A 100,851-nucleotide genomic window follows, 5' to 3' on the forward strand; every position below is an offset into this window, starting at 1 on the left:
GCGGGCAAGCTCAGTCCTGCGCCCCATCCGGGGCGCGCGTGACTGGCGTGCGGGGTTCCGGTGGTTGCGGCGAGGCCTCCACCACCGGCGAATCTCCCGCGCGCCTCCGGCGCAAAGAATTGTCAAATCCGAGCCGAACTTGCTTACTGCGTAACATCAGTCAGTAAAACTCCAATTCACTGAGCTAACGTTTATCAGCCCGCCGCCGCCACGGCCAGGCCGCCAAACCGCCGTTGGCGCTGGTGAAACACGGTGACGGCTTCCGCCAACTGCGACCGATCAAAATCCGGCCAGAGGCAGGGGGTGAAATAGAGTTCGGCATAGGCACATTCCCACAGCAAAAAATCGCTTAGGCGCTGTTCGCCGCTCGTGCGCACCAGCAAATCAACATCGCGCGCCGGTTCATCGGCATGCATCGCTTGCCCCAAGGCCAGCACCAAAGCGGCGCGCGAGGCGGGCGGTTTTCCTGTCTGAAAAAGCTGATTGACCGCCCGCAACAAAGTCTCGCGCGCGGAATAGTCCAACGCCACACGCACGTGCAAGGTGCGGCCCTGGCCCGTCGCCTTTTCGGCAGCCTCGATCAACGCCACCAGGTCAGGCCCCAAACGGTCCCGGCGTCCAATCACGCTGATACGCACGCCATTCCGCACACAATTCGCTGTCTCTTTGAGCAAATACAAGCGCAGTAATTTCATCAAGGCGCTGACTTCAGGAGCCGGGCGTTGCCAGTTGTCGGAGGAAAAGGCATAGAGCGTCAGCGTGTTGATCCCCAACTGCGGCGCGGCCTCGATCACACGCCGCACGGCATCGGCGCCGGCCTTATGTCCCGCCGTGCGCGGCAAGCCCCGCCGCTGCGCCCAGCGCCCGTTTTCATCCATAATCAAAGCGACGTGCAACCCGCGTGTTGGCTGCGATTGGACACTCGTGTTTTGCATAGAACCTCTTCAAATCTTTCCTTCACCTTGCCAGGCGCTGCGCCAAGCGAGTTGGCGCAACAACCAAACCAATAAAAACAGCGAGCCGTAAATGACAAAATCCAACGTGCTCACCTGCACCACATCCACCAAATGCCCCAGCGGCGAAGTGCGATTCCAGGCAAAAGCGGTCGGCGAAGGCACGGCCAAACGCACATACTCCTGCGAGAAGGGCCAAAAGAGTTTCACCCCAGTCGAATCCGTAAAGAAAAAATCCAGCAACGGATGGCTCGCCATCGCGGTGCTAAACAACAGAGCGGCGCGCGTGAGGCTGCCGCCCCCACGGGCGATCACCGCGAACCAAAAGCCGCAAAAGCAGGCAAATCCCAGCGAATGCGTGAAATCGTGATGCCAATAACGTCCGGCAAATGGCGCGAATGGCAACCAGTCCAAGAGACAATCCAAGTCCGGCGCAGCCGCCAGGAAGGCGCCCAAGAGGCAAGTGCGCCAGTCGGGCAACTTAGCTTGTTTGAGCGGAATGGCGGCGAGCACTGCCGCGCCCAGCAATCCGTGTCCAATCGGTGTTGGCATACTGCTTACTTCTCCTTACCGCGCTGCTGACCTTAAGGCTTCACAACTTTGCCAAGCGCGCATCCGCGCCCAATTCCATGACCGCCAGCCGCGATAGGCAAATTCGGGCTGCCGTTCGAGCAGGCGTTGCCGCAAGAGGCGCTGATCCTCCGGCTTCAAGTACGGCAAGCCCGCAACCAGCGCGGGAATCGAATCGGCGCTGAGTGACGCCGTGTACAGCACATCCAGGGGCAACCCTGATTGCGCGCGTTGCACATTCACGCGGGCAATCAACTCGTCCGGATTGATCACGTGCAGGATTGCGACCAACGCCAGCCGCGCCGCCACCGCGCCAAACGTAAAGCGTTCGCGTTGGCCACGCAAAACCGTCCAGGCAAACCAGCCAAACACCAGCGCCAGCCAGATCATAAACGCCATCGTGTAAACGCGCAGTTCCGTCAAGCCACAACACAGTTGATACAAACGCATCCGGTAAAGCGCCGAGGCCATCATCACGAAAAGCAGGCCAATCTGCGTTCCCGCCAACACCCGAAAGATGCGTTCCGCCTGCGGCTCGTCTTTGCGCAACAGCCAATGCGCCCCCAACAGCAATGGCAAAACCAGCGCGGCCACGGTCACCAATTCAAAAAAGCCGCGCCGTGCATAAATGGCATAAGCCGTACCAGCGCCGGGCTTGAAATGCGCCGCGCCGAAAAACAGATATTGAAACTGCACCAAAACGAAAACGAGAAATAAGGCATCCAGCAAACTCAGCGCCGTGCCGATTTCGACGATGCCCAGCTTCGGCGCGATCTTTGTCGCGGCTCCAGCCAGGTTGCCGGGTTTGGCTTCCGGCTGCAGCGCGCGCAAGTAACCGCTCACCAACCAGGCGATGCCCGTCATTGCCATTACATGTAAAAACAAGCTGGCGAAATCCAGGCGAAATAATTTCGCCACCAATTCTTCAAAGGCCGCGTCCGCCGCGACCAACAACACGCCAAACACAAACAACAACGGCAAGGCGATCAACACGCCGCGCCCAATAGCAAACGCGCGCCGCGACCAGCCCGCGCGCGGCAATTCGCGCCAGCCGATTTCATTGAATAACAGGATCAATGGCCCAGTCATGGCATTGCCAGCGCAATGCAGCGCCGCGCCAAGGTATTCCGAGATAGCCGCGCGCAGGAGCTTGCCCGTCTGCGCACGCAAGCCGATGAGCGTCAACAAGACCGCCAGCGCCAACACATCCAACGCGCGCAGCACCGCCGAATCCCGCCACAGGAAACCGAAGGCAAAAACGAACAGACTCCCGGTGAGCCAATTCGTCTCGCGGTTCCGTACAATTCCCGCCTGCCGCTGCCACAGCACGACCGCACCCACGGTCAGGCTCAGCCATAACAATAAGTTCGGCCCCCACGGAACGGCCCGCAGCAGCGCATCACCCGCAACTCCGGCGCCGCCAGCGACCGCCAGCATTCCCAAGCTCAGCCGTGTCTGCGTGCTCATCGCTTTGCGCTGCGGCGGGGCCGCCGGAAGCGCCGCCTCCGCCATTGGCAGGGCCATTGGTAGGGGCATTGGCAAGGCCTCGGGTAAAAGTGCGGATTGATAGGCGTTCGGCGTGGCTGTCGTTTCGGCTTGCAGGGCGGATTGATAGGGCGCTTGCCGCCATTCGTTTTCAGCGTGCGGGGCGGGTTCAGTTGTTTCGTTCACCGTTGCTCCTCCGATGCAAAAGTATTCCAGTTGACAGAGTATTACGAATTGCAAACTACTTCGCCAAACAAAGTACAGAGCCATAAAGAAAGCTGGCAAGCAGTCTGCCAGCTTTCCTGCACTCAGGCTTTTCGTCCGCGCACGACCCGAAAACGCGGCCCGGACTGTCCCATGATCATCACCGAGATGTGGCGTTGGCGCGGGCAATCCAGTTCGACAAAGAATATGCGCTGCCAGCGGCCCAGGTTCATCTGCCCCTCCAGCACATTGATCGTTTCGGAAGCGCGCAAGAATAGCGCGCGGCAATGCGAATGACCGTTCGGTTGTTCATCGGGCTGCATATTGACGGTGCGAATGTTGAAGTCGTTATGCCGGTATTGATGGTCGAGCGGGGCAAAGCGTTCCAGCAAATCCTGCATGTCCTCCAGCAATAACGGCTCGTGTTCGTTGATGATGATGGCGGTGGTGGTGTGTTGGGTTTGGATGTTGACCCAGCCATGCGTGATGCCGGATTCCGCTACGACCTCGGCAATTTGAGCTGTGATGTCTATGAATTGAACTCCGCCCTCGGTGTCCAGTTGAAGAGTTTCGTGATGAACGCGCATTACCGCATTAAGCGATTCTTCGACCTGCGCGGCTTGATACATACCTCTGCTCCTTTTCAAATGAATACGGTAAAAATGCGGCGGCAGCATAGCAAACGGCTTACAAAACGGCTAATCAGCCGGCCAGCCGCTGCTGACGCCTGTCTTGGTCGGGCCACCCTTCAACGCCCCCGGGCGGCTTGAATCAACGCTTCCATGTGATCCAAGTATCGTCCGAGCGCGGCACGCCCCGCCGCCGTCAACTGATATTCCGTTTTCGGCACGCGCCCCTCAAAGGATTTGGTGCAGGTAATGTATTCGGCGTCTTCGAGTTTGCGCGTATGCACGCTGATGTTGCCATCCGTCGTCTTGAGCAATTCCTTCAGTTCGCTAAAGGTCAGACTGGGATTGGCCGCCAGGGCGCTGACAATGCCCAAACGGACGCGTTCATGAATGAGATTGTCGAGCGCCGGGGCCTTCTCGGCCACGCGCAGCGCCTGCTGCGCCCGGGCCGCCGCGCGCGCCTTGCGCGGTTCGACCGGCGCGCCCCGCGATTCAATTTGATGAGCAGTTCGTCTAGCCACCGTACCTCCTTGCGATGATGATTCCGAAAATAATGTGCAGTCCGCCGAAACCCGCCGCCATAAACCAATTGCCATAGGCCGCCGGGGCCGTCAGCGCCACTATGCCCAACGCCATAAAACACAGGCCCATCACCGGGACGATGCGCACGGAAAAAGCGCCGCCCGTGACGACACCCGTGCCATACATCAGCAACCACAAACCCGGCAGCGCAAAGAACACATGCGCCCGGTAAAGCACGACCGAGAGCAGCGCCCCCGCCAACAACGGCGGCAACAAGCTCAAGGCGAATTTGCGGCCTGGCCCGGATAACACCGTGGACTCGGCGGCGCGCGCTTTATGCTGCATCGCCCAGCCGCCCACGGCCAGCGCCAGCAAGGCCTCGACCAGCCACGTCAGCAACCAGGCGCGCGTCGTGCGTTGCTGCACAGCCACTGCCGTCGCCGCCAGGGCCGTCATCCCGATAAACACGCCGCCCCAACCCGGAACGGCGGTAAACGAAGTCGCGCGCTCCATCGTTTCGCGGATAAACCGCAAATTATCCATCGCGCGCCCGTGCAAACTGGGCAACCCGGGCACGCTGGCAATGCTCGGCAAATTCGGCGGCTCTTCGTCTGATGTGCGGAGGGGTTGTAGTGAACTCATAAACAGGCCCGATCATAAGGCAGGGATCATATTTTGACAAGTACTTTTTCAGGTAAAGTAAAACCGGCGCGTCTAAATCGCGCTGTCAGCAGCTAGGCCAGCCGGCCGGCCTAGCTGCGGCGGCCACGCGTGCCGCCGATTTTCTGGCGGTAATCGTCGCCTTTGATTTCGATCACCTTGCACATTTCATACAAGCGCGAGCGCAAGCGCACGCCGACGCGATCAACCAAAGTCTCTTCCTGCAAAACCTGCCGATCTTGATAGTTTGAAGTGAAGAGGGTGATTTTTTTGTCGTTGTAGCGGGTATTGATGATTTGCGTCATCGTGTCGCGCACCCAGTCGGTCGGCTTTGAAGCGCCTAGTTCATCCAAAACGAGCACTTCAGCTTCGTAAATAGGCGAGAGCACTTTTAGTTCTGAGGTCTGCGAAACAGAGTTATAGCTGCCCTGAATTTCCTTCAACAAATCGCGGAAGTCGTAAAAGAGGCATTGAATCCCCTTGCGCACCAGCGACCGCAAAATAGCCACCGCCAAGTGTGTTTTTCCTACCCCACACGGCCCCAAGAGGAGCAAACCAAAATCTACGCCGGGGTACTCGTCCACGAATTGTTTCGCATCCCGCAAGGCCATCCGCTGTGACTCATTCACATCTTTTTCCTTCCAGGGATCGCCTTGCGGATAGTAATTTTCAAAGGAGCAATTCTCATAGCGCTTCGGAATGCGGGACCGTTCGAGCAGTTCGTTGACACGCTCTGAAATGCGGCAACGGCATTGACGCACGCCCTTCCCGGCCACCAATTCCCAGCCGGTTCCGCTGCAAAACTCGCAAATTTGTTGAGCAATTCTTCGTTGATTCGGCGACATAGTTCACCTACCCAAGGCAGTCTGCGCGCGCTCGGCACGCGGCTCAATCAGAGAATGTAAAGCACCATTTGTCGTTGGAGTGTCCCGCAAGAGGAAGTGGATTATAGGCAGCCGCCCCGCGTTGTCAAAACGCAACCGCAGTTCTTCAACACGCTTTTTTCTAAGCCCGGCTTTTGCCTTTTGATTTTTGCCAAGAGTAGAATCACAACCGCTTTTCTACAAGTTTCATCCGCCCTTTGCGGGCCATCGTTCAAAAGGAGAAATCTGATGCTTTGCAGCCGTCATTCATCTTGGCGCGGTCGCTTTTGCGGCTTGGCATGTGTCCTGGCAATGCTTGCGGCAAACTGTCTCGGGCAAGCGCAAACGGCGCGCCCGGCGGCTCCGGCCAAACCCAAAACCGGACAGGAGACCTGTGATGGTGCCCTGGATATTGTGCCCGGCAAATCTGCAACCTTTATGCGCAAGCGGCGCGTCCCGGGGAAAAAATCAACCAGCAAGACCGAACTCAAACCCGAAAACAGATCATCCCTCTAATCACGTTGTGTCGCTTACATGAAATCAAAGCAAACACGCGCTGTGCAGCAGGCGCGCTTCCAACCCGCCGAGTTGTTGTTTCTCTTTCTTCCGCTCATTGCCCTCACGCCGAATTTCTTTGTCATCCCTGAACTGGGTTTTACCGGATTGGCGACGCAGGAGTTTGTCTTTGGCTTGGCGGTCGTAGCCTTTGCGGCGGCGTGTTTGGCCAGGGCGTTGCAACTTCCCGCCGGAATCAAACTGGGGCGGCAACAATTGCTATTGCTCGCGCCGTTGGCAGCGTTCTGTTTATGGCAACTGCTCTCACTGCTCTGGACACCGGATTGGAGCGAAGGAGTGCGGCTGGCCGGCATTTGGTTTGGCCTGGCGCTGTTTTTTGTAACCGGGCGTTGGGCGCTCAGCGAAAGGTCCATCTGGCCGCTTTATAGCGCCATCCTTGTCGCAACCGCCTTGCTGCTGTGGTCGCTTTTCTATGAGTACTTTGTCTTTGGCTCAGGTGAAATGTGGGGCATCTTTTTCAATCACGGCATCACGGCAGAGTTGCTGGCCCTGCTGTTGCCGGTGTTTTTGATGACGTTTCTCTGCGAACGGCAGCATCGCTTTTTTGTCGTCGCGGGGTTGATCGCCGCCGGCTTGAGCGCCGTCGCCTTGATGCTGACGCTGCGGCGCGGGCCGTTGTTGGGGGTATCGCTGGCGGGACTGTGTATTACCGTCGCACTCGCCGGCAAAGTAATCCGTGCGGCGGACAACCGGCGCGTTTATGCTATCGCGGGCGCAGTGCTGTTGGTCGTTGTGCCGCTAGGTCTATACAAGCGCGAGGCCTTGCTGGCGCGTTGGCGCGGCGCCACGCAGCTACAGACGGCCAGGAATACGCAGAGCATTGATTTGGGCTTGACCGGCCGCACTGTGACTTGGCTGACCGCCTGGGAAATGGGTAAGCGCAATATCTTGCAAGGCGTGGGCGCGGGAGGTTACGAAGCCAGCTATGGGGCCTATAAAAAGTTCTTTGCTGAAAACCCCCGTTACGCGGCGATTGCGGCGGCGGCTGGCACCGAAGATTACGACGAGATTCATAGCCCGCGCGCGCACGGTGAGTATTTACAGATGTTCGCCGAGGTGGGACTCGCGGGCCTGTTACTCTTTGCCGTCTTCTGGCTGCAAGTTGCGCGGCAGTTATGGCGGCGGCGACACGCGCCCCGAGGGTATCTGGCGCTGGGGGCGCTCTTCAGCCTGTTCTCCTTTGCCGCCTGTTCAATCGTCACCGCTTTTTCTTTCCGCTCGACACCCGGCGTTTTGCTATTGAGTTGCGTCCTGGCTTTGGGGTTTGCAGTTCAACCTGAAGAAGCTGATGAAAATGATGCGGGCTGGTTGATGCCCAAGGTGTTGGTCAGCAGTTTGGCGGCGCTGGCCTTGGTTGCCGCGCTGGCAATCCTGGCGCGCAATTACAACGTCTATGCCAGCCAACAAATGCAAAGCGGGCTTGATTTCAAATTTGCGCTGAACAACGCGGCCGAGAATGAACGCTTGGTGCGGCGTTACCGGCAAGTGCTTGACCTTGATCCCGCCAATGCGGGCGCACATCTGGGTCTCAGCTTGGTGCTCTTTCAAATGAAACGTCCACAGGAATGTCTGCCGCATATTGAATATGCCCTGGCGCATGGCTACAGCCGGCCGTATGCCTACATCCTGTGGGCCTTTTGTTATGAGCAAAATGGCGACGTCAGCAAGGCCGGGCAAATTTTGCAGGAGTGTCTGGCCTCCTTTCCAAAATCCATTGTCGCCCGTGCCGCCTATGCCGAGATGTTGCGGAAACAAGGGCAATTTGAACAGGCCAAACAGCAACGCGAACGGCTGGAAAAAGTGGATGCGCAGCTTGCGCGGAGTTGGGACTTGGCGTTCAGGATGAAAGATGCCGCCGCCGCTGATGCAGCCAAGCAGGCAGGCTTGCTGGCGCCGGGTGAATTAGAACCAAAGCTGGTGCGCACGCTGGTACAAGCACGGGCTTATCACTATTTGAAATAGCAAAAAAGGCACGCCGGAACTCAGTCTTTCCCGGCGTGCCTCAAATTCCATCCGCAGACAAACGCATTAGATCGGTTTTCAATTGCGTGTACGGCAGGGTACGGCACCGGAACGGTACCGCGCGCGTAAGCAAGCGGCGCGTCAAGTACGGCGCACTGGCACAACCGTGCAGTCTCCGCTTGCTCACGCGCGCGGTACCGTCCAACCGCACGGCATTTCCCAAACACCGAGCTGCAACCCGATCTAAGCGCGCGAATTGAGCGCGCCCAAAACAGCCCGTTGAGCGCCCGCCCACTCAAAGCGCGGGACGGCGCCAGAGCGCAATAACGTGGCAAATTGCTGGGCCAGCATGGGCCAGTTGTACACCTGCTCAACCAGCGCACGGCCCGCTTCGCCATAGTGCGCAGCCAGTTTCGGGTCTGCCAGGAGCGCATCAATCGCATAGGCAAAGCCCGTCACATCGTCCGCAAACGTAATCCAGTCCTGACCGATGCGCATCACCTCTGTCGTGCAGGTGCTGATGATCGGCTTGCGCAACGCGGCATATTCAAAAAGCTTGAGCGGGCACGAGCCGTCCGAAACCGCATCGTGCGTGAAAGGCAACAGGCAGATGTCCATTCCGGCAACATAGTTCATGGCTTCCTGATACTGCACCGCGCCGGTCAACACGACATTCGTCAGGCCGCGTTGTTCGACCTGCTGTTTGATGACCTTCCAACGCCGCCCGCCACCCACGAGCAAAAAATTCACTTGCGGCATACGGCGCGCGAGGTTCATCACCAAATCGAAATCCACCCAGTATTCAAACGCGCCCACGAAGCCCACGGTTGGCCCCAACCCGCGCGCCCGCCAGGCGCGGCCATGCGCTTGATCAAGTTCATCCAGGTCGGCCCCGTTCGGCAGCATCAAGACTTCGCGATTCATACGTTCGGCCAGCACACTCGACGCGACGGTCACAGTTTCGGCCTGCTTGAGCATGCGCTCCTGCGCCGCGCGGGCAGCCACCACGGCGCCGGCACGGGCGAGGAAGTTATGTTCACCGGCGAGCATCGCGACCAAATCATCGGCCAAGTCGAAATGCGTGCGGCATTCGGTCTGCTTCAACAGATTTACCTGCGGCAAGTTATAGACAAGCAGCACATCAATTTTTTCACGTTCGATAAATTGCCGCACCTGGCCCATCGAAGTCAGCGAGAGCAAGCCTTTCTTTAACAATTTGGTGCGCGGAATCCACGTCTTCCAGAACGACCGCAAAGGCGCGGGCGCATATAGCTCGCTTAACGTCAACCCGACTGGCAACTCTTCAGTGTCCTTGCCAATATCCGTCGAACTGATGTCGTCAAGCGCCATGGGCGGCGCTTTCAGCACAAAGACTTGATGCCCCTGCCGACAAAGTTGATTGAGTAATTGGTGATAGCGACTGCGGTTTGCCGAGCGCCAGCGTGCCAGGTATGGGAAGAGGATTTTCATGATTTCTTGTGTGTTCGTCTGTGTTTCAAGAACTGCCGCCGCTGATCATAAGTGGGTAAATCAATCGCTATATCAACGACCGCTGCATTTTCTGTTTTTGTAGCCCGCGACGCAACCATCAACGTCCGGCTTTTAACCAGCCGCGCCGAATAGTTGCCAGGCCCAAACTACAAAGCCACATCGCCACATAGCGCGGCGCGGCTAACAAATCCTGTAAATAACGCGCGCGCTCTTCGATCAGCAGCGCGCCACCCAGGTAATAAAGCACATCCATCAACAAACCCAACAAGGCTATGCCGCTCAGCCAAAGACCAGCTTGGCCGAGCAACAGCCCTGCTAGTAGCAAAAAGGCGCGCAGGCCCATCAGGGCTGTTTTCGGGCGCAGGAACAAAAGCCAGAGCAGGAACCAAACCCCGGCTCCGCCCTTTAACAACGCACGCAACGCCACCGGCCAATAGTCGCGGATGACTTGCCACTGGCCTTGCAACCAGCGCGCGCGTTGCCGCGAGGCGCCTGCGGTTTGTTGCGGTTTCGGATCGAAAACAACTGCTTGAGGGACGAAAAGAACTTTGGACTGCCGGGCTGCCAGCAAGACGTCCAATTCCAAATCTTCAGCCAAAGTGTGTAAGCGGGGCGCGAGTTCGGCGAGTACAGTTGTGCGGAACACCATGCCAGTGCCGCGTAAGGGGACGTTCCAGCCGCAACGTAGACGCGCTTCATCATCAATGCGTTGCATCAGGACTTCAGACCAGCCCGCTAATCTGCCCGCGTTGTTGGTCGCCGCAGGCGCAACAAACGCTTGTGCGGCGACAGCGTCGCTTTGCATTGCGCCTCGCAGAGCCTGCAAGCTGCCCGCCGCCAAGCGGCTATCCGCATCCAGAATGACGACACAATCCTGTGCCGCCCATGCGCAAGAATGCGTTTGTAACCACCAAGCTAACACTGCTCCTTTGCCAATGGCTCCAGCCGTTCGAATAGCGACTTCGGCGCCTGCCTGCGCGGCTTCCGCCGCCGTCGCATCCGTGCACCGGTCAGCCAGCACCCACATGCGCGCGCCCGGCCATTCAGCCAGTTGCGTTTGTATGGCCGCCACGGTTGCGCCAATCGTGCCAGCTTCGTTATGGGCCGGAATCAGGATGCAACACTTCCCTGCCAACCGGGCGTCAGCCGCTTGCGAGTTGGCGGCAGTCTTTTTGCAGAGGCGCAGGCACAGCAAACTGAAGCGCAGCAGGCTGTCGAATATGCAACCTACACTCAGTAAGATTTGAAGTGGCATCAGTAAATGCATTGCCATCGCCTAGCGGCGGCGTTGATTCTGTATTGCGCAGGAGAGAGGGGTTAAGAACCAAACAGCCAGTCGTAATGTTTCAACTTTAGCGCCACATCTTCACGTCAACAGTTTTTGGTGAAGAATGCCGCCAAGGCAACACTCAACAGAGAATCTTTCACAGCAAATTTTCGAGGCTAAATTACTGCCACTGCAACTGTGTCCGACAATCGATTTGGCTAACATTATCGCAACTTATTTCGGGGCCTTGAATCTACGTGGCATAAATCTTCTGACTCAAGATGTGGTTGTTCAAGTAGGTTGCGATACAACGGGCGGGAGTTTAGTACACTGCCCTGAACCGGTCAACCGTTAGCTTTGCCACAATCAATCATTCGTAAAAAGCAGCGCAGTCGGCCAGGAATTGTTGGCATTTTTGGGAAAGGTGAAGGGTGGGAAAGATGAGCGAACAGATCATCATTGGCGTGCCGGGTGTTTGGAAAAGCCAAGCCGAAGTCTCGCAGGCGCTGGTGGCCCAAAATAACAATTATATTTTCGCCGGTTTCACGCTGATGGATACGGCCTCTCAGGATGTCTCGTTTGTCGAGATGCAAGATTATGACCCGCGCCTGGTGGATGTCTTTGAAACCCTCGGCGATGCTTCCATCACAGATCAGGAGTTGCAGAAGATTGCCCAGCATCACAGCACGCTCTGGGTGCTGAGCCCTGAAGTCTCCATTTCTCAGGCACGGCGCATGATGAATGTGGGCATGACCTTGCTGAAAGCGGGCGGGCTGGCCATCAAGGTCGAAACCTCTGGCGTCGCGCATAGCGCCACGCGCTGGAATGAATTTGCCAACGCCGATGCCTTACAGCCGATGTATTGCGCCTATGTCAATTTGATCGAAGGCGATGATTACTTTTACTCCTGTGGTATGCATAACTTCGGCTTGCCGGATGTTTCAGTGACCAACCAGATTGGTGCGGTTGAAGCGACCAATTTGCTCAACCACTTCAATACCTACCAACTCGAAGATTTGCCGCAACTCGATGACGGAGATTACTTCAGCCTGGATGAAACCGCGCGCCGCTATAGGCTGACGTTTGAAGCCTGTGAAGTGTATGAGCCGGAGCACCCTTTCTATAACCCGTTCGGTCGCTGGCATCTATTAAAGTTGTAAGAAGCGTTCTGATTTTCATCTGCGCAGGCTGCACCAAATGGAGAATTGACTCCCCGTTGAAGCCTGTGTTTGAATCGCGCCTCAAAAATCTGACCTCTACGCATCTCTTAGAAAATTTTCCCCATTTGAAACCAAGCAGTTCCGATTAGCCCCGGAATCAACCTGCCGCATCAACGCACCAACTCTCCCACGAATCGCGTTGCGTCACTCACTGCTTTCCAGATTTGTAGCGTGCCCTGGTCTGGCTAGGCACTGACTCTTTGCGTTCACTTCCTGCAAGCTCATTTGCAAACGCCACTCCGTTTGCAAAGCAAGCTTGGCAGCGGGTCGAAGCAACCAGTGTGTTTCCCCGTCTGCCTCGTGGCGCTGGCACGCTCGCATCCCCGCCAGCGTCCGCGAATCCCGCTGTTCCTTTTCCCCATACCCCGCCGCATCCCCGTCGTGGCATAGCCCCAAGTTCTTTTTGAGACCAAGCTCTTTTTGCAGTTCCGCCATTAACTTTTGAGGGACTGCCGACCCTACCAATTCGCCCTTCAACCGGCGAGCAGGAGTTCAATCATGAAGGCAACCATACAGCGCTCTCTGGCGCGTTCTCTCTTCTATCTCTGCGTCCTCGCCACCTGCGCGCTACCGATCCAGGCGACCAGCGTCATCCTGCCGAGTGATGAAGAAATGGTGACCGGCGCGCGCGCCATCGTGCGCGGACAGGTCACGAACATTGCCAGCGGTTATGACGAGGCCCATCACGGCATTTTTACTTACATCACGTTGCAGGTGAGTGAGGTCTACAAAGGCGCTCTCACGACCGGCACGCTCGTGCTTAAAGAACCGGGCGGCGTCAGCCGTGAGCAGGGCAGTCTGATTTACGGCGTACCCAGCTTCACCGTTGGCGAAGAAGTCCTGCTTTATTTGGACACCTGGCCCGATGGCAGTTTGCGCGTCTATCAATGGTTCCTGGGCAAATTCAAAATCACGCCAAACTTGAGCACGGGCAAACCCATGGTCACGCGCGAGGTGCCGACCAGCCGCGTCGAAATCGTCGGGCGTTCCGCGGCAGGAGCCATCACAGATCGCCTGGAACTGGAAACCTATATTGGGAGGTTGCGCAAACTCATCCCCGCCAAACTGATTGCCGGGCGACAACACGAAGCCAGGTTTTACGCCAACGTGCCGCTGCTGGCGCATCCGCAAGAAATGACTGCGACAGTCAGCAATCCGCCGATCCCGCTCTTTACCGTTATCAATCCGAGTCAACCTCCGCGCTGGTTCGAACCGGACAGCGGCCAGCAGGTCATTTTCAAAATCAATCCAACCGGCGCATTTAATGCCCAGGCCGTTAACGATGTTCTGGCCGCCATGAACGCCTGGTCTACGGTCAGCGGTTCAGCGATACGCATCGCCAATGGCGGCACGACCGGCGGTTGCGGTTTGACGTTGCGCGATGGTGAAAACACGATTTCATTCAACAACTGCGACAATTATTCAGCCTTCGCGCCGTCCCCCGGTTCCACTTGTTCAGGCATCCTGGCCGCCGCCGGGATTATCAATTACAGCCTGGTGCAAACGCGCGTCGTCAACGGTCTCACCTTTTACCGCGCGCTCGAAGGCAATCTGTCCTTCAACCCCTACGCGGCCTGCTATTTTTCCAACAGTTGCAATGTCGCCGAAGTGGCGACGCATGAACTGGGGCACGCATTGGGCCTGGGCCATTCGCTGGACACGACCGCCACGATGTATGCCTACGCGCATTTCGATGGCCGTTGCGCGGGCTTAAGAGCCGACGATATGGATGCCATACGCTTCATCTATCCTGGGACTGGCGTCACGCCATCGCCGACGCCAACCCCGGTGCCGACGCCCACGCCCACACCTATACCGGTGACGATCACGACCACGACGTTGACCAGCGGCCAGACCGGCGCGGCTTACACGCAAACGCTCACCGCCACGGGCGGCACGACGCCTTACAATTGGAGCGTGATTGCGGGCGTTTTACCGAATGGCTTGAGCCTCGGCGCCAACGGCGTCATCAGCGGCACGCCTGCACAGGCGAGCACCTTTAACTTTACGGTGCGGGTGAGCGCCGCGAACGGACTGTCGGCCCAACGCGCACTCAGCATTACGATCATTGCGCTGCCGCCACCGCCACCGCCGCCGCCAGTGGGAGGAGGCAAGCGCGCGGTGCGGGGCGATTTCGATGGCGATGGGAAAACCGATCTCGGTCTTTGGCGCGGCTCAAGCGGCCTCTGGTCAATTCTGAAAAGCGGCACGAACACGATGCAAACGGCGAATTGGGGAACATCATCTGCGCCTTATTACGACATGCCTGCGCCGGGCGATTACGACGGCGACGGCAAAGTGGATGGCGCTGTGTGGCGGCCAAACGAAGGCAACTGGTATGTCGTGTTGAGTTCAACGGGAGGCTATTTTATCCAGCGCCTTGGGCAAAGCGGCGACACACCAGTCCCCGGTGATTATGACGGCGACCGCGTCACTGACCTGGCTGTTTGGCGCGCATCCACAGGGCTTTGGACAATTCGCGAAAGCTCCACCGGACAAACTCGCACAGCCTATTTTGGCGCGGGGTACGCACCCTATTATGACGTGCCAGTGCCCGGCGATTTTGATGGTGACGGCCGCTATGATCTGGCCGTCTGGCGGCAAAGCAATGGATACTGGTTCATCAGCGAGAGCAGCACTGGCCAGGCGCGTTATTTCCAACTTGGCCAATCCGGCGACCAAGCCGTGCCCGGCGATTATGATGGCGACGGGCGCTGTGATGCCGCCACCTGGCGCGGCACCACCGGCCTCTGGAGCATTCGCCAAAGCACCACCGGGACAGTCCGCACCGTCACTTGGGGCAGCGCCAATAGCCCTTACCGGGACGTGCCAGAACCCGGCGATTACGACGGCGACGGTAAGCTCGACATCGCAATCTGGCGCCCACTCAACGGCACCTGGTATATCCTGCTCAGTTCGATCAATGCCTATCGCATTCAAACGCTCGGTCAGAATGGCGACACGCCCTTGCCGCTGAAACAGCCATAAGTCAGTGGTCAGTGGTCAGTGGTTAGTGGTCAGTAATCCGTTAATAGACGGTAGCAGCTTTTGAATCTGCAATCAGTGATCACTAACCACTGATCACTGATCACTGACCACTGACCACTGACCGCTGACCACCTTTTTCGCCCGCGCCTTTTGCCTTCAATCTGCTACTGCTATACTCGCGCACGCTGCGGCTGGAAAATTCGGCGCAGTGATGAAACATCACCCAATCAAACCGCGTATCATCAAAAGTTGTTGAACCCAGCGGCGGTGCGCTTCGCAAAAACAGCGCCGCCGTACCCGCGAGAAAAGGAAAACACAGCATGTGGACACGTCTCAAACGGCTCTTTCGTTCGATCTTTGGCGGCATCATCTCGGATGCGGAAAACCCTGAATTGATCTTGCAACAGCTCATGCGCGATATGCAGGACGAAGTGCCGAAGATGCGCAACAACGTCGCCCAAGTGATGGCGGGCGAAAAACGGCTGGCAGCCGAAGTGGAACGCTCACAAACCCAACTCGTCCAGCTAGACGCCAAGGTCAAAGCCGCGATTCGCACCGGCAATGATGACATTGCCACGACCTTGATCTCACAGATGCAAACAGCGCAGCGCGGTCTCGAAACGACCAAGATGCAACACGAGCAGGCCAAAAACGCTTCGGTCAAGGCGCGCGAGTTCCTGGATAATTACATGCTCCAATTTGAGCGCCGCAAGGCCGAGGCGATGCAACTGCTCGCGGCCAATCGCCAGGCGCAGATGCAGGAACAGGTCGCGCAAACTATGGCGAGCTTTCAGATGGGCGACAATTCGCAGACCTTTGACGACATGCGCGAGAAGATCGCCAATCGCGTGGCCGGCGCCGAAGCCCGCGCGGAATTGGCCTCCACCGGCCTTGATTCGCGTATGCAAAGCATTGATCGCGAGATCGCCAACGTCGAAGCGCAAGATATGCTGCTGGCTTACAAACAGCAGATGGGCTTGGCGCCCGCCACTCCGCAAGCCGCCCTGGGCGAAGGCGCGCCATCGGTCAATATGGAAAAAACACTCGGCGCGGCTGAAGGCGTGCCCCAACAACGCCAGAAATTAACGGAATAGTAACCGGCAGTCGGCAGCCGGCACTCAGTAGCTGGAAGACAGTTACCGCAATGCAATCAGCTACTGACTACTGACTACTGACTACTGACTACCGACTACCGACAAAGATGGAATTCAAATCTTCCTACATCAAGGAGGCCCTGAAAGAGCCGGTCAACATTGGCGGCTTGTTGTTGGCCGGGCTGGGCGCGGTTTATGCAATGACGATGGGCGTGGATCCGACCTGGGTCTTGGGCGGCGCGTTGGTGGCCGAAGGCGCGTATCTGGCGACCATTCCCGCTTCCAGTCTTTATCGCCGCCTGGTGGATCAACGTTCGCGCGGCATGTTGACGGAAGAACGCAAGAAAGAGCGGCTGGAATTGATCAAAACCTTCGATCCGCGCGAGCGCGAGGCTGTCGAATATCTAAGCTGGATGAAGACGCAGATCGGCAGCAACTTCAAAAAGTTTTCCGGCCTGCGCGAAGAGCCGCCGCAACTGCGCGAACTGGAAAACACCTGGGAGGCGTTCGTTGATCTGCTGGATGAATACCGCCGCCGCAAAAATCATCTGCGTTCGATCAATCGCCAAGCCGTCGAGAATCAAGTACGCCAGGCTGAACGCTCCTGCCAAATGGCTGATGACGCCACCAGGCAGTTGCACGAAAAGAATGTCGAGATTCTGCGCCGCCGCTTGCAAACCTTCGATGACATTGAACGCAGTGTGAAACGGGTCGAGGCGCAATTGCAGATGATCGAAAACTTCTTCGGGCTGGTAAACGATCAAGTGGTGACGATGCCCTCGCCCGAATACATCTTATCGCTTGATTTCGACACGCTGCTCTCTTCGATTGAAGTCACCAAAGACATTTTGTCGCAAACGGCCACCGGTATGAGCCAATTCGACAGCTTCAATCCGGTGCGTGCGGCGCTGGCTGCCGAACGTCAGTGAGAGCCGCTTGGATTAAGCCGCCGCACGGCGCCGCTTCACTGTCCCCGCTCTTTTTCCCCGCACTAACGCCACGGAGTATTTATGTCATATCGTCAAATGAATCCGTTTCATGTTCATGCCTGCTTTTGCCTCTTGGCGCTAGCGCTGTTGCTGCCAGGTTTTGCACAAGGGCAGGACAAACCCGCGCAAAACCAAATGCCTGATGCCACCGCGCCCATTTATGTCACGGCGCGCATCTTTCAACTCAGCGCCAAGAAAGGCGGCTCTCCCGAAGTCAGCGATCAGGTCTTTCGCATGAAAACGGCGGGCTTGCCTGATGAAGAGAAGTGGCTGGCGGCTTTTCGGAAAACTTATCCGGGCCTGAACCTGGCGCTGCTGCAAACCGCCAGCCTGCGCGTGTTCCGCACCGCTAAACCGGGCATCATCACGTTTGCCCAACAAGGCGGACGCACTCTGCAAATTCAAATTTTCGGCGCTTACAGCCCCGGCGATGGCGTCACCCCCGGCACTACGCTGATTTCCGAAATCGGCCTGCATATGGTGAATAGCAACACGCCGCTGACGCTTTCCATGCAACCGTTGGAGGTCGAGTCCGGCATGACTTATTACTTTGCCGCCCCGCGCCTCAAAATGAGCGACAAGGATTATGCCGACTTTATTCGCAAGGGCCTGCCAACCGCTGCTTTCGCCGACGAAGATCATTACATCGGCTGCGCCTTTTCGGTCGAGTTGGAACGCCCGGCCCAAACCATGCGCGTGTTCAACGAACAGCAATCCGCCGTGCTCGTGACCGCGGCGGAAAAGAAGGTGCAGCCGGAATTGACAGCCGCCCTAAAGCAGACCAGCTTCAGCGGGCGCATACAAGTGCGCGTCGAAATCGCGCCCGACGGCAAAGTGGTGCGCGCCTTGACGCACAATTCAACCTTGCCGGAAATGAATGGCGCCGCCGTCGCGGCAGCGCGGCAATGGGAATTTTCGCCGGCTTTGTTTGCCGAGAACAAAGACCAGATCAGTGGGCTGTTGACGTTTGACTTCACTGCACCTGAGACGAAACCAGCAGCACCCAAACAACAATCATCCAACTGACATTTGTAAGCGGGAGCGCGGGAGCAATGCGCTTGAAGCCCCAGCGCTCCCGCGACTCCGAGCTTGCTTATGCCCACCACCACCCACTCGCTCAACACCGCCGCACAACTCCCCACCTGGGCCGCCGAACTCGCGCGCAAGTACCGCGCGGGCGAGGCGAACCACTTCCTGCTGCACCACAACGTTTACGATCTCAGCCAAACGCGCCATGGCTATGTTTCGCTGCTCAGCTTTCTGCAACAGGAATTGCTGGGCAACAAACGCATCGTGCTATACAACCGCAGCGAGGGGATCACCTTCGACTCTGACGAAACGATGCGCGCCTTCGTCGCCCAGCAGCGCGTGGCCGATCCGCTGCTGGGCCTCCAGACCAGCGGGCAGAACGCCAGCCAACTGCCGCACGACGCGGGCCGCGCGTTGCCGCTGATCGAACGCTTTCTCTATTTCGGCGAACGCGTCGCCGTCGTGCTCAACTTCGCTGAAACGATTTTACCGGCGGGCGAAATCAGCAGTCTCTCCGGCGAAGACCGCACCGCACTCGTTTCATTGCAACGTTGGTTGACCAGCGCGCGCCTTTTCGACACCGACAACATCGTCATCTTGATTGCCGAAGCCTTCACCGACGTGCATCCGCGCATACGCGAAAACTCCCGGCTGGCGCTGGTCAAAATCCCCTACCCCGACGAAACGCAACGGCTGGCTTATTTGAGCGAATTCCTCAAGAACTATCCGATCAGCAAAGTCGAGATGAAGCAGGAGCAACTGGCCGCGCTGACCTCAGGCTTAAATCTGGTGCACACGCGTTCGCTGCTCTGCGCGGCGCGCGAATCGGATGACGGGCTGACCTACGAGGACGTGCGCCTGAAGAAGAAAGAAATCATTGAAGCCGAATGCGCGGGCCTGATCGAATTCGTCACGCCGCGCCACGGCCTCGACAGCGTCGGCGGGCTGGATGGCGCAAAAAATTACCTGCGCGACATCGCCCAAACCATCAAGAGCGGCAACACCGACGAAGCGCCGATGGGCATTCTGATGTGCGGCCCGGTCGGCACCGGCAAGACGTTTCTCGCCGAATGCTTCGCCAAGGACTGCGGCCTGAACGCGGTCGAGTTCAAAAACTTCCGCGACAAATGGGTCGGCTCGACCGAAGCCAATCTGGAAAAGATTCTGAACCTGTTGCAAACCCTCGCGCCCATCGTCGTGCTGATTGACGAAGCCGACGCCGCGCTCGGCAACCGCGAAGGCGACGGCGATTCGGGCACCAGCAGCCGCGTCTTTTCCAAGATCGCGGCGGCCATGAGCAACACCGAAAATCGCGGACGCATTCTATGGATTCTGATGACCTCGCGCCCCGATCGTCTGCCGATTGACCTCAAACGTCAGGGCCGTTGCGAAGAGCATATCGCGCTCTTCTATCCCGAAACGCCCGCTGACCGCCAAGCCATCGCCGAAGCTATGACGCGCAAGCTCAAACTCAATCACACGATCACCGACTGGATGCCGATCACACAAAACGAACTGCACCTTTCCGGCGCCGACATCGAATCCATCCTGATCCGCGCCCGCCGCCTCGCCCGCCTGGCCGGACGCAAAGAGATCGCGCAAGACGATCTCGCCAACGCGGCCTTTGAATTCACCCCGGCGCGCGATGAACAAGCCATTGAATATCAGGAACTGGCTGCCGCCCGCGAGGCGACGTCACGTTCGATGCTGCCAGAACGTTTCAAGCAGATGACGAGCGCGGAGATGGGTGTGCGGATTGACGCCCTGCGGTTAATGCGGCAATAACCTGCCAGAGCGCTATGCCAGAAACACCTGAACAGAAAGCTCGCCGAGAGATAGACACGCAACTGGCAGCCGCTGGCTGGCTCGTGCAAGAACGCGATGACCTCGACCTGACTGCCGGGCGCGGCATCGCGGTCTGTGAGTTTCCGATGAAGAGCGGTTTCGGCTTCGCCGATTACCTGCTTTATCTCGACCGCAAAGCCCTCGGCGCAATCGAAGCCAAAGCCGAAGGAACGCTGACCGGCGTCGAAGCGCAATCGGCCAAATACGCCGCTGGATTACCTGACAACCTACCGGCGCATCGTCGCCCACTACCCTTCCTGTTTGAATCAAACGGCGCGGTGATCCAGTTTACCAACGGGCTTGACCCGTTGCCGCGCAGCCGTCAAATCTTCAACTTCCCGCGTCCTGAAACGCTGGCGGAATGGATTGCGCAAATCGCGCAACTACGTGCTCGGCTCAAACAACTTCCCCCGCTGGAGGAAACCGGCCTTTGGAAAGCGCAGATTCAAGCGATTCGGAATTTGGAAGAGTCGCTGGCGGACGCCTATCCGCGCGCGTTGATTCAGATGGCGACCGGTTCGGGCAAGACCTTCACCGCCGCCAACATCTGTTACCGGCTGCTGAAATTTGCCAACGCCAAACGCATTCTGTTTCTGGTAGACCGTGGCAATCTGGGCAAACAGACCGAAGACGAGTTCGCCAACTTCGAGCCGCCCGATGACCCGCGCAAGTTCCCGCAGCTTTATACCGTCCAGCGGCTGAAAACGAACTCGATCAATCCGGCGGCCAAGGTTGTCATCACCACGATTCAGCGGCTTTACTCAATGCTGAAAGGCGAAGCCGAATTCGACGCGGGCAATGAGGAAGGCTCCGGCTTTGACACAGCGAAGGTTTGGCAGGGCAAGCCGCCCGACGTGATTTATAACGCGGGCATTCCGCCGGAGTTTTTCGACTTCGTCATTGTGGACGAATGCCACAGCTCCATTTACGAACTGTGGAGCCAGGTGCTGCTTTACTTCGACTCGTTCCTGATTGGATTGACCGCGACGCCTGCGGGCAAGACCATCGGCTTTTTCAAGCAGAATCTGGTGATGCAATACGGCCACGACGAGGCGGTCATTGACGGCGTGAATGTGGATTTCGATGTGTACCGCATCAGCACTCGCGTCACCGCACAAGGCGCGACCATCGAGGCGGGCGAGACCGGCGTGTATGTGGACAAGCGCCACAAGCTGACGCGCGCCGAGCGGCTGGAATTGCTCAATCAGGATTTGACTTACACCGCCAATCAACTCGACCGCGATGTCGTTTCTGAAAGCCAGCTTCGCACGGTCATTCAGCATTTCCGCGACGGCACTTTGCCCGCCTGCTTTCCTGACCGGCGCGACCCCGCCACAGGCCGCATCGAAGTGCCCAAGACGCTCATCTTTGCCAAAGACGATTCGCACGCCGATGACATCGTCCGCATCGCCCGCGAGGTCTTTGCCCAGGGCAATGAGTTTTGCGAGAAGATCACCTATCGCACCGGTTTCACACGCGTGACGAAACAAGTGCCGAACGAAGACGGCACCGAGTCGGAAGTCACCGAATGGGTCAAAACTTCCAGCCTGACGCCGGATGAGATTCTGGGCAACTTCCGCACCAGCTATTTCCCGCGCATCGCCGTCACAATGGATATGATCGCCACCGGCACCGACGTGAAGCCCATCGAATGCGTTTTCTTTATGCGCAACGTGAAGTCGGCGGGCTTCTTTGAGCAGATGAAAGGGCGCGGCGTGCGCGTCATCTCGGTGGACAAACTCCGCGAAGTGACCAGCAAGGCCAAGTCCAAAGAGCGTTTCATCATCGTGGATGCCGTCGGCGTGTGCGAACAGGACAAGTCCGAATCCTGCACGCTCAACCGCCAGCCGTCCGCTTCGTTGAAAGAGTTGCTGGAATACGTCGGGCAGGGCGGCCTCGATCCCGATGCGTTGACCACGCTGGCCGGACGGCTGGCGCGGTTGCAACGCGAGTTCAGCGCGCCACAACTGGCCGAGTTGCGCACATTGGCTGGCGGCAAAGCGTTGCCCGAACTCGCGCACGATCTGTTACACGCCGTTTCGCCTGACGCGCAGCTTGAAGCCGCGCAGCAAATGCCGGGCGTGACGGATGAGCCGAATCAAGCGCAGCTTCAGACCGCCGCCGAACAGTTGGCGCAAGCCGCCGTCACGCCCTTTCTGAAAGCCGCCTTCCGCCGCCGCCTGCTGGAAATCCGCACGCAGAACGAACAGACGCTGGATCGGCACACGCTCGACGAAGTGCTTTACGCCGGGTTTGACGCTTCAGCCGTCGAGAAGGCGCAGACCAAGGTGCAGGACTTCCGGGGCTGGATCACCGAGCACCGCGACGAACTGACGGCGCTGCAAATCTTGTGGAGCGGGACGCGCCCGCTCCGTCTGTCGCTCAAAGACCTGCGGCAGTTGAAAGAGGCGCTGGCGCGTCCGCCGCTCAACGCTACGCCGACACAGCTTTGGCGCGCGTTTCAAGCGGTCGAAAGCGACCGGGTGCGCGGCCTGGGCGGTTCGCAATTGGCCGATCTGGTCAGCCTGGTGCGTCACGCGCTGATTCCCACCTTGACGCTGGTGCCGTATGCCGACGAGTTGCGCGAGCGGTATCAGGCTTGGTTGATCGAACGCGAGGCCGCGACGGCGTTCACGCCCGAACAGCGCGAATGGCTCGACCGCATGGCCGAACACATCGCCAACAGTTTGAGCATCGAGCCGGAGGATTTCGAAGACGGCTGGTTCGGCCAGCACGGCAGTTTGGGCAAGGCGCATGCGTTGTTTGGCGACCAGCTCAAGCCGTTGTTGGCGGAGTTGAATGAAAGGCTGGTGGCATGAGCGACACGAATGGACACATCCTGCCCCCAGGATGGACATGCGCCAGAATCGGCGATCTGATTGGCAATGATGGCATTTTTTGTGACGGTGATTGGGTTGAGTCGAAAGACCAAGATCCGTTGGGTGATGTCCGGTTGATTCAACTTGCAGATGTCGGTGATGGGAATTACCGAGACAAATCAAACCGATATTTAACCTCAGCGAAAGCGGCTGAACTACGTTGCACCTATATTCAGCCCGGTGACTTGCTGATTGCGCGGATGCCTGATCCGCTTGGTCGTGTTTGTATTTTCCCTGGCGATTCGAAGCCAAGCGTGACCGTTGTTGACGTGTGCATTGTTCGTCTCGCCAGTTCAATCAACTCACGTTGGCTTATGCACCAGTTGAATACCCCGCAGATGCGACATTTCGTTGCCGCGCTTCAGAGCGGTTCGACTCGCAAGCGTATCTCGCGCGTGAATTTCGCCAAAATTCAGTTTCCACTGCCGCCATTGGCTGAACAAGAACGCATTGCATCAGTAGCAGACGAACTCTTTTCCGACCTTGATGCCGCCGTCGCCGCGTTGGAGCGGGTGCAACAGAAGCTGGCGCATTACCGGGCGGCGGTGCTGAAAGCGGCGGTGGAAGGCGCGTTGACTGCCGAATGGCGCGAGCAGCATCCAGCTACCGAACCTGCCTCGGCCCTGCTCACCCGCATCCTCGCCGAACGCCGCCGCCGCTGGGAGCAAGAGCAACTTCGCAAATTCGCCGCCGCTGGCAAAGAGCCGCCCAAAGACTGGAAGGCGAAATACAAAGAACCAGTCGCGCCGGATACGAGCAAACTGCCGCAGTTGCCGGAGGGCTGGTACTGGGTGACGATTGACCAACTCTGTTTCGAGATTCGCAACGGCTACTCACTAAAGCCCGATGCGGAAAGCGGAGTTCCAATTCTTCGCATTAACTCAGTCCGTCCGCTTGCTCTTCACCTAGAAGACATCCGCTTTTTGTCAGGGTGTGCTGAAGATTACGCGGAGTTCCTCGTGCAAACAGGTGATTTGTTGTTTACCCGTTACAACGGCACGAAGTCGCTCGTCGCTGTGTGTGCGGTAGTGCCGGAGATTAGCGATAGCATTGTTCATCCCGACAAACTAATTCGTGGAAGGGTCTGCGTTGAAGTTGCCAATCCTCATTTCATTTCAATCGCAGCGAACGTAGGTGCATCACGAAACTTTCTTGAAGGTCGTATCCGCACAACCGCTGGTCAAGCCGGGGTCTCAGGAGGCGACATTAAGGAAACTCCTGTTCCGTTGCCGCCTATTGAGGAGCAAGAAGCAATTGTCGAAATCGTCGAAGACCAACTCTCCGTCATCGAACACATCGCCGCCGACGTGGAAACCAAGCTAAAAAGCGCGCAGGCGTTGCGCCAATCCATTCTGCGCCACGCCTTCACGGGGCAGCTTGTGCCGCAAGACCCGCGCGACGAACCGGCTGCGGCATTGCTGAAACGCATTGCCGCCGAACGCGAAGAGCGCGCCCGCCAGGCACAGGCCGCCAAACAAACGGCGACCAAACCGAAGACGGAGCGAACGAAAGCTCCGCGCAAACGCGCCGCCCGGAATTCATAAGCGCATTAGCCCTGGGAGCGCAGTCCTTCCAGGCTGCGGGTCTAATGAGCAAGACCACTTGGAAAAGAAGGCGCGTGCCTGCCGAGACTCGCAGCCTGGAAGGACTGCGCTCCCAGGAATTACGCGCGCGCGCACTCGCTTATCCGGATCATTTATGGATCAATCACAAATTGGCAAACGGGCCTGGAGCTACGCTGGCGTCTTGCAAGACGCGGGCTTGAGCTGTTTCGAGTACGTCGAACAACTGACGCTGCTGCTCTTCCTGAAGATGGCTGACCAGCTTACCGAAGCGCCGCACCACAAATCCACTATCATCCCGTCAGAGTTGGGCTGGAAGGTGTTGCTGTCACTGGATGGGAGCAAACTCGAAGACAAATACCGCGAGATACTGGAAAAGCTGGCCTTCAAAGGCGGGATGCTCGGCGTGATTTTCAAAAGCGCCCGCTGCGAAATTCACAACCCGGCGCTGCTGAAACAACTGATCGTCAACCTGATTGACCGCGTGGACTGGCTGAGCCTGCCGGTGGACGTGAAGGGCACGATTTACGAAGAATTGCTGCAACGTTCGGCGGCGGAATCTTCGCGCGGCGCGGGCCAATACTTCACGCCGCGCGCCGTCATCCAAACGATTTGCGAAGTGATGCAACCGACGCCCGACGACCGCATCTGCGACCCGGCGGCGGGCACAGGTGGCTTTCTGTTTTCCGCCTACAACTACGTGCTGGAAAGATTTGGAAAGGAACTCAACCGTGACGAATTGCGCGCGCTAAAAGAAGAGATGGTCGAAGCGATGGAGCTTTCGCCCAAAGTGGGCCGCATGTGCGCGATGAATCTGTACCTGCACGGCATCGGCGGCGACCGGGTCGTCGTGCACGCCGGACACGACAGCCTGGCCGCACCGTGGAGCCGCGAATACACGATGATCCTGGCTAATCCGCCCTTCGGCAAAAAACAGAGCCTGCTGTTCGTCAACGAAGAGGGCGACACCGAAAAAGACGATCAAGTCATCTTCCGCGAAGACTTCTGGACTTCGACCAGCAACAAGCAACTCAACTTCGTGCAGCACATCTTCACGCTGCTAAAAATCAACGGGCGTGGCGCGGTGGTCGTGCCTGACAACATGCTGTTCGAGGGCGGCGCGGGCGAAAAGGTGCGGCGCAACCTGCTGCAAAAATGCCGCGTGCATACACTGCTGCGCCTGCCGACCGGCATCTGGTATTCGCCCGGCGTGAAGGCCAACGTGATCTTCTTTGATAAAAAGGAAGGCCGCCCGGAGCCGTGGACGGACAAGCTGTGGGTTCATGACTTGCGCACGAACATGCATTTCACGCTGAAGCAGTCGCCCATTCAGCGGAAGGATTTCGATGAGTTTGTGGACTGCTACAAACCAGGCAGGCAACACGAACGGCAAGCAACTTACGAGCAGGCGCAAAACCCGGATGGCCGCTGGCGTTGTTACGATTACGAAGAACTGCTCAAACGAGATAAACTCAGCCTTGATCTGTTTTGGATCAAAGACCGCAGCCTGACTGACACTGACGCGCTGCCCGCGCCCGGCATTTTGGCGACCGAGATAGCAGATGATCTGGAAACGGCCTTGGAACAGTTCACCAAGATTGCGGCGAAATTGCGGCGTCCCGGCTAAGTAAAAGCGCGTCTGTGAGCGTCGCGATTGAGTGAACTCATGCACCAGGTTCAAATGAGCGCAACACACCAATCTTTCCCAGGAGAACGAAGACCATGCGTTTTACAACAAAACTGTCCCGGTTGCGCATCCCGCGCCGAGCTTTCCTGAACGGGCTTTCCGCCTTTCCACTGCTGGGCCTTGCGGCAAGTCCCGTGGTAGTGCAGTCGCAACCTGTTGCGACTCAGGAACCCAACCGCCACTTCGCCGAAGTCATCGGTTACAAAATCGAAGAGCACATCCGCAACGCACAGTTCGCCATCCTCCCGCTCGGGAGCGTCGAATATCACGGCCCCAGCGGCCCGGCTTCGACTGACACGGTGCTGGCCAAAGGTCTTGCCGACCGGCTGGCGCCGAAATTCAAGGCGACAATTTTCCCGTGCATCGAGTTCACGCATAACCCGGCGCACACAGCGGCGTTTCGCGGCAGCGTGTCGGTGCGGCCTGAAGTGTTGACGATGTATTTCGAAGACGTGCTGCGCGGCATTTATCAAAACGGCTGCAAGAAAATCTTCGTGCTCAACGGGCACAGCGGCAACATCGCGCCGATGCGCGCGGCCATCTCACAGGTCGCGGGCGAGTTGAAAGGCTCCGACATTTTGCTGGCGAATTGGTGGGAGACGCTTTCGATTCCGCTGGTCGAAAGCTTGAACGTCTTTTCGCCGGGCAGCAATGGCGGGCGCGGGCACGGCGGGCCGTTGGAGATGTCATCCGCCGCTGTCTTTGCATCCAACAACGTCGAGGCTGGACGCGCGCCGGATTTGCCGCCGACGCCGCGGCCAGAGGACGGTACGCCGTATTACCACGAGAAGGCCGCGACCGAAGATTGGCCGGGCTATTCGGGCAAGCTCAGCGAAATCTCGCGGGCGCGCGGCGAAAAGCTGGTGGAGGCGGCCACCAAACGGCTGGAAGCGCTGATTGAACACTGGTTGAAAAATGAAAAGAAGGCTGGCAATTGGTAGCTACGGTTACGGTGCTGGCCGGGGTTTGTGGTAAAGTCCGGCCAACGTTTCACACACACATCAAACCCAACTATTCAGAAGGAGTGACAGGAATGGACACCAAACACGACTCTCGTTGGTTCGCGCGCGCCCTGTATCTGGCGCTGGCGTTGTTTATCGCTGCCGCCGCGCAGCAAACATTCGCGCAATCAGCCGCCATTAACGGCCAGATCGAGGGCACGGTGACCGATCAAACAGGCAGCGCCGTCCCCAACGCCAAAGTCGTCATCGTCAGCAAAGACACGGGCTATACGCGCGCGCTGCAAACCGACAGCAGCGGTTTTTATCGCTTCGGCACCTTGCCGCTGGGCAATTACAGCGTGACCGTCGAAGCCACCGGCTTTGCCAAAGTCGAGCGCAGCAACATCGCTATCAACGCGGGCAGCATCGCCACCGTCAACGTGGCGCTGGGTGTCGCCAGCCTCAGCAACACCGTTGAAATTTCATCCGCCGCGCCGGTCGTCGAACCGGGCCGCACCGACATCGGCTCGACCTTGTCGTCCAATGCCGTGCTCAATCTGCCGCTCGCTTCGCGCAACACTTACAACTTCATCCTGGTGCAACCGAATGTCAGCGGCCATCCGCAAAACACCTTCGGCGTGCCGCGCAAGATCAACGCGAACGGCTTTACCGACCGCCTGAATTACCAACTGGATGGCAGCAACAACACCCAGAGCGACCGCGCGGGCATCCGCCTGCTGCCCATCTCGAACACCTTCATCGGCGAGATTCAACAGGTCAACAACGGCTTCGCGCCCGAATTCGGCAACACGACCGGCACCGTTTTTAACGCCATCACCAAATCGGGCACCAACGGTTATCACGGCGAAGGCGCGTATATCTTCCGCCGTCAAGACCTCAACGCGCGCCCATCGCTGTTGCGCGCGGGCCAGACCAAACCAAAAGGCTTTCTCGATTCTGAATATGTCAACGTCGGCGGGCCGGTGAAAAAAGACCGGCTGTTTTTCTTCTCGGCATTCGAGCACGTGTCGCACGATGTTTCGTCTTTGGTGACGGCCACGGCAGCGAATATCGCGCAGCTTGGTTTGTCAGCCGATTTCGGCGATCCGGTGCCGACGGTCGAGCGCCCGTATTTTTATCTCGGCAAAGTTGATTACCAGATTAACGAGAAACACCGGCTCTCGGTGCGTTACAACTACTTCCGTAATAGCCAGCCTTACAACGGCGGCGGCGGCACAACGCTCAAATCCGCTACGACACTGTTCAGCGACCGCGCCCACGCGGTTGGTGTGCAATTGATTTCGACGTTGACGGATCGCTCGTTGAATGAATTCCGCTTCAGTCTGCCGTTCCGCGATCAACTCAACACAACGTTTGAAGGATCAGGCAAAGGGCCGACCCTCACGATTTCAGGCATTGCCACCTTTGGCGGCCCCGCCAACGCGGGCGCGCGCTTCGTCGAGAAGACACCCGAATTCGCCGACAACTTCACTTACAACGCGGGGACGCACAGTTGGAAGTTCGGCGGCTCGCTGCGCAATGTGCGCGACGACAATACGGCAGCGCCCTCGGCGACCTACACCTTCCCCAGCATTCCGGCTTATCAAGCGGCAGTCGCGGGCACGAACAAGAAAGGCTACACGACGTTTGCGCAAAACCTGGGCAATCTGACGTTGCATTACACTTCGCTGTTTACCACGCTGTATGCGCAGGATGCGTGGAAGGCGCGTCCGAATCTGACGCTCAGTTACGGTGTGCGCTACGACTTCTACAAAATTCCCGCAGCGGCGAAAGACGCGCCCTACGAACCGTCGCGCGAATTTCGCTTGGACAAAAACAATTTTGCGCCGCGCTTGGGGCTAGCCTGGTCGCTGGGCAAGGATCAGAAGACCGTGATTCGCGCGAATGGCGGCATCTTTTATGACCAGCCGCAAACCGACGTCTATCGGCGCGCGATTATCGGCAACGGCAATCCGGTCTTTTTCAACGTCAGCACCGCGCCGACGACGGCCTTTGCGCCAAGCTTCCCGGACGTCTTCACCAGCGTGCCGACGGGTTTCTCGTTGCCGATTCAAACGATCATCGGTGTGTCGAAGGACTTCCGCACGTTTTATTCCTCCAACCTCAATCTGCAAATCAGCCGTGAACTGACGCCCAACTTCGGCCTCAGCGCGATCTATCTGCACACCAAAGGCACGGGCATCCCCGTTTACCGCAACATCAATCTGGTGGCGACGGCGAACAAGCTGGCCGATGGCCGTCCGATCTTCGGCACGGGCCGCGTGGATACGCGCTTCAATAACATTTCGATTGCCGAAGCGGTGGGCAATTCCAACTACAATGGTTTGAATGTGACGCTCAACCGGCGGCTCTCGAAAGGCTACGAATGGTTTCTCAGCTACACCTGGTCGCACGCGCTGGACGACGCGCCCGAACAGAACGTGCTGGACAGCGGCGGGAATCTGCCGCAAGACACGACCAACCGGCGCGCTGATTACGGCAATTCATTTAGTGACCGCCGCCACGTGCTGACCTTCGCCGGTTCGTTGCAACCGGAGTTTTCGATCAGCAACAAGGCGCTGTCTTATCTCGCCAACCACCATCAACTCTCGTTCATCCTGATGGCGCGCAGCGGCGATCCTTTCAATATGGGCAGCAACCGCGTGCTGAACGGCGACACCAACGTGCCCGCCGCGCAGCAACGCCCGCTGTTCATCGGACGCAACACGCTGCGCGGGCCGAAGATTGCGCAACTCGACATGCGTTATGCGCGCAGCCTCTTTAAGTACGAGCAGTTCACCGTGGACTTCCTGGGCGAGTTCATCAATCTGCTCAATCACACCAACATCAACGGCCTGAACACGACGGCGACGGTGGATGCGACAGGCGCCATCACGGCGCAACCGTCATTCGCGCCGTCGGCGTTGGATTCGCGCCAGATTCAATTGGGATTCCGTGTGCGCTTCTAACTAAACAGCCGGGCAGACGTCTGGGTTGCCCGGCTGTTTTTCTAGCCTATCTTTTTCCTGCTCAGGAATGGTGAATGATGAATTGAGAATGGTGAATGTAATGGCCGAGAAGAAAGACAATCCGGTGCTCGACAAATCGTTCAAGTTCGCGTTGCGCATTGTCAAACTCTACAAATACCTGACGGATGAAAAACGCGAGTTCGTCTTGAGCAAGTTTCTGTTGACCGCCGGCACGTTGATTGGCGCGCGGGTTGAAACATCGCAAGCAGCGGTTGATCGCAACGCGTTTTCTTCCGAATTGAACATGGCTTTGCAGAAGGCCAAAGAGAGCGAGTATTGGCTCAAACTTCTACTGGCGGGTGAATTTCTCACGCAAGCCGAATATGACTCCATCTTTGCTGACGCTGATGAACTGGTCAGTTTGTTGACGAAGATTGTCAAAACTTCGCGGGGGCAGTCCTAAATCCGCCTTCATTCCCAATTCTTCATTCATCATTCTCAATTCTTTTGCAGCGAACCAGTTTTTTCAGTACCTATCCGATGAGTTCCAAACAACCCGCACCGCAGTTCCCCGCCCCGATTTACGCCGAAACCGTTCTCAATCATCTGTTCACCGACGGTCAGCAATTCTTTTTTGAACACCTGCTGCACATCCATTACGCGCACTGCCTGATGCTCGCCAAACAGCGCATCCTCACGCGCGCCGAAGCCGCCGCAATCCTGCGCGGGTTGGACGCACTCGATCACAAGAAGATTCGCGCGGCCAAATATGACGGCACGGTCGAAGATTTGTACTTTTATGTCGAGCGCGAGTTGATCGAGGGCATCGGCGAAGAACTGGCGGGCAAGCTGCACACCGCGCGCAGCCGCAACGACATTGACATCACGCTGTACCGGATGAAGCTGCGCGGCGATTTGCTCGAACTGATCGGAGCTTTGCTCGGCTTGCAAACCGAATTGATCAGCCTCGCGCGCCAACACACGCGCACCGTGATGCCCGCGCACACGCACACGCAACCCGCGCAACCGACGACGCTGGCGCATTATCTTTCCGCCGCCATCGAATTCATCGGGCGCGATCTGACGCGGCTGCAAGCGGCCTTTGTCACGGTCAATCGCAATCCGCTGGGCGCGTGCGCCATCACGACGACGGGCTTTCCGATCAACCGCGACTTGACGGCGGAACTGCTGGGCTTTGAAGGGCTGGCTGAAAATTCTTATGGCGCGGTCGCGGCGGTGGATTATCTATTGGAAGCCGTCGCCGCGTTGGCCGTCAACGCGCTGAACCTGGGCAAGTTTACGCAGGATTTGTTGCTGTGGGCGACGCAGGAGTTTTCCTTCCTGACGCTGAATGACGCCTACGTGCAAACCAGTTCGATCATGCCGCAGAAACGTAATCCGGTGGCGTTGGAGCATGTGCGCATCCTGCTCAGCCGCGCGGCCAGTCAGGCCCAAGCCGTGATGACCTGCACGCACAACACGCCGTTTGGCGACATCAATGATTCGGAAGACCCACTGCAACCGCTCGTGCATCGCAGCTTTGCCGATGCCAAACGTGCGGTGAAACTGTTGGCGGGCGCAATCGGCGCATTGGAAATTGACGTCGCGGGGTTGCGGCAGAAAGCCGCCGAGAGTTTTTTGACGATGACCGAGTTGGCCGACACGTTGGTACGCGCTGAAGGGCTGGGTTTCAAACAGGCGCATCGCCTGACCGCGCAAACGGCCAAACGCTTGCCCAATCATCGAGCACCGCACACGCTGATCGTCGAGACCTTGCAAGCTGTCGCGCTTGAACTGCTGGGCCGTGCGTTGAAAACGGCTCCGGCAAAGTTGCTGGAAGCGCTCTCACCGGAAGGCTTCGTCAACATCCGCACGGTCAGCGGCGGCCCGGCGCCCTCGACCGTGACGGAATTTCTCGACCGGCAAACCCAAACTCATCAGCAAGTGCAACGCTGGCTGAACGGCCAACAAAAGAGCCTGCGCGCACTTCCCCTCAAACTGGCACGCGCCAAAAAAAGTTTCTTGCTGTAAATTTTTCAGTGGCGGCAGTTCAGAGTTCACGCTTCAGCGTGTAAGTGGCGGCCCGCTGCCACGCTGAAGCGTGAACTCTGAACATTTGCGTGAACTCTGAACATTTGTTCCCTTTCCAGCCCTGAATTATTTACGGAAAGAAACGTTTTTGGCATAGCGAATTCAGGGCCATGTGCTGTCTGGCCAATGCTCATGACTGACGCTCTTTGGTTTGGAGACCGGACTTATTGGTTGGCCTGAACGCGCTCAATGATCAAGCGCGCGGTTTGTTCCGGCGTCATTTGCGAATTATCAATGACCGTGCCGAGGTCCGGATTCGCGCCGTCAGTTTGGTAGTGATAGGCGATGCGGGAAACTTCCCATGCGCTCAGCACACGGCTGCCGCGTTGTTGTTGCGAGATGTCCAGCGGCGGACGCAGGGTGAAAAAATGGATGGGAACATCGAGTTGGCTCAGCAGCCAGATGTGATCTTCAGCCCGCAGCGGATAACTGAAGACAACATTCAAGCCGTATTTGAGAAACACCTTGGTCACCGCGACTGCGCTTTCCAGGTTGATGGGGATGCTTTCTTCCAACGGCATCCAGGCGATGAAATCGCGCAGCGAATCCACTTCGACGTGCGCGGTGCGCGGCAACAATTGGCAGATCATTTTCGAGGTCGTGGTCTTCCCCGCATTGATCGAACCGTTCAAGACAATCAGCATGATTTGGTTTTTCGCTCCTCTAGATACCGCTATAGCTTGAAGGGCAATGTCTTTTCGACGCCGTCGCGCACGATCAACAGCGTGATCTCGGCAGCCTCGGCGCTGGCGCTGCGCAAGATGGGTTCACCGATGCGGCTCAACAGGCGTTGCAGTTCGGCCAGCGTAGTAAGCGGTTTGCCATTCACCGCCAGCAAACAATCTCCCGCTTGCAATTTATTGCGTTCCGCCAAACTGGCGGGTTTGACTTCTGTGATCAGTAACCCAGCGCCAGTTTTGACTTTGAAAAATTGCGCCAGTTGCTCGCTCAAAGGCAGTACGCTCAGGCCCAGCGGCGGGCGGGCGGGCTGTCTCGACCTGCGGCAATCTTCGGTGCCGCTGGTGGCGCCGGCACTAATTTCCTTGTCTGTCCCCTCGCGCCGTTTCGCCGCTTCATTGGCATAATCCCCGGCGTCTTTCAAAAGCTTCCTGGCATCTTCTTCATTCCCTTTTTGCCGGGCCTCTTCCGCCAGTTTACGCAACCGGTCGGCCTCGGCTTGCAGCAAATCCGCCTCGGCATACAGCTTCTGACAGGCATCCACCAGACCTTGCCGTTCGCCCAAAGTCACTTGCAGGCTAAGGGTCGCGCCGCCGCGCAAAATCGTGACGGGCAGCGCACTGCCGGGCGCGATTTCGCCCAGCAATTTGTAGACGTGCGCGGCATTCTCGACCTCGGTTTTAGCAAAACTCAGCAGGATGTCATTGACGCGCAAACCCGCCTTGGCTGCCGGGCTGTCTTCGACCACCTTTCCGACGATAGCGCCTTTGGCATCGGGCGCATCACCCAGGAAAACGCCCAGATAGGCGCGCACCTTCCCGCCATAGGCAGGCGTGACCGGAGTCCCGACCGCCGTCTGTGCGGCAACCAGAAGAGAAAAAAGACTGCTGAAAAATACGGCTGGCAAAAACAGCCCCGCCAACCTGATGTTTTGCATAAACAAATTACCTCCGCCTACACACGCCCAGCTTGTCACTGTCGTTCCCGCAAAATTACCGGCGTTTGAAAATGACGAGCGTTAAATCGTCTTCCTGTTCATGGCCGCTCGTCCATTGCTGAACAGCCGCCAACAAAGCATCTTTAATTTCGGCGGCGCTGCGTTGCCCGTGCTGCTGCAACACTCTGAGGATGCGGGCTTCGCCAAATTCCTCTTCAAAGGGATTATGCGCTTCGAGTAAACCATCGGTGAACGCGACGAAAAGATCGCCGCTGTAAAGTTGTACCGCCGCTTGCTCGTAAGTTGTTTCGGCAAACAAACCAACCACGGTGCCGCCGCATTCCAATCGTTCGTATTCGCCATTGCTGCGCCAGATGAGCGGTGGATTGTGGCCCGCGTTGGTGTAGCGCAGCGTCGAACTATGTTCATCGAATTCAGCATAGCAGAGCGTGACATAACTCGCATCCGGCGCCACGGCCTTGAGCAACTGATTGACCCGCGCCACGATCTCGCCCACGGCGCGCAAGGGCGGCTCGACTTCCTGACAGGCCTGTATCTGGCTGCGCAGATGGGCCTGCAAATTTGCCATCAGCAAGGCGGCGGAAACGCCTTTGCCGCAAACATCCGCAATCACGACGCCGGTCAATTCCGGCGTGAGGCAGAGAAAGTCGTAGTAATCGCCGCTCACCTGCCGCGCGGGCAAACAGACGCCGGGCGCAAAATCCAGCAGCTTCGTTTGCGGCAGGTGGCGCGGAAAGAGGCGCGCCTGCACTTGCGAGGCGATTTTCATCTCTTGATCGAGCCGCTCTTTTTCCGCCGAGACGCGCAGCAAATCGCGAATCGAACGGATCATGCGATTGAACGAATGCGCCAGTTCGCCCAATTGGTCATTGCCCACGGCCTGAATCTCGTGCTGCAAATCGCCCGCTTCGACGCGCCGCGTGCCTTCGTACAGATAATGCACCGTGCCCGTGATCGTCCGCGTCAAGACCGCTGCCGAAACGATGGCTAAGGCGGCGATCAAGGCGAAGATCAAGGCCACCGGCCCGATTACCCAAAACACTAGATAGCCATAGCGGCTGCCGGTGCGGAACTGTTGCAGGCGTTGCCAGATTTGTTCCGGCTGCAAAAACGAATCATCCAGCCGCAACACCTCGCCTTCCATCAAACGGCCCGATTCCCATTCATACACCGGCGCAAAGACGTTGATGCCCGAAAAATCTTCGGGCGCAAAATTACGCGCCTCCGCCGCCGAGTCTTCGTCCAATTGCATCTGCCCCTGCGCGTTGCGCACCAAAGCGAGCAAGGCATGGCCTGGTGCAACCGGGACGCCCACGGTGTTGCTCAGATTGCCGCATAACCCGCCGAGGGGATACTTCATTTGCAGCGCTGTGCGGTCACGCGCGTTGAGTTGGACGTAATGATAAGCAAACACTTCGCGCCGCCCGGTGGTGTGACGCTCCATCACCAGGCCATGAAATTCCGGTTGTGTGCCAAGCCATAAAGGAAGCGTCGGTTCGGCGCTGGCCGTAAAGCGCACATTCGGAAAGATAGGACTGAGCGCGTCGGCGTGTTCGCGCAAAATTTCAGCTTGTCTGGCCGGATTGGCTTTGAGTTCATCGGTGAGCGCCTGCACCGCAGCGCGCGATTCGGCCAGATAAACATCCAGTTGCCGCCGCGCCAAATTCACGTATGTTTGGCTGAGCAAAACGTAACCGAGCAACAACACCAACAGCAGTCCCAAACCCAACGGCAAGACGCTGATCAACAACCACGTGACCACCAAACGCCGCCGCAACCGCCACAACAACCGTTTCATCAACCAGGCCACGCCGCGATACAGCCAGTACGCCAGCAACAGCAAGGCGCCCCACGAAGCCAAATCCACCACCGTCTTTAACCAGATGCTACCCAACAACGTCTGCCCTTTGGAGAAAACCCAATTGATGAACCACACCGCCACGCCCAGCAGCATCGCCCTGCCAGCGAACGTCGTCGGCCAGAATTTTTTGCTTGGGTTTACCTGAGCCATGCGGATTGCCACAAGCGGCGACAGCGAACCAGCCAATGTTGGCTTACTCAATTTCATCTGAGCGCAGCAACAGCGGGCGTTCAGAGTTCCGCCTTTAGGCGGTGGCGCGCCGCAGGCGCGTTTTGGCGCTACGCGCCGCCGCCGCCTAAAGGCGGAACTCTGAACGCCCGCTTGCCAGACCTCAGGTTTCAATCAATGCGTCAGACCGGACACGTCTCGCCACGAAAAGCAACACGCGACGTGTCGGTGCGGTTCAGCCTTCTGCTTCAAATTTCGGATATAAAGCGTCAATCACGTCGCGGTATTTATCCTCGACAAACTTGCGGCGGATTTTGAGTGAGGGGGTGAGCTCGCCACCTTCGATGGTGAATTCCTGGGGAATCAGGGCGATCTTTTTGATCTTTTCGTGCGGGGCCAATTCGCGCGTGACCTCGTCCACCTTCTTTTTGAAGTATTCGAGGATGCGCGGTTGCTGGGCCAGTTGCGCGGCCTCTTTGACTTCCAGGGCCAGCGACTTGGCGTAGGTGCGCAAGGCATCCAGGTTCGGCACGATCAGCGCGGCGGCGAATTTGCGCGCATTGCCGATGACGATGACCTGTTCGACCATCGGGATGCCGCGAATCAGGTTTTCGATAGGTTGCGGCGCAATGTATTTGCCCAGGCTGGTCTTGAGCAAATCCTTCTTGCGGTCGGTGATGCGGATGTACCCATCGGGATCAATCGTGCCGATGTCGCCGGTATGGAACCAAAGCCCGTCGTCGTATGCTTTCAACACCTGCGCCGATTCGTCTTCCATCAGGTAATAACCCTGCATGACGTTATCGCCCTGCACCAGCAATTCGCCGTCGGCTGCCGCGCGCACCTTCACGCCTGGGATGGGTGTGCCGATGGTGCCGACGCGATTCGCGCCGGGGCGATTGAACGAGACGACCGGCGAAGTTTCGGTCAAACCGTACCCCTGCAAAATGATGATGCCCGCGCCCAGAAAGATATAGGCCAAATCCGAGGGCAGCGCCGCGCCGCCCGAAACAAAGAAACGCAGCCGCCCGCCCACGGCTTCGCGCCATTTGCTGAACACCAGTTTATCCAAGGCTTTCAATTCCAGTCTGGTGCTGAGCGGCACGCTTTTGCCCTGGTTCTGCAATTGGGCGGCTTCGCGGCCTAGCTTGACCGCCCGATGAAAGAGCTTTTGTTTCCACGGCGGCTGATCGGAGGCGCGTTTGTTGATCGTCGCGTATATCTTCTCGAAGAGGCGCGGCACCGCCGTCACGACCGACGGGCGGATTTCCCTGATGTCTTCGCCGACGTATTCGACGCCGCGCGCGTAGCAAATCTGCACGCCGTAAAGCATGTAAATGTAAAGCACCGTGCGTTCAAAGACGTGCGACAACGGCAGGAAGCTGAGCGCCACATCGTCGGGCCGCAGTTCAAAGACCTGGCCCGAATTGAGCGCGTTGTTCACCAGATTGCGATGCGTGAGCATCACGCCTTTGGGGTCGCCGGTCGTGCCCGACGTGTAAATGATCGTCGCCAGGTTTTCAGGCTGGGCTTGCGCCGCCAATTCCGCATACAGGTTTGGCTGGTGTGTGCGCTCTTCGGCGCCGCGTTTTTCCAGTTCGGAGAGCGCGAGCACATCCTTAGCGTCCTCTTTGGGCGCTTCGAACATGATCAAGCGCGGGCGGTCTTTTTTCAGCGCGGCCAATGCAGCAGCAATGCGTTTCAATTGGCGATTGGTCGAGACGAACAGGATGCGCGCGCCGCTGTTGCGCAAGATGAATTCGACCTGATCAACAGACTGGGTTGGGTAGATCGGCACGTTGACCGCGCCTGTCGCCAGAATGGCGTAATCGGTCAGGCTCCATTCCGGGCTGCTTTCGGCGAGCAAGGCCACCCGTTCCCCTGGTTTGACGCCCAGCGAGTGCAAACCGAGCGCGACATTGCGCACGCGTTCGGCCAACTCAGCGCCCGTGATTTCGTGCCATTGCTTGTCGCGTTTGAAGCGCATCACGATCTCGGAGGCGCGCCGCCGGACAGCCGTCGCAAACAACTCGTTAAGGGTGCGCGGGGAATCCGCACTCATCATGCTTTTCACCTGTGTTGATGGGTTGTTCTCTTAGGGAAATCGCTTATTGCAAGCTTTGACAATGCGGGGTGGATATTCAGGCTTGCCCGGAAATTTGTCAATTTTCCGGCTGCTGGGCGCGTGGCCACAATTGCGCACAGCCCTGTGAGCGGGCGTATCATTGCGATATGATCGCCGCCTCGTTCATCAATCCCCGGCAGGCCCGACAGGCATTTCCGGGCAACCGACCACTTTTAGCTTCTGCATTGCGACTATGCGCATTCGTCTCACTCTCATTTTCTGGTTATGCCTGGCGTTGACGACGCTGCTGTTGGCGCAAGCCGCGCGCGAGCAAACAGCGCGCTACCTCACCCACGCCGAGGCGCAACCGCTGCTGCAGTTGATGAATGAAATCCTGCCCGCCGAACTGAAGGACAAAGACGCGCGCGCTCAGGCCGCCTTGTGGCCGGCCTGGGTGCAGCGGCAGGACGCCGCCGTGCGCGCCCGCTTGCGGCAAGGCGACGAAGACACGCTCGTCAACTTCCTGCTCTTCGGCGTGTCGTTCACGCCACAGCCGCGCATGACGGCTGCTGAATTGGCGCGCTTCAAAGCCGCGCCGGGGGCGAGCGCGCTGAGCGCCGTGTTTAACGCGCGCCTGAATGACCTGTTGCGCGGGCTGGCCGAGCCGGGGACGAATGAGCGGCTGATTTTCTTGCGCAAGCTGGTGGTGCGCGATGACCGGCAGCCCGACACGCCCGCTGGCCGCACCAACTTGCGCGAATACGTGCTCACGCAATTGCTGCGCGTGCTCAACGAACAGGAAGGCTATCAGCGCACGCTTGAAGCGGCGCGCGCGGCGGGCGGCGCGAATGAGGAGTTCATCGAACGCTCGAAGCTCTATCGCGCGCGCGGCCTCTCGTTGGACACCACGCTCGCGCCCAACTTCGCCATCGAAGAGTCGTTGAAGGCCTTGAAAGCGCGCGGTCTGTTCACGTCCGCCAGCGTCAAAAAAGTCGCCATCGTCGGGCCGGGGCTGGATTTCACCGACAAGGCCGGCGGCTACGACTTCTATCCCGAACAGACATTGCAGCCGTTTGCGCTGATTGATGCGCTGCTGCGGCTGGGGCTGAGCAGCGCTGAGACCTTGCAAGTGACAGCCTGCGACCTTAGCCCGCGCGTGCTGGAACACCTGACGCGCGCCGCCCAGCGCGCCACGCAGGGGCAGGCTTACACCGTGCAATTGCTGCACGATCCGCAGGCGCAATGGAAACCGGAACTGCTGAAATACTGGCAGGGCTTCGGCAATCAAATCGGCAAGGCGGTTGCGCCCAGCGCCGTGCCTGAAGCGCTCAAAGGGCTGGAACTGCGCGCCGTGCGCATCAATCCCGCCATCGTCGCGTGCATTCATCCGGTGGATTTGAACATCGTCTTTCAGCGCTTGCCGCAACCCGCAAACTTCGACCTCATCATCGCGACGAACATCCTTGTCTATTACGACGTGTTCGAGCAGTCATTGGCCCTGTCGAATATCGAAAGCATGCTGCGGCCAGGCGGGCTACTGATGTCGAACAATGCGCTGCTGGAATTGCCTGTGCTGAGGATGAAGTCGGTCGGCTATCAGACGACCGTCTATTCGGAGCGGGCCAATGACGGCGATCACATCGTCTGGTATCAACGCGCGCAATGAAGCAGCCGCGCGCGCTGTTTGCGTTCACTGAAACATTTTCGGATCAATCGCGACATTCTGTTTGTACTCGTTGATGGTGACGGTCAGCGTGCCGACCGGGCGTTGACGCAGGATCGGAAAGGTGACGACCTGGATCAACTTGTGCGGCAGCTTGAGGCCGTCCACCTCGCGGAAGTCCGCGGTCTCGACATAAAAATCGGCGGTGGGCTGGTCATCGCTCCTCGATTGCACATCGTTGCTCAAGGCGCCGATTTGTTGCGGGATGGTGACGCGGCCAAACTCGCTGCGCACCCACATGAAAGTTTCAGCGTCGAAGCAAAGCCTGACCACGTTCGCTTTCTTATCGCGTTTGTATTCGACCACGTAAGCCAGTCGCCCGTTGATCTTCTTCGTGCCGCGCGCCTCGATCTTCGCGTCGGGCGCGGGCTCGGTGAGCAGCGCGTTGTAAAGCGCGATGCCGTTGGTGAAAAAGCCCGAGGCCAGCATCTCGCGGTACTTGTCTTCGACGACGTTGTATTCGCGCGTGAAGGAAGGTCGGAAGAGCTGTTTGCCTTTGTCGTAGATCAAGCGCCAGGTCGCATCCTGAAAGCTGTAAGCCAGTGCAACGCGGTCGGGCGCTTCGGACATAATCAAGGCTTGCACCTCGGCCTGGTTCTCGCGCTTGACCGTGCCGATGGCGACACGGGTTTTGATCTTCGCCAGCGCCTCTTTGCCACCGGCGGCGGCCAGATGTTTGTTGACGATCTCGGTCGCGGAAAGCTTTTCTTGAAAGCCCTGCACGCCAGCGGTCAGGCTGAACGCCGTCAGCAAAGCCAGTAAGCAGGCAATTCGTTTCATGATTGTCCCTCATTGGAAAAGTACAGCGGACTGTCAGTCCGCTGACCGTCTCGGTGCTTGAGCGACTGGCCGAGCCTGCCAGCGGACTCACAGTCCGCTGTACAACCAGACCAATGTCCGTCCTACAGTTCAGTACCCGGATTGAGAAAAGGGCGAGGCCTGCTGAAGACCTCGCCCAATTGAAAAATTCTGTCAGCGTTCGCGCGCTTTTAGAATTGGAGTTTCAGAGCCAGTTGAACGTGCCGCCGTCCGAACCGGCTGGCCGGCACGAAGTCCAGGCTGCTGATGTCCGCTTCGCCCACGCCCGCAAACAGATTGGCATGGTTGAACGCGTTGTACATCTCGCCGCGGAACTGCAACTCGTACCTCTCCGTCAGGAAGAACTTCTTGTAGATGCCCAGGTCGAGGTTCCACTGCCCCGGCCCACGGAAGAGGTTGCGCGCAGTCATCGTAGTCGGATACGGCCCCACTTCAACGCCGCCTGATTTGTCAGTGAAGTCGCTCGGCTTCTGATTGCTCAGGCTGATGAAGTTGAAGCGATTCGGATCGCCCGTGTCTTTCGGGTTGCCGCTGCCCGTAGTCTGGAGCGTCCCGGTCGGCACCAAGCGCAAACAGACGGTGATGCCGTTACTGCAATCGAAGGTCGTGAACGGGCTGCCGGTTTGCGCCGTCAAGATGCCATTGAACGACCAGCCATGCAGAATCTGCTTGCCGATGCCGTGCATCCCCTTCGCAAACGGGATTTCCCAGTTGTAACCGAGCGTGAAGATGTGCCGGACATCGAAGTCCGCGTAGCCATAATCAAGCCGGTTGTTGAACGGATCGAGCAGGCCCAGGTTGAAGCTGTTGGCCGACTCGCTAAAGGTCGTGCTCAGATTGTCGCGCGCGACGCTGTAACGATACTTGGCCGTCAGTTGCAATCCGCTGCTGCGGAAGTTGGTGCTCTCCAGCCCGGCGACCAAGCCCCTGAATCTGGAGTAGCCGCCATTGCCACGTTCGTTGATGTTGCCGTATTGCCCGTTCAACCGCGTCACCGTACCGCCAAGGGCCGGGGGACGCGCAACCGAACTGTTGAGATACTGCGAGCCGAAACCGGTGCGGTTGTAGTTCTCCAGCGAATAGAGCTTGCTGCCCACCGAGCCGGTGAATTCGAGCGAAACCACCGTGCGCGAGAACAACTCGCGCTGTAGCGCCACGCTGTAGAAACTGGAGAAGGCCGTCACGATGTCGGGACGCACCCAACGCAGACTGACAGTGGGAAGCACTTTGCTGCCACTCGCGCCAGCCAGCGGGCCGGCATTGTTCGGTGTCACCGCGATTGACGGCACGTCCGTCCCCGCCAGCAGCGAAACCACCGCATAGCTGGGCGGATTCTGGATGACGTTGTAGGTGACGTTGCCGAAGTTGCGTTCGTAGGCGATGCCGTAGCCGCCGCGCAGCGAGGTCTTGCCATTGCCAAACACGTCCCAGGCAAAACCGATGCGCGGCGCGAAATTGTTCAGGTCTTTCTGCCACAAGCCGCCGACCGGGCTGTCCTGCGCGATCTGCACCTTGCCGTTGCGAATGCGCTCCTGCAACGATGAGCCGGAACCGAAGTAGAAGTTGGAATCCTTCTTCGGGTCCTTGTTGTGCTGCACGCCGAAATACTCCCAGCGGATACCCAGATTCAGCGTGAGATGCGGTTTGACGCGCCAGGCATCGTTCCCGTAGAAGGCGAAGTCGTGATAGCGGTTGCTGCGCGTGAAGTCGGGCGGGCCGACCGGCAGCGTCAGCGTGTCGCCGGGGAACTTGCCTTGCGGGAAGACCGCCGCCTGAAAGATCGTCAACTGGCCGCGCACGAAGTTATTCAGCCCGCTGACAGTGTTGGCGCCCAACTGCTCGGTCGCGTTCTCATAAGCGCCGAAGGCGCGGTTGTCTTGCAGATAGACATACTGGCCGCCGAAGCGGAACTGGTGTTTGCCCTTGTTCCAGTTCACGTCCTCGGCCACCTGGCCGACGTTCTGCGGGCCGCCGAAGGGAATGGCGTTGCCCGGCGTGAATTGCGAATAGCCGGGGAACGACAGCAGGAAGCTGCGAATCCTGGCCGTGCCGCCGGTCAGATAGAGCGTCGGGCTGACGGCCTGTTTGCCGAGCGGCTGTTGCAGGTTGAGCCGGTTGTAGGTGAGCTTGCTTTGCGAAATCAGGTTCGGCGTGATGGTGCGCGTGACCGAGATCAGGAAGTTGTTGTTGAAGATGGTCTGGCCGGAATCGAAACCGTCATACGGGCTGTAGTTCAAGGAACCGGCCGCGTTGACGCGGCTATCCAGCGCGTAGCGGCCATAGACCTGCGTCTTGTCGCTGATGTTCCAATCCACGCGCGAATTGGTTTGATAGGTGTTTTGCGGACTGCCCGCGCCCTGATCGGTCGGGATTGAAAACTTGGTTTGTCCGAAGGCCGGCGTGTTGGCTGGCAACGTAGCGAAGGGGCTATTGGCGCCGAACGCGCCCGCGCCACCGAGCGAAGCCACCACATCGCCAACCGTGTAGACGGTGCCGTTGATGGGCCGCGCCAGCTTGTAGGGCGCAAAGAAGGACTGGGTAGCGGCGTTGGAAGCGGCGATCAATTGCGGCGTGGGCACGACGTTGATGACCGGCCCGGTGCTGCGCACGCGCGTCCATTCGGTGCTGCTGAAGAACTGTAGCTTGTCTTTTTTGATCGGGCCGCCCAGCGAGTAACCGAACTGATTGCGCGTGAAGCCGCCTTTTTCGTTGCCCTGCGCGTTGTTGTCGAAGCCATTGGAAGCCGTCGCGGCAACGCGGTTGAACTCGAAGAGCGTGCCGTGGAAATTATTGGTGCCGGATTTGGTCGCCACGTTGACGATGCCGCCCGAAGCGCGCCCATACTCGGCGGAGAAGTTCGAGGTGATGACACGGAATTCCTGCACCGAATCGAGCGGCACGGTCTGGCCGACGCCCGCCACGAACGAATCGTTGTTGTCAGCGCCGTCCAGCGTAATGTTGGTGCTGGCCGCGCGCTGCCCGTTGATCGAAACGCCCACGCCACGGCCCGACGCGCCATTGGGGTCGGCGGCGACGTTGCCCGAAAGCACGACCAGCGCATACGGATTGCGCGTCAAGGTCGGCAATTCGGTGACCTGTTTGCCCGAAACCACATCAGAGAGTTCCTGATGCGTGGTGTTGACTTCCACCCCGCCCCCCGCGACGATTTCGACGACGTTGCCAGTAATCGCGGTGAGCGACATTGCGGTGTCCAAGCTGATCTTGGCGCCCACGGTGATGTTGACCTGTTGGGAGCTGTCGGCAAAGCCTTTGGCTTTGACCGTGACGCTGTAAATGCCTGGTTGCAGATTGGTGATGACGTAAACCCCATCCGAGCCGGTTGTGGCCGTGCGTTCCGCGCCCGTGCCGGTGGATTTCACTGTAATGCTGGCAGCAGGAATGACTGCGCCATTTGGGTCAGCCACTTTGCCGATGATCTGGCCGGTCTCGGTTTGCGCCCATGCCGTGCCGAAACTGGCGACCGCCAGCAGGATGATTGACGCCGCAAACAATCCTAAGCATCGTTTGGTCTTCATAGAGACACCCTCCGTTGAATTTGGGTTGATCGGAAATTGGTTTGATGGCCGCCAGTATCCCACCCCATCCGGTCACGGCCTGGAAAAGCATTGCGCGGATTTGGACGCGGCCCGATGGGAATTCAAGAAAACTGTCTGGCCCTCAAATTCTGATGAATTCTGGCGATGAAGGTAAATGATTCGCCTGACAGGCCGCAAGTCTAATTAATCGCTATGCTTATTTTTTTTTGCAGGCCAGCCAAAATCGCGGATCATGCTTCCCACGTCTTCAATCGTTCCATCAGCCCAATCAACTCGGCGCGTCGCCGCTCGAACAGCGCAAACAGATAGAGAATGAAAATGCCGAACGCGATGCCGCTCACATACCACAACCAGCCCCAACCCAGGCTCAACGCCGCGTGCCAGACCATCGTGATGACCGCCAGCAAGAGAAACGCCGTGCCCAGGAACAGATACGCGCGCACTTGCAGCAGCATTCCCAACAGCACACCCGCCACCGACAACACCGCCAACATCAGCGGCAGCCAAGCTGAAGCCCCTACTCCGTGGATGAAAATGTCCGCCGTCGAAGAAACGTAAATCGTGATCAACGCCGCATAGCGAAAGGCCGCCATCTGTTCGCGCGTCAACTGTTCACGGTTGAGGTGCGCCGCCGCCAGCACCGACAACGCCGCCGGAATCAGCCACACCTGCGGATGCGCCAGGAAGCCGTAATCCTCTGTGCGCTGCAACCAATGCCACCAGCCGCCATTCGCCGCCAGCGCCGCCAGCAAGCCAAACCCAAACGAACGGCGCATCACTGACAGCAAGCCGTAAAACAAACCGACCAGCAGCAGCAATCCCGCGTAATCCACGCGCGATTCCAAAAGCCAGAATCCCAGGCTCGGCAGCAGCGGCAAAAAGACACCCGTGCGCGCCAGCGGCTCGGCCAAGACGACGCGCCCGCGCCGCCGCAATTGTTCCGCCACGCCTACGCCCGCGAAAGCCAGCGCCAGCACCGCCAGCGGCCAATACTGTTTGAACATCCCGCCGAACAGCCACGGCGCGCTCAAGCGCAGATGCGCCAGCAACAACACGGCGAGGATTTCAGCCGCGTAAACATAACGTCCACGTTGTTCGGCCCGTAATTCAAACGGATCGCGCCCGCGCCATAACGCAAAGGCGACTGACACGACGCAAAGCGCCAGCAAGCAGATCGTCAACGCCGCCTTGGCCCACCAACCCAACGGCACGTAACCAATGTCGTTTGTTTGCGCCCACTCAAAGAACAACAACAGCGCCAGCAGGCCCAAGCCAAACAGCCCCGCGCCAAACAACACGCGCCTTGTCGCGCTTTCCCATGCACCCAACGCGCGCGGCCAGACCACGAATTCCGCCGCGCGCGTGCCAAAGAAGGTGAGCGCCAGCGTCAACGTCAACGCCAGCAAGGTAACCGCGCGATTTGCGTCTTGGGCATAACCAGGCAAATTCAACGCAACCCAGAGCCACGCGGTCATTGCGCCAAGTTCCAAAACCAGCGCCACCATTTGCCCCCACTGACGATAACCGGTTTGCAACCTGCCTTGCGGCGCTGCCGCCAGAGGTGCGGAAGGGCTGTGCCCTTCCGTGGGCGGCGCTACTTGTTCAGGGGCTACGCCCCCAATTGGCGTCAACCAGCCAACTGCCAAGGGCGCCAACAGCGCCACACTCGCGGCCAACATTCGCTGCGGCCAACTGACAACCGCCCAACTCGACGACAAGGCCGCCAAAACAGCGCCAGCCGCCAAACCTGTTTCGGCATATAGCAACCAAACAGCACTGGCGTTGGCCGCTTCCACCAACCGGGGCAGACGCCAGCCGCGCAGCGCCACAACCAGCTTCGCACGTTGCCGCCAAACCAATGCCACCGCCAATGCATAGCCGGTCAATGTTAAGGCGGCGGCGACCAGCAAAAACTGCGCAGACAAATTCTGCCGGTCTACCAACGCCGCCACAGTCGCCAACCCGGCGATGAACAACACCGCGAACCGATAGGCAAACAGCGCGTCCCATAAACAAGCCAGACACAATGTCATCACCGAGGCCAAAGCCGCGCCCGCGATCCAGCCTTTCACGGGCAACGGCTGCGCGCCGTTGAAATCCAGGCTCAATCCAACCACCACCTTCAAGCAAGTCAGCAGCAGCAATAACACAGCAGCGAATTGATGGAACGCTGGCACGCTCGTTCTGGCCTCGGCAGTGGTGCGCAAGACCTTCAATTCGAGCCACAGACTCAACAGCGCCACGGCGGCCAGCGCGGTCACGTTCAACAGCGCGACATCCAGCAACGTCCCAGGGCCTTTGCTATATCCAAAAATCCATTCCGTCAGCGCCAGACAGGTCAACAGCCCGGCTGCATAAAAATAACTATGGCTGCGGCGGGCCACTGCCAGCCCAATGGATAAGGCGGCAACACCAGCCAACGCCACGACGCCGCGCCAAGGCCCGCCCGGCGCGTTGAAATCAAGCAGGCTCAGCCAGACCGTAGCGACGCTCAAACAAATGGCCCACAGCGTTGCACTGTCCGCCGTCGTTTTGGATTGCGCGAGCAACGCATTCAACCATTCTGTTAAACGGGCGCGCACGCGATTGTGCCCAACGGTAAATTGCGCTTCACGCCGCGCCAGCAATACAAGCCACAACATTGCCCACGCCGTCACCACGGTCATCGCCAACAGCGTGTGATAGCTCAACCAGTTTTCCGGCGCAAAACGTTGCAGCGTGCAAGCCAGCAGCACGCCCAATGAGAGCATTGTCAGCGCCACATTGCGCACGCACGGCAAGGTGCGCGCATTCTGCCGTGTGTAAACGAAACAGGTTGCGACAGCCAGCCACGCCGCCCAGCCAAGCCCATCCCCGACTGTGCGCGCAAATTCGCTCGGCCACACCGTCAACCAGCCCAGCGACAACGCCAACAAGCTCAGTAGCCCTAGCAGCGCGCCCGTTAGTGCGCGCACCTGCCAACGCAACCAAGCCGCATCCACCGCCCGCGCGGCCCGCAACCAGCCCAGCGCATAACCCGCGCCCGTCAGCAGATTTAATTGCACCAGCCGCGCCCATTCATGGCCGCGAATCAGACCGCCTTGATTCTCCACCCACATCGCGTAACCCACAGTCACGGCGGCATTGAGCAACAACCCGCCCGCCCAGGCAGACGTGCCCGTTTCACATCGCCAGGCGTAAACAACGCACGCCGCACTCACCAACACCAACGGCGCGATGTACCAACCATTCAAGCCCCGGCTGTCCGCCAGCATCGCCACGCTGGCCCAGAGCGCGCTGCCCCACGCCACTTGCAACCCGGGCCGACACAACAGGCGCTGTGCCTTTTCGCTGCGCCAAACGCTCGCCAAACTCGTCAGACTCGCGGCCACAGCCAACACCAGCCAGCTCACGATCCAGGCGTGCCGCCAGTTTTGCAGCCAGCCGTATTTGTAAACGCAGGTTTGCGCGCTGGCGCCCAAGAGCAACAACCAGCCCAGCCAAACGCCCGGCCAGAACGTGCGCCGCCACGCCCACACAAAAGCCGCCAAGGCATAAAAACCAAAAACCCACGCTAGCCGCTTGGGGTCGCCGACGACAGCAAATCCGTGCAAGGTCGCCAGCAACAGGCTGAACAGGCCGACCAAGCCCGCCGCCCAGGCGTAATCCTGCGCCCGCGCCGTGCGTGTTTCGTCTTCCGCCGCGCGCTCGCGCCACCATTCAGCTAGGCCGTAAAGGATGGCAAAGGCAGCCAGCAATGCGACACTGCTCGAATAGGAAAGCACCGACGCCAGCAAGCGCCGCCCGTCTTCCATCCCGAATGTCAATCGCCCCAGTGTCATCTGGCCCAGCAGCGCATAGGCCCAAACCGCTTGCGCCAAGGCCAGCCAACGCGCCGCGCGCAATTCATAACGCCACGCGGCCCAGCCAAACAGTGCCACGTTTAACAACGCAATCACGATCAGCGCATCAACAAAGGGAAACGCCAACAACGCGCTGCCCACTAACAGCGCCACCCCGCTCAGCCCCAGACTAGCGGCCACGGTGCGTTCGCCCGCCAACTCAGTCGCGCGCAAGCGCCGCCACAGCAACCAGCCCAGCGCCACAGCCGGGATGCCCAACAGCGCCACCAACGGCGCATTTTCGTGCAGCGCCCGCGTCCAATTTTCAGCGCGCACCTGCAACAAACCCAGCGGCAAGAGCACGGCGAACAGATTCACGCCCAAGACAGTGAACAGCCCATAAACCCGCGCCGCTTGAATTTCTTCTGACTGCCGCGCCGCACGCACCGCCGCGCCCACGCTGACGACATAGCCCAACACTGGCAGCGCGCCGAGCAGCAGCCAACTGCGCCAATTCAATCCGCCTCCCGCGCCAGAGGCCGCAAGATGTTTGGCCAGCAACAAAGCCAGTGATGCCCACAGCGTTCCGAGAGTCAGCCACTGTTGCTGTTCGGCGGCGATGACGCGCGCGGCCAGCCAAACGAGCGCGGCCAGCATTAGCCAGGATGCGGCTTCGGCCAGCAAGATGCCTGCGCTCGCGGCGCTCGTGCGGCCAAACGCGGCAACGGCCAGAAAATTGAGCGGCACGAGCATCATCGCGGTCAGCAGCACGTCCCGGCTGGTCGTCGGCAATTTCCAACGATGCGCGCTGTAAAAGCCCAGCCCAAACAAACCCGCGATCAGGGTCATAAAGACGCCGAATTTCAGCACGGGCCGCTCGGCAATCTGCGACCACAAACTCACGACCAGCGCCAGCGAAGAACCGATGATCAGCAACCCGCCGATCAATTCGCCCCAACGAATGCTGCTCTCTTCCATAAAGCTGGCGAGCATTTCGGTGAAGGTGCGGCGCGGCTCCGGCGCGGGTTTGGCGGTGACAGGTGAGATCGGCGCGGCTGCCGCTGTTATTACAGGTAAAGCTTCGACGGGCGCGGGCGGCACAGATTCCAACACTGGTTGCGCCGAATAAATGGCCGGTTCGGGCGCTTGTGCGGGGCTGCCTGCTGCTTGTTGGGCTTCGGTCTCAAGCGCTTGCCAGACTTGCTGGTAACTTGTCTCATCAATTCGCCCCGCCTGTCGCAAGCGCTGCAAGACGCGTTTGGTGGCCTGCAAATCCGCTGTCCGTTGATGTGCGGCTGTAGGGGTTGGCGCGCCGCAACCGATGCAAAAAAGATCAACCGGTTGCAAGGCAGTCCCGCAAGCTGTGCAGGCAAGCGCTGGTTCTGCCAGCTTCACCGCCACGGGCGCGCTTGAACCGAGGCCAAACAATTTGGCGAACCAGCCCAGCACGGTGATGAAACCGATGATGAGCAAGCCCAGCGCGCCCAATCCCAGCAAAACGAAAATTGATTCATCCATCGCAATTGTTCCTCGCGCCGCGCCGTTGCGCGCCCGCTTCGCACAAATGAACTAGAGCGGATTTCAGAAAAGTATGCGGGTCGGCGGTACCGCGCGCGTCAGCAAGCGGTGCGTCAAATTCGGCGCAGTAGTTCAGTAGTCAAGCCTCCGCTTGCTGACACGCGCGGTACCGCCCCGGTGCGCCAGCCCGCCAACCCAATTGCCAACCGCTCTATACTTCTGTGTCTGTAATTCAAACGTTGTTCAAAGCAGTCAGCTTCGACGGCCCGCAAAAACCCGCTGGCCTAGCCACGTGTGGCTTGCCGCGCGCTCACCAGCAAACTCAAACACAAGCCCAGCAAACTGCCCACGGCGACGCCCAGGCCCATTTTGAAGCCGTAGATGAGCGCGCCCAGTAAGCGCGTCAAATCTTCAGTGCCTGCGGCATAGCCCCAGTGTACGCCCAGCCCGCCGCCCACGCCGCCGCCCACGCAAAGGCTGCCGAACACAGACAAGCCTAGCAACAAAGCAGCCACGCCAGTCCGTTTCACCGGTTGTTTGTCTTGGGCTGTTGCTGCTGATTTGCCATTGTTGTGCATCGCGTCCTCCGTAATTTGTTTGCCAGGTTCCGACGACACGCAGCATAACCACACGCCATCGTGACGGCAGAGGCGATTAGGACACTTCGTCGAGCGCCACAAGCTCAGGAGGCGGGGCGCACGAGGAACTTTTCGACGTATTGGCGTAACTCGGTCAAGGAAGAATCGGCAATCACGCGAAAGATGCGGCAACGCACGCCGGGCGGAATCAGGGCCGCCGTCGCCGCGTCGGTAATGACAAAAGAACTGGCGCGCAAGCCCTTTTGCCAATCGGGTTCGCGCGCATCGCGATAGTTGATGGCGTCGGGATCGAGTTTGACGGCGGCCAGCACCGAACGCGCGTAAAGCAAAAACGCCGGCCAGTGCGAGGCCACCGTGATGAGTTCGTCGGCTTTGGGCGGCGTTTCGCCTTTGAGGGCTTCGGGCACGGAACGCGTGTGAATCAGCAGGCAGGAGAGTTTGGCGGGCAAGGCCGCCGTCGCCATTTCGGCTTGCCCATAGAGGGCCACGGGCACCGCACCGAACAAAATGCTGCGGTCTTCGCACTCTTGCGGGCTGGCGCTGGCGACGCGAAAGCCGGTGGCCTCCTTGATTTCAGCCACCAGAATGGCGCGGAAGTGCGGGTCGGGATCAATCACCAGAAAATGATCGGGCGGTTGCAGGCGCAGCCAATGCCGCACGCGGGCTTGAATTTGCGCCAGCGAGAAGCCTTTGCGGCGCGTCAATTCGAGGAATTCGATGATGATGTGATCAAGGTCGAGTTGCGCTTCGAGCGCGCGTTCGGCCTTGAACGACCGTACATAAATGCCGCTGCCCGCGCGCATCTCGACCCAACCCAAATCGGTCAATTCGCTGTAAGCCGCGCTGACCGTATTGGCGTGGATTTTGAAGCGGCGCGCCAGTTCGCGCGTGCTCGGCAGTTTTTGCCCGGGTTTCAAATCCTGGCTGAGAATGGCTAGTTTGATTTGCGCGACCAATTGTTCACGCAACGGCACTTCATTATCCTTGGCTAGCCAGAGTTGCATGGCGGTTTTGAAAGCTGGCACAACCTGGGTACGCACCGCTTCCAGCGTGCGGTCTTGGCAAAAGGCGGAAAGATGCCGAAGGGTTTCCTTTCAGATTAAGTTCGTCCGTTGCCAAGACCGCACGCTGGAAGCGGTGCGTACCCAGGCTTATTCCAAATACGGCTCGGCCCCATCAGCCGCGCGGGCCGAAAGATGGTTGCGCATGATATTTCGCGCACAGGCATTCCAACGCAAGATGGCGTCGTCATTGCCAGCGGGTTTGAGCGGTTCGGCCTTTTCGTACCAATCCATCGCCTCGCGCAGCCATTCATAACCATCGTGACCGGCGCCCGGCCCACCTTGTTGCAGCCGCACTTTAGCCTGGCGCTCGCAAATCAAACCGGCGTAATAGGCGCGCTGATATTCATCTTTGAGTTTGGGCAGCACCGCTTTGGCCTGCCGCGCGCCCGCCGCATAGCCTTTGGCAAGGCGATCTGTCAGCGCCAGCAACAAGGTGACCAAAGCGTCTTGGTTATCCGGTTCGACATCCAGCACGTCCAGGCAGATGCTTTCGGCTTCGCCGGGTTCGTTGAGCAAGCGGTAATGGTGCGCCTTTTCCAGCGCCTGTTCGATGGAATCGGGATGAATTGGCTTCAATTCAAACATGTCAGCCTCGCTAACAACTCTAAGTTAAGACTTCTTGCCTTTGCCGGTGAGCTTGCGCCAGAGCCAGAGCACTGGGTCGTAATGCTCGTCAACGATGCGTTCTTTGAGCGGGATGATCGCGTTGTCGGTGATGTGAATGTCTTCGGGGCAGACCTCCGTGCAGCATTTGGTGATGTTGCAGAGGCCGATGCCCAACTCTTCTTTGAGCAAATCCGTGCGTGAGACGCCGTCGAGCGGATGCATTTCAAGCCCGGCGATGCGCACAAAAAAGCGCGGCCCGCCGAACTCCTCTTTCTTTTCGTGATCGCGCAAGACGTGACAGACGTTTTGGCAGAGAAAGCACTCGATGCATTTGCGGAACTCCTGCACGCGGTCAACTTCTTCTTGCTGCATCTTCCATTCGACGCCGGGTTTGGGCGTGAAGGGCGGAATTTTCTGGTTGATTTTGTAGTTCCAAGACACGTCGGTGACTAGGTCTTTGATAAGCGGAAAGGTCTTGAGCGGGTTGATCGTGATCGGTTGATCGAGCGGCAGATCATCAAGCCGCGTCTTGCACATCAGTTTTGGACGGCCATTGACTTCGGCGGAGCAGGAGCCGCATTTGGCGGCCTTGCAATTCCAACGCACAGCCAGGTCGGGGGCATGATGGCCCTGGACGTAATGCACCGCGTCGAGCACGACCATGCCGGGCGCGACCGGGACTTGATAATCCACGTGCTGACCGCCGTCTTTATCGCCGCGATAAACGCGTAAGGTTGCGTCTGCCATTCTTGCTAGTCTCCTCACTGTACAGCAGGCTGCCAGCCTGCTGTGGTCTCCGCTGTGGACGGTTCAAGGGCCGCCCACTATAACTGTACAGCAGGCTGCCAGCCTGCTGTGGTCTCCGCCTGTTGTGACTCAAATTCCCAGCCAACCTTCAAATCGCACAACCCCGTCAAGCGTCCGCTTCAACGTCCCCCAGCAGGCTGGCAGCCTGCTGTACGGTTTCGCGTTTCCAATTCCAGGGCCAATCGTGCCAGGTTGTAACCAAACCCGCTTTCACCGGATTGTTCAACACATAGTTCACGACGCGGTCATATTCCCCCGCATCGCGGATCACGTGATCGTAGCTCTCACGCGCCCAAAAAGTGCCCGCGCGTTGCAACAACGCATTCGCCTGATTGGACGTGTAGCTCTTCAGTGAATGCATGATGACATCCAGCGGCGGCTCAGTGCTTTCGTATAGCACGTCCTCATCCGGCGCGGCCAGCGCGTGTAAACTCGTCTCCGTCAGGAACGGTGCGAATACCACGTGCACGTGATTGGACATAATGCAATAGGCGTCCAACCGGTAAACCTTGCCGTCCCGCCAATGCAAACTGTTCGCGACCAGCGCGGCGATCTTTTCCTCCGCCAGCCAGCGTGGCCCGGTCTGCGCCGCGTGCAACACGTCCTCGAACTTCCGAAACCATTTCCGTTGAAAAGCCAGCAATCGCTCTTCGTGCTGCTTCAACTCCGGCGTATCATCCGCCAGCAACAACTCGCCCAGCCGCGCGGTTTCTTCCTTTAACCACTGCTTTTCCGCCAGCCAGAGCCGCAAGATGTGTTTGGGCACCGAGCCATCCAGGCGAAACGTGACAAACAGCGTGGCCCCAGGCGGATGCCGATGCGGTAGATTGCCGCCCCAGAACTCCTTGTACTCAAAGGCTTCCACCCGCCCCCTTTGTACAGCAGGCTGCCAGCCTGCTGCCGGCTTGCGCTGCACTCAACTCGCGGGCCAGTACCGCTTGCAAACTCAACTGCTCTACCGCTTGCCCATCGGTTTATCGCTGAAGTCTCAGCAGGCTGGCAGCACTGCTGTACGCTACTTGTCCTCCGCTAAGACTTGTTTCAATTCTTCCGGCATTTCCGCCAAGGGCCGCTCTGACAGCTTCATCGCGTCGCCGTCACGCTGAATGATGTGATTGAGCTTGCCCCACTTCTCATCGTCCAGCTTGTCGTAATCAATGCGGGCGTGGGCGCCACGGCTTTCCTGCCGCGCACGCGCGCTCAAAGCGATGGCTTCCGAAACGATCAGCATGGATTTGAGTTCACGCGCCAGATGCCAGCCGGGATTGAACATGCGTGAGCCTTCGACGCGCACTTTTTCCAGGCGCTCTTTGAACTCATCCAATTTCGCCAGTCCCTGCGCCATGTCCTCTTCGTTGCGGAAAATACCGACCAGGCTTTGCATCGAGTCCTGCAATTCGCTGTGGATTTGATAGGGGCTTTCGCCGCTCGTGCGTTCAAACGGTTCCAGCAACTCGCGCGCGGCGGCTTCGATCTGGTCATTGTCAATTGCCGGGTTGGCCGCGCCTTTGGCGTATTCAGCCGCAGCCGCGCCCGCGCGCCGCCCAAACACCAGCAAGTCCGACAGCGAATTGCCGCCCAGCCGGTTGCCGCCGTGCAAACCCGCCGCCGCTTCGCCCGCCGCATACAAGCCGGGCACGGTCGAGGCCTGTGTTTCGGCTTCGACGTTGATGCCGCCCATCATGTAATGACAGGTCGGGCCGACTTCCATCGGCTCTTTGGTGATGTCAACGTCGGCGAGTTCTTTGAACTGGTGGTACATGCTCGGCAGTTTCTTTTTTACGTACTCTGCCGGTTTGTGCGAAATGTCGAGAAACGCGCCACCGTGCGGGGTGCCGCGCCCTTCTTTGACTTCGGTGTAAATCGAACGCGCGACCACATCGCGCGTCGAAAGCTCCATACGCTTCGGATCGTACTTTTCCATGAAGCGGTCGCCGTTCTTGTTGCGCAGGATACCGCCCTCGCCACGCACGGCCTCGGTCACAAGCAAGCCCTGAACGCCCGGCGGCCAAACCATCCCGGTCGGGTGAAATTGGACGAACTCCATGTCTTTGAGTTCCGCGCCGACTTCATAGGCCAGCGATTGACCATCGCCGGTGTATTCCCACGAATTCGACGTGATGCGATAGGCCTTGCCGATGCCGCCCGTGCATAGCACGATGGCTTTGGCCTTGAATACGACGAAACGGCCCGTCTCACGCCAATACGCAAACGCGCCCGCGATGCGTCCGCCATCCATCAACAGCTTCGTCACCGTGCATTCCATATACACATCCACGCCCAGCGCTACGCCACGATCCTGCAAAGTGCGGATCAATTCGAGGCCGGTGCGGTCGCCGACATGCACCAGCCGTTTGTAGGTGTGGCCGCCAAAGGCGCGTTGCAGGATGTTGCCGTCGGGTGTGCGGTCAAACAGTGCGCCCCACTGTTCCAGTTCGCGCACGCGGTCGGGCGCTTCCTGGGCGTGGAGTTGGGCCATGCGCCAGTTGTTCAGAAACTTGCCGCCACGCATCGTGTCGCGAAAATGCGGCTGCCAGCCATCCGCCGAATCCACGTTCGCCATCGCCGCCGCGATGCCGCCTTCGGCCATCACGGTGTGCGCCTTGCCAAGCAGCGATTTGCAGACGACAGCAACCGACGCGCCTTGCCCCAGCGCTTCCAGCGTTGCGCGCAACCCTGCGCCGCCCGCGCCGATGATCAACACATCGTGTTCATGCGTTTCGTACTTTTCGTTTGCCATAAAGGTGAGAAGAAGTGAAAACCTGCCACAGCAGAATTGCCGCCAGACTTATAGGATGCGCCAATCCGTGATGACGCCACGCGCCACCAGCATGATGTACAAGTCGGTCAACGCTACGGTGAAGACGCTGATCCAGCCATACAGCATGTGCCGTTCGTTCAGAAAGCTGGAGAGGCGCCAGGCTTTGTAGCGCGTCGCGCCCGCCACTTCGCAGGAGAAGCAGTCCAGCTTGCCCCCGATCAGATGGCGCAGCGAGTGACAGGAGAGTGTATAAGCCCCCAGATAAACAACATTGACCACCATGATCAAGGTGCCGACGCCAACGCCAAAACCATCGGCGAACCAGAAAGCCCGCAGCGCGTCGTAGGCCAGAATGGCGATGAAAATCAGGGCGAGGTAGAGGAAATAGCGATGCAGGTTTTGCAGGATGAAGGGAAACTTGCGTTCGCCCGAATAGCTGCCCGCGCCGCGCCCCGTGACTGCGCACGAGGGCGGCGTCAGAAAGAACGCGCGATAATAGGCTTTGCGGTAGTAATAGCAGGTCGAGCGAAAGCCCAGCGGCACCATCAAAATCAAAATCGCGGGCGAAAACGGCCACCAACGCGGTTTGAACAACGGCGAATATAACGGCGAAAGGTACGGCCCCCATTCATAATGCGCCCCTTCAAACGCCCTGAACGTTGCATAAACACCAAAGCCGCCCAGCACGAAGATGACCGGCAGCAGCTCCGTCCACCAGGCATCCCGCCGGAACGTTGCCCCAAAGCGGCGCGACTGCAAAGCAGTTCTCGATTCAGCCATACATTCCTCCGACGGCAAACTTGCAGACAGCCGTGCTTGCCATCCAGATCAACTAACACGTGGAATCACTGAAAAAACTACTGCTAACCAACTTGTCGAAAGGCTGCCAGCGGCAGAACTGACGCTGGCGAAATTTGAATGAAAGCGCAAAAACGCGGCGTAGCATACGCTGGAACCCCAGAGGCGTCAACGCGCGGTTCAATGGGCTGCGGCCAGCATCTGCACGAACGCGCGCGCCGCCGCGCTGAACACCCGGCCCCGCCGGTGAATGATACCGACGGCACGGGTAAAGGTGCCTTCGCTGAAATCGAGCTTGGTCAACAGCCCGCTTTTCACTTCGTTGACGACGGCGGTTTCGGGCAGGATCGAAAGGCCGATGCCGACCTCGACCGAGCGTTTAATCGTCTCGATGTTGTCGAATTCCATCACCGTATTCACGCCGACTTTGTGTGTTTTGAAAATGCGGTCAATCGTCTTGCGCGTCGGAATGTCGCGCTCAAAGGCGATAAACTCTTCGCCACTGAGTTGCGTCAGGCTGACTTTGCGTTTGCGCGCGAGCAGATGTTCAGGACTGCAAACCAAAACCAGTTTGTCTTGCCGCAAGGGGATGACGGCGATGTTGGGGCGGCGTAAGGGCAACGCCACGATGCCGAAATCAATCGTGTTGTGCAGGCAGGCTTCATAGACCTTGTCGGTGCGGCTGTATTCGATGTGCACTTTGACCTGCGGATGCGCCTTCATGAACTGTTTGATGTAAGGCGGCAACTCGTGCAGCCCGATGCTATAGACCGTCGCCACTTTGACCGTTCCCGCAATCACCGCCGACTGCTCGCGCATACGCTCTTCCAACGCGCGAAAGCGTTCCAGCAACTCTTTGCATTCAGCGTAAAACATTTGCCCGGCCTCGGTCAGCGCCACGCCTTTGCGCTGGCCACGCTCGATCAAGGGCCGGTCATAGCGCTTTTCGAGCACCTTGATTTGCTGGCTCACGGCGGATTGGGAGACACGGTTGAGTTGCGCGGCTTTCGAGAAACTGCCGGTTTCGATGAGATCGCAAAAGGTTTTCAGAGTTTCGATGTGCATCTAAGCGCAAAGACTGGATTAGAGATCAAGCAGGCGCCGGTAATCGTGCATGGAATTGAGCAGGCAATCGGCGATGAAGTATTCGAACGAATCTGAGCGATCCGCGCTGACCCGTTTCATATGTTCGCGCTCCAGCACCTGCAAATACTCAACCCGGCGCAATGGTGGGATCAGCGCCAAAGGGTAATCGTCCTGTAGCAACGACAAATTCAGCGCCAGACGCGCGGTGCGCCCGTTGCCGTCAATAAACGGATGTATCGTCACCAACTGCAGATGCAGCCAAGCGGCAAAGACCACGGGATGCCGCCGGGCGCGTTGTTTGGGCGCGCGCTCAAACAATCGGTGCATCAGTTTCGGCACCTGCCGGGGCGTAGGCAGTTTGAATTCACTGCCCGAAATCCAGACTTGCTGCTGGCGATAGACACCGGCCTGCGATTCATCCAGTTGGCGGTAAAACAAGCGGTGCAGTTCCCGCACATCCGCTTCGCCAATCTCCACGCCATGCGCCAAGTCCCGCATCCGATCATAGGCCGCCGCGTGGCCCACGGCTTCGAGGTGCTCGCGCAACGGTTTGCCGCTGACCGTCAAGCCGTCTTCGATCACCACTTTGGTTTCGATCTCCGTCAGGCTGTTGCCTTCGAGCGCGTTGCTGGTATAGGTCAGACCGACCCGAAAATAGTCACGCAGTTGTGCGACTTCGCCAGGCTGTAAGGGCCGCGCCCGCTGCAACCGCGCTTGCAACAGATCAATTTCTTTGAGCAGTTTTGCCAGTGTCATGGGTCACCTCGCTATACGGCCAGATTAGCACAGCTTATACACAAGTTTAATCGAATGCATTTTACTCATTAGCTTGCGGCTGCTATCTTTCGCAACGTCACGATCTGTCGGTTATGAACAACTAAATTCAAGCACTTTTTCCGCGTTACGGAGGCAAGATGGCTGCATCGTTAGAGAGCTTGCCAGCAAAGTCTACGCCCGGCTTGTTGCTGCGTCTGTGGCAATCCTCGTTGGGCAAAAAGTACGTGATGGCGCTCACCGGTTTGGGGCTGTACCTTTTTGTCATTATTCATTTGCTCGGCAACCTGCAAGTCTTTGCGGGGCCAACCAAAATCAATGAATACGCTCATACGTTAAAAGCCGCGCCGCCCGCCCGTGCTTTGGGGCGCGCGCAGCGGCCTGTTGACGCTGGTGTGGTTGCACATCATAGCCGCCATCCAATTGGCGCTGGCGAACCGCAAGGCGCGTCCGCAGACTTATGCCGTCGGCAAACCGGTCGCTTCCACCTTTGCGCAACGCACGATGGTGGTCAGTGGTTTGCTGTTGCTGGCATTCATCCTGTTCCACCTCTCGCACTTCACGCTAGGCTGGATCAATCCGCAGTATCTGGAGTTTCACGATCCTATTACGGGCTATCATGACGTGCGGCGCATGATGATCGAAGGCTTCTCCAACCCGCTCGTTGCGGTCTTTTACATCGTCTCGATGGGCTTGCTCTTGCTGCATCTGAGCCACGGTGTGAGCAGCACCTTTCAATCGCTGGGCCTGCGCAGCAAAAAGACCTTCGGCTTTTTTGACAAGCTTGCAAAGGTTTCGGGCTTGTTGTTGTTCCTGGGCAACAGTGCAGTTGTAGTGGCGATTCTGCTGAGATTGATAACATGACCGCATCCAAACAAGGAGCAGTAACTTATGAAACTCAAGATTCTCATACATCCTGCTGATGAAGGCGGTTTTTGGGCGGAAGTGCCTGCTTTGCCAGGCTGTGTTTCCGAAGGAGACACCTTGGCGGAAACGCTGGCGAATATCCGCGAAGCTGCACAAGGCTGGCTGGCTGTGGCGGCTGATCGCATCTTGGCCGCGCCCCTACCGCAAACCCAAGTGATGGAGATCGAACTATGAAGGTCGTATCCGGCAAGCGCTTGTGCCAGATTTTGGAACGAGCGGGCTGGATTCTACAGCGTGTGCAAGGCAGTCATCACATCTACACTCACCCGACCAATCCGGCAATCCTCACCGTGCCCGTGCATGGGAATCGCGATTTGAAAAGAGGAATTTTGCATAGCTTGATGAAAGAAGCGGGACTTACCGAAGCTGATCTATAACGAATCTACAATGAGCATTAATCTCAATTCTAAAATCCCGTCCGGCTCGGTACCCACAAAATGGGCCAAGTACAAACAGGACATGAAGCTGGTCAACCCGGCCAACAAACGCAAGCACGACATCATCGTCGTCGGCACGGGGCTGGCGGGCGCCTCGGCGGCGGCGACGCTGGGCGAACTGGGCTACAACGTCAAAGCGTTTTGCTTTCAGGACAGCCCGCGCCGCGCGCACAGCATCGCCGCACAGGGCGGCATCAACGCAGCCAAGAATTACCGCAATGACGGCGACAGCGTGTACCGCCTCTTTTACGACACGATCAAAGGCGGCGACTTCCGCGCGCGCGAAGCCAACGTCCACCGTCTGGCCGAAGTCAGCGTCAACATCATTGACCAATGCGTCGCCCAAGGCGTGCCCTTCGCCCGCGAATACGGCGGCTTGTTGGATAACCGCAGCTTCGGCGGCGCGCAGGTTTCGCGCACCTTTTATGCGCGCGGCCAAACAGGGCAGCAATTGCTGATCGGCGCGTATCAGGCGCTGAGCCGCCAGATTCATCTGGGCACCGTGCGAATGTTTCCGCGCACCGAGATGCTCGACATCGTCATCATTGAAGGCCAAGCCAAGGGCATTATCACGCGCGATCTGGTCACGGGCGAAATCACGGCGCATTCTGCTGACTCGGTCGTGCTGGCGACAGGTGGTTACGGCAATGTGTTTTACCTTTCGACCAATGCCAAAGGCTGCAATGTGACGGCGACCTTTCGCGCGCACAAAAAAGGCGCGCTGTTCGCCAATCCCTGCTACACGCAAATCCACCCGACCTGCATCCCGGTCAGCGGCGATCATCAATCCAAACTGACGCTGATGTCGGAATCGTTGCGCAATGACGGGCGTGTCTGGGTGCCTAAAACATCGGGCGACAAACGCAAGCCCCAAGACATCCCCGAAGGCGAGCGCGACTACTACCTCGAACGCAAGTATCCGAGTTACGGCAATCTGGCCCCGCGCGACATCGCTTCGCGCGCGGCCAAAGAAGCCTGCGACAAGGGTCTGGGCGTCGGCCCCGGCGTACGCGGTGTGTATCTGGACTTCTCAGATTCGATCAAACGGCTGGGCCGCGCGAAGATCGAAGAGCGTTACGCCAACCTGTTTGAGATGTACGAACGCATCACCGGCGAAAACGCCTACGAACAGCCGATGCGCATCTATCCGGCGGTGCATTACACGATGGGCGGGCTGTGGGTAGATTACGAATTGATGAGTAACATCCCCGGCTTGTTTGTTATCGGCGAAGCGAACTTTTCCGATCACGGCGCGAATCGCTTAGGCGCTTCGGCATTGATGCAAGGGCTGGCGGACGGCTACTTCGTGCTGCCGCAAACCATCGGCGGCTACATGGCCGGACAGAAAGGCAAGCACTCGACCGAGCACGCCGAATTCAAAAAAGCGTTGGAAGACGTGCGCAACCGCACGGCGCAGTTGCTGGGCATCAAAGGCAAGCGCACGGTCAGCGATTTTCACCGCGAACTGGGCAAGCTGATGTGGGATAACGTCGGCATGGCGCGCACCAAAGCCAGCCTCGAACTCGCGCTCGCGCGCATCCCTGAAATCCGGCAGGAGTTCTGGGAGAACGTCAACGTGCTGGGCGACGGCAACGAATTGAATCCGGCGCTCGAACACGCGGGCCGCGTCGCTGATTTTTTAGAGTTCGCGCAACTGTTGGCCTACGACGCGCTGCAACGCGAGGAATCCTGCGGCGGCCACTTCCGCGAGGAATATCAGACCGAAGACGGCGAGGCGCTGCGCAATGATGACGAATACGCTTATGTGGCGGCGTGGGAATACAAAGGCGTTGACGCTTATCCCACGCTGCACCAGGAACCCCTGCATTACGAAGAGATCAGAATGACGCAGCGGAGTTACAAGTAAATCCCTGGCCCCTGGGTACGCATCGCTTCCAGCGTGCAGACTTGGCGTCAGACGGAACCGTGCCGGAGGGATGCCCTTTCAGCATCAATCCATCTGATTTGACGCAGCATGCTGGGAAGCGTGCGTACCCAGGGTTTCCAGGTAAGTTAGCAACCGGCCCACGGCCGTCGGTTTATCCGGCAACTGGACACTGCCGGGAGTAACTGGACTACTAGCTTGGGCCGCCGGTGCGCGGGCCGGTTGCTATTGAACTTTCCACACGAAGTAACACAAGGGTAACACGAGGGTAACACGAAGTTACTTTCCACTCTTCGTGCTACCTTCGTGTTACTTCGTGGGCAACTCATCAATAACACAAAATGAAACTGAAACTTCGCGTCTGGCGGCAAAAGAACGCCAACACCACAGGCCAATTCGTAGAGTACGACGCCCCGCACATCAGCCCCGACATGTCCTTTTTGGAGATGCTCGATGTCGTCAACGAAGACCTCATCAAACGCGGCGAAGAGCAGATCGCCTTTGACCACGATTGCCGCGAGGGCATCTGCGGCGCGTGCAGCCTGGTCATCAACGGCACGCCGCACGGCCCGTTGCAAGAAACCACCACCTGCCAATTGCACATGCGCACGTTCAAAGACGGCGACACCATCACCATCGAACCCTGGCGCGCCGCGCCCTTCCCCGTCATCAAAGACTTGGTCGTAGATCGCGCGGCCTTTGATCGCCTGATCCAATCCGGCGGCTACGTCTCGGTCTCGACCGGCGGCACACCAGACGGCAACGCGCTGCCCATTCCCAAAGAAGATTCCGACAAGGCGATGGACGCCGCACAATGCATCGGCTGCGGCGCGTGTGTGGCGGCCTGCAAGAACGCTTCGGCGATGTTGTTTGTGGCAGCGAAGGTTTCGCATCTGGCCTTGCTACCGCAGGGGCAAGTCGAACGCGAACGCCGCGTACTGAACATGGTTACGCAAATGGATGCGGAAGGCTTCGGCAATTGCACCAACATCGGTTCGTGCGAAGCGGCCTGCCCGAAAGGCATCACGCTGGACAACATTGCGCGGATGAATCGGGAGTATTGGCGGGCGCTGTTCAAGAGCAAGCTGGCCTAACGTCACGGGCCAAGGCAAAGCCGGAAAAGCCGGAAGAACGCGCGAGCTTCTTCCGGCTTTTCCGTTTTCATCGCTTTCTTCCTCTGGCAGAGTTCAATGCCTGAACTCTGCCAGAGGAAGTTGTGGAACCGTGCGGCTTATTTACTGCTTATTGATAGTAAAGCCTCCCCTTGATGTGACAATCACCGCCATTGGCGTCATTTTCGCGGCAGCCAAAGGAAAGGCGGGTCAGCCCATTGATGCCGCTGACCGCAGCCTGACCGCTGTGTATGCTGGTGTCGCCGAGCGTACAGCTTCCCTCCGACACATTATCCGAAGCGCGCAGCACCTTGACGAAGTTGGCGGAGACACCGCCCAGGTCAGTCGCAGAGACCGTGCCGAACTCCAGGTTGCAGGCGGCCTTGGCCCCGATGATCGTCTTACCCACCGGGCTGAAAGCCGTTCTCTGGCAGCCGGCGTTGCTGTTGTTTGCCTGACACTCGAAATCAACAGAGCCTACCGGACGGCAGGTGGAATCGCTTGTTTGGGTGAGCACGCCGTCGTGACAGGTATAGCGGTAGCCGGTGCAGAGCGGTTCGCCGTTGGCATTACTGAAGAGGTTGATGAATTCCCCGTCCCGGATGAAGTCCTTCTGATAGCCGTTGCTGATATAGCAACCAGCCTTGCGCTCAATCTCCGCCGTAACAGTCTCGTTGTAGTTGATGTAGTTGGGCGTATTGATCTCGGGATGGCCGACCCGAATCATGCCCTGCCTGACGCCGATCACCATGCCGGTGATCGGGTGGCGCAAGATCACGTCGCTGACCGGCAGCTTGTAAATCTGGTTCTGCATCACGACGTTGAACTGCGCATTGTCGAAGAAGTTGTCGGGGCAGGTGTACGTCTTAGTGCTTTTGCCGTTGCGCGAGGCCACGAAGATCGCGGGGTTATCACCATCATACTTGTCATAGTAGAAGACGTTGTTGACGATGGTGTTGTGGCTGGGCGTCCCACGGCGGGCCACACCCATTTCGCCACAGTTGCGATAGAGGTAGATACCGCCGTTTTCGAGGGAGGAGAAGAAGTTGTTGACGATGGTGTTATAGCTGGAGCCGTCAATGGCCATCACTTCACGCTTCGGACGATCCTCCTGAGTATTGGCCTCGATGCGGTTGTTGCGGAAGGTGTTGTGATAAGACAAGTCGTCCAGATAAATATTCGGGCCGTCGGAGCTGCCATTGATCTTGGAGTTGAGCAGTTGGAAATAGCTGACGCCTGTGAAGAGATAGAGGGGAACGCATTGCGGTGAATGGTTATCGCACCTCACCCCGGTGATGGTCACATTGTCGAAGACAATGTTGCGCGGCGCGTTGTTGCGGGCGAGCGTCACAAAATCGTCCCTAGTTGTCTCTACGCCCTCAATGCCTAAGAGGCCCACGGAGCCGCTGATCTTGCAGTTGCGGAGCCTGATGTTCTCCGGGTGTTCCCAGTGCAAGCCGGTTGCATCCAACCGCTTAGAGATGATTTCCACCATATTCCGCGCATCGGCTGGTTTATAGTTGGGCTGGCCGCTGCCACCATCAATGGTTGCGCCGTTGCCCTCCACCGTCACGCCGGACGCCCGCGCGCCCTCGAAGATAAGGCGTTTGGTGATGACATCGCTGCTGCGCAGCGTCAGGGAACAGTCAATGAATACAAAAGCAGGCTCGAAAGAGCCATCGTGCCGTAACGCGCCGGCCCGGGCGCGCACCTCAGCGATCTTTTCCTCGCTGCACGGCGGCTTGGGGGCTATCTGTACCTCTGGCAGTGTCGCCGGATCTACGCCAATACTCCCAAGCGTAGACGCTGAAGTTGTTTGGCTGGTGCTGCGCACATTGGCCGGCCCTGGCGGCGGAACGTCGAGCGAACGAACCACTACAATGCTGTTTTGATCGAACGCGATGACATCGTGCTTTCCATCACCGTCAACGTCGCCGACCAAACGCGGGTAAAAATCAGTCAAGACATCGGGGGCCGCATTCCACGGGAACCCGCTCTCGGCAACCAGATCACGCAGCACGCCCCGCACAGGCGTGAACCCAGTCGGGCCGCCCAGCGCGCGGTAAACCGCATCGTCGCCAAAGCCCACAATGTCTTGATAACCGTCGCCGTTAAGGTCGGTCACGAAGCGCGGATGCGCGCCGACTTGCCAACCCTGGTTGCAGCCAAAGCCGGCCAGCACGAACTGCGCCGCCGCAAAACCGCCGTCGCCCGCCGAAGGCGCAATCCACACGCCGTCATTGCCGAAGGCCACAATGTCCTGCCTGCCGTCGCCGTTGATGTCCGCCAGCAAACGAGGATGGCGCTCCACACGCCAGCCACCCGCGACATAGCCAAAGTCCGCCAGCACGAGTTGCGCCGGGCCGAAGCCGTTGCCTGTCGAGAGCGCCGTCCACACGCCGTCGTTGCCAAAGCCGATGATGTCCTGACGGCCATCGCCGTTCAGGTCGGCGGTCGTGCGAACGTGCAGCGCCGGCGTCCAGCCTTGGTTGAAGCCGAACGCGGACAGCGCGAGAACCGGCGCGTTGAAATAACCGCCGGGCGTAGCCAGTGACAGCCACACGCCGTCATCGCCGAAACCGACGATGTCTTTGCATCCATCGCCATTCACGTCGGCCAGCAACCGGACGTGGCGGTCAACACGCCAACCCTGGTTGTAGCCGAAGCCCGCGCTGACGAAGGTCGCCGGCCCAAAACCTGAGGCGGTCGAGAGTGCGCGGTAAACGCCCGCGTCGCCGAAACCGACAATGTCTTCCAGCTTGTCGCCGTTGATGTCGCCCAGCGCACGCACATGCTTCGCCGTGCGCCAGCCGCTCAGGTAGCCGAAATCCGCCAGCACAAAGGCCGGGCTGAAGCTCTGCCCGGTGGACGTGGCGAGCCACACGCCGTCTCTGCCAAAGCCCACCATGTCCTGGCGTTTATCGCCATTGACGTCGGCCAGCATGCGCGGGTGCTCAGAGTCCCACCCTTGCCCGGTGGTGAGTTCCCGCGCCCACGTTTGGGGCGCGGAAAAGGACTGCTCCGGCGCCGTTGCGCCAACCAATTGGCCCTGCACGGGAGGAATCGTGGGCAGGGCGCGTTGTGCCGTGACGGTCGTTTGCGGCAGGCAGAGCCACGTTGCGCCCAACAGCAGCGTGGCCGGCAGCAGCCAATTGATAGGGTTGATCCTTCGGCTTGTTTTCCAGATTTTCATCTTCGTACCCTCGTTCGTCATTTGTCATGCGCTTTGTGGAAGCGCGTTGCTACTCCGCCAAGCAGTATGGTGAAAGACACGGCGGCTGGCTGTTACAATGATCACAACAACAGCCCGTCGAGGCCGTTCCCTATTCCGCTACAAATGAATTCCTGGTACGCACGCTGCACCGCGCACAGGCCTAGTGTGTGACGGATCGCTGACTAAGGGCGCTCTTTCAGCAGCGGCGCAGCTTGAACATGGTTACGCAAATGGAGGCGAAAGGCTTCGGCAATTGCACCAACATCGGTTCGTGCGCAGCGGCCTGCCCGAAAGGCATCACACTGGACAACATCGCGCGGATGAATCGGGAGTATTGGCGGGCGTTGTTTAAGAGCAAGCTGGCCTGAGTCGCGCCCAATCTTGCCAAGTAGAAATTCAACGAAAAGCCCTGAAAGGGCGAAATTCAATAGCCGGGGCAAGCGGAGCGTCGCCCCCAGTGACACCGCGAAAAAGCGTCACGCCCTGAAAGGGCGAGATTCAATAGCCGGGGGCAAGCGGAGCGCCACCCCCGGTGACACCGCGAAAAAGCGTCACGCCCTGAAAGGGCGAAATTCAATAGCCGGGGGCAAGCGGAGCGTCGCCCCCGGTATCAGCCGGAAAGATTCAAGCCCTGAAGGGGCGTAATTGCACGTTGGATTGCGCCCTTTCAGGGCTTGATGTTTTTGGGTGACTTCTCCCGTGGGCGTTGCCCACGGCTATTGGATTACGCCCTTTCAGGGCTTTCAGAACCGTCTGCGCTTCACATGCTACTGGCCTCCACCAATTTAATCTCGTCGGCCGTCAAGCCATACAGCTCGTAAACCAGCCGGTCAATCTGCCCATCGGTCGCCGTAGCTGGCGTTGCAACTACGTCTGTTCGTGCGCCGTCTTGGCGGCGGCGAGTTGGCGGTGGAGTTGGAGCAGCTATTCGACCAGCAGTGACTATTCATCAGTCAGGCGAAAGGAATTACGAGGGAAGAAGATTTACTCTCACCGCCGGGGCGTTGTTTGCAGCGACATTGACCACGCGTTTATCAAACGTGAGAAATTCAGCCGGGCCGCTCTGGGCCAAGTCTTCCGCCAAGGCAAGGTAGAAGGCGTCAGCGGAATGCAAACAACTATAGCCGCTGCGAATCTCTTCATTGCGCAGGATGAAACGAATGTCGCCTTGTGGTGAAGGCATGATGGCAGACATATAGTCGTTGAAATCTTCGACCGCTTTCCGGTGTTTGGCGGCGTCTATCTCGCCGCTTTGCAGCTTGCGGCAGCGGATGAACAGCACTTCGGTCAGAATCGCGCCGGGCGCATAGAAAGCCCAGTTTCTGGCGGTGTAATCAGCCAGAGCGGCTTTGGCCGTGGGTTCACCCGGCTCTTTGGCGCAAATGGCGACGAGAATGTTGGCGTCAATGACGACGGCGCCCGCGCTAGTCGCCGGTGTCGGTTGGCTCATATCCCCACATCGCTCCCGCTCTGGCTTCTCGAATCAGCTTGAGGGTTTCTTCCGTCGAACCTGTCACCGGAACATCTTTCATCCGTTCCGCGCTGCGTTGCAGCACGGCGAACATTGCTTCATTGCGCGGTTGCGGTGGTTGTGGGGCAACCGCTAACTCCTGCGGCTGCGCATTCAACCCCAAGGCTTGGCGTAAGTAATCGTTGACCGACAAGCCGCGCGATGTGGCTTGGCCAATGATGGCATTCACAATCTCAGGTGCAATTCGTTCATTGAGTGTTGCGTTCATACCTTTGCAAAATACCTCGAACCTTTTCTCCAGGCAACTTGGGAGTTTGCTGGCGAAAGAGTCTGCTGCAAAAACGCCCGTGACTGCGGAATCATCAGCGTCGCCCGTTCGTCAGTCCAGCTAAACCGGATTCGACGAGCCAAGTGACAAGCTGCGCGGGCGTCACGACTGCGTTTGGCACGACGAGTTGCGCGTCCAAGCCGTTGAGTTGTTCCCAGGTCTACGGCTAGCCGCTGGCGCGCAGTCGAAAATGACAGATTCGTATAGCGATGACAACATTTGCACGGAAAACGCTTTCCCAACTACTGGCGCAACATTGAGGGAAAAACCTGGAAGAGCGGAGAGGATGGCAACATTTCACCTGTACTGTTGCCATCGTCGCCAGTGTTTTGACATGTGATTGAAAGGGAGACTGCTGGGTAACGGTTTGCCGCTCAGCCGCAAGCGGCGCGCGAGTTACTTTGCAATGAGGGGAAACCGATACGCACCACTCGTTGGTCTGTAGCGGCCTGTTGGGCGGCTGTTACTCGTATGCTGAGGTCTCCTAGCCTGCTAACGCACCCATTCCGGCCCGCCGCTACAGTCCGGACACGGCGCTGTATGTTCAGATGGTCCTCCCTCGTTGGTCCCGCCCCAATTGTGCCAATATTTTACTGAGCCCGAACCACTGCATAAAAAGCAGAATCCGCATCTAGTACAAGTGCTATTACTTCTGTCGTGCTCAGTCACGCCGCACACGCGACAGGTGCACACATCGAAGTCATGGTTCGAGTATCTCTTAAGTTTGCAGTGCCTGCATTGGCAGAAACTCCAGTCGTGCGGTTCGCGTCGGCTGTCACACCTCCGACAGCGGCAGCTATCCCATTCGTGTTCTGCATCCCGGCGTGCGGGACATCGGCTGCAACCACACGCCGTCCATTTGTGACCGAGAAGACATCTGATGTTGCGCATATGCTTTTGTCCACCCTACATGAGTTTTACTGCGTTTTGAATGTCTAATAGTAGCCACTGGTGTCCAATACTAGACACCAGTGGCTACTACTATTAGACACCAATGTTTGATGCACTCTCTTTCACCAGTATTCAGCGCAGTCGGCAGTTCATCAGCCTGGCGTTTTTCCACGGCAGTCAGGTCGAGCGCCACAAATCCCGCCGCGCCAGCCAAACCATCAACAATCGGTTGCAGATAGTCGTGGCCTTTACGCAAGCCGATTTCAAGCTCCTGAATGACGGCGGGCGGCAGATGAAGCACGCCGGTCTCGGCAACCGCAAAGAGCAAGTCGCAGCGCCCGAGGCGCGCAAAGGTCGAGAGAATGTTGGTATCGGCGACGATCATGCGGATTGACCGAAGAAGGCGGCGAGGTCTTGATCCATCGTTTCGGCGGAATCGTCTTCGATCACAATGGGGATGCGGCGTTCGCGCAATACTTCCTCGAATTGCCAACGATCAAGCCCGGCCATTTCCGCCGCGCGCCCCAACGAAACTTCATCTTTTTGAAAGAGGTCGAGCGCCAGTTCCAACCGTAAGGGGCGGTTGTTGAGCAGCAGGTTGCGCACCGCATCGGAAATTACTGCTTCGCGGTTGCGGTAAAGTCCGAGTTGCACCAGCGCCGCGATCTCGCGGTCAGCAAAGGTTACATCCATCATTTTCTTTCTCCTTCTTTTTTCCCTTTATGGAGTCAGCATGCCAATCAGCAAGCACAGACTGAAAATAACACGTGCCCGCCGAACTTCCAATCTTGCTTCGCATTGCGAAATGCTGTTTGATTGCCCCGACAACTTCTCACGCCGTCGTTACCAAAAAAGGAGAGTTCATCTATGACAAACATTCGCAAGCTCACTGTGCGCGCCCTGGCGGCGCTTGGCATCGCTATCGCGCTCATCGCGGGCCTACAACCATTGATGCTGGCGCAGCGGCAATACGACGCCAGTCTTTATGGCGGCTTGCACTGGCGGCTGATCGGCCCGTTTCGCGGGGGCCGTGTGAACGCGGTGAGCGGCGTGCCGGGCCAGCCCAATACGTTTTATTTCGGCTCGGTCGGCGGCGGGGTGTGGAAGTCGAACAACTCGGGCCGGACGTGGACGCCGATCTTTGACGGGCAGCCGATTGCCTCGATTGGCGCGCTTGGCGTGGCGCCGTCCAGCCCCAACGTCGTTTACGTCGGCACGGGCGAAGCCGACATGCGTTCGCAGATTTCCTACGGCAATGGGATGTACAAGTCCACCGACGCCGGGAAGACTTGGACACACATCGGTCTGGACAACACGCGGCAGATTGGGCGGGTGCTGGTGGATCCCAAAAATCCCAACGTCGTCTTTGTCGCCGCGCTCGGCCACGTCTATGGCCCCAATCCTGAGCGCGGCGTCTATCGTTCGCGCGATGGCGGGGCGACTTGGCAGCGGGTGTTGTTCAAAAACGAGAACGTCGGCGCGATTGATCTCGCCTTCGATCCGCAGGACTCGCAGGTGGTTTACGCGAGCTTGTGGAATACGCGCCGTCCGCCGTGGAGCATTTATCCGCCGTCGTATGGGCCGGGCAGCGGCCTTTTCAAATCCACCGATGGCGGCACGACGTGGCAGCCGCTGGTGACGGGGCTGCCGAGCGAAAAGGTCGGGCGCATCGGCATCGCGGTTGCGCCTACGAATCGCAATCGCGTTTACGCCATCGTGGATGCGAAGGAGGGCGGGCTTTACGTTTCGGATGATGCGGGCGCGACGTGGACGAAGGCGTCGGGCGACAATCGCGTGTGGGGGCGCGGCTGGTATTTCTGCAAGGTCGTCGTTGATCCCAAAAATGCCGATGTCGTGTATGTGTCGAACACGTCGCTCTATCGCTCGACCAATGCGGGCAAGACGTGGACGGCGATCAAGGGCGCGCCGGGCGGCGACGATTATCATCAGCTTTGGATTTATCCCGACGACCCGCAGCGCATGATTCTGGCGAGCGATCAGGGCGCGGTCGTCAGCGAAGACGGCGCGGCGACGTGGTCGTCTTGGTACAACCAGCCCACGGCGCAGCTTTATCACGTGGCGGCAGATTACCGCTTTCCCTATTGGGTGTCGGGCGCGCAGCAGGACAGCGGCGCGGTCACGGTCGTCACGCGCAGCGGCCACGCGGAAATCTCTACGCGCGATTGGAAGCCGGTGGGCGCGGGCGGCGAATCGGATTACACCGCGCCCGATCCGCTGCATCCCGAAATCCTGTTTGGCGGCAGGGTCACGCGCTGGAACGTGATCACAGGCGAAATCAAAGATGTCTCGCCGGAGCGCGCGCTGACCGTGCCCGCACGGCATACGTGGACGGTGCCGCTGGTGTTTTCGCTGGCCGATCCGCACGCGCTTTACTTCAGCAATCAATTCCTGTTCAAGACGATGAATGGCGGCGAGACGTGGGCGACGATCAGCCCCGACCTGTCGCGCGAAGACCCCGGCGTGCCCGCGAATCTGGATGAAGCCACGGCTGCCGATGCGCCCGAAGGCAAGCGGCGCGGCGTCATTTACACCATCGCGCCTTCGCCGTTGCGCGCGGCGACCCTTTGGGTCGGCACTGATGACGGCCTCATTCACTTGACCAAAGATGACGGGAAGACCTGGCAGAACGTGACGCCGCCGGAGCTGACGGCGTGGAGCAAGGTGGTGATGCTGGAGGCGTCGCACTTCGATGTGAACGAGGCTTACGCCGCGATTGATCGCCATCGGTTGACGGACAACGAGCCTTACATTTATCGCACCCGCGATGGCGGCAAGAGTTGGCAGAAGATTACGCAGGGCTTGCCTGCGGGCGTTTATCTCCAAACGATCAAGGAAGACACGCAGCGGCGGGGGTTGCTGTTTGCCGGCACTGAGTTGGGCGTGTTCGTTTCGTTCAATGACGGCGAGCAGTGGCAATCGCTCCAACTCAATTTGCCGCCGTGTTCGATGCGCGACTTGGCGGTTCACGAAGATGATTTGATCGTGGCGACGCACGGGCGCGGCTTCTGGGTGCTCGACGACATCACGGCGTTGCGGCAAATAAATGACGAAGTCACGCGCGCCGATGCCTATCTGTTCCGTCCGGCGGATGCGCTCAACTTGCCGCCGCACAGCGAGTACGGCACGCCGCAGCCGCGCGATGAACCGTTGGCTGAAAATCCTCCGACGGGCGCAATGCTAGATTACTACTTGAAGTCTGCCGCGACGGGGCCGGTGACGTTGGAGGTACTCGATGCGGCGGGCGAAGTCGTGCGGCGCTATTCGAGCGAAGACCGCGCGCCAGCGGTGAATCCCGACACGCTCAATGTGCCTGCATTCTGGCTGCGCCCGGTTGCGTCGTTGTCAACGGCGGCGGGCATGCATCGCTGGGTGTGGGACTTGCAGCCTACGCCAACGAATACTGGCGGCAGACGTGGTGGTGGTGGCGGTGTATTTGGCCGTGCTCCGGTGACCGTGCCGCTGGGAACGTATACGGTGAAGCTGACGGTGAATGGCAAGAGTTACAGCCAGCCGTTGCGCGTGAAGCCTGATCCGCGCGCGAAGTAAAAGAGCCAACCCTGGGTACGCAGCGCGGTTTTGCACAAGTCGCCCCGTCTGCACAAGTCGGGAGTAGTCTGCACAAATCGGTTTGAGCCTAGTTAAGACAGCAATGTGCCCTCCCAAGAATGGTTAGAGTCTGGGTAAATGTCATGGCCCGTATTTCGTGATCTTGAGTAGTATCTCAGTTTGAATTTCTGAGCGCAGTCCGTCGGGCACGTCGCGCGATTAAGCCGGAACGTAGGTCAACCGAATCAAGTCATCGGCGATTAAATCGCTGGCCACCAGGTGGAGCGGCGGCCGGGGGCCGGCGAAGAATGGCTTGCCACCACCAAGCACCACGGGGCGGAGGTAGAGCCGATACTCATCGATAAGACCGGCCTCGGTCAGGCTTTGCGCCAGGACTGGTCCGCCAACTTCAATCTCGCCAGCCAGCTCAGCCTTCAGCCTGCGTATCACCTTCTCGAAATCATCCGCGACAAGCGTGGCGTTGGGGCCAACTGACTTGAGGGAACGCGACACGACCCACTTCGGCTGGCTCCGCCACGCCACCGCGAAGTCGCGATCCTCCGCGTCCCAATCAGGAAGATCTTCGTCCCAATAACGCATGATCTCGTACATGCGGCTACCGTAGATGACGCCCGTCAGGCCACGCACGTGCTCGATGAAGTGACGGAAGGACGCGGGCGCAGGCGGCCCAAGCTTCAGGTGGTCGACGTAGCCATCAAGGGACTGGCTCAATCCATAGACAAGTTTTGCCATGCTACAGATCTCCCTTCCACTTTCTTCAATCCGGCCCCTTATTGGCGAGTACTTCCGCTTCAGCTTCCGGCCTTTGCTATCTTATGGGTTGCCGGTTTCCGTTTTCGACCTTGTTATTGTTCCTGCTGTTCATCGTCAGGCATGGCTGAGTTTAGCAGAATGATTGCGAGATGAGAAATTGAGATTGGCGAGTAATCTGCACAAGTGGGATTCAGGCTGCACAAGTCGCTTGCTGTTTTATAGGCGACTTGTGCAAAGCCACGCAGCACTTCCAGCGTGCAGACCTAGCGTGAGACCGATGAAGGCCGGAGGAAAACCCTCCGGCATCTGCGCGTCTGATGCCAAGCCTGCACGCTGGAAGCGGTGCGTACCCAGGGTTCATTTAATCGCAATCCGCACCGCATTCGCCGCCTTGCCATCCACACGCAAAAGCACTTCGACTTCCCCACGGCCAACCAATGCACGCGGGAGGCGCAAATTGGTTTGATCGAGGCCCGCCAGATCGCCTTGCGCGCCCGCGAAACCGACCTCGGCATTCGCGCCGCCAATCGTCGCGGTCACCGCGCTCAAGGCGCTGCGTTTGCGGAAGCCCGTGCCAAAGAGCACCAGGAAAACCTGCTCGGTCTCTGGCCCCAGATCAAGCGCCAGCGGCACTTGTTGGCCAGTGGGGCCAGTGCTGGCGATGGCTTCAAAGCTTTGCGAACCGTCGCCGCGCACGCGCACCAGATACCCCGCCGGCACGCCTTGGCCGTTGGCATTCGCTGTGAATAAGCCGGGCGCGACGGTGGTGATGATGATATTGGTGGCTGAGAGACGATTGTCTGCGCCGCTGATGATCACCGTGGCCGGGCCGTTCGCTGTGCCCGTGGGCACTAGATAGTTGACCTGGCTTGGCCCGACAAAAAACAGCGGGGCCAGACGTTCGACGCCCGCGCTGTCGCGCACGCGCACGGTCGTGTCCCGCAAGGTCGTCGGCAACGGCTGCGTCGCCGCTGAGGCATTGCCAGTAGCGAGGTTGCTGCCAAAGGCCGACACGACCATTTCAGCGGCGAACTCGGTGCCGCTGAAACTGGCGGCGGAAACGTTGGCGAGCGGCAAGGCGACAGCAAAATTCAACGCGGCGGATGTGCCGCCCCCCGGCGCGGGATTGAACACGGTAATCGGCACTGCGCCCGCATTGACCAGGTCGGCGGCGGGGATGGCGGCGCGCAATTGCGTCGCGCTGACGAAGGTCGTCGCGCGCTCTGCGCCGTTCCAGCGCACCGTTGAAGCGCTGATGAAATTGCTGCCGTTGACAGTCAAATCAAACGCCGCGCTCCCGGCGAGCGCAAAGGCCGGGTTCAACGCCGTCAGCGTGGGCGCGGGATTCGGCGCTTGGGTAACGGTGAACGTCAGCGCGTTGGATGTGCCACCGCCACCGCCAGCCGAGGCGGGATTGAAGACTGTGACCGTGGCCGTGCCCGCGCTGGCAATCTCGCTGGCCGGAATTTGCGCGCTCAGTTGCGTCTGGCTCACAAAGGTTGTCGCCCGCTCTGCGCCGTTCCAACGCACGACGGAATTGCTCAGAAAGCTGTTGCCATTGACCGTCAGCGTGAAGGCCGCGCCACCGGCAGTTGCCTGGTTCGGATTCAAACTGACCAGCGCTGGCACGGGGTTAGGGGCTGGCGTGATGGTGAAGGTGAGCGCGTTGGACGTGCCGCCGCCGCCATTCGCCGAGGCCGGGTTGAACACCGTGATTTGCGCGGTGCCCACACTGGCGACATCGCTGGCGGGAATTTGCGCGCTGAGTTGCGTGGCGCTGATGAACAGCGTCGGACGGTTCGCGCCGTTCCAACGCACGCTCGCGCCGCTGACGAAACTCGTGCCATTGACCGCCAGTGTTACGCCTGGGCCGCCCGCATTGAGCGTGTTCGGATTCAAGCTGGTTAGTGTGGGCACCGGGTTGGGCAATTGATTGATTGTAAAACTCAGCGCGTTTGAAGTGCCGCCGCCGGGTGCGGGCGTAAATACGGTGACTGTTGCCGTGCCGGGGCTGGCAATGTCTGCCGCCGCGATTTGCGCGGTCAGTTGCGTCGCGCTGATAAACGCCGTCACGCGGTCTGCGCCATTCCAACGCACGGCCGAGTTGCTGACGAAATTCGCGCCGTTCACCGTGAGCGCGAAGGCCGCGCCGCCCGCGTTGGCATTGGCCGGATTCAAACTGGTCAGCGTCGGCACAGGGTTCGGCGCATTCACGACAAAGTTTGCGCCACCCGATGAACCGCCGCCGGGCGCGGGATTAAACACCGTCACGCGAATGACGCTGGGACTCGCCAAATCAGCCGCTGTGATTTGCGCGGTCAACTGCGTGCTGCTGACAAAGGCCGTCGCACGATTCTCGCCATTCCAACGCACTGCCGAACCGTTGACGAAGTTGGTCCCGTTGACGATCAACGTCAGCGCCGCACTGCCCGCGAGAGCCGTCGTGGGCGCAATCGTCGCCAGCGCCGGAATGGGATTATTGATCGTGAAGCTCAACGCGTTGGAACTGCCGCCGCCGCCGCTGACATTGGCCGGATTGAACACCGTCACGTTGGCCGTGCCGCCCGTGGCGGCATCGCTGGCGGGAATCGCCGCCGTTAATTGCGTCGCGCTGACAAAGGTCGTCGCGCGCTCCGCGCCGTTCCAACGCACTACCGCGCCGCTTACGAAATTGGAGCCGCTCACCGTCAACGTGAAAGCCGGAGCGCCCACGCCGATTTGATTGGGTTGCAATTGGGTCAGCGTCGGCACCGGGTTGGGCGGCGGATTGATCGTCAACGTCAACGCATTTGACACCCCCCCACCGCCGCTGACGTTGGCCGGATTGAAGACCGTGATTTGCGCCGTGCCGATGTTGACGATGTCTGTGGCCGGGATCGCGGCTGTCAGTTGCGTCGCGCTCACAAAAGTCGTCACGCGGTCTGCGCCGTTCCAACGCACAGCCGCGCCGCTCACGAAATTCGTGCCGCTCACCGTCAGCGTGAACCCCGCGCCGCCGGCAATCACCGTGTTCGGATTCAGGCTGGCCAAGGCGGGGGTGGGGTTCGGCACGGGGTTGATCGTGAACGTTAGCCCGTTCGACACGCCGCCACCGGGCGCGGGATTGAAGACCGTCACCGTCGCTGTGCCGACATTGGCAACATCATTTGCGGCAAGCGCCGCGCGCAGTTGCGTCGCGCTAACAAAAGTCGTCGCGCGCTCTGTGCCGTTCCAACGCACCACCGCGCCATTGACGAAATTCGCGCCATTGACCGTCAGCGTCAACGCGCCACTGCCCGCAATCGCACTGATCGGATTCAAATTCGCCAGTGTGGGCGCGGGGTTGGGCGGCTGGCCGATGGAAAAGCCAACCGCGTTTGAGAGTCCGCCGCCCCCGCCCGCCGAGGCCGGATTGAAGACGGTCACATTGGCCGTGCCGATGCTGGCGATGTCTGTGGCGGGAATCGCCGCGCGCAGTTGCGTCGCGCTGACAAAGGTCGTCGCGCGCTCCGCCCCGTTCCAACGCACGACCGACGAGTTGATGAAATTGCTGCCGTTCGCCGTCAGCGTGAACGCCCCGCTGCCCGCATTCGCCGTGTTCGGGTCTATGCCGCCGATGACGGGCACGGGGTTGGGCGGCGGATTGATCGTAAAGGTCAACGCATTCGACGCGCCGCCGCCGCCGCTGACATTGGCCGGATTGAAGACCGTGACCGCCGCCGTGCCCTGGCTGGCGAGGTCGCTGGCGGTGATTTGCGCGGTTAGTTGCGTGGCGCTGTTGAACGTCGTCGCGCGCTCAGAACCGTTCCAACGGACGATGGCACCGTTGACGAAGTTGGTTCCCGTAACCACAAGGATGAACGCCGCGCCGCCTGCATTCGCCACTGACGGATTCAAGTTGGTGAGCGTGGGCACAGGCGTCGGTGGCGGATTGATCGTAAAGGTCAGCGCATTCGACACGCCGCCGCCGCCGCTGGCCGAGGGCGGATTGAAAACCGTCACCGAAGCGTTGCCGACATTGACGATGTCTGCGGCAGGGATGGTCGCGGTCAGTTGCGTCGCACTGGCAAAGCTGGTCGTGCGGTCATTGCCATTCCAACGCACCGCCGCGCCGTTGACGAAATTGCTGCCATTGACCGTCAGCATAAACGTCGCGCCGCCCGCGATGGCAAGGTTCGGATTCAAGCTGGCCAACACCGGCACAGGATTGGGCGCGGGATTGATGGTGAAGGTCACCGCATTCGACGGCCCGCCGCCGCCGCCGGACGAAAGCGGATTGAAGACGATGATCGTGGCCGTGCCCGCGCTGGCAATGTCGCTGGCCGGAATCGCCACCGTGACTTGCGTGCTGCTGATGAGCGTCGTCACGCGATCCGCCCCATTCCAGCGCACGACCGCGCCGGTCACAAAGTTGGTGCCGGTCAGCGTCAACGTGAATGCGCCGCTGCCCGCTTGGGCCGAACCCGGATTCAAGCTGGTAATCGCGGGCACGGGGTTGGGCGGTTGCGTAATCGTGAAGGTCAACCCATTCGACAACCCGCCGCCCGGCGCGGGATTGAACACCGTGATGACCGCCGAACCGGGCGCGGCCAAATCCGCCGCCGTCACATCAATCGTCAGTCGCGTCGGATTGATAAACGCCGTCAGCCGATCCACGCCGTTCCAGCGCACGGTGGATTGATTCAAAAAACCCGTGCCATTCAACGCCAACGAAAACGCCCCGCTGCCCGCCGCGCGTGAGGCTGGTTCCAAACTGCCCAACACCGGCAGCGGATTCATTTGCACCGCATTGATCGTAAAAACAGCGGCGTTCGACGTGCCGCCGCCCGGCGCAGGATTGAACACCGTCACTTGCGCCGTGCCCGCATTGGCTACGTCAGCGGCGGTAATTGTGGCATTCACCCGCGTGTCGCTGACAAAGGCCGTCGGGCGGTCGCTGCCATTCCAACGCACCACCGCGCCGTTGACGAAATTCGTCCCATTCACGCCCAGCGTGAACGCCCCGCCACCCGCATCCCGATTGGCCGGTTCGAGCGTGGTGATTGTGGGCACGGGATTGGTCTGGGCAAAGGTGATCGTGCCCGCCGTGTAATTGCTGGTGAGGCTGTTGCCATTGGCATCCGACACATCGCGCACCGTCGGATTGTCTACGAAACTGATTGGCGTCGTGCCCGTCGCATTGCCCGCCACGCTAAACGTCACGGTGAACACCTGCCGCACACCCGCCGCAAATTTCTGATCAGTGGGCAAAGCCAAGGTAATGCCTACGCGCCCGCTGCCCGCAAAAACCGGGTTGATAAAAAACGAAGCGCCCGCGCCCACGCCGCTGCCCAACGCGCCGGATTGATAGGTCAGCAACGCCGGATTGAAATTGAGCGTGAAGCCGATGGCATTCTCATCGCCTTGCGAAACCAGTTCGATGGACGCAGTGAGGTTCTGGCCCGCCAGTGCGGTGGCATTGGCCACACGCACTTCGCGGGTGTTTTGCGCAGCGGCGTTGGATGGCAGGTTGCTGACGAACAAGGCAGCCAGCAAGGCGAAACCGATCAATAATAGTTGGGCGGGCAAACGTAGCTTCCAGTTCTGACGCACAGTCACAACTCCTTTCGTGAAGAACACCTGGTTGCGGAGGGGAAAAAATGAAGTATTGAAACCAATTAATCGGGCGCCTGGGCGCTCGGGCCGCTCGGCGGCGGCTGAGTGTAGCGCAGTCTGGCGGGGCTGGGAATGGCAGGCGGAAAACAATGCCGAATCGCGCCGCTCACCTCAGGCAAATGCCGCCACAGCGATTTGATAGCGCGCTGGCAACTTACGCTGGCCGCGCCGCACTTCATCCAACCGATGCAAGGTCTCGGCCGTCAAGTAACTCTCGCCACAGTGGCGGCAAACGATCACCGGCACATCTTCGATGACGAGCATCGCCGCGCCCTTGCCAATCACTTGTGGACGTTTGACGACTTGCGCCGCTGTGTGACCGCAGCTTTCACATAATTGCTTCACAGACTTGTTGATGTTTTTTGCTGACATCATCAGGATGAGCCGCCCCGGCCTTCGCTCACGCTACCAGACGGCGCGGCCCGCTTGATTTTCGGATGCGGTCACCCGCATCGCCGGACGACGCACTGGACTCCCGGTGTACGCTCACGGCAATCGCTTGCCGCAACTCTGACGGTCAGGAGTACTCGAACCGGACACAACACGAAAGCCGATAAAGAGGCCGCGGTTGCCGGGCGTATTATTGTTACGATTGGCCGAGCGGCAGTTCCTTGAATTGTTGTTCCAGGAACCGCCGCGCAGCACCCGGCGGTGGCGTCACCCGCTTTCAGCTCCTCGCAAAAGCGAGAGTGCTGAAAACCTGTCGGCGCAACTGCCACGTATCGCCGTGGGCCAGATGCGCGTTCCAACTTTGCAATGATTGCTTGATCTCATCCCAGCCAGCCAGTCTGTCACGATAAGCCGCCCGCCAGCGGTGAAAGCGCAGTCGCGCGCGTTGCAGGTTCGAGTTACGCACGCGCAGGCGGTCGGGCAAAACGCGAAAGCCAACAAAGCTGACGCCGTGGCGCGTCTCGAACAACTGACTTTTGATGGGGTGAATCTGCAAGCGCAACCCGGCCAGATAATCTTCAATGCGTTGGCGCCCTTCGGCCAGTGCCGCGTGGTCAGCGCCAAACAACGCGAAATCATCCACGTAACGCACGTACTGACGCACGCCCAATTGCTCCCGGACGAAGTGATCCAATCCGTTCAAGTAAACGTTGGCAAAAAACTGGCTGGTCAAATTGCCAATGGGCAACCCGCGCCGCCGCGTGTGCGGCGTGAATAAATCGTCGCCGGGAAAATAACTGAGGGCTTCATCCTGTGGGTTGCTGGCGTCAATGATCGTCTCGATCAGCCAGAGCGTCGCGGCGCATTTCAGCTTGCGCCGGATGACCTCTTTCAAAATGGCGTGGTCAATGCTGGGGAAGTATTGGCGGATGTCGCATTGCAGCACGTAGCGGTTGTTGCGTGCGTATTGCGTGAACCGCCGCAACGCGCGATGTGTGCCGTAACCGACCCGATTGGCATGCGAAGCCCCCAGAAACGTGCGCTCAAAAAGCGGCGCGATCACATTGCACAACGCGTGATGCACAACACGGTCACGATAAGGCGCGGCAGAAATCATCCGCTGCTTTGGCTCGACAATCTGAAACGTCGTGTAAGGGCCGGGGCGGTAAGTCTGGCTTTCAAGCTCAGCCTGTAATTGCAACAGTTCTTCGGCCAGCCGCGCGTTAAAGCGCAGCACGTTCGGTTGATAACGTTTGCCGCGTTGCGCCTGTTGCGCCGCCGCCAGCAGGTTGTTGAAATCAATCACCTGCGGCCACAGGTTGCCGTGTCGTTTCATGATGTTGTTGTTTGATCCAACTGCCCAGACTTTGACCGACCGTGTTGACGAGTTTTGAGAGATGTTGATATTGCCCGCCGTCAATCAGCTTGAATGACAATAGCAAGCGGGCCTGTTGCCGCAAGAGTTCAAGGCGCAAATTGCTTGCCTCGAGTTGCGCCAGTTTCTGTTTGGCATACCGCGCCCGAATCAACTCTTCCAACAGTTCATACAGACTGTTGATGATGCGTTCGCCCAAAGTGAAGCGGTGATCGCGCGGTAAACGATTGAGCAAGGGAACGTACCACAAAATCAAATCACGCGTCTGTTCAATGACCGACAATTCGCCCGGCGGTGTTTTTTTATGCATGCGTCAAAAAATTTCATGTGCGCTTCGCGCACAGTGTAAGAGGGTAAAGAGGGTAAAAGTGCAGAGGGTTACGGAGTCCTCGAACCGGACACAACACGAAAGCCGATAAAGAGGCCGCGGTCGCCGGGCGAATAATTGAAACGAAGGGCCGAGCGGCAGACCCTAGAATAGTAGTACCAGGAACCGCCGCGCAGCACCCGGTACGTCCCATTATCTGGCCCCTTTGGGTCAATTTGGTTTCCCGCAACGTAATCGCCATACCAATCGGCGCACCACTCCCACACATTACCGTGCATATCATAAAGTCCCCAACGATTGGGCGACTTGCTGCCCACCTCGTGCGTGCCATTACCATTCGGCTTTAGAAAGTCGTCATAATACTTTTGCGCATTCCTACCGCTCTTGACCCACTCCTTCAGGCTATCACGTTGAGCCTTGCCACTATTGTCACCATACCAAGCCATCGTCTCCAGATTACCCGCGTAATCACCTGTCGTCTCTGCCCGCGCCGCATATTCCCATTCAGCCTCTGTCGGCAGGCGATAAGTGAAGCCATCGTTGCGTTGATTCAACTTCTGAATAAATTCCTGCGCTTCTTCCCAACTGACAAAGTACATCGGCTGTTTCGGCCCGACATTCGAGAGATTGTAATTCGGATTGGCCTTATCCCTTTGCTGTTGCACCGTCGTCTCCATAACTGCCTGCCATTGCTGTTGCGTGACTTCAAAACGCCCCAGATAAAAAGGCTGGCTGATGGTCACGCGGTGTTGCGGTTTTTCATCTTTGAATAAATCCGCTGTCACCTGGCTGTCAATCAGCTTGTTGGCCTTCACAATGCGCTCAATATCCGCGTCCGTCGAACCCCTCATAAAACTACCCGCTGGAAGGTAGACAAACTCCATCCCCAGATTGTTCTTGCGAATCGTGCCAGCCGCCGGCGCCGGTGCAGGTGTCGGCGTTGGTGTCGGCGTCGCTGGTGGTAAAGGTGTCGGAGTTGGAGTTGGTTTGGGACGAAGCAGTTCGGCTCGCCGGGCACGCGCGGCAGAGGCGAATTCGCCATTCGGGTAATCAGCCAGAAACTTATCGAACATCGCCGGATCGGCGCTGTTTTTGATCGTGTTCCAGATGGCCTTTTCGATAGAAGGCGTCGGCGCGGGTGTAGGCACCGGCGTTGGCTTGGGTGTCGGGCGTGCCGGACGCAGCGTTGGTTTTGGTGTTGGGCGTGGGATCTGCGCACCGGCTGGTGCCAGCCAAATCAGTGAAGCCAGCAAAGAAAACCCCAAAATCAAACGAGCTGTTGTTTGCATAAATTTTCGCCCGGTGTTGGCAACAATGTTAGCGCCAGCGGCGCGGCATCTTTATAGCCTGAGTGCGTCGCTTGCGCCAAGCTGCATAGCAGCGACATCTGACAGATGTCGCTGCTATGCAGCTTGGGATCAAACGTCACGCGAATTCTATAAACATTTGGCTCCGCTGGAGCCGGAGCGCGGGACGGTACCGCGCGTGTGAGCAAGCGGCGCGTCAAACTCGTGCGGCTTGGCTGAATTGCAAAGCCTCCGCTTGCTCACGCGCGCGGTACCGTCCCGGAATTACTGCTAAGGTTTGGCAGCTTTCCGCACCGGGAGCTTGACCGCCAGCGGTTTGTCGCTTGACGGTAATGTCGTCACCCGCGCGCCATCCGCTTGCGCCCCGCGCTGTTTGGCTTGGCGTTCCAGCTCAGCCAGCGCGGACTGTTCCGCTGTAGTCAGTGACCGCAAGCTAGCGGCATCCAGAAAAGCCGGCTTCTTCAATTCCGCCGGCGAAAAGACGAGTGTGAATTCCGCAGTCTGTTTGTCGCCGCTCAACATCAGCGGCCTTTTGGGTGGAAAAATAAACTCCTTCCCCGCCGTCAATCGGTTGCTGCTGCCGGTCACTTCATAAGCGTGCCGATTGGTCAACAGCGTGATCGGGATCGGAGGCTTCTGGTCATCCAACGCCACCAGATAAAGATAGCCATTCTGCTGCGGTTTGAAATGCAGACGGAAGCTGCCATCGGTTGCGTCCTTCTGTTCGTAGCGCAAGACCTCAATCGGTTCGGGTAATGGCGGTGGCTTGGTTGGCTCAACACCCGGCGCAGGAGCTGGTTTGGCTACAAGTTGCGTTTGACCATCACTTGACCGCGCAGCACTCCAAAGCCAATAGCCAACCAGCGCCGCCAACAACAACGCGCCCGCCAGTATTGCCCATCGTTTGCGGCCTTGGCCGGGCGCTGGCGGACTAAGCGGCGGCTGATTTCGTTTGCGCAATTCCTCTTCTTGGCGGCGCTGTATTTCACGTGCGTGGGCTTCGCGCAGTTGGCGGTCATTCTCCTCTTGTTGCTTTCGTTGGGCTTCAGCCAATCGTTGCCGCTCGGCTTGCTCTTGTTGGCGACGAGCGGCCTCTTCGCGTTGCAGGCGTTCCGCGTTGGCGCTTTCGGCGACAGCGCGCAAACGGGCGTCTTCGGCCCTGCGCTGTTCCGCTTGTTGCTGTTTGAGTTTGTGCGCGGCATCCAGCGAACGTTGCTGCGCGCCGTGCTTCAACGCACGCAACAACTCGTCCCAGCCGTCTTCTTCATAAAGAAACACCCAGTTGATTTCACGCAAATTATCAGGAATCTCATCCGCTTCGATGGGTTCCAGCAGCACAGGGATCAAGTAGATGTCATCGCCCAGCATCTGCTGCCATAGGTCTAACGCCATTTTGATTTCGTATTGAACAAAGCCGCGTTTTTTGACCGTGTGGTTCGAGAGGCAGAGCACGAAGAAATCCGTTTTCCGAATGGCCTCCTCAATCGCGGGCCGCCAGCGTTGGCCGGGCACCAAATCAACCTTGTCCATCCAGGGCGTGAAGCCCGCGCCGGCGAGCCGTTGGCGCAGTTCGCTGACAGGCTTGAAATCTTCGCGGGCATAGCTGATGAAAATCTGAGTCATAGGGGGTGATGCTGATTTTGCCGGTTGCGGTCTGGTGTTGAGCTTGCGAGCACAATCAAGCAACCGATTTTTCCACAAAGGCACACGCAGCAGACACAAAAGGAAAGCGGCAAGCTCCTCTTTCTTTCTCTCTTCGTGCGTCTTCGTGTGGCTTCGTGGGAGAAAGATGGTTTGCTTGAAATCCCTTTAGCGCAGGTATTGTTTTTCAATCGCCATAATTTTGGCAACCCTTTTGCCGTGGCGCGCCTCGCCTTCGGGCGTATTCAGCCAAGCTTGAACGATGGCGCGCAGTTGTTCCGGCGTTTGCAGCTTGCCGCCCAGCGTCAGCACGTTGGCGTAATTGTGCTCGCGGCTGTTGCGCGCGCTGACTTCGTCATAACAGAGCGCGGCACGCACGTCGGGCACTTTATTCGCGGCCATACATGAGCCGATGCCCGCGCCGTCCACGATGATGCCCACATCGCACACGCCATCGGCCACGGCGCGCGCGACGGCGTGGGCAAGGTCGGGGTAATCCACAGCCTCGGTCGAATGCGTGCCGAAGTCGCGCGTGCTGTAACCGAGTTCAGCCAGAAAAGTTTTCAGCGCCTCTTTCATTTCATAACCGCCGTGATCGGCGCCGAGCGCGATGATGCGTTGTTTATCGGCGCGGCTGGATTGGGCGCGATAGCGGATTTCGATGGCGCGTTCCCGCAACACATCTTGCGCGGCGGGGGTGATGATGGCGTCGGCGCGGACGAGCAGTTTGCCGCCGTTGGGAAGATCGAGCACATCGCTTTCGGTGATGACGTGCTTGACCGATTCGTCAATTACATCGGCGGCAACTGGCGGTGCTTGGCCGCCGATCTGTTCGGTGAGGGCGGCGCGGACGAGTTGTTGAATATCTTCGCGGTTCATTTCACCTCAGTGCCATCAGCGATTCCGAGCTTTTGCCGTAGTCGCAAGTTTTCCCGCCGCACGAGCAAAAGTTGGCGTTCTGTTTCCTCACTCTCACGTTCCTGTCGAGCTTCTATCTGCGCCAGCGTCGCCCAGATACGATCCATCCCTTCGCGGAAACGCCGGTTGTGTTGTTCGCTCTCCAATTCGCGTTGTGGACGTTCAGCCTCCATGCGATCCATCAATACCATACAGTCATCAAGTATGGTTTCAAGCTGGCGCGCTTCGGCGTCGGGAATTTCAATGGTCATCTTCAAACTCCTTTCACATTCAGCCTACAGCCAATCCGGCTCTTCCGAAAAGAACTGCTTGATCCCGCGCATCGCTTGCGCCGTGCGTTGTTCATTTTCGATCAAGGCAAAGCGCACATAAGCATCGCCTGCCTGCCCAAAACCAATCCCTGGCGAAACAGCCACGCCCGCGCGCTGGATCATCTGTTTGGCGAATTCGAGCGAACCGGCTTTGGCGAACTGTTCTGGAATTTTCGCCCAGACGAACATCGTGCCTTTGGGCGCGGGCACATCCCAGCCAAGCGCAGCCAGGCCGCGAATCAGGGCATCGCGGCGCGTGCGATAGACCTCGGTAATCTCCGGCACTACGTCATCGCAATCGCGCAAGGCAATGATCGAGGCGATTTGAATCGGCTGGAACATGCCGTAATCCAGATAGCTCTTGATGCGCGTCAACGCATAGACGACCTGCGGATTGCCGACGCAAAAGCCCACGCGCCAGCCGGCCATCGAGTAGCTTTTCGACATTGAGAACATTTCGACCGCGATGTCCTTTGCGCCTTTGACTTGCATGATGCTGGGCGCTTGATAGCCGTCGAAACACAGATCGGCGTAGGCGAAATCGTGAATCACCAGATAGCCGCGCTCTTTGGCGAGGGCGACAACTTCCTCAAAAAAGCTCAGCTCCACGCATTGCGTCGTCGGGTTGTGCGGGAACGAGAGCACCAGAATTTTGGGCTGCTGCGCGCGCGGGTATTCCAACTGGCGCAAGGCTTCGAGCGTCGCTTGCGGGCCTTCGTTGATGGGCAACTTGACGATTTCGCAACCGGCAATCGTCGCGGCGAACGAATGAATCGGATAGCTGGGGTCGGGCACGATCACTTTGTCGCCGGGTTCGACGAGCGCCATCACCAGATGCGAAAAGCCTTCTTTGGCGCCGATGGTGGCGATGGCTTCGGTTTCGGGATCAATGGCGACACCGAAGCGGCGTTCGTACCAGCGCGAGATTTCGAGCCGCAAATTCGGGATGCCTTTGGATTGGGAATAGCGATGGTTGCGCGGGTTGCGCGCGGCTTCGCACAGCTTGTCCACGATGGCGTCGGGCGTGGGCAGATCGGGATTGCCCATGCCCATGTCAATGATGTCTTCCCCACGATGCCGCGCTTCCATCTTCAACTGGTTGATGACCGCGAAGACGTAAGGGGGCAATTTTTCGATGAGGGGAAACCGGTAATTCATAAACGTCGGTACCTGCTTTCTACTTGATGGTAATTATTCGTGTCAGTAGCCCGCGCGTGAGCAAGGGCTCAACTGGTGAAGAAAAAGCCCTTGCTCACGCGCGGGCTACTGACACGAGCGAATTCAGTGAATTGACAGTTCAAAGGCGCGGCTCTTATAGTGCCGCTCGCCTTTCTGTTTCATTCTTTCAAACAAATTGTTATTGCCTGGTGTACAGCGGACTGCCAGTCCGCTGTGGTTTCGGCCAGTGTACAACTAGCCGAGCTTGCCAGCGGACTGACAGTCCGCTGTACATTTTTTCGAGGAGCTATTGCGAATGTCACCTACATCCGCCACGTCGGAATTCAACAACCCCAAGATCGAAGTCATGATCACGGCTGATGAAATTCAGCAGAAGATCAAAGAGATCGGCGCGGCGATTGCCCGCGATTATGCGGGCCGCAAACCCGAACTGATTTGCGTGCTCAAGGGCGCGCTCGTGTTTATGAGCGATTTGATTCGCGCCATTGACCTGGAACTCAGCCTGGATTTCATCGCCGTCTCCAGTTACGGCAAAGGCGTCAGCACAACCGGCGAAGTCCGCATCATCAAAGACCTGGACGAACCGCTGGCCGGGCGCGACATCATCCTGGTCGAAGACATCCTCGACACCGGTTTGACATTGAATTATCTGGTCAACAGTTTTCGCGCGCGTGGAGCAACCTCGGTCAAGATCGTTACCTTACTCAACAAACCAGAAAGGCGCAAGGCACAGGTAAATGCCGATTACATCGGCTTCACCATCCCCGATAAATTCGTGGTTGGCTACGGCCTGGACTTCGCCGAACGCTATCGCAACCTGCCTTATATCGGCGTGGTCAAGGAATCGTGATGGCAGCATTGACGGGCAAAATCGCGCTCATCACCGGCGCGAGCAGCGGCATCGGCAAAGGTATCGCAGAGGCGTTTGCGGCGGCTGGCGCGCAGTTGGTGCTGACGGCGCGGCGGGCTGAGTTATTGACGCAACTCGCCGAAACACTGCCGACTGAAGTGCTGGCGCTGCCCGCTGATGTGACTGACGAAACGCAGGTGCAGGCTGTCTTCCAGCAAACGGTGCAACGCTTCGGGCGGCTGGATATTCTGGTCAATAACGCGGGCGTTTTTGACGGCGGGCCATTGGATGAATTGTCGCTGGCGACCTGGGAAAAGGTGATGGCGGTCAATTTGCGCGGCCCGTTTCTCTGCACGCGCGAAGCCTTGCGCCTGATGAAACCGCAAGGCAGCGGCCGCATCATCAACATCGGCTCGATCTCGGCTCAACGAGTGCGACCTAACTCCGCGCCTTACAGCACCAGCAAATTCGGCCTCGCAGGTTTGACGCAAGTCACCGCGCTCGAAGGCCGCAGCTTTGGCATCACCTGCGGCTGCATTCATCCCGGCAACACTGCGGTCGAAACGCTTGCCGATGCGCAACGACGCGCGCACGAACCCGTGATGCAAATCGCCGAATGGGCGCAAGTCGCCGTGACGATGGCGGCGCTGCCCGCCCACGTGAATCTATTGGAAGCCATCGTGCTGCCGCGCGAGCAGCCTTATCTGGGGCGCGGCTAGGGCGCGGATCAATCCATTCCATGTCTTCTCGCTTCGCCAAAGGGAACGGCAATCAGACAATGCGTCACTTCTGTATCAGCGCCACGCGGCGGCTCGTGCTGGCCTTACTGGTTTGCGGCTGCACCTATCCCGCCCTCGCACAAAGCTGGACGATCACGCTCGAAGAACTCACCGGCATTTACCGCCGCGACAATGAAGTCGTGAGCGCGCGCTTGAGCTTTGCCGCGGGCGCAGCACGCGCTGAGGCCTTGCGCGTCATTGCGCCCACTGGCCGCGTAGTGCGTTCACAACTCGCGGCGGTCGAAACGCATGCCGACGGCTCACTGAAAGCCGCTGAATTGCTCTTCCCTGCCGCGCTGATTCCCGGCGAACGCCCACAGTACCGCTTGCTGGCCGATGCGCAGCTCAAACTACCTATAAACGATTCTTCCATTGTCGCCCGGCGCGTCGGCAGTTCGCGTTTTGAGCTGGCGAATGAACGCTTTGGCGTGTTGTTGAATCTGGGGTTGGAAGGCACCGAACCTGCGCTCGTCGCGGCCTTCAACAAAACGGCGGGCGAGCAGCGCATGCTCAATCTGATAGACACGACGCCAGAGGTGAAAGACACGCCTGCCAGCGGCAAAGCGGGCGCGGGCTTCGGTTCATTCCTAGCCGGGCAGCAACGAGCAGGCGCATTTGAGCAAGTCGAGATTCTCGAAGCCGGGCCATTGCGTGCGCGCGTGCGCTTGCTGGGCGCGCGGCTCGGCGCACAACGGGAAACGTGGGAATTCGTCTGGCTGGCGGGCAGCCCTGTGTTGCAATGGCGCGCGTGGCTGGATGGCGGCACGGGCGCGAATTACGGATTCTTTTTCAATGCCGTTTCGGCTACGCCCAACTTGCCGTTTGATCGTTGGATGGAAGGTTCCGAAGCGATCAAATTCCCTGACGGCTGGGAGACCGACAATCCGCCCGATCATCTGGTCAGGACGCAAGGCGCGCGGGATTTCGACGATCTGCCGGGCCGCCATTTCGTGTTTTATCAGCGCGCGGAAAATTACGGCGCGCTCGGCATCTTTGAAACCGATCCGACGCTGGCCTGGCGCGGTATCGGTGCCAATCAGTTTTTCGCTCAAGCCCCGCTCAGCGCCAACAAACGCACGATTGAAACGGCGCTCGCGTTCCCGCGTTGGAAAGGAACCGAGACGATCCTGGAAGCGCGTTCGGAATATCGCCGCTTCACGCAACCGATTTTGTCCGTCGTCAGTCGCGCGCCGTCAGTTGAACGTGGCCGCATCGCTGAAGCCACACCTGACGAACGGTTGCGGCAAAGCGTCGCGGCCCGCCCGACGGCTGAATTGCAGCGCGAAGCCGCTGCGCACATTCTCGATGTCAGTCTCAACGGCGCTTGGAAACTCAATTTCACCGAGAAGTCTGAAGGCGAGAAGCAAGGATTCTATCGCGCGGATTACGACGACAGCGGCTGGCGTGCGGTGCAAGTGCCCGGCTCGGCGCATACGCAATGGCTGGCGGCGGCGCAGCTTTACACGCGCGAGGCCGAATGGGTCAGTGAGAAAGAATGGTGGTATCGCCGCGCGTTTCGCGCGCCTGCCGGAACGCAAGACAAACGGCTGCGGCTGCGTTTTGAAGCGACCGATTATTACGCCGACGTTTATCTCAACGGCGCATTGCTAGGGCGGCACGAAGGTTACATTGACCCGTATGAATTCGAGCTTGGCGATAAGCTCAAGCAAGAGGGCGAAAACGTAATCGCCGTGCGCGTCTGGACGCCTATCAGTTATTACTGGCGGCATCGCCCCTGGACGATCAAAGGCTCGTATGGCGCGGTAGATCAAAAGCCTGACAACATCACGCCGCTCGGCATCACACGCCCCGTTCATTTGCTCGCCGGCGGGCCGGTCGTGATTCACGAAGTTGCCGTAGACACGCGCCTCAACCGCGATGGCAGCGCCGATGTGGTCGTTGATCTGACGCTCGACACCGCGCAAGCTGTCACAGACAGCGAGTTGACGCTGACGCTCACGCCGCGCAATTTCAGCGCGCCCACCGGGCTGGAATTAAAAGCACTGCTTAACCTCGAAGCAGGCAGCACCACGCGCCGTTTCGTCTTGCACGTCGCGCAACCGCAACTCTGGTGGACGTGGGATCACGGCCAGCCGAATCTGTACACGCTCGCGGCGCGCATTGCCCACGCGGGCGCGCTGTCCGATCAATATGCCTGCGCCGTCGGCATCCGCGAAATCGAACACGTGGATTGGAAGTTTTATCTCAACGGCAAGCGGCTGTTCATTCGCGGCACGAATTCGTATTACCACCTGTTTCTTTCCGAAATGCGGCGCAGCGATTATGAGCGCGACCTGCGGCTGATGCGCGGGATGAACATCAACATGATTCGGCTGCATTGCCATTTCAGCAATCCGGAGTTTTATGACCTGGCCGATGAGCTGGGAATTCTGCTCTGGCAGGATTTTCTGGAAGCCGCCTATCCCGAAGACCGCGACTTCGCGCTCAAGGCCGCCGCGCTGTATGACCCGCACATCCGCTACGTGCGCAACCACCCGTCGGTGGCGCTCTGGGCCACAAGCGATGAAGAGTCGCTGGAAAATTACCGCGTGCTGACCAAGCATCTCGAACCGCGCCTGTACGCGCTCGACCCGCAACGACGGCCCGTCGTGCGTTCGACCGGGCGTTATGGCGACGGACATATTTATTACGGCTGGTACGGCGGCTCGATTTGGGAATACGCCGGGATGAACGAGAAATTCGTTTCGGAATTGGGCGCGACGGCCTTGCCCGATTATGAAAGCCTGATTAAATTCCTGCCCAATCACTGGCCCATCAAAGAGCACGAAGAGGAATGGATTTTCCGCAAGCTGCAAATCCCCGAAGCCATGCGCGCCTGGGGCGAGCCAGGCTCGCTGACGTTGCAGGAATACATTCCGCAAACACAGGCCTATGTCGCGCGGCTGTTTCAATTGGCGATAGAACGGATGCGGCGGCAGAAATACGCGCCGGCGGGCGGCATCCTGCATTTTCACGCCATTGATTTGTGGCCTTCGGTGACGATGGCGGCGCTGGATTTTTACCGCCGCCCGACCAAAGCCTACGCCACCGTGCAGCGTTCGTTTCAACTGGTGCTGCCCTCGTTCGCCTATGACCGCGACACTTGGTCGCCGCCAGAAACGGTCAAAACGGCATTGTGGCTGATCAACGATCACTGGTATGCCGTGCCCAATGCGCAAGTCACGTGGCGGCTGGTAGACAGCGCAGGCCGCGTCGTCACGTCAGGCCGCGCGCCGCAAGCCGTGACGCTGGCGGCGGATTCCTCGCTGAAATTGCTGGACGTGACGTTTCTCGCGCCAGCCGTTGGCAAGTACACGCTGTGGGCGACAATTGCCGATGAACGTGGAAATGTCGTGAGCGAAAACAACTATGAGTTCCAGGTGAAATAAACCTATCACCCCGCTTTGGCAGGCAGCGAAACTTCCAGCATTTCCAACCCGGCGCACGCGCGCAACACATAATCGTGCCCTGCCGGAATGACGCAACTGTCGCCTGCCTGCAAACGCTGCTTGCCTGCGGCGTGGCTCTCGAAATCCGCTTCACCCTGCAACACAAAGACGAATAAAAACTCGCCCGTGTGCCCAGGCATCTCTGCTGTCGTCGCTTTGGTGGCCCGCACGACGCGCGCATCAGCCAAGCCATCGGTGGCTGCGGCAATGCCCGTGTCACGCGCCTCAAACCCATCCACGCGCCACGGCAGCCAGTGCGCCTCACGCGCGTGATGACGCACGAAGCGTTGCCCGTTGAATAGCCGCGCGGGCAGCACCTGCGGCGTAGGCAATGAGAGTTCGTGATCAACCCAGGTTTCGTGTAGGGCCGGACAACCAATCTCAATGACTTCCAGCCCCGGCGATGAGGCCAACACCCGATGGCGGATTTCCGGTGGTTGCAGCACGCAATCGCCCGCTGTCAGCACAAACGGCGGCCCCTGATCTTCATAGACCACGCGCACCCAACCCGCTTTGCAATAAATCATCTGAAAGCGAACCTTGTGGTAATGCACATAATCAGGCACGTCGCCCCCGCCCGGAATGCGGATGTGCGAAGCGATGAAACGCCCGCCCAAACGGCCCGGAATTAGATCGCGGTATTGCATCCCCGCGCGTCCCTCGTGCCACGCCTCGCCGGCGACTAAGCGGTTGATGATGAATTGATCAGGGAGCGGTGCAGGCTCGGCATTCGCCAGCGGGGCGGCGTTGGCCGTCAGGCGCAAAGTCAGGCCTTGCCCGGAAACGACGGCGAATTGCGGCGCATCCGCGGGCAAAATCATGTCCAAATGAAATCCCAGGCGTTGCGTGAAATAGGCCAGCGCCTCGGTTAAATCAGGAACGGACAAAACCAGCGGTTCGAGCTTGGAGTCTTGCGTCATAGCGGGCACAGGGTATCACTTTTCCACGGCTGACCGCATTGCTACGCGGTTTGAATAGAAGCCTACACCTATCGGGTTTACACCATCGTTAGTCCTGTCGCAGCGCCATCATCGGATCAACCTTCGTCGCCCGCCGCGCCGGAATCCAGCAGGCCAGCAGGGCCACCGTGGTCAGCAAGAGAGCGATCAAAACCATCGTCAGAGGGGCGGTCGTACTGACCCCAAAGAGCAGCGTCTTCAGCAGGCGGGTCAACACCCAGGCGCCGCCCAATCCGATTGCCACACCGGCAAGCGCCAGCGTCATGCCCTGCCGAATCATTAACCACAGCACGTGTCTCGTTTGCGCACCCAGCGCCAGCCGAATGCCGACCTCGTGCGTGCGCTGCGTCACGGTGTAGGCCATCACGCTGTACAAGCCAAGCGCCGCCAGCAGCATGGCCAGCAGCGCGAACAGGCCGAACAGCAAGGCGCTGAAACGCGGTTGCGCCACGGCATTGCCCAGATACTGTTCCAACGTCTTCACGTCGCTAAGCACGATTTCGCGGTCGAGCGCCGCCACTTCGTGCTGCACCGCGTTGGCCAGACTGGCGGGCGAGCCTTGCGTGCGCACGACCAGACTCATCTGGCCCAGAAACGGCAATTGCGCGTAGGGCATGTACAATTCCGGGCTGTATTCCTGGCCCAGTTCCGTCCGGTGCTTCACATCGCGCACGATGCCGACAATCTGAAACTTCGTTGTGCCGGTTTCGCCAAAGGGCAGTTCCAATCGTTTGCCCAGCGGCTCTTCATTCGGGAAGTAAAGCTTGGCGAGCGTCTGATTGATGATGACGACGGGCGTGGCTTTCAATCCGTCCTGCGCGGTGAAATCGCGTCCGGCCAGCAGCGGAATCTTCACCGTCCGGTAGTAATTCAGATTCACCCAGCGCATGTCGGCGTGGGGTTCTGCGCCCGTTGGCGCGCTGCGGCCTTCGATCTGGAAGCTGCCTCCCGCGTCATTGTCGCTGATCGGCAGCGGCAAAATGGCGCTGGCCTCGATGACGCCGGGCAGCGCCCGCACACGTTCCTGCAAGCGCTGGTAAAAGACGATCTTTTGCTCCGGCTTGGCGTATTGCGCCTCCGGCAATTCCACTGTCGCGGTCAGGACATTGTGCACGTCGAAGCCCAACTCAACGCGTTGCAATTTGATGAAGGTCTGCACCAGCAGCCCCGCGCCGACCAACAGCATCAGCGCCAGCGCCACTTCGGCCACGATCAGCGCGCCACGCAAGCGCGCCTTGCCGGAACTCGATGAGCCGCGCGCGCCGTCTTTCATCGCTTCGGTCAGGTCTACTTTTGAAGCTTGCAGCGCGGGCGCCAGGCCGAAGACGATGCCGGTCAGCAGCGCGACCGTGAACGTAAAGCCCAGCGCCCAGCGGTCGAGCGCGATTTCAGCCAGGCGCGGCAAATTTTCCGGGATGAAGCGCAGCAACGCTTCCATTCCCCACCACGCCAGCAATAAGCCCAGCAGCCCGCCGCCCAGGCTGAGCAAAACGCTTTCGGTCAGTAATTGCCGGACGATGCGCGCGCGGCCCGCGCCCAGTGCGGTGCGCACGGCGATTTCTTTGTACCGCGCCGTCGCGCGCGCCAGCATCAGGTTGGCGACATTGGCGCAGGCAATCAGCAGCACGCAACCCACCGCCGCAAACAGCACCAGCAGTGACTTGCGGTAATCGCCGACCAGGTTGCGGTGCAGCGGCAACAGAATGATTCCCTGGTTGGTATTGTTGTCGGGGTATTCTTTTTCCAGATTGGCGGCCAGCAATTTCATGTCCGCCTGCGCCTGCGCCAGGTTGACGCCGGGTTTCAGGCGTCCGACGGCGTGCAACATGCGGTACCCGCGCCGTTCGGTGACCGGCTTCTTCCCGTTCGCCGATTCCGCATCTGTCGCCAGCGCTACCCAAACCTCGACTGCCTCCGCTTGAATCGGAAACTGAAAGCCCGGCTGCGTCACACCGACGATCTGAAACTGTTTACGATCCAGCGTCAGCGTGCGCCCGAGGATGTCAGGAGCCGCGCCGAACCGCTGTTGCCAGGCGCTATAGCTGAGGATGGCCGCGCGGTTGACACCCGTGCCGCCAACCCTCTCATCCGCCCGCGTGAAAGTCCGGCCCAGATACGGCTTGGCTCTGAGCAGGTCGAACAACTCCGCCGAAACCACCTGCCCGCTCAGATGCGCCGGGGCGTCGTTCCCGGTCAGCGTAAATGTCGCCGTGTGATATACCGCCACGGCTTCGAACGACTGATTGCGTGCGCGCCAGTCAAAGAAATCGGGATACGAACTGGAATCTTCTACCTCGGCCCCGGGGTGGCGTACATCCGTCCCACCAAGCGCCACCAACCGTTCCGGTTCCGCATAAGGCAGCGGACGCAACAGCACAGCGTTGACCACACTGAAAATCGCTGTATTCGCGCCGATGCCCAACGCCAGGGTCAGCAAGGCGATCAGCGTAAAGCCGGGTTGCTTGACCAGCATCCGCACGCCATAGCGCAAGTCTTGTAAGAAGGTTTGCATGGGTTCCTCCGAAAGGAGATCGCTAGAGCGGTTTGCAATTGCATCTATGGGGAGATTGCGCCGGGACAGTACCGCGTGCGTCAGCAAGCGGAGAAGACGGCGCGTTTGTGCCGCTGTACCTGGCTTGACGCGCCGCTTGCTCACGCGCGCGGTACTGTCCCACGCCGCGCTTTTCCCGTACATCGAAGTGCAAACCGCTCTAGTTGCTTTACGCGGATCAGTTCAGGGCCAGCCGCACGCCCTCATCCATCATCTGCGCCGTCTTGACCAGCGAAGTCGCTTCGCAATAAATGCGCAACACCGGTTCGGTGCCTGATTGGCGGAAGAGGATCCAGCTTTCATCTTCAAACAGCAGCTTGGCGCCGTCGAGCGTCGCCACGCCCGTGACTTTGTAGCCGCAGAATTCCCCCGGCGTTTGCTCGCGCATTGCGGTGACCAGTTGTTGACCCTTCTCAATCGGCACGTGCAAATCGCGGCGCTCGAAATGGAATTCGCCGAACTCCTTCCAAATGTCGCGCACGATTTCTGACGGCGGTTTACCAGCGGCCAACACGGCTTCGAGCAGGCAGAGACTATTGAGCACGCCATCGCGTTCGGGAATGTGGCCGCGCACGCCGATGCCGCCAGACTCTTCGCCACCGATCAGAAAGTCGTTGGCTGGGTCGAGCATGATTTCGCCGATGTGTTTGAAGCCGATGGGCGTCTCGAACAGGCGGAAGCCGTAGCTTTCGGCGATGCGCCGCACGATGACCGATTGCGAAAAGGTGCGCGCGACCGACCCCTTCAAGCCTTTGCGCCGCACCAGGTGCAACAACATAATCATCAGGATTTGATGCGTGTTGATGTATTCGCCGCGCTCATCCATTGCGCCCACGCGGTCAGCGTCGCCATCCGTGACCAGCGCCAGCAACGCGCCGCGCTCTTTGATCGTTTGCGCAGTCAGCGCCAGATTCCACGGCATCGGTTCGGGCAAGACGCCGCCGAACATGGGATCGCGGTCGCCGCGAATCGTTTCCACTCTGAGCTTGCCGCCCTTCAACAAATCCTCAATCCAATGCCCACCGGTGCCGTGCATGGGGTCGGCGATGACCAGCGCGTCGGTCTGTTTGAGCGCAGCGATGTCCACAAAGTTTTCGACGTGGCGGCGGTAATCGTCGGGCGGCGCAATCACACGCGCCAAGCCCTGCGCTTCGGCCTCGGCGAATGACAAACGCTGCGGCGGATGCGCGCCCAGCAGGGCTTCGATCTGATTGGTGATCGCGGGCGTAGCGGAGCCGCCATACGGCGCTTTGAATTTGAAGCCATTGAATTCGGGCGGATTGTGCGACGCCGTGATGACGATGCCGCCATCCAGCCCGCGCCGTTTGACCTCAAACGAAACCAGCGGCGTCGGCACGTCTTCATTTAGCAAATCTACCTTGAAGCCGTTGCCCGCAAACACCTCGGCGGTGCGCAGGGCGAAATCCGCCGAGGCAAAGCGCCGGTCATAGCCGACCAGCATTGCGGGGGGATCATTCAGCGGCGTGGTTTTGACGTAATCGGCAACGGCCTGCGTCGCGATTTCGACGTTGGCATAGGTGAAGTCTTCGGCAATGCGCGCGCGCCAGCCGTCCGTTCCAAATTTGATCTTAGCCATATTTTGAATGCGGAGTGCGGGGCGCGGAATGCGGAATGCGGCCAATGAATTCCGCATTCCGCGCTCCGCATTCCGCACTCAGATGATTGTGTAATCGGTCAGCGAACTCTTGTCGCCCAGAATGGCGCCTTCGATGGTGGTGTTGCGCCCGATGATGCCGCCTTTGCCGATGAACGAGCGGCGCACGACAGCGGACTGGCCGACGCGCGTGCTCGACCAGAGGACGGAATTTTCGATGCGGGCGCGCTCTTCGATGACGCAGTTGGCGCCCAGCACCGAATTGATGATTTCCGCGCCGGGTTTCAAGATGCAGGTCGGATGCACGATTGAGAGCTTGTCTATCTTTGCCGTCTCACCCTCGACTTGCGCGGCGTCGCGCGGTGGCCGCGTCAATTGAAAGGTCTTGATGCGCCCATTCAACAAATCATCGTGCGCTTGCAAGTAACGTTGGGGCGCGCCGATGTCCAGCCAGTAATCGTACCAGCCATAGGCATAAAACGCCGCGCCCGCCGCCACCAGTTTGGGAAACAGCCCCAGTTCAAACGAATAGTTCTCTTCGTCGGGAATGAGTTCGAGCACGCGCGGTTCGAGCACATAAATGCCCGCATTGATTGTCTTGCACACCGCCTCTTCCGCCTTCGGTTTCTCGACGTAACGCAACACGCGGCCCGTCTCATCCGCTTCGATCATGCCGTACAGGCTGGGGTTTTCGACCGGCACGGTGACGATGGTGGCGAGCGCTTCTTTGCGGTGGTGATAGGCGACCAGTTCGGCCAGATTCACGTTGGTCAGGATGTCGCCGTTGAGCACGACTGTCGCCGACTTGCTGCCGGTGTGCGCGTGTTTGAACGCGCCCGCCGTGCCGAGCGGATCGGCTTCGACGGTGTAACGGATACGCACACCGTGTTCGGAGCCATCGCCGAAGACCTCTTCAATTTTGTTGGGTTGATACGACAGCGAGAGCGTGATGTCGGTGATGCCGGCGCGTTTGAGCAGTTCGATTTGATAATGGAGGAAAGGCCGGTTGGCCACCGGGACAATCGGTTTCGGCGTATGAATCGTGAGCGGCCGCAACCGAATGCCTTTGCCGCCAGCCAAAATCAACGCTTGCATGGAAGGTTGGAATTCCCCTTTCGCTTGCTAAATCTTCCCGTTGGAAAGGGCCGTTAGGAAGGGCGGCGTGCTCGCAACGAGGCGCGAGTGTAGCACTGGGTTCGGGGATTACCAAACAACTTGGGCCGCCCAAACAGGGCTTTTGCAAAGTCCTCAAAACATCCGCCCAAGACCTTTGGCTGACGCCTGATTCCTGACCCCTGATTCCCGACAAATTGAAAATCAGCCGGTATATTCATTTGTCAGGAATCAGGAACCGGGCATCAGGCATCAGTCAAACCGTTCGAGCGCCCGCGCTGGCGACTTTGCAAAAGCCCTGGCCGCTCAAATAAGAGCACCCAAGCTTGTGCGCCCAAGTGGCGCATGGTTTATAATCGCGCCCGGAAATTCGGTAAACATCACGCAACGAAACGCCCAACCCAACCCAACCCTTTTCCCCAGATTCGTTGTCACTTACTCGTGCCCTGCCCTCTTTTGAGAATGCCTCGATTTTATTTGGCGCTTATGAACTACCGGTACCAGTTTGTTTGGCACACCACCGCATGGCGGTTGACGGCTTGGCTGGCGTTGCTGTGCGGCTGCCTCTGGCCCTGGCACGCACCAGCAATACTTTTGTCAACGGCCAACGTGCGGCCAGCAGCAGCCGCCGAAAAGCTGGGCAAGTTGCCTTTGAGTTTTGAAGAAAACCGTGGGCAGATGGCGGCGGAAGTGCGTTTCTTTGCGCGCGGTCAAGGTTACGGGGTGTATTTGACGGGGCAAGAAGCGGTCTTGCATTTGCCAAGCGACAACGGCTCCTGCAATGCGCAAGCTCGCTTGCGCTGGCTGAATGCACAGCCGTCAACGCCCGAACCACTCGACGCCTTACCCGGCAAGAGCAATTACTTCATCGGCAATGACCCACGGCAGTGGCGCACCGATGTGCCAACCTTCGAGCGGGTGCGCTACCGCCAGCTTTATCCCGGCATTGATCTGATCTTTTATGGCCGCCAGCGCGCCTTGGAATACGATTTCGTGCTGGCCCCGCAGGCCGACGCGGCGCAGATCAACTTGGCTTTCAGCGGCGCGGACAAACTTGAACTGAACGAACAGGGCGATTTGCTGGTGCATACGAGCGCGGCGGTTGTGCGGCAGCATCGCCCGGTCGCCTATCAACAAACGGCGCAGGGCCGCGTCAACGTTGCAGCAGAGTTCGTATTGAACGACGACCAACTCAGCTTTCGCCTGGGTGCTTACGATCACAGCTTGCCCGTGGTGCTTGATCCGCTGGTGCTGTATTCCAGTTACCTGGGCGGCGATAACCGCGACAGCGCATACGGCATCGCCGTTGATCACGAAGGCAGCATCTTTTTGACCGGCCAAACCTATTCGCCCAACTTCCCCGTTAAAGCGCCCGTAGACACCCAACTTGACGGCACCAACGACGCTTTTGTGTTGAAGCTGGATGCGAGCGGCTCGCGCTTGTTGTTCTCGACCTTCATCGGCGGGCGCGGGTCGAATGATCGCGGCTGGGCGATTGCAGTGGATGCGGCGGGCAATGTGTATTTTTGCGGCGAGACCAATTCGCTGAATTTCCCCACAGCCAACGCGGTGCAATCCATCACGCGCGGCAACGGCGACGCCTTCGCGGTGAAACTCAACATCGCGGGGAATGTGCTGTTGTATTCGACCTATTTGGGCGGCTCGCTCAGCGATGCGGCCTACGCCATTGCGCTGGATCGCTTCGATAACGCTTACATCACCGGGCGCACCGACTCGGCGAACTTCCCAACCAAGAATGCGCTGCAAGCGAATCTGCGCGGCACCCGCGACGCCTTCATTTTGCGGCTTGACCCGGATGGCGTATTGATCGCTTCGACCTATTTCGGCGGCCCGCCCGCCACATTGGGAGGCCGCGATGCCGAAGCCGGCTACGGCATCGCCGTGGATAGCCAGCAAAACGTTTATGTGACGGGCTATACCTCATCGCCGCAATTTACGGTGGCGAATCCGGTGCAGGTCAATTTCGGCGGCATCGAGGACGCCTTTATCGCCAAGCTGAATCTGCCCGCCGCTCAATTGATTTATTCCACCTATCTGGGCGGCCAGGACGCGGATGTCGGGCGCGGCATCGCGGTGGATGCGTTCGGCAATGCGTATGTCACGGGCGTCACGCTTTCGACCGACTTTCCCCGCCGCAATGCGTTGCAACCCAATCCAGGCGGCGCAGCGGATGCGTTCGTCGCCAAGCTAAATGCCAAAGGAGCGGCGCTGGTCTATTCCACCACGCTCGGCGGCAGCGGTGATGAAAACACCGAGCAAATCACCGATCCCGAACCTGTGGGCAGCATTGCCGTGGATGCGCTGGGTTATGTGTATCTGACCGGCAAGACTGAATCCTCGAACTTCCCGCTGGCCCGCGCGCTGCAACCGCAAAAGAACGGCGACAACGATGCGTTCATCACCAAACTCGATCCGGCGGGTTCAACGCTGATTTACTCGACCTATTTCGGGACTTCTTTCGTGGGCAACAATGGGCTGGAAGAACGCGGCTCAGGGTTGGCGATTGATGGCGGTAACGTTTATGTGACAGGGCAAATGCTCGGTTCGGACTTGTTCACGCTCGCACCTTTTCAAAACAAGTATGGCGGCGGCCTGAGCGATGCTTTCATCACCAAAATCAGCACGCCCGACATCACGACCATCGCGCCGGTTTCCGCCGCCAGTTTCAACGGCGTGCAACTCGCGCCCGAATCCATCATCGCGCTCTTTGGCAGCGGCCTCGCGTCCGATACGCAAGCCGCCACCACGCTGCCCTTGCCGTCCAGCCTGCAAGGCAGCAGCGTCAAAGTGACCGACCGCAATGGCGTCGAACGCCTGGCTCCCCTGTTTTTCGTTTCGCCCAATCAGATCAACCTGCTCATCCCGCCCGGCACGGCCATTGGCGCAACACACTTGACCGTCACACCCAAAGACGGCCCCGCCCTCAGCGCCATCGTCCAAATCGAAGCCGCCGCGCCGGCCCTCTTCACGGCAACCGCCAGCGGGCAGGGCTTGGCCGCCGCCGTCTCGTTGCGTATCAAGGCCGACGGCACACAGATTTATGAACGCGTTGCCGAATTCGATGTGGCGCAACAACGCTTCGTGCCCGTGCCGATTGATCTGGGCGCGGCGACGGATCAAACCTTCCTGCTGTTGTTTGGCACGGGCCTGCGCGGACGCAGCAACCTGGCCGCCGTGCAAGTGCGCATCGGCGGCCTCACCGTGCAACCGCAATCGGTCGGCCCGCAAGGCGATCTGGTCGGGCTGGATCAAATCAATCTGCCCTTGCCGCGCAGTCTGGCTGGCAGCGGCAGTGTCACGATTGAGTTGACGGTGGATGGGTTGATTGCGAATCCGGTGATGGTGAGCATTCGTTGAAAGTTCGCCGCTGAGGTTTACTTTGCTGATAGACAACGCAGCGCAACCTGCCGAGCATTCGTTTCTACACAAGTCTACCGGCTCCGAGAAAAGCCCTGAAAGGGCGTAATTCAATAGCCGTGGGCAACGCCCACGGAACGGTTCGGGAAGAATTTTCGGCCCTGAAGGGGCCGCATTCGACGTCGAGTCCGGCCCCTTCAGGGCCGTAGAACCTGCTGACGGCCTACCGTGGGCGTTGCCCACGGCTATTGAATGCTGCCCTTGCAGGGCAAAGACACAGAGCGTCAGACTTGTGTAGAAACGAATGCTGCCGAGGTTGCGCGGCTTCA

Annotated in this window: 71 protein-coding genes and 1 pseudogene; 26 read left to right on the forward strand and 46 right to left on the reverse strand. The window is 58.9% G+C overall.

The genetic code is table 11. The features are described 5' to 3' along the window. Window positions 1–194: 194 nt before the first annotated feature. The 7 genes from HY011_29315 to HY011_29345 all read right to left on the reverse strand — a co-directional run bounded on the left by HY011_29315 (window position 195) and on the right by HY011_29345 (window position 5,868). On the reverse strand, window positions 195–935 hold the full coding sequence (locus HY011_29315; protein ID MBI3427048.1) for a di-trans,poly-cis-decaprenylcistransferase: 741 nt from the start codon (window positions 933–935) through the stop codon (window positions 195–197). A 9-nt stretch (window positions 936–944) separates the two neighbouring features. Continuing rightward, a complete protein-coding gene (locus tag HY011_29320) occupies window positions 945–1,505 on the reverse strand; it encodes a metal-dependent hydrolase (protein MBI3427049.1) in 561 nt (186 codons plus the stop codon). A gap of 15 nt (window positions 1,506–1,520) precedes the next feature. Then, window positions 1,521–3,194 carry a DUF4173 domain-containing protein gene (locus tag HY011_29325; GenBank protein ID MBI3427050.1) on the reverse strand — a complete coding sequence of 558 codons (1,674 nt, stop codon included), beginning with the start codon at window positions 3,192–3,194 and terminating at the stop codon, window positions 1,521–1,523. A 122-nt stretch (window positions 3,195–3,316) separates the two neighbouring features. Then, entirely contained in the window at window positions 3,317–3,841 is a 525-nt protein-coding gene (locus HY011_29330) for a YjbQ family protein (GenBank protein ID MBI3427051.1), read from the reverse strand. 119 nt (window positions 3,842–3,960) lie between these two features. After that, the gene (locus tag HY011_29335; protein MBI3427052.1) at window positions 3,961–4,437 is read right to left on the reverse strand and encodes a transcriptional regulator; all 477 of its coding nucleotides are present in this window, start codon (window positions 4,435–4,437) and stop codon (window positions 3,961–3,963) included. Next, a complete protein-coding gene (locus HY011_29340) occupies window positions 4,355–4,906 on the reverse strand; it encodes a hypothetical protein (protein MBI3427053.1) in 552 nt (183 codons plus the stop codon). Before HY011_29340 ends, HY011_29335 begins: the two co-directional genes overlap by 83 nt. A 209-nt stretch (window positions 4,907–5,115) precedes the next feature. Beyond that, window positions 5,116–5,868 carry an ATP-binding protein gene (locus HY011_29345; GenBank protein MBI3427054.1) on the reverse strand — a complete coding sequence of 251 codons (753 nt, stop codon included), beginning with the start codon at window positions 5,866–5,868 and terminating at the stop codon, window positions 5,116–5,118. 552 nt (window positions 5,869–6,420) lie between these two features. Here HY011_29345 and HY011_29350 point away from each other — a divergent pair. Next, window positions 6,421–8,424: an O-antigen ligase family protein gene (locus tag HY011_29350; protein ID MBI3427055.1), complete on the forward strand. Its 2,004-nt coding sequence runs from the start codon at window positions 6,421–6,423 to the stop codon at window positions 8,422–8,424. Window positions 8,425–8,667: 243 nt separating this feature from the next. Here HY011_29350 and HY011_29355 read toward each other — a convergent pair whose 3' ends face one another. Beyond that, on the reverse strand, window positions 8,668–9,894 hold the full coding sequence (locus HY011_29355) for a glycosyltransferase (GenBank protein MBI3427056.1): 1,227 nt from the start codon (window positions 9,892–9,894) through the stop codon (window positions 8,668–8,670). A gap of 118 nt (window positions 9,895–10,012) precedes the next feature. Continuing rightward, on the reverse strand, window positions 10,013–11,170 hold the full coding sequence (locus tag HY011_29360; protein MBI3427057.1) for a glycosyltransferase: 1,158 nt from the start codon (window positions 11,168–11,170) through the stop codon (window positions 10,013–10,015). A 452-nt stretch (window positions 11,171–11,622) separates the two neighbouring features. Between HY011_29360 and HY011_29365 the strand changes: the two genes are divergently transcribed. After that, window positions 11,623–12,342 carry a DUF4261 domain-containing protein gene (locus HY011_29365; protein ID MBI3427058.1) on the forward strand — a complete coding sequence of 240 codons (720 nt, stop codon included), beginning with the start codon at window positions 11,623–11,625 and terminating at the stop codon, window positions 12,340–12,342. A 558-nt stretch (window positions 12,343–12,900) separates the two neighbouring features. Next, window positions 12,901–15,390, forward strand: a complete 2,490-nt coding sequence (locus tag HY011_29370; protein MBI3427059.1) for a VCBS repeat-containing protein — start codon at window positions 12,901–12,903, stop codon at window positions 15,388–15,390. Between the two features lie 100 nt (window positions 15,391–15,490). Here HY011_29370 and HY011_29375 read toward each other — a convergent pair whose 3' ends face one another. Beyond that, a complete protein-coding gene (locus tag HY011_29375) occupies window positions 15,491–15,712 on the reverse strand; it encodes a hypothetical protein (protein ID MBI3427060.1) in 222 nt (73 codons plus the stop codon). Between HY011_29375 and HY011_29380 the strand changes: the two genes are divergently transcribed. The 11 genes from HY011_29380 to argH all read left to right on the forward strand — a co-directional run bounded on the left by HY011_29380 (window position 15,711) and on the right by argH (window position 32,416). Next, on the forward strand, window positions 15,711–16,484 hold the full coding sequence (locus HY011_29380) for a PspA/IM30 family protein (protein MBI3427061.1): 774 nt from the start codon (window positions 15,711–15,713) through the stop codon (window positions 16,482–16,484). The two genes, HY011_29375 and HY011_29380, sit on opposite strands and share 2 nt — an antisense overlap. A 107-nt stretch (window positions 16,485–16,591) precedes the next feature. Then, entirely contained in the window at window positions 16,592–17,413 is an 822-nt protein-coding gene (locus HY011_29385; GenBank protein MBI3427062.1) for a hypothetical protein, read from the forward strand. An 81-nt stretch (window positions 17,414–17,494) separates the two neighbouring features. Next, entirely contained in the window at window positions 17,495–18,499 is a 1,005-nt protein-coding gene (locus HY011_29390) for an energy transducer TonB (GenBank protein ID MBI3427063.1), read from the forward strand. Between the two features lie 69 nt (window positions 18,500–18,568). Continuing rightward, a complete protein-coding gene (locus tag HY011_29395; GenBank protein ID MBI3427064.1) occupies window positions 18,569–20,287 on the forward strand; it encodes an ATP-binding protein in 1,719 nt (572 codons plus the stop codon). 14 nt (window positions 20,288–20,301) lie between these two features. Further along, complete coding sequence (locus HY011_29400; GenBank protein ID MBI3427065.1) at window positions 20,302–23,166, forward strand: DEAD/DEAH box helicase family protein; 2,865 nt, start codon at window positions 20,302–20,304, stop codon at window positions 23,164–23,166. After that, complete coding sequence (locus HY011_29405; protein ID MBI3427066.1) at window positions 23,163–24,770, forward strand: restriction endonuclease subunit S; 1,608 nt, start codon at window positions 23,163–23,165, stop codon at window positions 24,768–24,770. The genes HY011_29400 and HY011_29405 overlap by 4 nt, the downstream gene beginning before the upstream one ends. A 154-nt stretch (window positions 24,771–24,924) precedes the next feature. Continuing rightward, window positions 24,925–26,415 (forward strand): SAM-dependent DNA methyltransferase, encoded by a 1,491-nt coding sequence (locus tag HY011_29410; protein ID MBI3427067.1) that lies wholly within the window; start codon window positions 24,925–24,927, stop codon window positions 26,413–26,415. A 95-nt stretch (window positions 26,416–26,510) separates the two neighbouring features. Beyond that, window positions 26,511–27,416 (forward strand): creatininase family protein, encoded by a 906-nt coding sequence (locus HY011_29415; GenBank protein MBI3427068.1) that lies wholly within the window; start codon window positions 26,511–26,513, stop codon window positions 27,414–27,416. 92 nt (window positions 27,417–27,508) lie between these two features. Then, complete coding sequence (locus tag HY011_29420) at window positions 27,509–30,385, forward strand: TonB-dependent receptor (GenBank protein ID MBI3427069.1); 2,877 nt, start codon at window positions 27,509–27,511, stop codon at window positions 30,383–30,385. A gap of 100 nt (window positions 30,386–30,485) precedes the next feature. Continuing rightward, window positions 30,486–30,848 carry a four helix bundle protein gene (locus HY011_29425; protein ID MBI3427070.1) on the forward strand — a complete coding sequence of 121 codons (363 nt, stop codon included), beginning with the start codon at window positions 30,486–30,488 and terminating at the stop codon, window positions 30,846–30,848. Between the two features lie 77 nt (window positions 30,849–30,925). Further along, on the forward strand, window positions 30,926–32,416 hold the full coding sequence (gene argH, locus HY011_29430; protein MBI3427071.1) for an argininosuccinate lyase: 1,491 nt from the start codon (window positions 30,926–30,928) through the stop codon (window positions 32,414–32,416). Between the two features lie 224 nt (window positions 32,417–32,640). On the opposite strand, the gene HY011_29435 is transcribed toward argH, so the two are convergent. The 4 genes from HY011_29435 to HY011_29450 form a co-directional block, all read right to left on the reverse strand. Continuing rightward, a complete protein-coding gene (locus tag HY011_29435; GenBank protein ID MBI3427072.1) occupies window positions 32,641–33,120 on the reverse strand; it encodes a hypothetical protein in 480 nt (159 codons plus the stop codon). Between the two features lie 29 nt (window positions 33,121–33,149). Then, window positions 33,150–34,091, reverse strand: a complete 942-nt coding sequence (locus HY011_29440; GenBank protein ID MBI3427073.1) for a PDZ domain-containing protein — start codon at window positions 34,089–34,091, stop codon at window positions 33,150–33,152. Window positions 34,092–34,146: 55 nt separating this feature from the next. Next, complete coding sequence (locus HY011_29445; GenBank protein ID MBI3427074.1) at window positions 34,147–36,123, reverse strand: SpoIIE family protein phosphatase; 1,977 nt, start codon at window positions 36,121–36,123, stop codon at window positions 34,147–34,149. 253 nt (window positions 36,124–36,376) lie between these two features. Then, the gene (locus HY011_29450) at window positions 36,377–38,206 is read right to left on the reverse strand and encodes a long-chain fatty acid--CoA ligase (GenBank protein MBI3427075.1); all 1,830 of its coding nucleotides are present in this window, start codon (window positions 38,204–38,206) and stop codon (window positions 36,377–36,379) included. Between the two features lie 253 nt (window positions 38,207–38,459). On the opposite strand from HY011_29450, the gene HY011_29455 reads away from it, so the two are divergent. Further along, entirely contained in the window at window positions 38,460–39,872 is a 1,413-nt protein-coding gene (locus HY011_29455; GenBank protein ID MBI3427076.1) for a hypothetical protein, read from the forward strand. A gap of 24 nt (window positions 39,873–39,896) precedes the next feature. On the opposite strand, the gene HY011_29460 is transcribed toward HY011_29455, so the two are convergent. The 12 genes from HY011_29460 to HY011_29515 form a co-directional block, all read right to left on the reverse strand. After that, window positions 39,897–40,709, reverse strand: a complete 813-nt coding sequence (locus HY011_29460) for a hypothetical protein (protein ID MBI3427077.1) — start codon at window positions 40,707–40,709, stop codon at window positions 39,897–39,899. A 209-nt stretch (window positions 40,710–40,918) separates the two neighbouring features. Continuing rightward, entirely contained in the window at window positions 40,919–44,284 is a 3,366-nt protein-coding gene (locus HY011_29465; protein ID MBI3427078.1) for a carboxypeptidase regulatory-like domain-containing protein, read from the reverse strand. 251 nt (window positions 44,285–44,535) lie between these two features. After that, entirely contained in the window at window positions 44,536–49,644 is a 5,109-nt protein-coding gene (locus tag HY011_29470) for a hypothetical protein (GenBank protein MBI3427079.1), read from the reverse strand. 284 nt (window positions 49,645–49,928) lie between these two features. Beyond that, entirely contained in the window at window positions 49,929–50,222 is a 294-nt protein-coding gene (locus HY011_29475) for a hypothetical protein (GenBank protein ID MBI3427080.1), read from the reverse strand. 104 nt (window positions 50,223–50,326) lie between these two features. Further along, window positions 50,327–51,268 carry a GntR family transcriptional regulator gene (locus HY011_29480; protein ID MBI3427081.1) on the reverse strand — a complete coding sequence of 314 codons (942 nt, stop codon included), beginning with the start codon at window positions 51,266–51,268 and terminating at the stop codon, window positions 50,327–50,329. A gap of 126 nt (window positions 51,269–51,394) precedes the next feature. Then, entirely contained in the window at window positions 51,395–51,892 is a 498-nt protein-coding gene (locus tag HY011_29485; protein MBI3427082.1) for a hypothetical protein, read from the reverse strand. 24 nt (window positions 51,893–51,916) lie between these two features. After that, complete coding sequence (locus tag HY011_29490) at window positions 51,917–52,660, reverse strand: succinate dehydrogenase/fumarate reductase iron-sulfur subunit (GenBank protein MBI3427083.1); 744 nt, start codon at window positions 52,658–52,660, stop codon at window positions 51,917–51,919. A 166-nt stretch (window positions 52,661–52,826) separates the two neighbouring features. After that, window positions 52,827–53,585: a hypothetical protein gene (locus HY011_29495; GenBank protein ID MBI3427084.1), complete on the reverse strand. Its 759-nt coding sequence runs from the start codon at window positions 53,583–53,585 to the stop codon at window positions 52,827–52,829. Window positions 53,586–53,735: 150 nt separating this feature from the next. Then, window positions 53,736–55,460 carry a succinate dehydrogenase flavoprotein subunit gene (locus HY011_29500; protein ID MBI3427085.1) on the reverse strand — a complete coding sequence of 575 codons (1,725 nt, stop codon included), beginning with the start codon at window positions 55,458–55,460 and terminating at the stop codon, window positions 53,736–53,738. A 48-nt stretch (window positions 55,461–55,508) separates the two neighbouring features. Further along, window positions 55,509–56,261 carry a succinate dehydrogenase gene (locus HY011_29505; protein ID MBI3427086.1) on the reverse strand — a complete coding sequence of 251 codons (753 nt, stop codon included), beginning with the start codon at window positions 56,259–56,261 and terminating at the stop codon, window positions 55,509–55,511. Between the two features lie 198 nt (window positions 56,262–56,459). Next, complete coding sequence (locus HY011_29510; GenBank protein MBI3427087.1) at window positions 56,460–57,344, reverse strand: LysR family transcriptional regulator; 885 nt, start codon at window positions 57,342–57,344, stop codon at window positions 56,460–56,462. Window positions 57,345–57,362: 18 nt separating this feature from the next. After that, window positions 57,363–58,121: a Fic family protein gene (locus HY011_29515; GenBank protein ID MBI3427088.1), complete on the reverse strand. Its 759-nt coding sequence runs from the start codon at window positions 58,119–58,121 to the stop codon at window positions 57,363–57,365. 375 nt (window positions 58,122–58,496) lie between these two features. On the opposite strand from HY011_29515, the gene HY011_29520 reads away from it, so the two are divergent. The 5 genes from HY011_29520 to HY011_29540 all read left to right on the forward strand — a co-directional run bounded on the left by HY011_29520 (window position 58,497) and on the right by HY011_29540 (window position 62,482). Then, window positions 58,497–59,003 carry a succinate:quinone oxidoreductase gene (locus HY011_29520; protein ID MBI3427089.1) on the forward strand — a complete coding sequence of 169 codons (507 nt, stop codon included), beginning with the start codon at window positions 58,497–58,499 and terminating at the stop codon, window positions 59,001–59,003. Window positions 59,004–59,030: 27 nt separating this feature from the next. Beyond that, window positions 59,031–59,240, forward strand: a complete 210-nt coding sequence (locus HY011_29525; GenBank protein ID MBI3427090.1) for a type II toxin-antitoxin system HicB family antitoxin — start codon at window positions 59,031–59,033, stop codon at window positions 59,238–59,240. Next, complete coding sequence (locus HY011_29530) at window positions 59,237–59,443, forward strand: type II toxin-antitoxin system HicA family toxin (protein MBI3427091.1); 207 nt, start codon at window positions 59,237–59,239, stop codon at window positions 59,441–59,443. Before HY011_29525 ends, HY011_29530 begins: the two co-directional genes overlap by 4 nt. 16 nt (window positions 59,444–59,459) lie before the next feature. Then, window positions 59,460–61,370 (forward strand): fumarate reductase/succinate dehydrogenase flavoprotein subunit, encoded by a 1,911-nt coding sequence (locus HY011_29535; protein MBI3427092.1) that lies wholly within the window; start codon window positions 59,460–59,462, stop codon window positions 61,368–61,370. 359 nt (window positions 61,371–61,729) lie between these two features. Continuing rightward, the gene (locus HY011_29540) at window positions 61,730–62,482 is read left to right on the forward strand and encodes a succinate dehydrogenase/fumarate reductase iron-sulfur subunit (protein MBI3427093.1); all 753 of its coding nucleotides are present in this window, start codon (window positions 61,730–61,732) and stop codon (window positions 62,480–62,482) included. A gap of 148 nt (window positions 62,483–62,630) precedes the next feature. On the opposite strand, the gene HY011_29545 is transcribed toward HY011_29540, so the two are convergent. Continuing rightward, window positions 62,631–65,714, reverse strand: coding sequence for a VCBS repeat-containing protein (locus tag HY011_29545; protein MBI3427094.1), 3,084 nt, complete (start codon window positions 65,712–65,714; stop codon window positions 62,631–62,633). A 212-nt stretch (window positions 65,715–65,926) separates the two neighbouring features. On the opposite strand from HY011_29545, the pseudogene HY011_29550 reads away from it, so the two are divergent. After that, window positions 65,927–66,082, forward strand: a pseudogene (locus HY011_29550) (succinate dehydrogenase/fumarate reductase iron-sulfur subunit). Window positions 66,083–66,681: 599 nt separating this feature from the next. Here the strand turns inward: HY011_29550 and HY011_29555 are convergent. The 4 genes from HY011_29555 to HY011_29570 form a co-directional block, all read right to left on the reverse strand. Continuing rightward, entirely contained in the window at window positions 66,682–67,164 is a 483-nt protein-coding gene (locus HY011_29555) for a type II toxin-antitoxin system VapC family toxin (protein MBI3427095.1), read from the reverse strand. After that, window positions 67,139–67,453: a hypothetical protein gene (locus tag HY011_29560; protein ID MBI3427096.1), complete on the reverse strand. Its 315-nt coding sequence runs from the start codon at window positions 67,451–67,453 to the stop codon at window positions 67,139–67,141. The genes HY011_29555 and HY011_29560 overlap by 26 nt, the downstream gene beginning before the upstream one ends. A 1,021-nt stretch (window positions 67,454–68,474) precedes the next feature. Beyond that, window positions 68,475–68,789: a hypothetical protein gene (locus HY011_29565; GenBank protein ID MBI3427097.1), complete on the reverse strand. Its 315-nt coding sequence runs from the start codon at window positions 68,787–68,789 to the stop codon at window positions 68,475–68,477. Then, a complete protein-coding gene (locus HY011_29570) occupies window positions 68,786–69,100 on the reverse strand; it encodes a UPF0175 family protein (GenBank protein MBI3427098.1) in 315 nt (104 codons plus the stop codon). Before HY011_29570 ends, HY011_29565 begins: the two co-directional genes overlap by 4 nt. 255 nt (window positions 69,101–69,355) lie before the next feature. On the opposite strand from HY011_29570, the gene HY011_29575 reads away from it, so the two are divergent. Then, window positions 69,356–71,971 carry a glycoside hydrolase gene (locus HY011_29575; protein ID MBI3427099.1) on the forward strand — a complete coding sequence of 872 codons (2,616 nt, stop codon included), beginning with the start codon at window positions 69,356–69,358 and terminating at the stop codon, window positions 71,969–71,971. 219 nt (window positions 71,972–72,190) lie between these two features. Here the strand turns inward: HY011_29575 and HY011_29580 are convergent, their stop codons facing one another. The 11 genes from HY011_29580 to HY011_29630 form a co-directional block, all read right to left on the reverse strand. Beyond that, window positions 72,191–72,724: a dihydrofolate reductase family protein gene (locus HY011_29580; protein ID MBI3427100.1), complete on the reverse strand. Its 534-nt coding sequence runs from the start codon at window positions 72,722–72,724 to the stop codon at window positions 72,191–72,193. A gap of 378 nt (window positions 72,725–73,102) precedes the next feature. Beyond that, the gene (locus tag HY011_29585) at window positions 73,103–78,316 is read right to left on the reverse strand and encodes a hypothetical protein (protein ID MBI3427101.1); all 5,214 of its coding nucleotides are present in this window, start codon (window positions 78,314–78,316) and stop codon (window positions 73,103–73,105) included. Between the two features lie 174 nt (window positions 78,317–78,490). After that, entirely contained in the window at window positions 78,491–78,751 is a 261-nt protein-coding gene (locus HY011_29590) for a YgiT-type zinc finger protein (GenBank protein MBI3427102.1), read from the reverse strand. Between the two features lie 114 nt (window positions 78,752–78,865). Further along, a complete protein-coding gene (locus tag HY011_29595; GenBank protein ID MBI3427103.1) occupies window positions 78,866–79,024 on the reverse strand; it encodes a hypothetical protein in 159 nt (52 codons plus the stop codon). Between the two features lie 22 nt (window positions 79,025–79,046). After that, window positions 79,047–80,105, reverse strand: a complete 1,059-nt coding sequence (locus HY011_29600; protein ID MBI3427104.1) for an RNA-directed DNA polymerase — start codon at window positions 80,103–80,105, stop codon at window positions 79,047–79,049. Continuing rightward, on the reverse strand, window positions 80,068–80,454 hold the full coding sequence (gene avd / locus HY011_29605; protein ID MBI3427105.1) for a diversity-generating retroelement protein Avd: 387 nt from the start codon (window positions 80,452–80,454) through the stop codon (window positions 80,068–80,070). Before avd ends, HY011_29600 begins: the two co-directional genes overlap by 38 nt. 68 nt (window positions 80,455–80,522) lie before the next feature. Continuing rightward, complete coding sequence (locus HY011_29610) at window positions 80,523–81,761, reverse strand: formylglycine-generating enzyme family protein (protein ID MBI3427106.1); 1,239 nt, start codon at window positions 81,759–81,761, stop codon at window positions 80,523–80,525. 288 nt (window positions 81,762–82,049) lie between these two features. After that, complete coding sequence (locus HY011_29615) at window positions 82,050–83,402, reverse strand: TIR domain-containing protein (GenBank protein MBI3427107.1); 1,353 nt, start codon at window positions 83,400–83,402, stop codon at window positions 82,050–82,052. Between the two features lie 186 nt (window positions 83,403–83,588). Continuing rightward, window positions 83,589–84,299 (reverse strand): ribose 5-phosphate isomerase B, encoded by a 711-nt coding sequence (rpiB, locus tag HY011_29620; GenBank protein ID MBI3427108.1) that lies wholly within the window; start codon window positions 84,297–84,299, stop codon window positions 83,589–83,591. Next, window positions 84,296–84,589 carry a hypothetical protein gene (locus tag HY011_29625; protein MBI3427109.1) on the reverse strand — a complete coding sequence of 98 codons (294 nt, stop codon included), beginning with the start codon at window positions 84,587–84,589 and terminating at the stop codon, window positions 84,296–84,298. Before HY011_29625 ends, rpiB begins: the two co-directional genes overlap by 4 nt. Before the next feature lie 24 nt (window positions 84,590–84,613). Next, entirely contained in the window at window positions 84,614–85,807 is a 1,194-nt protein-coding gene (locus HY011_29630) for an aminotransferase class I/II-fold pyridoxal phosphate-dependent enzyme (GenBank protein MBI3427110.1), read from the reverse strand. 316 nt (window positions 85,808–86,123) lie between these two features. Here HY011_29630 and hpt point away from each other — a divergent pair, with 316 nt between their 5' ends. Genes hpt through HY011_29645 form a run of 3 tightly spaced genes read left to right on the forward strand, consistent with a single transcriptional unit; the run spans window position 86,124 to window position 90,846 of the window. Beyond that, window positions 86,124–86,678, forward strand: coding sequence for a hypoxanthine phosphoribosyltransferase (hpt, locus tag HY011_29635; protein MBI3427111.1), 555 nt, complete (start codon window positions 86,124–86,126; stop codon window positions 86,676–86,678). Beyond that, window positions 86,678–87,397 (forward strand): SDR family oxidoreductase, encoded by a 720-nt coding sequence (locus HY011_29640; protein ID MBI3427112.1) that lies wholly within the window; start codon window positions 86,678–86,680, stop codon window positions 87,395–87,397. The genes hpt and HY011_29640 overlap by 1 nt, the downstream gene beginning before the upstream one ends. A gap of 59 nt (window positions 87,398–87,456) precedes the next feature. Next, complete coding sequence (locus tag HY011_29645; protein MBI3427113.1) at window positions 87,457–90,846, forward strand: beta galactosidase jelly roll domain-containing protein; 3,390 nt, start codon at window positions 87,457–87,459, stop codon at window positions 90,844–90,846. A gap of 5 nt (window positions 90,847–90,851) precedes the next feature. Here the strand turns inward: HY011_29645 and HY011_29650 are convergent, their stop codons facing one another. From HY011_29650 to HY011_29665, 4 genes are all read right to left on the reverse strand, one after another. Continuing rightward, window positions 90,852–91,826 carry a cupin domain-containing protein gene (locus HY011_29650; protein ID MBI3427114.1) on the reverse strand — a complete coding sequence of 325 codons (975 nt, stop codon included), beginning with the start codon at window positions 91,824–91,826 and terminating at the stop codon, window positions 90,852–90,854. A gap of 88 nt (window positions 91,827–91,914) precedes the next feature. Next, entirely contained in the window at window positions 91,915–94,377 is a 2,463-nt protein-coding gene (locus HY011_29655; protein ID MBI3427115.1) for an ABC transporter permease, read from the reverse strand. A gap of 217 nt (window positions 94,378–94,594) precedes the next feature. Continuing rightward, window positions 94,595–96,013: a phosphoglucomutase/phosphomannomutase family protein gene (locus HY011_29660; GenBank protein MBI3427116.1), complete on the reverse strand. Its 1,419-nt coding sequence runs from the start codon at window positions 96,011–96,013 to the stop codon at window positions 94,595–94,597. Window positions 96,014–96,091: 78 nt separating this feature from the next. Next, window positions 96,092–97,126 carry an NDP-sugar synthase gene (locus HY011_29665; GenBank protein MBI3427117.1) on the reverse strand — a complete coding sequence of 345 codons (1,035 nt, stop codon included), beginning with the start codon at window positions 97,124–97,126 and terminating at the stop codon, window positions 96,092–96,094. Between the two features lie 612 nt (window positions 97,127–97,738). Between HY011_29665 and HY011_29670 the strand changes: the two genes are divergently transcribed. Further along, window positions 97,739–100,522, forward strand: a complete 2,784-nt coding sequence (locus tag HY011_29670; protein MBI3427118.1) for an SBBP repeat-containing protein — start codon at window positions 97,739–97,741, stop codon at window positions 100,520–100,522. The last annotated feature ends 329 nt before the right edge of the window (window positions 100,523–100,851 follow it).

It is taken from the genome of Acidobacteriota bacterium, from assembly GCA_016196035.1.
Lineage (GTDB): Bacteria > Acidobacteriota > Blastocatellia > RBC074 > RBC074 > JACPYM01.

What these genes read in the sequence shown, in the direction of transcription:
- HY011_29315 (MBI3427048.1), bottom strand. Translation starts at nt 935, where the DNA reads ATGCAAAACACGAGTGTCCAATCGCAGCCAACACGCGGGTTGCACGTC.
- HY011_29320 (MBI3427049.1), bottom strand. Translation starts at nt 1,505, where the DNA reads ATGCCAACACCGATTGGACACGGATTGCTGGGCGCGGCAGTGCTCGCC.
- HY011_29330 (MBI3427051.1), bottom strand. Translation starts at nt 3,841, where the DNA reads ATGTATCAAGCCGCGCAGGTCGAAGAATCGCTTAATGCGGTAATGCGC.
- HY011_29335 (MBI3427052.1), bottom strand. Translation starts at nt 4,437, where the DNA reads ATGGCAATTGGTTTATGGCGGCGGGTTTCGGCGGACTGCACATTATTT.
- HY011_29340 (MBI3427053.1), bottom strand. Translation starts at nt 4,906, where the DNA reads ATGGATAATTTGCGGTTTATCCGCGAAACGATGGAGCGCGCGACTTCG.
- HY011_29345 (MBI3427054.1), bottom strand. Translation starts at nt 5,868, where the DNA reads ATGTCGCCGAATCAACGAAGAATTGCTCAACAAATTTGCGAGTTTTGC.
- HY011_29350 (MBI3427055.1), top strand. Translation starts at nt 6,421, where the DNA reads ATGAAATCAAAGCAAACACGCGCTGTGCAGCAGGCGCGCTTCCAACCC.
- HY011_29355 (MBI3427056.1), bottom strand. Translation starts at nt 9,894, where the DNA reads ATGAAAATCCTCTTCCCATACCTGGCACGCTGGCGCTCGGCAAACCGC.
- HY011_29360 (MBI3427057.1), bottom strand. Translation starts at nt 11,170, where the DNA reads ATGCCACTTCAAATCTTACTGAGTGTAGGTTGCATATTCGACAGCCTG.
- HY011_29365 (MBI3427058.1), top strand. Translation starts at nt 11,623, where the DNA reads ATGAGCGAACAGATCATCATTGGCGTGCCGGGTGTTTGGAAAAGCCAA.
- HY011_29370 (MBI3427059.1), top strand. Translation starts at nt 12,901, where the DNA reads ATGAAGGCAACCATACAGCGCTCTCTGGCGCGTTCTCTCTTCTATCTC.
- HY011_29380 (MBI3427061.1), top strand. Translation starts at nt 15,711, where the DNA reads ATGTGGACACGTCTCAAACGGCTCTTTCGTTCGATCTTTGGCGGCATC.
- HY011_29375 (MBI3427060.1), bottom strand. Translation starts at nt 15,712, where the DNA reads ATGCTGTGTTTTCCTTTTCTCGCGGGTACGGCGGCGCTGTTTTTGCGA.
- HY011_29385 (MBI3427062.1), top strand. Translation starts at nt 16,592, where the DNA reads ATGGAATTCAAATCTTCCTACATCAAGGAGGCCCTGAAAGAGCCGGTC.
- HY011_29390 (MBI3427063.1), top strand. Translation starts at nt 17,495, where the DNA reads ATGTCATATCGTCAAATGAATCCGTTTCATGTTCATGCCTGCTTTTGC.
- HY011_29395 (MBI3427064.1), top strand. Translation starts at nt 18,569, where the DNA reads ATGCCCACCACCACCCACTCGCTCAACACCGCCGCACAACTCCCCACC.
- HY011_29400 (MBI3427065.1), top strand. Translation starts at nt 20,302, where the DNA reads ATGCCAGAAACACCTGAACAGAAAGCTCGCCGAGAGATAGACACGCAA.
- HY011_29405 (MBI3427066.1), top strand. Translation starts at nt 23,163, where the DNA reads ATGAGCGACACGAATGGACACATCCTGCCCCCAGGATGGACATGCGCC.
- HY011_29410 (MBI3427067.1), top strand. Translation starts at nt 24,925, where the DNA reads ATGGATCAATCACAAATTGGCAAACGGGCCTGGAGCTACGCTGGCGTC.
- HY011_29415 (MBI3427068.1), top strand. Translation starts at nt 26,511, where the DNA reads ATGCGTTTTACAACAAAACTGTCCCGGTTGCGCATCCCGCGCCGAGCT.
- HY011_29420 (MBI3427069.1), top strand. Translation starts at nt 27,509, where the DNA reads ATGGACACCAAACACGACTCTCGTTGGTTCGCGCGCGCCCTGTATCTG.
- HY011_29425 (MBI3427070.1), top strand. Translation starts at nt 30,486, where the DNA reads ATGGCCGAGAAGAAAGACAATCCGGTGCTCGACAAATCGTTCAAGTTC.
- argH (MBI3427071.1), top strand. Translation starts at nt 30,926, where the DNA reads ATGAGTTCCAAACAACCCGCACCGCAGTTCCCCGCCCCGATTTACGCC.
- HY011_29435 (MBI3427072.1), bottom strand. Translation starts at nt 33,120, where the DNA reads ATGCTGATTGTCTTGAACGGTTCGATCAATGCGGGGAAGACCACGACC.
- HY011_29440 (MBI3427073.1), bottom strand. Translation starts at nt 34,091, where the DNA reads ATGCAAAACATCAGGTTGGCGGGGCTGTTTTTGCCAGCCGTATTTTTC.
- HY011_29445 (MBI3427074.1), bottom strand. Translation starts at nt 36,123, where the DNA reads ATGGCTCAGGTAAACCCAAGCAAAAAATTCTGGCCGACGACGTTCGCT.
- HY011_29450 (MBI3427075.1), bottom strand. Translation starts at nt 38,206, where the DNA reads ATGATGAGTGCGGATTCCCCGCGCACCCTTAACGAGTTGTTTGCGACG.
- HY011_29455 (MBI3427076.1), top strand. Translation starts at nt 38,460, where the DNA reads ATGCGCATTCGTCTCACTCTCATTTTCTGGTTATGCCTGGCGTTGACG.
- HY011_29460 (MBI3427077.1), bottom strand. Translation starts at nt 40,709, where the DNA reads ATGAAACGAATTGCCTGCTTACTGGCTTTGCTGACGGCGTTCAGCCTG.
- HY011_29465 (MBI3427078.1), bottom strand. Translation starts at nt 44,284, where the DNA reads ATGAAGACCAAACGATGCTTAGGATTGTTTGCGGCGTCAATCATCCTG.
- HY011_29470 (MBI3427079.1), bottom strand. Translation starts at nt 49,644, where the DNA reads ATGGATGAATCAATTTTCGTTTTGCTGGGATTGGGCGCGCTGGGCTTG.
- HY011_29475 (MBI3427080.1), bottom strand. Translation starts at nt 50,222, where the DNA reads ATGCACAACAATGGCAAATCAGCAGCAACAGCCCAAGACAAACAACCG.
- HY011_29485 (MBI3427082.1), bottom strand. Translation starts at nt 51,892, where the DNA reads ATGTTTGAATTGAAGCCAATTCATCCCGATTCCATCGAACAGGCGCTG.
- HY011_29490 (MBI3427083.1), bottom strand. Translation starts at nt 52,660, where the DNA reads ATGGCAGACGCAACCTTACGCGTTTATCGCGGCGATAAAGACGGCGGT.
- HY011_29500 (MBI3427085.1), bottom strand. Translation starts at nt 55,460, where the DNA reads ATGGCAAACGAAAAGTACGAAACGCATGAACACGATGTGTTGATCATC.
- HY011_29505 (MBI3427086.1), bottom strand. Translation starts at nt 56,261, where the DNA reads ATGGCTGAATCGAGAACTGCTTTGCAGTCGCGCCGCTTTGGGGCAACG.
- HY011_29510 (MBI3427087.1), bottom strand. Translation starts at nt 57,344, where the DNA reads ATGCACATCGAAACTCTGAAAACCTTTTGCGATCTCATCGAAACCGGC.
- HY011_29515 (MBI3427088.1), bottom strand. Translation starts at nt 58,121, where the DNA reads ATGACACTGGCAAAACTGCTCAAAGAAATTGATCTGTTGCAAGCGCGG.
- HY011_29525 (MBI3427090.1), top strand. Translation starts at nt 59,031, where the DNA reads ATGAAACTCAAGATTCTCATACATCCTGCTGATGAAGGCGGTTTTTGG.
- HY011_29530 (MBI3427091.1), top strand. Translation starts at nt 59,237, where the DNA reads ATGAAGGTCGTATCCGGCAAGCGCTTGTGCCAGATTTTGGAACGAGCG.
- HY011_29540 (MBI3427093.1), top strand. Translation starts at nt 61,730, where the DNA reads ATGAAACTGAAACTTCGCGTCTGGCGGCAAAAGAACGCCAACACCACA.
- HY011_29545 (MBI3427094.1), bottom strand. Translation starts at nt 65,714, where the DNA reads ATGACGAACGAGGGTACGAAGATGAAAATCTGGAAAACAAGCCGAAGG.
- HY011_29555 (MBI3427095.1), bottom strand. Translation starts at nt 67,164, where the DNA reads ATGAGCCAACCGACACCGGCGACTAGCGCGGGCGCCGTCGTCATTGAC.
- HY011_29560 (MBI3427096.1), bottom strand. Translation starts at nt 67,453, where the DNA reads ATGAACGCAACACTCAATGAACGAATTGCACCTGAGATTGTGAATGCC.
- HY011_29565 (MBI3427097.1), bottom strand. Translation starts at nt 68,789, where the DNA reads ATGATCGTCGCCGATACCAACATTCTCTCGACCTTTGCGCGCCTCGGG.
- HY011_29570 (MBI3427098.1), bottom strand. Translation starts at nt 69,100, where the DNA reads ATGATGGATGTAACCTTTGCTGACCGCGAGATCGCGGCGCTGGTGCAA.
- HY011_29575 (MBI3427099.1), top strand. Translation starts at nt 69,356, where the DNA reads ATGCTGGCGCAGCGGCAATACGACGCCAGTCTTTATGGCGGCTTGCAC.
- HY011_29580 (MBI3427100.1), bottom strand. Translation starts at nt 72,724, where the DNA reads ATGGCAAAACTTGTCTATGGATTGAGCCAGTCCCTTGATGGCTACGTC.
- HY011_29590 (MBI3427102.1), bottom strand. Translation starts at nt 78,751, where the DNA reads ATGTCAGCAAAAAACATCAACAAGTCTGTGAAGCAATTATGTGAAAGC.
- HY011_29600 (MBI3427104.1), bottom strand. Translation starts at nt 80,105, where the DNA reads ATGAAACGACACGGCAACCTGTGGCCGCAGGTGATTGATTTCAACAAC.
- avd (MBI3427105.1), bottom strand. Translation starts at nt 80,454, where the DNA reads ATGCATAAAAAAACACCGCCGGGCGAATTGTCGGTCATTGAACAGACG.
- HY011_29610 (MBI3427106.1), bottom strand. Translation starts at nt 81,761, where the DNA reads ATGCAAACAACAGCTCGTTTGATTTTGGGGTTTTCTTTGCTGGCTTCA.
- HY011_29615 (MBI3427107.1), bottom strand. Translation starts at nt 83,402, where the DNA reads ATGACTCAGATTTTCATCAGCTATGCCCGCGAAGATTTCAAGCCTGTC.
- rpiB (MBI3427108.1), bottom strand. Translation starts at nt 84,299, where the DNA reads ATGAACCGCGAAGATATTCAACAACTCGTCCGCGCCGCCCTCACCGAA.
- HY011_29625 (MBI3427109.1), bottom strand. Translation starts at nt 84,589, where the DNA reads ATGACCATTGAAATTCCCGACGCCGAAGCGCGCCAGCTTGAAACCATA.
- HY011_29630 (MBI3427110.1), bottom strand. Translation starts at nt 85,807, where the DNA reads ATGAATTACCGGTTTCCCCTCATCGAAAAATTGCCCCCTTACGTCTTC.
- hpt (MBI3427111.1), top strand. Translation starts at nt 86,124, where the DNA reads ATGTCACCTACATCCGCCACGTCGGAATTCAACAACCCCAAGATCGAA.
- HY011_29640 (MBI3427112.1), top strand. Translation starts at nt 86,678, where the DNA reads ATGGCAGCATTGACGGGCAAAATCGCGCTCATCACCGGCGCGAGCAGC.
- HY011_29645 (MBI3427113.1), top strand. Translation starts at nt 87,457, where the DNA reads ATGCGTCACTTCTGTATCAGCGCCACGCGGCGGCTCGTGCTGGCCTTA.
- HY011_29650 (MBI3427114.1), bottom strand. Translation starts at nt 91,826, where the DNA reads ATGACGCAAGACTCCAAGCTCGAACCGCTGGTTTTGTCCGTTCCTGAT.
- HY011_29655 (MBI3427115.1), bottom strand. Translation starts at nt 94,377, where the DNA reads ATGCAAACCTTCTTACAAGACTTGCGCTATGGCGTGCGGATGCTGGTC.
- HY011_29660 (MBI3427116.1), bottom strand. Translation starts at nt 96,013, where the DNA reads ATGGCTAAGATCAAATTTGGAACGGACGGCTGGCGCGCGCGCATTGCC.
- HY011_29665 (MBI3427117.1), bottom strand. Translation starts at nt 97,126, where the DNA reads ATGCAAGCGTTGATTTTGGCTGGCGGCAAAGGCATTCGGTTGCGGCCG.